This window comes from Nocardia sp. BSTN01 (assembly GCF_015354405.1).
Taxonomy (GTDB): domain Bacteria; phylum Actinomycetota; class Actinomycetes; order Mycobacteriales; family Mycobacteriaceae; genus Nocardia.
Window position 1 is genome coordinate 1 of record NZ_JADKYP010000007.1, and the last position, 115,343, is coordinate 115,343.

Consider the following 115,343-nt stretch of genomic DNA (forward strand, 5'->3'; position numbering starts at 1 on the left):
GGCGACCGCCAGCTCGACCAGTTCCCGCGGATCGAACTGTTCCGCCGACGCCTTGTATCCGAGCTTGAGATCCACTGGGATCGAACACCTTTCAGTTGAACCGGATGCGGGCAGCGCGCGTCCGCTGCGTGGTCTCACGCATTGCAGTTGTGCGAGCGCCTCGACTCACGCGGAGATTTCGCTGCGGTCCGCGCTCCACAGGGTGTGGAACTTGCCTTCGGCGTCGACGCGCTCGTAGGTGTGGGCTCCGAAGAAGTCGCGCTGCGCCTGGGTCAGCGCGGCGGGCAGGCGTTCGGCGCGCAGCGCGTCGTAGTAGGACAGGGACGAGGCGAAGGCCGGGACCGGGATTCCCAGCAGGGTCGCGGTGGAGACCACGCGGCGCCAGCTGTCGACGGCCTGCTCGATGGCCGCCCGGAAGTACGGGGCCAGGATCAGGCTCGGCAGGTCCGGATTCTCCTCGTAGGCGTCTTTGATGCGGTTGAGGAAGCGGGCCCGGATGATGCAGCCCCCGCGCCAGATGGTGGCCAGGTCACCGGGGCGCAGGTTCCAGTCGTATTCGGTGCTGCCCGCCGCGATCTGGTCGAAGCCCTGAGCGTAGGCGACGATCTTGGAGGCATACAACGCCCTGCGAATATCCTCGGTGAATTGCGCTGCGTCGGTCGGCTTTTCGGCCAGCGTCCCGGACGCCAGATCGTGCGCCGCCCGGCGCTGGGCGCGGGAACCGGACAACGCGCGAGCGAAGACCGCCTCGGCGATGCCGGTGACGGGCACGCCGAGATCGAGCGCGGACTTCACCGTCCAGCGGCCGGTGCCCTTCTGCTCGGCGGCATCGACGATCACATCGACGAGCGGCTTGCCAGTCTTGGCGTCGACCTGCTCGAGCACCTGCGCGGTGATCTCCACCAAGTAGCTTTCCAGGTCGCCGGAGTTCCATTCGGTGAACACCCCGGCGATCTGCCCGGCCTCGAAGCCGAGAGCGTCGCGCAGCAGGTGGTAGGCCTCACCGATCAGCTGCATATCGGCATACTCGATGCCGTTGTGCACCATCTTCACGAAATGACCCGAGCCGTCGGGACCGATGTGGGTGCAGCACGGAGTGCCGTCGACCTTCGCCGAAATCGATTCCAGCAACGGGCCCAGCGACTCGTAGGATTCCTTCGGCCCGCCCGGCATAATGGCCGGCCCGTTGAGCGCGCCCTCCTCACCGCCGGAGATGCCCGCGCCCACGAAGTTCAGTCCACGCGCCTTCATGGCCGCTTCGCGGCGGATGGTGTCGGTGTAGAGGGCGTTGCCGCCGTCGATGATGATGTCGCCGGGCTCCATGACGGCGGCCAGTTCCTCGATCACCGCATCGGTGGCCTCGCCCGCTTTGACCATGATCAGCACCCGCCGCGGCTTCTCCAGCGCGCCGACGAATTCCTCGATGGTCTCGGTGCGGACGAACCGGCCGTCGTCCCCGTGCGCGTCGAGCAGCGCATCGGTCTTGGCGACACTGCGGTTGTGCAGGGCCACGGTGTAACCGTTGCGGGCGAAGTTGCGGGCGATATTGCTGCCCATGACCGCAAGGCCGGTCACACCGATCTGAGCGAGTGCAGAGGAGGAAGTCATAGTTCAGATCATTTCATCGGTAGTAGCGGTGGCATGGTCGGCCCCACCCGCTGTACGGGCACGTCGGTAGCGCATCATCAGGGCGTTCGTGGAACTGTCCCAGGCCGGCGCTCTATCGGATTCCAGATCGTCGTGGATACCGGTCGCGAGCTTCTTGCCGAGTTCGACACCCCATTGGTCGAAGGAGTTCACTCCCCAGATCCAGCCCTGCACGAACACTTTGTGCTCGTACAACGCGATCAACTGCCCCAGGGTGTAGGGGCTCAGACGCGGCAGCAGGATGGTGTTGCTCGGCCGGCCGCCCGGGAACCACCGATGCGGGGGCCGCTCGCCCGCGCTGTCGAGGTCGCCGAACGCCAGAGCCCGGGTCTGGGCGAACAGGTTCGCCATCAGCAGGTCGTGGTGCGCGCGAAAGGGATGCGCGGGTTCGAGCACGCCGATGAAGTCACTCGGCACCGGCGTCGTTCCCTGATGCAGCATCTGGAAGAACGCGTGCTGCCCGTTAGTGCCCGGCGCACCCCACAGAATCGGCGCGGTATCGACACCCACCGCACTGCCGTGCCGGTCGACGGATTTCCCGTTGCTCTCCATATCGAGCTGCTGCAGATACGCCGGCAGCAACGCGAGTCGCTGATCGTACGGCAGCACCGCGAAACCCTGTGCGCCGCAGAAGTTTCGATACCAGATACCGAGCAGGCCCAGCAGCACCGGCAGGTTCTCCTCGAACGCAGCCGTGCGGAAGTGCCGATCCATGCTGTGGGCTCCGGCCAGGAATTCACGGAACTGTTCGGGGCCGATGACGATCATGAGCGACAGCCCGATCGCAGACGGCAGCGAATACCGCCCACCGACCCAGTCCCAGAACTCGAACATGTTCGCCGGGTCGATCCCGAAGGCTGCCACCTGTTCGGCGTTGGTCGACACCGCGACGAAATGCCGGCCCACCGCCTCGTCGCCGAGCCGATCCACCAGCCACGTGCGGGCGGTACGGGCGTTGGTCAACGTCTCGACCGTGGTGAACGTCTTCGACGCGACGACGAACAACGTCGTGTCCGGGTCCAGGTCTCCCAGGACCCGGTCGATATCGTGACCGTCGACATTCGACACGAACCGCGCCTCGATGCCGTCCTGCGCGAATTCGCGCAAAGCGTGCCAGGCCATCGCCGGGCCCAGATCCGAGCCGCCGATACCGATGTTCACCACCGTCCGAACGCGACGGCCGGTCGCGCCACGCCACCGGCCCGACCGAACCGCGTCGGCGAGACCGCGCATCCGGTCCAGGACCTCGTGCACCGGACCGACGACATCGACACCGTCGAGCAGAACGGATTCGCTTGCGGGAGTGCGCAACACGGTGTGGAGCACCGCGCGATCCTCGGTCGTATTGATCCGCCCACCGTCGAACATCGCCTCGATGCCCACGGCCAAGCCACGATCGCGGGCCAGACGCATCAGGAGGCTCACCGTGCGATCGGTGATCACGTTCTTCGAATAATCGAGCACCACACCGTCGTATTCGGCGCACAACTCCGTTCCGCGCCGAGGATCGCGATCGAACAACTCCCCCATCGAGATCGCCGCCGATTCCGCACGGTGGGTAGCTAATTCGCGCCACACGGGCAAGGCGGACACGGCTGCGGGGACCTCGCCACCGGGTTGCGAACCGACGCCGAGAGTCTCCGGAAACCCGGAGCTCATGAGCGCACCCCTGACAGGAGCCGGTCGACATCCTCGATCAACGCTTGCCACGATGTCTGAAACTTCGCGATCCCCTCGCGTTCGAGCTGCTCGAGCACATCGTCGAAATCGATACCCAGCTCGCCGAGTTGCGCGAAGACCTCCCACGCGTCGTCATAGTTGGGCCTGATGCGGTCACCCAGAACGGTCCCGTGTGAAATCACCGCGTCCAGAGTCGCCGCGGGCATCGTGTTCACCGTTCCGGGCGCGACAAGCTCTGTCACATACCGGGTGTCGGCATAGGCAGGGTCCTTCACACCGGTCGACGCCCACAGCGGACGCAATGGTGACGCCCCGGCCGCCGCCAACTCCAGCCACCGAGGGTCATGCAGCATGTTCTCGTAGCGCAGATACGCCAACCGCGCGTTCGCGATCGCAGCGCGCCCACGCAACGCGGCAGCCTCCGACGTCGCGAGCGCGTCCAGACGCCGATCCACCTCGGTATCGACGCGGGAAATGAAAAACGATGCGACAGCAACGATCTCGGTGAGAGAGCGTCCAGCGGCGCGCGCCTGTTCCAGTCCGGCCAGGAATGCGTCGATGACCTGGTGATAGCGCCGCACGGAGAAAATCAACGTCACGTTGACACTGATCCCCTCGGCAAGACAGGTCGTGATCGCCGGCAAACCCTCGACAGTGGCGGGAATCTTGATCATCACATTGGGCCGATCGATGAGCCGCCACAACTGCCGGGCCTCCTCGAGCGTGCGCCCGGTGTCGTGGGCCCAGCGCGGGTCGACCTCGATCGACACCCGCCCATCGCGTCCCCCGGTCTCACGGTAGACGGGCCAGAGCACGTCGCAGGCAGAACGAACATCTCCCGTGGTCAACGTCCGAACTGCCTCGAGTGCGGATACGCCTCGCCCGCGCAGAACCTGCAGCTCCTCTTCGTATTCCGCGTCCTGACCCAGCGCGTTGTGAAAGATCGTCGGGTTCGTCGTCAAGCCGACGACCGTGCCCGACCGGGTTAGTTCGGCCAACTCTCCCGACCGCAACAGGTGCCGGCTCAGGTCGTCCAGCCATACCGACACCCCTTCGTCGGCCAGACCCTTCAGTGTGCGATTCATCAGATCCCTCGATTATCCGTTGCGCACGAAATCGCGCACCAACTGCTCGAAATCATGCACGCCGATGCGCGAACAAGTCAACACCGCACTCGAGTACGATGCAGAAACCGCACGACGCATCGCTGATGCACGACCAGGTCTGGGAGGCAAGGTTGCTGGCGAGCACCCGACGGCGCGAAATCATGCACCGATTGGTCACCGACGGCTATGTCGAGGCGAAAGCACTCGCCGACGAGTTGAACGTCGACGCATCGACGATCCGCCGCGACCTGGACGCACTCGAACGAGCCGGCCAAGCACAACGCACCCACGGCGGCGCGCGCCCGGCCCCCGGAGCCACGGCGAAGCTGCCCTACACCATGAAAGAAGGCGAGCGCCTCGACGAGAAGGCTGCGATCGGAATCGCCGCCGCGGCGCACGTGCGCGACGGGCAAACGGTGATCCTCGACAGCGGTTCCACCACCTACGAGGTCGCGCGAGCCCTGCGAAACCACAAGGAACTGACGGTAATCACCAACGACCTGCGCATCGCCAAATATGTTGCGGAAACACCCGGCATGCGCCTGCTGGTCACCGGGGGCGAACTGCTGGGTTCGGTCTTCACCCTCGTCGGTGAACACGCGATAGCGTTCCTGTCCGACTACACCGCCGACTGGGCCTTCCTCGGCGCCGACGCGGTCGACCTCGAGGCCGGCATCACCAACATGAACACCCTCGAAGTACCCCTCAAACGAGCGATGCTCACCGCCGCCGCGAACTGCTTCGTCGTGGCGGACAGTTCGAAATTCGGCAGACGCGCGCTCGCCAAGGTCGCCGGACTCGATGAGATCAGCGGCGTCATCACCGATTCCGATCTCGCCCCCGTCAACGCCCGCCGGTTCGGTGATTCGATCATCCACGCCGAACCGGCTGCCCACTCATCTCTCGCCACTCCGGCTCCGCGAACCGCGGGAAGGTAACCGTCGGCGGCAGGTTCGCGAGGCGGGGGCTCCGTGGTGCGGGCCGTGGGGCAGCCCGCACCACGGCCGGCCCTTATCCGGTCACAGGCCGAGCGATTTACTGATGATCGACTTCATCACCTCGCTGGTTCCACCGTAGATACGGGTCACGCGGGCGTCGGCGTACAGGCGCGCGATCGGATATTCCAGAACGTACCCGTACCCGCCGAACAGCTGCAGGCAGCGATCGACCACGCGGCCCTGCAACTCCGTGCAGAACAGCTTCACCTTGGCGGCATCGACGGGTGTCAGCTCACCTTCGATATGAGCCAGAATCGCCTTGTCCAGCAAGGCCTGTGCCGCGGTCAGGTCGGTCTCCATGGCCGCGAGCTCGAATTTGGTGTTCTGGAAGTGACTGACGGGCTTTCCGAAGACCGTGCGTTCGGTGACGTAGGCGAGGGTGGCGTCGAAGGCGGCACGGGCGGCCGCGAGTCCACCCACGGCGATGGCCAAGCGCTCCTGGGGCAGATTGTGGCCGAGGTAGCCGAAACCGGCGCCCTCCTCTCCCAGCAGATTCGCCACGGGAACCCGCACATCGCTGAACGACAGTTCGACGGTGTCCTGGACCTTGATTCCGATCTTCGGCAGCGCCCGACCGACCTCGAAACCGGGCATCCCCCGCTCCACGACCAGCAGCGACAGGCCGGCGCGACGGTTGCCCTCCACAGTCGAGGTCCGGGCCAGCACGATCACCAGATCGGCGTGCAGACCGCCACTGATGAACGTCTTGGCGCCGTTGAGCACGAAGTGGTCGCCCTCGCGCCGCGCGGTGGTCTTCACCCCGGCGAGATCGGAACCCGTCGCCGGTTCGGTCATCGCGATAGCGGTGAACAGGTCGCCGGTGGCGAAGCCGGGAAACCACCGCGCCCGCTGTTCGTCGTTGGCCAAGTGCAGGAAGTAGGGCAGGACGACATCCAGGTGGGTGCGCAAGGTGCCCAGGGTGAACGTCGCGCGATTGATCTCTTCCTGCAGAACCACATTGAAGCGATAATCGCTCTGCCCGCTGCCGCCGAATTCCTCCGGGATCGACAAACCCATGATCCCGAGTTCGCCGACCCGTCGATACAGTTCACGCGGAACCGCACCGGCGTGTTCCCAGTCGGCGAAGTGCGGTTCCACCTCCTTGGCCAGAAAGGCCCGGACAACCTGACGGAAGTCTTCCTGTTCCTGTGTAAAGACCGTGCGTTGCATGCTGTTTCGCTCCTCGTGGGTCAGTCGGTGCCGGATGTCTCGGCGACGGCTCGAATGGCGGCGTAGTCGGGTTTTCCGACATACGTCCGCGGCAGGTGATCGACACGGATCCAGGTCTTCGGGCACTTGTACGGCGTCAGCCGGGCCCGGCAGTGTGCGGTCAACTCCGCGTCGGTGACCTCGCCGCGCACGGTGACCACGCCGGTCACGCGCTGGCCCCACTTCTCATCCGGCATTCCGATGATCGCGGCGTCGGCGACCGCCGGATGGTCCCGCACCACGATCTCGACCTCTTCCGGCCAGACCTTCTCGCCGCCGGTATTGATGCAGGCATTACCGCGGCCCAGAATCCGGATGGTCCCGTCCTCGTTGACCATCGCCTCGTCGCCGATCAGCAGGTACCGAACGCCGTCGACCTCACGGAAGGTCTCGGCGGTTTTGACCGGATCGTTGAGGTAACCCAGCGGCAGCCGCCCCGCGGTGGCCACGACTCCGACCTGTCCCGACCCCGGCAGCACCGGCCGATTGTCGGCATCGAGCACGACCAGCCCCGGACGAGACTGAAAACCCTTGCCATCGACGTCGCGGCTGACCAGGGCTTCGGTCGAGCCGAAATTATCGATCAAACGAATAGCCGGCAGGTGGTCGGAGATCCGCTGGCGTACCTCCGGGCTCCACACCGCGCCGGAGGACGACAGCGCCGCCAGCGAGTCCAAGCGCCCGGCCCACTTCCCGGTGTCCAGTTCCGCCAGCAACGGACGTGCGTACGCGTCCCCGACAATGCCCAGGACCCGGACGCGATGCTGCTCGACCAACTCGAGGGTTGCGGCCGCGTCGAACGAGGACTGTTCGTGGAGCACCACCACCCCGCCACCGTTGAGTGTGTTGAGCGCCAGTCCCATCGCGGTGCCGTGCGCCAGCGGTGACGCGGGCAACGTCGTCGGCGCGGGGCGGGAGCCGCCGGCGGCGACCTGGCGCGGCTCCGGCGGATCGACATCCGGCCGGATCACCTCCCACAGCATGCGGTAATGCGTGTCGACCTCCCAGATCACTCCCCTGGGCCGGCCCGTGGTACCGCCTGTGTACCACAGCAATTGGTCGCGCGGTGACAACTCCCGCTCCGGCCCCGGCTCGGTCGCCAGTGCCCGCTCGTACTCCGCCGAGTCCACCTCGAGCAGTACCAGCGGACGTCCCAGTATTTCCGCCGCCTTCACCGCCTCGGCCGTGGACGCGGGCTCGTGCACCAGCGCGGCCGCATCGCAGTCCTGGAGGATCTCCGCGATTTCCGACGCGGAATAGCGCGGATTCACGTTCGCCGGCGGCGATCCCAGCATCATCGCCGCGTAGAACGTCTCGACGATCGCCGGCCGGTTGATCAGCATCGCCGCAACCGGACGGCCCGCGTCCACGCCGCGCGCTCGCAAATACCCGGCGAGACCGCGCGAATTGGCATACAGCTCGGAAGCCGTAATCGTCCGGTGCCGCGTAGCGATCAGCGTGCGCTGCGGATCTAGCTCGGCAAATGCCTGCAGCGCGCGGACGTAGTGATAGTCGGGCACCGTCGGGCCCCCTTTCAATAATGAATTCAACTTGGCTAGCATCATGCCATGACCAACACCGAACAGCGAAGCCGTCACGAGCGTTCGCTGCGCTACATGTTCAACAAGGTGCCCTTCATCACCGCCCTCGGCCTCGAACTCGTCGAGTGGGAGGACCGGGAAGATCACGTCGTCGTGCGGATGCCGGTGAACGCACTCGCCGACAACGGCGGCGGAACGCCACATGGTGGCGCGATCGCGACCCTGCTGGACACCACCGGCGCGGCAGCGGTGTGGAACGGCCACGACTACGAACGCGGAACGCGAGGATCGACGGTCTCTCTGACCGTGAACTACCTGGGTGCCGCCCGCAACGAGGCGGTCATCGCCACGGGGCGGTGCGTGCGACGGGCGAAGGAACTGAACTTCGCCACGATCGACGCCGTCAGCGAGAGCGGCCGACCGGTCGCCAGTGCCGTCCTGACCTATCGGATCGTGCCGTGAGCGCCCCCGAAACCGCCGACGACCTGGTCGGACGCACCGGGCAGCCGTTCGATTTCCCGATCGAACCCGGAAAGGTGCGCGAGTTCACCCGCGCCATCGGCACTCGCGATCCCGCCTATGCCGCGGGCGCGGTCACCCCGCCGACGTTCCTGATGGCCGCCGACCATTGGCAGAGCCGGGCGAACTCCCCCTGGGGAGACCATCCGCGCAATCTGGCCCGCACCCTGCACGCCGAACAAGAATTCATTTTCCATGGTCCACCGCCTCCGGCCGGCGTACGGCTGCGTGGGCAGGCTCGGATCGACAAGCGCTACACCAAGGAAGGGAAACGGGGAGGGACCATGACCTTCACCGAAATCGTCACCGAGTACCGCGACAGCAGCGACCGGTTGGTCGCCGAGGTCCGGGCCACCCTCGTCGAGACGTCCAAGGCGGCGGGAAAATGACCGCGGCGCAAGCGATTTCGGTAGGGACCGAGGCCGAGCCGTATATCGCCAAACCACTGACCATCACCGACTTCGTTCGTTACCAGGGCGCGGCCGGCGACTTCAATCCGATCCATCACGACCACGGCAAGGCGACAGCCGCCGGCTTCGAGCAGCCGTTCGCCGTCGGCATGCTGGCCGCGGGTGTACTGGGCGGCTTCGCGGCCGGCTGGCTCGGCGCCGAGAACATCCGCCGCTACCGGATTCGGTTCGCCGAGCAGGCGTGGCCCGGTGACGTCCTGACCTACACCGGAGTCGTCACCGATGTCCGTACCGATGCCGCTCCCGGCACGCGCGAGATCGACGTCGAACTCACCGTGACCCGGCAGACCGGCGGTGTGCACCTGCGCGGGTGGGCCACCTTCGTCCTGCCCGCCGAGGGCGACGCATGAGCACTGCGACCGTTCTTGTCCTCGAGGCGCCGGAGCGGCTGGTCGCCCACGAATTCGACATTCCCGAGCCTCGACCGGGCGAGGCCGTGCTCCGGGTCGAAGCCTGCGGACTGTGCGGGACCGATCACGAGATGTTCACCGGGGCCATGCCCGCGCCACTTCCCCTCGTACCCGGCCACGAGGTGATCGGAACGCTGGAATCGGCGACCCCGGAGTTCCTCGCCGCACGTGGCCTGGCCGCCGGCGATCGGGTCGCGCTGGAGGTCTTCCAGCGCTGCGGGGAATGCGGCCCCTGCCGCCGCGGCGCGTATCCGCTGTGCCGGCGCCACGGCCTGCGCGACTCGTACGGCAACACGCCCATCTCGGTCGGCTCGGGACTGTGGGGCGGATACGCCACACACATGCTGCTGACCGCCGACTCCCTGGTGCACCGTGTCCCCGAGGGACTGGACCCCGCCTTCGCCACGCTGTTCAATCCACTCGGAGCGGGAGTTCGCTGGGGCACCACCCTGCCGGAGGTGTCGACCGGCGATGTCGTCGTGGTGCTCGGGCCAGGTCTGCGTGGTTTGAGCGCGGTCGCCTCCGCCTCGCTCGCCGGCGCCGGTTTCGTCATGCTGACCGGTGCGGGCGAGCGGGATGCCGAACGGCTCGAACTCGGTCGAAAACTCGGCGCGACCGAGGCGATCGATATCACACGAGTCGATCCGAAGGCACTGCTGAAAGAGCGGGTCGGCGGATTGGCCGACGTGGTCGTCGATGTCACCGCCGCGGCGCCCGCGGCATTCACTCAGGCGCTCGATCTGGTCCGGCCGGGCGGCACCGTGGTGGTGGCGGGCACTCGCGGCAAGAAGGTGCTCGACCACTTCAACCCCGATCGGATCGTGCTCAAGGAACTACGTCTGCTCGGGGCCCGTGGGGTCGACGGCGAGGCCTACGCGACCGCGCTCGAACTGCTCGCCACCGACGCGCGCTTCCGGGCGCTGCCCCGACGCACCGTAGGGCTCGACGTGGCAGCCGTCTCGGATCTGCTGTCCACGATGGCCGGTGGCAACGAGCCGCCCCTGCACGCGGTGGTGGTTCCGTGAGCGACCCACACCGCGGCGCACGCCTGCCGCTCCTCGATCAGGCCGCGGCCGAGGCCGCCGCCGAAAAAATCGGCATCGATCCGAAGTACCTCGTCCAGCCGATCTGGACGATGCTGCTGGCCCGGCCGAAATATGCCAAGGCAGTCTATGAAGTGCTCACCGACCTGCTGTTTCGGAGTACATTGCCGGTCCGGCTGCGGGAGTTGCTCATCATGCGGATCGGCTGGGCGACCGCGGCGGAGTTCGAATGGGCGCAGCACTGGCAGGTCGCGACACGGGCCGGCGTCGACCCCGACGACCTACTGGCGGTGCGCGATTGGCGCACCAGCGATCGGTTCGACGAGCCCGATCGGGCGGCGCTTGCCGCAGCCGACGAGGTCGTCGCCGAAGGAGAGATCGGCGATGCTACCTGGGGCGCGTTACGAGCCCACTATTCGGAATCCGAACTGCTCGAACTCGTCGCGGTCATCGCCACCTGGCACTACGTGAGTGTGCTGGTGCGAAACCTGCGCGTCCCGCTGGACGAGGGTATGAGCGCCTGGCCACCGGACGGTCGCGAACCGCAGCGTCGCTGAGGCGATTCGCAAGGTCCGTCATATCCCTGGGGCCGCCGACAGAAAAGGGGCGGAGCGCGCACAGCACGCTCCGCCCCTTTTCTGTCTCGTCGCCGGACGGGCGTCAGCTCGCGGGGTCGAGGACGAGCGGATCCAGTTGCGGCGTGACAGCGCTGCGCACCACCATCCGGCCCAACTCGGTACGCAGACCTTCCGCGTGTCCCAGCACGAGGTCCAGTGCGAAACTGCGGCGGATCAGCCGATGCAGCGGAAACTCCCACGTCGATCCGACCGCCCCGCACACCTGCGCGGCCTGCCGGACGGCAAGGTCGGCGGCATCGCCCGCCAGTGCCTTCGCGACTGCCGATGCCAGCGGGTCCGGGTCCTGGGCGTAGGCGAGGCGCACCGCCTCGGCCGCGGCTTCGATCGCCACCTTGACCTCGGCCAGCCGGAAGCGCACCGCCTGAAAGGCACCGATCGGCCGGCCGAACTGATGCCGGTCCGTCACATGCGTAATCGCGAGGTCCAGGGTCGCCCGGGCCACACCGACGAGTTCGGCCGCCAGCGCGCGGCGTCCGGCTGCCACCGCCTCCGGCCAGGTGGCGGCGGGCAGGGGTTTCACATCGTCGAGAGCGACGACGCCGGAGATCCTGGACCACCCCCCTTCCGGGTCGAGGCCACCGACCGCGTCCGGAGCGAGCACCGCGGTGGGTATCGAGAACAGCGCGATGCCCGCGTCGGTCGCGCACGGGACGAGAACGCGCTCGGCCGCGCCACCGGACGTGCGGAGTACCCCGTCGAGCCTCAGCTGCCGGTTGTCGACGGGCATCGTCGGGCCAGATTCCGCCGACCGCGGTCCCAGCGGGTAGACAACCGCGCCGGCGTCGGGCCCGGCCGGGTCGATCCCGAGAGCGGCGAGCACAATCTCGTCGAGCAGACCGGAAACGGCCAGCGACCGCCCCTGCTCCTCGAACAACAACGACGCGGCGGACGGCTCCTCCGCGACCACGTCCTCCCAGCCGAGCTCACGCACCGCGGCGGACAGGCCCTCCGGCGCCGCCGCGTACTCGGTGAACAACGACCGCAGACTCTCCCGGAGCAGGCGATATTCGTCGGCGTCCATCACGAACCTTCCTTGGGCAAGCCGAGCACACGGTCGGCGATGATGCTGCGTTGAACTTCGGCGGCGCCACCGTAGATGGTCGAGGCGCGGGTGTAGAACCAATTCGAGCGCCACGCTTCGTCGGCGGCGTCGTCGGAGAAGAGGAAGGCCGAACGACGCAGGCTCAGGGCCGCGTCACAGACCCGTTGCTCGGCGGTGCCGAGTAACACCTTGTCGATCGAGATATCCGGGCCGAGAATCTCTCCCGCGCCCAAGCGCTGCACGGTCCTCCCGCAACGAATGCGCAGCGCCTGTTGCGCCAGCCAGGCCGCACCCACCTCGGCGACAGCCCGATCGTCACTGTCGTCGGTTCCCGCCGCCAGCTCGGTGATCAGGCGACCGATATGCGCCTGGCGGACCCAGGCGTAATTGCCTCGTTCGTACTGCAGCAGGAACATGGCGACCGCCCATCCCTGTCCCTCGTCACCGACCAGGCGGTCGGCCGGAATCCGCGCGTTGTCGAAGAAGACTTCGGCAAGTTCGTTGTGGCCGTTGGAGAAGCGAATCGGCCGCACCTCTACACCCGGGGTATCCAGGTCGACCATCAGCATCGACAGCCCTCGGTGGCGGCTCTCGACCGTACCGGTACGGACCAGGGTGCCCATCCGCGCGGCGCCGATCCCCTGGCTGGTCCAGATCTTTTGCCCGCTCAGTACATAGTCGTCCCCGTCGCGGCGGGCACGGCACCGCAGGCTGGCCAGGTCGCTACCGGCTTCGGGCTCGGAAAAGCCCTGCGCCCAAGCCTTTTCGCCGGTCAGCGCCGAAGGCAGCAGCCGCGCGGCGACCTCCGGCGCGAAGGCGAGCACCGCCGGCGCCAGCGTCTCCAGCATCTCGTACTGCACCGGGGCCGGATATCCCGCGCGTTCGAGTTCGTCGTAGAGAACCGGCCGCAACACGGCCGGACCGCCGAGGCCACCGGCCGCCTCCGGCCAGCCCCACCGTCCCCAGCCGTGATCGTGCAGCAATCGGGTGAAGCGGCGGCCCGAGTCGAGCGCGGCCTCGGCGCTTTCGGGCTCCAGGCCATGGAACTGCGCCAACTCGTCCGGGCCGTCGAGCAACCACTGGCGTAGCCGGAGTCGATGATCGGCCACGGTCGCGGCCGTATCCGGCCCCGTCGTCATGGCCGGGCCTGGCGGGGGTTGGGTCTGCGTCACGGCTGCTCCTTCGTCGAACGCGCCGACAAGATCGACTTTGAATTCAATATGGATCGGCGAGGCAATCGTCGCGCAAAAGGATTTTGAATTCAATCTGCTATGCTACATCGGTGTCCGACGAGATACTCACCGACCTGGCCGATGGCGTTCTTACCGTCACGCTCAACCGTCCCGACCGCCTCAACGCGTGGACCTACGAACTGGGTGACAGCTACTTCGACGTTCTCGACCGCGCCGACGACGACCCCGACATTCGTGTGGTCGTCCTGACCGGAGCCGGCCGCGGCTTCTGCTCCGGTCTCGACATGGAGGCATTGAGCGCGGCCTCGGCGAGTGGTGCGAGACGGACCCCCGCACACGGCCGCCGGATGACCCACGCACAGTCCTTCCGAAAGCCGCTCATCGGCGCGATCAACGGTGCCTGCGTGGGGTTCGGCCTGGTCCAGGCGCTCGCCTGCGATATCCGGTTCGCCTCCGCGTCGGCGTACTTCGTACCCGCCTTCACGCAGCGCGGACTCAACGCCGAATACGGAACGAGCTGGCTACTCCCCCGGATGATCGGCCAGACACGGGCGGCCGAGTGGTTGTTCTCCGGCCGGCGCATGGACGTATCGGAAGCCGAACGGATCGGTCTCGTGAACCGAGTCTGCGCCGCGGACGATCTGATCGCCGAGACCGTCGCCTACGCCCGCAACCTCGCGGCCGCCGCGTCCCCGATCGCCTTGGCCGATACCAAGGCTCAGATTGCCGGGGACTGGCTGCGCGACCGCGTGACAGCCGAAGACCATGCCAAATCCCTCGGACATCAGCCGGGTCACCGCGTCGACTTCGCCGAAGGCGTACGGAGCTTCGTGGAACGCCGGCCACCGCAGTTCCAGCCACTCCCGCCGCGCTCGGCGGACCACGACCGGCACCCCTAGACCCGCACCAGTAGTCGCAAGGAGGCGCTCCATGGCGCACACCACCACCGTCACCACGAACGACTCCGTCGTCGTCACCGCCGAAGGCCCGATCCGAACCGTCACACTGAGCCGGCCGGACAACCTCAACGCCGTCGACGCCGCCATGCACCGGCGCTTGTCCCAGATCTGGACCGAGATCGCCGACGACCCCGATGCCAGAGCGGTCGTATTGACCGGCGCGGGAAGAGCTTTCAGCGCCGGTGGGGACTTCGGATTCATGAGTGGGCATCGTGATCCCGACATCCGCTGGCGGGTTATGGAAGAGGCGCGGCGCATCATCACCGAAATGCTGCACTTTCCACTTCCCGTGGTAGCCGCGGTGAACGGCCCGGCCGTCGGCCTCGGATCGAGCCTCGCCCTGATGTCGGATCTGGTGCTGATGGCCGACACCGCGTTTCTGGCCGATCCGCATGTGCTGGTCGGTCTGGTCGCCGGAGACGGTGGGGCCGCGACACTTCCGGCTCACACCAGCCTGCTGCACGCCAAGGAGTTCCTGTTCCTGGGCGACCGCGTGAACGCACAGACCGCCGTCGCCCGAGGTATGGCCAATCGTGTCGTCCCGGCGGCCGATCTCCTCACCGAGGCCAACGCCCTCGCGCAGCGGTTGGCCGCTCTTCCTCAGCACGCGCTCCGGGATACCAAACGCGCCCTGAACCAGAGCGTCGAGTTGAGCTTCGCCGCCGGCCGTAACTACGGGCTGGCCGCCGAACGCTACAGCATGACCGATCTCGATCATCACGCTTTCCTGGCGGCCGAGGAGCGCCGGACGGTCGAGTAGTGTCGCTGTGCACATCACAGCGGGGTGCAACTGAGAAAGGGTGAGGATGCCCAAGCGGTACGGGATCAAGGACCGCGATGTGGCCGCGGCCTGGGTCATGGAACGTCTGTTCGACGGGCGGCTCCGCCCCGGGGATCGGCTCGATCGCAACCGGATCGCCGAAGGGGTCGGCATCAGCCGGGTGCCCGTTCAGGAGATGATCGCCCAGCTGGAACGCGACGGCATCGTCACCAGCACCTATCACCGAGGCGCGTACCTCGAACGATTCGATCCCGGCGTGGTCGAGGAAACCTACGAGCTCTTCGGAATGATCACCGGACATGCGGCCGCGGCGGCCGCTACCGAGATGACGCCCACACTGGCGGGCGAACTGGAGACTTTGGTCAACGAACTGCGCGACGCGGACAAGGACACCTTCAAGGAATTGACCTGGGAGTTCCGCCGCAAGGTCAACATCGCCGCCAGTGGACCGCGGATGCGGGCGATGCTGTCGACATTTCGCACCTTCATGCCCACCGCATACGGTGTGCTCGTCGACCGTCCGCGGTCGCGGTCGCGCATTCTGCACCACTATCGGGCCGAACAACGCGCGCTGGCCAAGGGCGACTCCGCCGGAGCCCGGCGCGCGGTCGAGAGCCGGTGCGCCGAAGAGGCCGAACTGCTGGTGGCCGAGCTCGTCCGGCGACAGGTGTTCCCGCGTCCGGCCCGGCAGGCGCGGGAGGCCTGACCCGATCGGCCGGGCCGCCCGCCGTCACCTCCGTCAGGCCTTGTCGAAGAACTCTCGATAGGCCGGATTGCCGATGTCGTCGAGAATGTCGAGCCGGCTCGGATCCGGTGACCAGCCGAGTTCGGCCCGCGTGCGGGGCCCGCGAGCCCGGCTGCATACGCTGAAGTAGATGGTCGTGGGGAACTTGCCCCAGATCTCGACCGCCTCGCCGAAATCGAGGCTGCGGCTGGGAACACCGCAGTCGCGCGCCACCGCCTCGGCCAGCGTCCGATAGTTCGTCTCGCCGGAGACGGCGTGGTAGACCGCTCCCGCACGACCGGCCTGCAGCGCCCGGCTGTATACCGCCGCAACGTCGTCGACGTGCACATTCGAATACAGGTTCAGTCCCCGGCCGAGGTAGCCGACCGAGCCCTTGGTCGCCGCGCTGCGGTAGAACTCCTTGATCATCGGGCATCCGCCGTGGCCCCAGATCATGCCCGGGCGGAACACCATCCCACGAACCCCGCGTGCGGCGGCATCCACCACCATGCGTTCGGTATCGCACCGGGCCCCGATGTACTTCGACGGGACGAAATCGTCGTCCTCGGCGAAAGTGTCTTCACTCCAGTCCCCATCCGTGCGCTGGGACAGCACACCGGTGCCCGACGTGAACAGGAACGCAGCATCCGATCCCGCAAGTGCGTCCAACAGGTCTCTCACCACCCGCTGTTCGGCGTCGAGCAGCATCTGTGGTGCGAACACGACCGCGTCCGTGCCGGCGATCGCCGACCGCGTCGAGGTGAGGTCGTCCAGATCGCCCGTGACAGGGCGGGCACCGGTCTGCCGCACGCTGTCGGCGGCTCGCTCGCTACGCACCAGACCGGTCACCTCGTGACCGTCGGCGACGAAGCGGCGGGTCAGCGCCGACCCCAGATAGCCGCCTGCCCCCAGAACAGTTACTTGCACCCGATTCTCCTTCTCTGTGTCGAATTCGGTGACCGCGTCGGCAATTTCAGCCCGAGGCAGGGTCAACCGAGGCCTCCGGCCGGGGTCGTGGGAATGTCGCCCAGCCGCTCACGCAGCTTGGGCTTGACGATCTTTCCGGACGCCGTCAGCGGCAGATCGTCCATGTGCACCAGCCGAGTCGGCAGCTTGAAACGGGCAAGGTGGGGTGCGCAGAAGTCCCGCAACTCGGTCAGCTCCAAGGTGGAGCCGGCGACGAGTTCGACCACGGCGACGATCGTTTCGCCCCACCGTTCGTGCGGCGCGCCCACGACGGCGCAACGCGCGACCGCTGGGTGGCTCGCGACCACTTGCTCCACCTCTGCGGCCGCCACGCTCTCACCGCCGGTTTTGATGACGTCCTTCGCCCGGCCGACCAGGAACAGGTCACCGTCGTGGTCGAATCTGGCCAAATCGCCGGTGTGGTACCAGCCCTCGGCATCGAATGCGGCGGCAGTCGCGGCCGGGTTGTTCCAATACCCGCTGGTCACAGATGGCCCTCGCAGGCAGAGTTCACCCACCGTTTCGGGTCCGTCGACAACCTCACCCGAGTCGGGTGCGACCAGGCGGTAGTCGACCAGCGACAGTGGGGTGCCCACCGACCCCGGTTTCGTGGTCACCTTTTCCGGTGCGAGCGCCGAGACCACCGTGCACTCGGTCATCCCGACCGCCATGTAGATCTGTGCGCCCTGGCGCCGGAACACTTCCACCTGCTCGGCGGGAATCGGCGCACCGCCGACATTCAGCGAGCGAATACTCGAGAGATCGGCCTGCAGGAATCCGGGCGTCCGGTAGAGAACATTGAGGGCGGCGGTCACCGTGTCTATGCGAGTGACTCCGTACTGCGTGATCGCTGCGAGGGCCTTCGGCCCGTCCATCCGCGGCAACAACACGATCTCCCCGCCGTGTGCCCAGAGCTCGACGGTACTGGTGTTGAAACCGGCGGTATGGAACATAGGCGTCATCACCAGTCCCACGTCGTCGCGGCCGACACCGAATGTCCGCGCCAAATTGATGCCGTTGGCCAGGATCATCGTGTGGCTGTGCAGCACGCCCTTGGGCCGGCCGGTCGTTCCCGAGGTGTAGAGGATCAACGCCAGATCCGAGGGACGCACGGGAAGACGTGGTCCGCCGACATGTGCGGCGATCAATCCGGCGACCGACGCCGGGCCGCTCCCGTCGGCCGTCACCACCGTTACCCGCGGGGCCGCGTCGGCATAGTCGGCCCGGAATTCCTCCGCGACGATGGCTACCACCGGGCGGACATCCTCGAGTACCCACGCCCGCTCCGGCCCGGCCAGCCGCGGATCGACCGGGACGAACACCGCTCCCAGGTCCATGACCGCGAAAGCCGCCAGAATCAGGCTCGGATGGTTGAGCCCGACGTAGAGGACGCGATCACCGCGCCGGACGCCCAATTCGGCCAAACCTGTTGCCAGAGACTCGAATTCGATACGCAATTGCGAATAGGTCCACGTGCGGCCCTCGAATCTCAGTGCAGGGCGGTGAGGATCGCGCAGAGACCGTCGCCGGAACAACTCCGGATACGAATCATCCATTACGTCCGCCTCCCGCCGCCGCCCGACTCACCACGGCCGGGTTCCGCCCGCACCGAAGAACCCGCCGGTGGGCCCGTCCGGACCGAGCAGGGCCAACCGCACCGGCTCCGCCGCTCCCTCGGCCGGGGTCAGGGGTCCGCGCCCCTCGTTCATCTCGGTCCCGACGAAGCCGGGTTCCACGGCGTTGACCTTGATGCCGGAATCGCGCAGCTCCTTGGCGAAAGCGACCACCACCGCGTTGAGGGCGGTCTTCGAACTGTTGTAGCCGAGCTGGTTGATGCGGGCGAACGGAGTCGTCTCGTCCAGACCCGCGGTCAGCGAGCCCGTGATGCTGCTGACCATGACCACATTGGCGGACGGCGCCGCCTGTAGCAGCGGGAGAAATGCTTGCGTCACCCGGATGGCACCGAAGACGTTCACCTCGTAGATGGCCTTGATCTCGGCCATCGGCTCGCGACTGGGCGGGGTGGACCAGCCGAAGGCGGCCCCCGCGTTGTTCACCAGCACGTCGACCCGATCGACCTGCTCGGCCACCGCGGCGGCCGCGGCGGCCACCCCGGCGTCGTCGGTGACGTCGAGTTCCAGGAGCCGTACGTCCGAGCCCGAAGCCACCAACTCGTCGACCACGGCCTGGCCACGGACGGCGTCACGCGCCCCCAGGTAGACGGTCGATCCCGCTGCGGCGAGCAATTCGGCGATCGCCCGTCCCACACCTTTGTTCGCGCCCGTGACGACCGCGATTCGTTTGTCCATCAAATGCTTCCTTTGTTTCCGGTCCGGCCGACACTGCGGCCTTCTATCGCGCTTCGTTACGAGGACACCCCACGCAACCGATCGATTTCCGGCATATGCGATGTGACGCTGAGCGGGAGGAACGGGAACCACCCCTCCCCGGACCAGCGGGTGAATCCGGCCGCCGCGCTGCTGCCGCCGTCGATATGCAGTGCCTGACCGGTCACATACCGGGACAGACCGGAAGCGAGGAAGAGCAGCCCACCCGCCCAGTCGTCGGCGCTACCGCCTCGTTCCAGCGGAATCGTGGCGGCGTAGCGGGCCGCCACCGCTTGCTCGCCGGCGGTCTCGTGGCCGAGCAGTCCGACCAGGGCCGGTGTTTCGACGATATCGGGCGCGATCGTGTTGACCCGGATATTGCTCGGCGCCAACTCGACTGCCAGCGAGGCGCTCATGCTGGTGAGTGCCGCCTTCATCGCCGCGTACACCGAACACGACGGCGCGCCGCGATGCGCCTCGATCGACGTGACGTTGATGATCGATGCGCCCTGCGTCCCGTTACGCTCGCTCGCCGCGCGCAGCTGCGGCAGGAATCGCCGGATCGCCTGCACGGGCGCGAGGAAGTTGAGGCGCATCAGGCTGTTGATCGCGTTCTCGCTGAGAGACTCCAGCTCGGCCCAGAAGGTGCCACCGACGACATTCACCAGGATGTCGACGGTGTCGCCCGCCGCCGCGGCCACCTCGTCCAGCGCCGTCGACTCCCGCGCGTCACCGACCACGAACTGAACGTCGGCGCCCAGGTCGGCGCGCAAGGCCGCTACCGCATCGCCGTCACGATCGAGCACGACGAGCTCCGCACCGGCGCGATGCAGGGCGAGCGAACTCAACGCGCCGAGTCCGCCGGCGCCGCCGATGATCACCGCCCGCTTGCCGGCGAGACCGCCCAGCTCTTCCAGATAACCCACAGAAACCTCCGGAGAATGTGCCGGGATGGCCTGGTCGTGCCACCCCGGCGTCGATATGAATGCGGTCGAGCAGGCGGTGATCGGACCTGCCCGACGACAGCGCGAGCGTCCTAATCGACGAGTTCGACGATCGTCGCGTTCGCGGTGCCGCCACCTTCGCACATCGTCTGCAATCCGTATCGCAAACCCTGAGCGCGCATGTGGTGGATCAGCCTGGTCATCAGAATCGCTCCCGACCCACCCAGCGGATGACCGACCGCGATGGCCCCGCCGAGCGGATTCGTCCGCGCCGGGTCGGCGCCGGTTTCGGCGAGCCACGCCAGTGGGACGGGCGCGAACGCCTCGTTGACCTCGAACGCGCCGATATCGCCGATCGACAGCCCGGAACGCTTCAGCACCTTGGCCGTGGCCGGAATCGGACCGGTCAGAACCATCACGGGATCGGCACCGGTGACGGCCCCCGAGTGGTAGCGCACCAACGGCGTCAGGCCGAGGTCGCGGGCCTTCTCAGGGGTCGTCACCAGCAGCGCCGCCGCGCCGTCGGAGATCTGCGAGGAATTGCCCGCGTGGATCACCCCATCGGGCCGGAAGGACGGCTTCAGGGCCGCCAGCGTCTCCGGGGTGGTGCCACGGCGCACCCCCTCGTCGACGGTGACGGTTCCGTTCTCGGTCTCGACCGGCACCGTCTGCCCGGTGAACGCACCGGAATCGATGGCGGCCGCCGCCCGCGCGTGCGACTCCGACGCATACTCGTCGAGGGCCTGCCGGGACAGGTTCCAGCGTTCGGCGATCATTTCCGCGCCGGTGCCCTGGTTGAAGTCCGCATCGTCGTAGCGAGCACGCGCAGCCGGGCCGTAAGGCAGGCCGGACTCTCGCGCCGCGCCGAGCGGGACCCGGCTCATGGTCTCCACACCACCGGCGACGACAATGTCCTGCTGCCCCGACATCACCGCGAAGGCAGCGTGATCGAGCGCCTGCTGACTGGACCCGCACGCCCGGTTGATGGTCACGCCGGGGACGGTCTCCGGCCAGCCGGCGGCCAGTACCGCGAATCGTCCGACGTTGCTGGACTGGTCACCGAGCTGGGTGACACAGCCCCACTGGACATCGTCGATATCCGCGGGATCGATTCCGGTGCGGCGCACCAACTCTCGCAGCACCAGCGCGGACAGATCCACCGGATGAATGCCGGACAACCCGCCTTTGCGCTTGCCGATCGGTGTCCGCACCGCCTCGACGATTACTGCCTCACGCATCCGTCCAACTCCTCGTATCGTTTGTGCTCATCGCCCGGTCCATACCGGGGCGCGCCGTTGCGCGAAGGCGGCCGCGCCCTCCACCGCATCGGCCGAGTCGAAAACCGGCTGCGAGATCGCGGTCTGCCGTGCGAACAATTCGTCGGCAGGCCAGTCCTCGGATTCGGTGGCGAGCCGCTTCGCTGCGACCACCGCCAGCGGTGCGTTCGCGGCGATGGTTCGCGCCAGCTCGCGTGCCGCGGCGAGTGCCTGTCCCTCCGCCACGACTTCGTTCACCAGTCCCCACTCGCGCGCCCGGGCCGCGTCGAACGGTTCCCCGGTCAACAGCGCCTGCATGGCGAACGCGCGCGGGATACGCCGCGGCAAGCGCACATTGCCGCCACCGCGAGCCAGTAGCCCGCGCTTGACCTCGGGCAACCCGAAGCGAGCGGTTTCCGCGGCCACGACGAGGTCGCACGCGAGGACGAGTTCGAGCCCCCCGCCCAGCGCCCACCCCTCGACCGCGGCGATCAACGGTTTGGCCGGTGGCGCCTCGACGAGTCCCCCGAATCCGCGCCCGTCGACTCGCGGCAGTTCCCCCGCGGCGAATCGCTTCAAATCCATGCCGGCGCAGAAGGTGCCGCCGGCGCCGGTCAGGATCGCGACGGTGAGATCGGACCTCGACTCGAGCTCGTCCAACGCCGCCGCGATCCGCTCGGACGCGGCCTTCGTCATCGCATTGCGCTGAGCCGGACGGTCGATCGTGATCACCATGATCGCGCCGTCGACCTCGACCTGGACCTCACCGGCCCCGGAACCGTTCGCCGTCATCGCGGTGCCATCCGGATCGCGCCGTCCAAGCGAATGGTCTGGCCGTTCAGATACGAGTTCTCGAGCATCTCCACCGCGAGCCGGCCGTACTCCTCGGGACGGCCCAGGCGCTTCGGATGCGGGACCGACGCCGCCAGCCCCTCGCGGATATCGTCGCGCAGCCGTCCGAGCATCGGTGTCTCGAAGGTGCCCGGGGCGATGGTATTGACCCGGATGGACCAGCTCGCGAGGTCGCGGGCGGCGACGAGTGTGATGCCGTGGACGGCCGCCTTGGACGCCGTGTACGACGTCTGCCCGATCTGGCCGTCGAACGCGGCGACAGAAGCCGTCATGACGATCGCGCCGCGATCACCGTCGAGTTCCTCGTTTCCCGCCATCCGCTGCGCGGCCAGCCGCAGGACGTTGTAGGTGCCGAGCAGGTTGACGCGCAACACCTCCTCGAAACCTTCCAGCGTTCCGGGCACCCGGTTGCGGTCGATGATGCGGGTACGGTCACCGCCGCGACCGGCGCAGTGCACCACACCCCGGACCGGACCGGCCTGCTCCGCGGCGTCCAAGGCCGCCACCATCTGCTCTTCGCTGGTGACGTCGGCCGGCACGAAACGCACGCCCAGATCGGCCGCGGTCTTCTCGCCGGGCGACTCGGGCAGATCCGCGATCACCACGGACGCACCCCGGGCTACGAGGGCTGCCGCGGTAGCGCGTCCCAGACCCGAGCCTCCTCCTGTGACCAGTGTGGATGTGCCTTCGAGTCGCATTTTTACCTCCAGATTTCGGTGTTGGTGAAGCTATATCCGGCGTAGCGGATATCAGGTGCCGGGGAATCGAGCCGGTCGCTTCTGCGCGAAAGCCGCGATTCCCTCGGCGAAGTCGTCGGTGTCCATCAGTTCGGCCTGTATCGCGGTCTCACGATCCAGTGCGGCGTGCAGATCCGCCGGTGGATCGGCGAACAGCCCTTTGATCAGAGCCAGCGCCCGGGGCGGGCCGGAAGCGAAGAGCTGGGCCTCTGCCATGGCGGTCGCGAGTACGTCGGCGGGCTCGACCACAGCATCGACCATGCCCAGCCGCAGCGCCTCCTCCGCCTGGATCAGGCCGCCGAGCATCATCAGGTGACGTGCGCGCGCGACACCGATCCGTCGGGGCAGCGACCAGGAGATACCGAGGTCGGCAGCCAGCCCCACGCCGGTGAACCGCGCGGAGAACCGTGCCGTCGAGGACGCCACGATGCGGTCGCAGGCCAGAGCCAGACCCAGTCCCGCGGCGAGAGCTACGCCGTCGACCGCGGCGACGACCGGGGTGGAGCCGCCGGCGATCGACCGGACGATCCGCTGCGCGGCCTCGAGCCGCGGCACGGCTACATCCGGCGTCATCCGTTCCATCAGCGATACGTCACCGCCGGAACAGAACGCCCCGTCCCGCCCGGTCAGAACGATCGCCCGCACCGCGGGATCGGCATCGGCCTTTTCGAAGACCTCCGCGAGCACCGGACGGACTGCGAGATCCAACGCGTTACGGCGTTCCGGCCGATCGAGGGTGACGATCCGCACCGCGTTCTCGTCACGCACTCGGACGCCGTAGAGCGTCTGCTCCGCACCCATTCATCTCCTCCGCTTCCCGGCTCGTGGTCTACGATCGCATTTTGAATTCAACTTCGCCAGTATCGCAGAATTGAATACATCTTGGCTAGTACCGTTTCCCGCGGCACCGCCCGCCCGGCGGACCGCGGGCAGAAAGGGCTCTCAATGACATCTCGCGACAACTCCGCCGGCGCGGAACCTTCCGCCTCCGGCCCGCTGTCGGGCCTGCGCGTGCTCGAGCTCGGCGGCATCGGCCCGGGGCCGTTCGCCGCGATGCTGCTCGCCGATCTCGGCGCCGACGTCGTGCGTATCGACCGCAAGGGACAACCGACACTGTTCCCCGGTACTCCGGCGCAAAATCTGCTGCATCGCGGAAAGCGGTCGGTGGATCTCGACCTCAAGTCCGACTCCGGGCTCACCGCCGCACACGGTCTCGTCGCGGCCGCGGACGCGATCATCGAGGGATTCCGGCCGGGAGTCGCCGAACGGCTGGGATTGGGCCCCGCCGACTGCCTGGAACTCAATCCGGCACTGGTCTACGGCCGGATGACGGGATGGGGCCAAGACGGCCCACTGGCGCACACCGCCGGCCACGACCTGAACTACATCGCGGTGACCGGGGCGCTGCACGCCATCGGCACGGCGGGCGGTCCACCGCAGATCCCCGTCAATTTGCTCGGCGACTTCGGCGGTGGCGGTCTCTACCTGGTCGTCGGCTTGCTGGCGGCACTGCGCGAGTCGGCCCGCACCGGCCGGGGCCAAGTAGTCGACGCGGCGATCGTGGACGGCGTTTCGCATCTGCTGGCCGGAACGCACGCCCGGATGGCATCGGGGACGTGGGCCGACGAGAGGGGCGTCAATCTGTTCGACGGCGGCGCCCCGTTCTACTCCGTATACGACACCGCCGACGGCACCTACATGGCGGTAGGCGCCGTCGAACCCCAGTTCTACGCGGCCTTCGTCACCGGTCTGGGACTGGACGTCGATCTCGGTCGGCAACACGATCGGTCGACCTGGCCCGAACTCCGGGCGCGAATCGCGGAGACATTTCGCTCACGGACACGGGCCGAATGGATCGAGATCTTCGCAGGCACCGACGCCTGCGTATCCCCGGTACGCAGTCTGCGCGAGGCGGCGACAGATCCGCAGATCGCGGCTCGCGGCAGCGTGGCCTCGCCCGGCGGAGTTCTGCAGCCCGGCCGCGCACCGCGATTCTCCGCCCACCCACACGTCGGCGTCGGTGTCGCGCCGGAACCGGGTATGCACACCGAGGAAGTGCTGGAGGAATGGATCGGCATCCGCGAGGAGGCCCCGCGGATGCCGAGTTGACCCGAGGCTTGTCAGCCGACCGGGCGCGTGGCGCCCGTCAGCCGCGCGACTTCCGCGGCGACATCGCGCCACACCGTCCGGTCGTGCTGATACGGCGTCGAGAACGACACCGAGCGGGCGATCGGACCATATCGCTCGACGAGCTGCCGTGCCACGGCATCCGGTTCGCCCACGACGGCGACCGCATCCAGGATCTCGTCGTCGATCAGGGTTGCCAGTTCGGACCAGCGCCCCTGCTTCGTCATCGCCGTGAGCTCACCAGCGACAGCCTCCCAGCCGTGCAGCTCCAAAACCCCCCGATAGGAGGGAGTGGAGGCGTAGAACGCGATCTGCGCGCGCACCCCGGCCGTTGCCGCCGCGAGTTCCTCCTCGGTACGGCCCGTGGCCGCGAGAACCGGGCCACACAGAGCGAACTCGTCGATGTCGCGCCCGGCACGCGCCCGCCCGCGCGCGACCGCGGGGAGAGTGACCTCCCGCAGATATCGCGTCGTGGTGAACGGATGGAACGCCAAGCCGTCGCACACCTCCCCCGCCACTTCGGTCATGCGCTCCCCCACCGCTGCGAGGAAGATCTCGGGCACACCGAATTCGTGCGCGGCCGGCCGGAAGAAGGGAGGCATCAACGTGTGGGTGTAGAAATCACCGGCGAAATCCAGGTTCTTGTCTTCCTGCCAGGACTCCCAGATGGCGCGTACCGCGGTCACATACTCGCGCATGCGCGCGGCAGGATGCGACCACGGCATCGAGAAGCGGCGTTCGATATGCGACTTGACCTGCGAGCCGAGGCCCAGGGTGAACCGGCCACGGCTGTAGCGCGCCAGGTCGTAGGCAGCACTCGCCGTGGTCAGCGGACTACGACCGAAGGCGATGGCCACCGCCGTTCCGACACGCAACCGCTCCGTAGCCGCGGCGGCGGACAGGCAGCGCAGGAACGGATCGTATTTGGACTCACCACACCACGCCGTAGCGAAGCCTTCGGATTCCATCCGCCGAGCTTCCGCACCCGTGCCTTCCAAATCCTCACTGAGGGACGCATCGAGACGCAACATGCAGGTCAATGTAGCAGATGAATTCAAGTTAGACTTCCATGAATGAATTCAACTTTGACACAGTCGTGCCATCTGCGGCCGGAATCGCGGCCACCACGGTTCGAGGTCGCACCCAGCGAAGACGCAGTCGCACGCCACCGAATCCTATGCGCCGCACGGGAAGTGCTCGAACGTTCGAACTTCCGGTCATTGAAGATCCGACAGGTGCTGGCGGCTTCCGGCATATCGGCGCGCAGGTTCTACTGTCTCTTTCCCAGCAAGGGGCATCTGCTGCTCGCATTGCTCACCGACGAGGTCAGAGCAGCCAACGCGCGATTGCGCCGAACCCTCCGCACCGCTCCCACGGCGTCGCAACAGTTGCGAGGCTGGGTCGCGTTCACCATCGCACATGGGTACGACGCCTCCCGGGCGGAACGCCTTCGGATGTTCCGCAGCCCCGAACTGCTGGACGAATTACCCGAGCAGACCCGCTCGGTGCATCGCGTCCTCAACCGGCAATTGGCCGACATTCTCGCCCGCGGAATGCGCGACCACGAGTTCCGACCGGGAAACCCCGAGGCCGACGCGATCATGGTGCAGTATCTCGTGCGCGGGGTTCTCGATGATCTCCTGCTTGCGCCCCTACCTCACGCCGAGGAGGAAATCGTCTCCGCCACATACGCATTCGTTCTCAACGCGCTCCGGCCGGGCTAATGCGAACCTCCCGGAATCCGTCTCCCGGCGCGCAGGGTGTAGCACGCCACCGCCGCCGGATGGTCTGTACCCACGCCGATCGACGCGCTGACCCGCACCCGCGACCCGGCCCGTCCGGTGACGGCAGCGGTTACTTCGATGTCGGAAGCCAACGGAACCGGCGCGTAGTAGTCGACCGAAACGTCCACGACCCGGTTGTCGAAGAGGTCACCGCCGGGATCCTCGCGCAGCTGATGCAACCCGACGTCACACATCGCCGCGACGGCACCGCCGTGCATGTAGCCGTACGAGTTGCCCAGCTCGCGGCCCACGGGAATGCGCACCCGCACCGCGGACGGCGCCGGACGGACCACGTCGAGACCACCGTCGAGCATCTCGCGGATCGAGAGAACCGACCCCGGCCGGTCCGGCCGAGGGGCACGCGGCATCCCCCGATCGGCATCGAGAACGACCAGGCGCCCCGTCGCGGATCCCACGATCGCGCCGGTCAGGCGGTCCCGAATCACGCTGTTGGCGATATGCCGCCGGCCGGCAACCGCGACACCGCATGCGGTCGTCTCCAACTCGCCGCTGTGCGGAGCCAGCACATCGACCCGCAACGCCTCCGTCAGCACCGCGCCGGACCGGACTCCGGCGACGGCAGCTCCGATCGCGAAATCGGCCAGGATCACCAGTGGAGCGGGCAGTCTCGCCGCGGCGGCCCCCTCCAGCCACGGCGACCTGCCCAGCCGAAAACGAGACCCGCCGGCCGGATCATCCGTTGTGGATGCGCCTGAACCTCCCGCGCTGATCGCCAGCAGAGAGCTGAACGGAATCGGCGAACCACCCGCACCGCGAAGGCAATCGGCGCCGCGCGCACTCGCCTCGCCGGATCGGATTTCGGATGAGCTGCTAGTGCTCACTGCCGACGCCTCTCCGTTGCGCCACGATCCGCCCGGACACGCCCACGGCCCGACCACCCGCTTCCGCCCGGCCCCGTACGCGAAGGTATGTGCTTGTGCTCGGATCCACGGCGTTCTCCTGACCATCTCCGGTTGAACGGATTTCAGAGTCGACCGTGATCATGCCCGACATTTCCGCCGAAATCGGCGGTGGCGAAACAATTCCCTGCGGAACCCGGTTCCGCGACTTTCCTGTTTCGGACGTCGATTGTCCGCCGGAATGAGGTTCCGTATTTCTCACCTGCGCCGTCCCTTCCGCGCCGAGCGATCCCTCCGATCGGGACCGTCGGACAGTTAGGCTCGAAGGCGAACAACGTGCGGAATTCCAGAAGGGATCGAAACGACGTCGAGCTTCGGAAAGCCGACTCGCTCGGTGGCGAGCGGGATCGATCGAGGGAACGGCCACCTACCGGCAGAGGTCACCAATTTTGTCGGCAGGGAGGTCGAGCTGGGCGATATCAAGCGCTCGCTGACCCTGGCCCGGTTGGTGACGCTCATCGGTCCGGGCGGGGTCGGTAAGACCCGGCTGGCACTTCGCACTGCGATGACGGCGCGACGCGCCTTCCCCGACGGTGTCTGGTTCGTCGACCTGTCCACTCTGCACGACGAGGAGCTGCTCACATCCACCATCGCCAGAGCGCTGAAACTACAGAATCGAGCTTCCGGCTGGGCGCCCGCGGTCTTGAGCAACCAACTCCACGATCGGTCCCTGCTACTTGTCCTCGACAACTGCGAACACCTCGTCGACGCGTGTGCCGCGGTCGTCCACATTCTGCTCGAAAGCTGTCCGCTACTCCGTGTTCTCGCAACGAGCAGACAACCGCTGGGCATCCCCGGCGAACACCTTCACACCATCCGCCCACTCCCTTTTCCCGAGACCCGAGGCGCACGTGGGCCGTCGGGACGACAAGCGGTTCGGACGGGTCTCACGCCGGCCGAACTCGAGCAATTCGATGCCGTCACGTTGTTCGTCGAGCGCAGCCGGGCCCTGGATCCGCGGTTCCTCCTCGTGGCGGAAAACGCGGAAGCCGTTGCGGCCCTGTGCGATCGACTCGACGGACTTCCCCTGGCCATCGAACTCGCCGCCGCTCGTACCCGGCACTTCTCACCGCAGCAGATCCTGGCTCGCCTGGACGAAACCTACGGTCTGCTCCAGACCACCAGCACAGTCACCGCGGTCCGGCAGCGCAGCCTCCGGTCTCTGATCATGTGGAGCTTCGACCTCTGCACTCCCCAGGAGCAGACACTGTGGGCTCGACTGAGTGTGTTCGCCGGAAGTTTCACCGCCGAGGCAGCCGAGGCGACATGCTCCGACGATCAATTGCCGCCGGAAAGCGTGACAGCAGCGCTCATCGGTTTGGTCGACAAATCGATCATTGCGACCGAGCCGAGCGGGCCCGAGGTCCGTTACCGAATGCTGACGACAATCCGGGCGTTCGGCATGGAGAACCTGAGAGGAGCGGGGGCCGAAATCGCCTTCCGCCGTCGGCACCGCGACTATTTCCGCGCACTCGCGTCGGCGTCGTATGCCAACTGGTTCGGTCCGAACCAGCTCACTCGACAGGTTTCGGACCCGACCGAGCGCGACGATCTCTGCGCGGCCCTGGATTTCGCCCTGTCCGAGAACGACGGGGGCGAGGCGACCGCGATGATCGCGGCCGCATTGGTGGCAGCGTCGTCCAACGCCGGGTTGCTCGGAGACGCGCAACACTGGATCGACCGCGTCCGTGCGGTGCTGACACGACCTTCCCCCGCATTGTCGGTGACGCTCTGGCTGGACGGGTGGTCCGCGATGCAGCAGGGCGATCTGGACCGCGCCGAACCGCTGTTGCTTCGAGCCAGGGACATGGCGCAACACGTCGGCGATTCCCACGAGTCGGCGATCGCCACGGCGTTTCTGGGTATGTGCCGGATGCTGCAAGGCCGATTACGGGAGGCACTCACCATTTTCGACGAGGCAGTCGAACGAGCCGACGCGGACGACGCGATGTGCCATGCCATCGTTGCCGCTCGGCGCGGCGTAACGCTGTTCCTTCTCGGTGACACCGAGCGTGCCATCAGCGAATGCCGGCGAGCCATCGCGGTCAGTGAGGCGCACGGCGAACTGTGGCATCACGCGGAAGCGACGTGGTTGCTGGCCACGATTCGCTGGCAGCAGGGTGAACTCGACGAGTCCGAGGATCTGACCCGAGACGCCCTGCGAACGCATCGCCTCTTCGACAATGCCGTCGGCACGGCTCAATGCTTGGAAACGCTTGCGTGGATCGCCGGTTCACGTACGGATCACCATCGTGCTGCACGTTTGCTCGGGGCCGCGGACTCGCTGTGGGACGCTACCGATACCACGATCTTCCCCTACATGACCGGTTTCACAACCGAATGCACCGAGCAGGCCCGGAGCGCGCTCGGCGATCGCTCGTTCCGCGAGGATCACCACACCGGGCTCCGGGCCCGCCTCGAAGCCAATGTGGCCTTCGCCCTCGGACGCGCCGGCGCCGGAGCCTCCGGCGAGGTCGCGGCGTTGACCGCGGTTCTCACCAAGCGTGAAGCGGAGATCGCGGAATTGGTCGCGAACGGCGCGAGCAACAAGGAGATCGCTACGAAGCTGGTGATCTCTCCCCGAACTGTCGACGGGCATATCGCGCACATATTCGACAAACTCGGATTCACGTCGCGAGTTCAGATCGCGGCGTGGGTGACGTCGTCACGCACCGGAAGCAGGTCGTGAACTCGAATGTCACCTCGGTTGACCGGCGCCCGCCCACACCTCGAGGTGGCCGTCGGCACGTAACCGGCCCCGGTCCCCGGTCCGGAACCATCCGTCGTCTGTGAATGCTTTGTCGTTCAAGGACGTATCGGTGTATCCCCGAAACAATGCCGCACCCGAGACCTCGATTTCGCCCCAGCGTCCCAGCGCCGTCTCGACTCCGCGTTCGACGATGCGCACCCTGAGACTCTGGATCGGAGCGCCGTCGGTGTTCGTCAACTGCTCAGTCGTGTGGTACTGCCCGGATGCGCTGATCACCGGTGCCTCCGCCATCCCGTAGTCGTGCGCGACGACGACGCCGAGTTCGCGCTCGACCGCCTTGAACAGATCCGGCGAACACGGCTCGACCGAGCCCTTCAGCATCCTCAGGTCGGGCAACAGCGAACTGCTGCGAGGTAAACCGCGCTGGCGGTCCAGCAACGCCTGGTAGATCCTCGGGGAGCCGTGAACGATCGTGACTCCGTTCTGCCGTAGAACACCCACAGCATGGCCCGGGTCGAAGTGTTCCATGAGGATCAAGCCGACTCCGGCCTGTAGTGCCGCCAGCAGGGCCACCGCACTCTGGGCACACGCGATGGGAAGCCCGAGGGCGGCGATATCCTCGACGACTTCGCCGAGTCGCGCCCGAAGTGCCAGTCCACGCGCTGCGGCAAGGAGCGACGCGTCGGTGTGGTAGGCGCCTTTCGGCAGCCCGGTCTTCCCCGCCGAGAAGAAGATCCAGCGCTTCTCCCAACTACCCGACCGTTGCTGTGAGGGCTTCCACTGCCCCGTTCCCGCCGGCGCGTCAGGGCCTATGGTGAGGACGCGCGATACTCCCGAGACCGCCGAGGCGCGCGCCCGATAGTCGATGCCACGCCACGTGCCGGGTACCAGCAGGAACTCGGCCTGCGCCGCGGCAATCGCTGCCCCCGTCTCGCGGCGGCCGAGCAGCGGGTCGATCGGCGCCTGAACAGCACCCAGCCGGGACAACGCCAACATCACCAGCACCGTGCTCAACCTGGTCGGAAGCTGCCACGCGACTCGCGTACCGGGACCGATTCCCATGTCGTGCAGGGCCGAAGCGACCCGGCCGGCTTGTTCCGCGACCTGCGTGTAATCGAGTCGCTCACCGGTTTCGCTGACAAGCATCGTCCTGCGACCACTCACCGCTGCTCGGTCGGTGAGCAGCCGCCAGACGCTGTCGGAATCGAGCAGCCGCGGCCCGAATGCGAGCACCTTCCCGCGGGGCACGGCACCAGCACGTCTCTTCGGTCGGCTGTCAACTACTCTCGCCAAGGGCTTTCCATCCACTTGCTCCGGGCGCGGCGGGCTACCACCGGCCGTATATCGATGCTCAGGCCGGTGCCGCGCGTATCGACTATCGCGCGCGGTGGTGCGCGCCACACCCGTAGAACCACCTATGCGGATACCTGTTTCCGGGTCGGGCGATCCGAGCACGCCCCTGACTTCTCGCTACAACACCTCGAGAAGCGCGGCGGCCAGCGGTGCCGACGAGGCCGGGTTTTGTCCCGTGTACACGTTGCGGTCGATTTCGATGTGCGGTGCCCACGCCGGTCCCTCGCGGTAGTCCGCGCCCAGGGCGATCAAACGATCCTGCAGCAGCCATTCAGCCTTGTCGGCGAAACCGACCTGTGTCTCTTCGACATTGCTGAACGCGGTCAACCGGTAGCCGGCGAACGGCGACTCGCCGTCGGCGGCGGTCGCCAGCAGCGCGGCGGGCGCATGGCAGACGATCCCCAACGGAATGCCGGCCGCGAGCGCGGATTCGAGCAACTTCGCGGAGTCGGGATTCACCGCCAGATCTTCCATCGGGCCGTGACCGCCCGGATAATAGAGGGCGTTGTAGTCGTGCGGCTGCACGTCTTCCAGACGCACGGGATTGTTCAATTCCCCTGCGCTGTCGAGGATTTCGGTGATACGCCGGACACCGTCGGGGCCACCGGCGACAGCTTCCGCCAGGCTGCCGTGGTCGACGGTCGGCACCACTGCGCCGGGAGTGGCGATGGTGATGCGGTGACCGGCCCCGGTGAAGGCAGCATAGGGCGCGGTGAACTCTTCTGCCCAGTACCCGGTGGGGTGACGAGTGCCATCGGCCAAGGTCCAATGGTCGGCGCCGGTCATCACGAACAGGATTTCGGCCATACCAGTATGCCTCCGTACTCGTTGCGGCGGTTACAGGTCGGCTACCAGTCGCGTCGCCAGAGCGTGCGACGACTGCGGGTTCTGGCCCGTATAGACGTTCCGATCAACCGTGACGTACGGGCGCAGCGGGAGGAAGGCCTTCACGTACTCCACGCCGGCCTCCTTCATCCGGTCTTCGAGCAGCCAAGGCGCCTTCTTCGAGAACCGGTTGAGCAGCTCTTCGCGATTCGACAGCCCGGTCATGCGGTAGCCCGCGAAGGCCGATGTGCCGTCGGCCCGAGTGGCGGCCAGAATCGCGGCGGGGGCGTGGCACAGCAGCGCGAGAGGTTTGTCGGCTGCCACCCGTGCGGTGAGCAGTGCGCCGGATACCTCGTCGTAGGCGAGATCTTCCATGGGCCCGTGACCGCCTGGGTAGAAGACGAGATCGAAGTCGTCGGCATTCACTTCGGCGAGCACATGCGGATGGTCGAGCTGGTCGCTGATGCTGTCGAGATAGCCCTTGACCTCACGGCGTTTCCAAGGCATGCCGCCGGCGAAGCCGAGGCTCAGCTGGTCCACCGTCGGCGCCTTGCCACCAGGTGTGGCGATCGTGATGTCCCACCCCGCCTCGGCGAAGATCCGGTGCGGGACAGCCAACTCTTCCGCCCAGTATCCGGATGGGTGAATCGTGCCGTCGTTCAAGGTCCAGCGGTCCGCTGCCGAGACGACGAACAGAACCTTCTTCATGCCCCGTGCCTCCTTCTGTGTTCGTTTTCTGCCGTTGTCGACTTCTCAAGCATCCGCCCCGCGGAGGAAAAGATGGATGGGCGGCGGGACGGAATTCGAGCGCGGTGGTTTATGCACCCGCACAGGTCTGCGGGACGAAGCTGCTTTCAGCGAGGCGATGCGCTTACCCGAACCGCACGTACGGGTTCTACCAGGACCTCAATGTACCGCGATTCCGTCAATCCGGGCCGTCATACCTCTGCGGCGACACATATAGCCCGGACCCGCGGACGTCGCAAAGGCCCGGTGGTCGCCGACCACCGGGCCTTCGTACAGCACCGCTCAGGCGGACACAAGCTCTCGCCGCTCCTGCGCGTCCTCGTCCTGTGCCCCTTCGATACTCACCTTCGGCAGGCGGCGGTCCAGCCAGCCCGGCAGCCACCACGCCCGTTTGCCGAGTAGCGCCAGAATCGCCGGCACGAGTGTCAACCGCACCACGAAGGCATCCACCAGGACCCCCACCGCCAAGGCGAACGCGATCGGCTTCACCACCGCGTCATCGGTCGGCACGAAGGAGGCGAAGACCACGACCATGATCGTCGCCGCTGCCGTTACCACCCGGGCGTTGTGGCGGGTGCCCTCGACAACCGAATCGGCAGCGTTTCGAGTCCGCTCCCATTGCTCGCGGATGCCGGAGACCAGGAACACTTGGTAGTCCATGGCCAGACCGAAGAGCACTCCGACCAGAATGATGGGCAGGAAGCTCACCACCGGCCCGGTGCGCGAGACTCCGAAAAAGTCCGCACCCCAACCCCATTGGAAGACCGCGACCGTTGCGCCCAGGGCTGCCGCCACCGAGAGCAGGAAGGTAGCCGTTGCCTTCACCGGCACGGCGATGGACCGGAACACCACGACCAGCAACAGCAGACTGAGTCCGACCACGATGCCGATGAACGGCAGCAGCGAAGCGGCGAGCCGGTCGGAGACGTCGATCGTCACCGCGGTATCTCCGGTCACCGCGATATCGGCACCCGGGACCGCGCGGGCCACGTCGTCGCGTATCGCGTGGACCAGATCGGAGGTCTCCTGCGACTCGGGAGCCGTCGCGGGAACGACCACGACTACGGACTGCCCGGCCGCCCGCGTCGGCTGTGGCGGTGCGACGAACGCGACATTCGGTAACGTCCGCACCGCAGCCGCAGCCTCGGTCGCGGCGTCGGAGCCGCCGTTGGGTGCGTCGACAACCATCACCAGCGGCCCGTTGAATCCTTGCCCGAATTTCTCGGCGATGGTGTCGTATGCCTGGCGCTGGCCGGAACTCTCGGCCGCGGACCCGTTGTTGGGCAAGGCTTCACGCAGCGAGACCACCGGGGCGGCGATCAGTCCCAGAGCGGCCACCACCGTCACCACGGTCACCACGGGCCGCCGAATCACCAGCCGGGCCCAGCGCGCACCCATGCTGTCCGCACCCGCGCCGGTCGCTCGCGTGTGTGCCCGCGATCCGATGCGGGGCCTCAACCGCTCACCGGCGAAGCCGGCCAGCGCGGGCAGCAGAGTCGTGGCCACGGCGACCGCCACGAGCACCGCTCCCGCGGCCGCCAGCCCCATGACGCTCAGGAACGGAATGCCGATCACGGTCAGCGCGGCCAGGGCGATGATCACCGTTGTGCCCGCGAACACCACCGCGCCGCCGGCGGTCGCATTCGCCCGCGCGGCCGATTCTGCGGGCGACATTCCCGTCGCCAGCTGGGCCCGGTGCCGAGACAGAATGAACAGGGCGTAGTCGATGCCGACGGCGAGACCCAGCATGAGGGCCAGGGTCATTGCGGTGGAGGACACCGACGCCACCGCGGATGCCGCCAGCAGCCCACCGACCGCGGTCCCGATACCGATCAGGGCCGACAGCAACGGCATGCCCGCCGCCAGCAGCGACCCGAAGGTGATGAACAGCACCACGACGGCGACCGCGAGGCCCAGCACCTCGGTCATGCCCGGCTGCATTTCGCCGCCCCGGTAGATGGAACCACCCACGGCGACATCGAGTCCCGCCTCACGGGCGGGATCGGCCGCACCTTCGACGACCGTGCGGGCGTCCTTGTCGACCTGCGACGGATCTCCGCGGAAATGCACGACACCCACCGCGGTCCGCTGATCGGCGGAAACGAGACCGGCCTGCTGCGGAGCCGATACGCCCACCGCCCCGGGTGCGGCGCCTGCGGATTCGAGGGAGCGCTGGATGGCCGGTTGGTAGGCCGGCTCGGTGATGGCACGACCGGCAGGGGCGGTGAAGACCAGCTGTGCGGTCGCGCCGGCCGCATCCGGCGCGGTGGTGCTCAGCGTGTCCAGTGCCCGTTGGGATTCCGTGCCCGGCACGGTGAACCGGTCGTTGAGCTTGCCACCTGCGACGGCCGCACCGCCGACGAGAGCTATCAGGACGGCTACCCAGACGGTGAGGACCAATCGACGGCGGCGAAAGGCGAAACCGCCCAGCCGTCCCAGTAATCCGCTCATCAATGACTCCCTTCGAATGCGCGGCAAAATGTTTACGGACGTGAACTTTATGGGTGTTAACTTGCCAGCTATGTTGACTAGTGTCAACATCGAGGTATGGCGACCTCCGACACAGTGGCGAGCACCGGCGCATCATCAACCGGGCGGCAGGTCCGCGAAAGCTCGTACCACCACGGCGACCTTCGCAATGCTCTGGTGCGCGCCTCGTCCGAACTGGCCGAGGCGGGTGGTCCCACGGCCGTCACCGTCCGAGCGGCGGCCCGTGCGGTGGGAGTCACCGCCACCGCCGCCTATCGCCACTTCAAAGGGCACGAGGAACTACTTGCGGCGGTCCACGAAGAGGCTGCCCGGGTGCTGTTCCAGGCGATCGACGGCGCCATGAAAGCCGTTGCCGACCAAGGCGACCCAACCGCCACCGCGATCTCGCACCTGGCCGCCATCGCCCGCGCCTACATCGAATTCGCCAGTCGTGAACGCGGCCTGTTCCGGACCGCATTCGGTGCCGTCGAGCACTACGTCGACAAGGACATCCACCAGGATCCGATCTTCCGATTGCTGGCCGTCACCCTCGACACTCTGGTCGAGACGGGGTTCATGGATATCCGCCAGCGCCCGGGCGCGGAGTTCACCGCGTGGGCCGCCGTCCACGGCCTGGCCGCGCTGATCGTGGACGGTCCCCTCTCCTGCGTCGCCGACAACGAGCGGGAAGTAGCCATCCGGCACACCACCGCGACCGTGCTGCGGGGCTTCGCCACCGGCCCCGAGGCCGGCCCGTACTGCTCGGCCAACCCGCATATCGCGCTGATCTGAGGCGCGCGCACGAAGCGGCCTCCGCGAGCCGATCAGCCTTGTGCTCGCGCACAGCGACTCGCGTGCAATCGCCTATGCGATCTGGGGCCGCATCCGTTCACACTGAGAGGGACACGGCGGGAAACCGGTGTGCCACACGCGCCCTCCAGGCATGCACGGCCGGAGGGGACGGTCATCGGCATCTCGTCACAGACACCCGAATCGAGGACATATGGAATTCGCACCGAGCCCTCGCGCCGCCGATTTGATCGAGCGGGTGAAGCGTTTCATCGACGAAGAGATCACACCCGTCGAGGGGGCCTATCACCAGCAGCTGGCCGCATTGCGAGAAGGCGATGGCGATCCGTGGACCCCGCTGCCGCTGCTCGCCGAACTCCGCTCGAAGGCGCGCGCCGAGGGGTTGTGGAATTTGTTTCTGCCTTATGCGCATGCGGGAGAGTACGCGGCACGCTTCGGCACCGACGGCGGTACGGGCCTGACCAACAGCGACTACGCGCCGATCGCCGAACTCACCGGGCGTTCCTTTCTCGCACCCTACGTATTCAACTGCAACGCGCCGGATTCCGGGAACATGGAGGTCCTGCTCCAATACGGAAACCAAGCCCAGCGCGACCGCTGGCTGGACCCGCTGCTCGACGGCACCATTCGGTCGGCTTTCGGGATGACCGAGCCCGGGGTGGCCTCCTCCGACGCGACGAATATGGCCGCCACAGCCGTGATAGACGGTGACGAGGTCGTGATCAACGGTCGCAAGTGGTGGACGACCGGCATCGGGCATCCCGATTGCGAGGTCATCATCTTCATGGGGCTGACCGATCCCGAGGCCGACAGACATCGGCGCCACACCATGGTGCTCGTCCCCGTCGACACGCCCGGCGTCAAGATCGAGCGGATGCTGCCGGCGATGGGCCGCTACGACGAGCCGTTCGGCCATGGCGAGGTCTCGTTCACCGATGTGCGTGTGCCCGCGGAGAATATTCTGCTGGGCCCCGGCCGCGCGTACGAAATCGCACAGGGACGGCTGGGCCCGGGCCGGGTCCACCACTGCATGCGGCTGATCGGTCTCGCCGAGACTGCGCTGGAAGCAGCGTGCCGTCGCGGTCTGGATCGCACCGCGTTCGGCAAGCCGCTGGCGAACCTGGGCGGCAATCGCGAGCGAATCGCCCGCGCACGCATCGCCATCGATTCCGCCCGGCTGTTGGTGCTCAATGCCGCGTGGAAGCTCGACACCGTCGGCGCGTTCGGCGCACTCAGCGAGATCAGCCAGATCAAGGCCCACGTCCCCACCATGGCGCAGGAAGTCATCGACTTCGCGATGCAGATTCACGGTGGCGCCGGCGTCTCCGACGATGTCCCGTTGTCCGCGGCGTGGTCCACAGCCCGCGCGATCCGGCTCGCCGACGGTCCCGACGAGGTGCATCTGGACCTCGTCGGACGGCTCGAACTTGCCAAGCACCGGAAATAGAACAGAGGACCACCACACAATGAGCAAGGGAACCATCGTCATCACCGGAGCCAGCTCCGGGTTGGGCGAGGAGATGGCCCGCCAATTCGCCGCGCTGGGTTACGACCTCGGTTTGTGCGCGCGCCGGACCGATCGTCTCGCCGCGCTGCGCAGCGAGATTCTCGAGACCCATCCGGACCGCAGGATCGAAATCGCCGCTCTCGACGTCACCGACGACGACGCCGTCCACTCGGTATTCGAGGAGTTCCGCGCGAGCTTCGGCAGCCTGGACCGGGTCATCGTCAACGCCGGTAGCGGCGTGGGCGCCGCGCTCGGCACGGGCGGCAACGCCGCCAACCGCCGCACCGCGATGACGAATTTCGTCGGGGCGCTGTCGCAGAGCGAATATGCCCTGTCGATTTTCCGAGCGCAGGGCCGCGGTCACCTGGTGTTGATCTCGTCCTTTTCTGCCGTGCGCGGCATGCGCCGCTCGATGACCACATACGCGGCAAGTAAAGCGGGCGTCGCGGCGCTGGCCGAAGGGTTGCGCTCGGAACGCATTCCCGGGGTGGATGTGTCGCTGATCTGCCCCGGCTACATCCGTTCCGAGATGAACGCCGCGGCTGCCGACCGGACGAAGTTCATGGTCGACACCGAGCCGGGTGTCGCGGCCATGGTGCGCGCTATCGAGTCGCGGAAATCCACCGCCTACGTCCCGAGCTGGCCCTGGGTGCCGCTCGCCGTTGCCATGAAGCTGTTGCCACTATCGATCGTGAGGAAGCTGACATGACACGCTCACCTGCATCGACCGCCGCCGGCGCGGCCGCAGTTCGCTCCGAAGATGCTTTCGACGTCGACGCGATGGCGGCCTGGTTGCGGGCGGCCACCGACGACGAACTGACCGGAATTCCGGAGGTTCACCAATTCTCCGGCGGCGCATCGAATCTGACCTATCTGCTGCACTACCCGCACCGCGACCTCATTCTGCGGCGGCCGCCGAACGGGCATCGGGCCGAAGGCGCTCACGACATGGCTCGGGAATATCGCGTCCAAGCGGCATTGGAGCCGGTCTTCGACTATGCGCCCGCGCCCGTCGCGCTGTGCGAGGACCCGGCGATCATCGGCACCCCGTTCTATCTCATGGAACGACTCGACGGTGTGATTCCCCGGAAAGATCTGCCGTCCGATCTGAACCTGACTCCGGCACAGGTCAACAGGCTGTGCGTCAATGTCCTCGACGTGCTCGTCGACCTGCACACCATCGACCCGGACAGCGCCGGACTGCTGTGGATGTCCAAAGGGCCCGGGTACGTCGCGCGTCAGGTGTCCGGATGGTCGAAACGTTACAGGCAGGCCAAGACCTGGAATGTCGGCTCGTTCGAATCCGTCATGTCGTGGTTGACTGACAACCAGCCTCCGGATCATGGCGCGGTTGTCATTCACAACGACTTCCGATTCGACAACATCGTTCTCGATCGCACCACACCGACGGAGCCGATCGGACTGCTCGATTGGGAGATGGCAACCATCGGCGATCCGCTGATGGACCTCGGGAGCGCCCTCGCGTATTGGGTGCAGGCCGACGACAGCGCGACATTCAAGTTCTTCCGCCGCCAGCCGACCCACACCCAGGGGATGCTCACCCGCCGCGAGGTTGTCGAATACTATTGCGGCCGAACCGGAATCGGCCTGACCGAGCGCGAGTGGGCCTTCTACGAAGTCTTCGGACTGTTCCGGCTCGCGGTGATCTGCCAACAGATCTACTACCGCTACCACCACAAGCAGACCACCAACCCGGCCTTCCGATTCTTCGGTGTCGCGGTCGTTCTGCTGGAACGCCGTTGCCGCAGCATCATTCGCAGGAACAGATGACGTCACAGCCGGCCGGTCACAGAGTCGCCGAGCCCGCGGAGAAGTCTCAACCTCAGAAATAGATAGATATTTATGCTAATTTAGGGGTTGTGAATCATCGAATGGAGGGCTCCCCCATGACTGCTGCGCGTTTCCCGGTCGAAGCCGGACACGTTCTCACATTCCGGCGCGCCGTGGGATATCCGGATTCGGAGGCCGGCGCAGACACCACCGACGTGGCCGTGCCGCCGACCTTCGTACAGGCATCAGCCCAATTCGATCCTGAATTCCCCATGCGTCCCGGCGTGGGCCCCTGGTGGGGTTCCGCCGCCGACGCGGGGACGATGCCCGAAGGCCGCGGTGGTCTGCACGCCGAGCAGCACTACACCTACCATCGGCCGGTGCGGGTCGGAGATGTGCTGTCCACCTCGACCCGCGACGGCCGGACATGGGAGAAGAACGGCCGATCGGGCCGTCTGCAATTCTCCGAACTCATCACCGAGTATCGCGACCAGAACGGCGAATTGGTGGTGACATCCCTATCCGTGGGGGTTCTGACGATCCCTCACGAATAGGGATTCCGTGGCCGCGCGGAGCGGCCGGCTCACAGGGTGAAGTCGCTACCGATCCGCGGGCCCGGCGTGAAGGTCACGGGCATACTGTCCCAGCCGTTGACAATTCCGATGCTGTCGTATGACCGGGCCCGATCGAAATCCACCTGGAAGTCCGGAATTCGCGCGAGCACCTCTTCCAGCACGATCCTGATATCCAGCCTGGCCAGGTTGGAACCGAGACACCGATGCAGACCGAGCCCGAATGCCGCGTGACGATTCGGGAAGCGGTCGATGACGACGTCGTCCGGCCGGTCGAAAATCTCGGGATCCGAATTGGCCGACGCGAACGACAGCAGAACACGTGCTCCCTCCGGGATAGGGCACCCGCTGATTTCGGTGGGACGCGTCACCGTCCGCGCCAGCCCCTGAGTCGGACTGAAGTACCGCAGGAATTCCTCGACGGCCAATGGAATGAGCGATGGATCCGCGATCAGCCGGTCCCGTTGGTCCGGATTACGCGACAGCCAGGCGAACGCGTGAGCGAGTAGACCGGTCGTGGTGTCATTTCCCCCCACGATCAACAAGGTGCAGATTTCCATCACCCGCTGATCGGACAACACTTCGCCGTCCACTTCGGCCGTCACGATCGCGCTGATCAGATCATCCAGCGGCTCTTCCCTCCGCTGCGTCGCGGTTATCATGCATCGCTGCAGTACCGCACCCAGTTCCGCTACCGCCTGCTGGAATTCCGGAGTATCCGGCCGAAACGCGACGATATGGTGGGACGCGTCGGAGTAGAGCCGCCAATCTTCGAGCGGCAGACCCAGGAATTTAGCGGTCAGCAGCGCCGGAACCGGGCTGGTCAAATCCGAAATGAAGTCCATTTCCCCGCGCTCGATGACGTCGTCCAGCAGCGCGGTCGTCACCGAACGAATGAACGGCTCGTACGTCGCCGCCCGTGACGGCGCAAACCAAGGGTTCAGCAACTTCCGATACGGGGTGTACTGCGGAGGGTCCATTTCGATCGGCGTGGAGACCTGCGGATTGGGTGGGATGGTGATTCCGCCGAACGGCGAATCGGGATCCACTTCATGACGTGACGCGAAGAGGTCATCGTCCCTCAGCGCATTCGCGACATCCTCATACCGGTTCAGGACGAAGAAGCCCCCATAACTGTCCGAATGCGCCACGGGACATGCCGAACGCAAGTCGGAATAAATGGTACGCCAGTTGCTCGCGTACTCGACGGAATGGTGGTCGAACGACACCGAGGGTGCCGATTGCTTGACATCCGACATGTTTCACTTCCTGAGATTCTTTGCATACTCGACGCGAAGGGTTCGTCGCCGAGCGGCAGCTGCCGACACGGACGCCACAGATCTGAAGCGCCGCAGCGGCAGCCATTCAACGTGGGGTCGGTTCGATAGTACGTGTTAAGCTCAATAATATGACTGTTTTCGGGGAACTTAGCAAGATCTTTCCGAACAACCGACGGAGATAGAGGATATACATCTAACTATATGATCTAATGTTGATCACCACCGAGCCGACCGCATTCGCGGCAGGGAACTCCCGAGAACGGATATATACATGCGCGAACAAGCAATTCGAATCGAACGGCATTCCTCCGCCGGACCCGAAGTCGTGTATCGACTCCTGACCGATATCGCCGGCTGGCCCCGATGGGCGCCGCGGATCGTTCACGGTGCGACGGTGTCGACATTCGGCAACTCCGAACCCGGTGCCGTGGGCACGATCCGCCATATCGGTGGCGTCGATGAAGAAATTGTCGACGCACAGCCGCCACATCTCCAGCGCTATACGATCAATCGCGGCCTACCGGTGAGCAACTACGACGGATGCGTTCGCATCTCACCCGACGGCGCGGGCAGCCACGTGTCGTGGACGGCACGATTCACCGGCCGATTCCCGTTGATCGGCCCCGCGGTCCGCCTCCTGTGCCACCTGTCGATCAGCGCGTTGGCATCCGCTCTCGTGAAGGCCGCAGACGAAGAAGCGATCATCGAGCCTCCGATTAGCGACCCTGCCGTTCCGGATATCGACACCTTCGCCGAACGTTTCATCACCGCGATCGAAAGTTCGAATCTCGACGCCATTCGCACCTTGTTCGCCGACGATGCGACACTGCTTCACCCCTTCGGCCGCGTCGAGGGCATCGCGGACATCGAGCGCTTCTACACGAATCTGTTTTCCCAAGCTCCGGTATCAGCGCGTGTGGGTTCGGTCATCGTCTCCGGTACGAGCGTCGTGTTCGAAATCTGTAGTGCCGACGCACCCGACGATGCCGGCCCCATGGCGATCGACCACGCCACACTCGACGATAACGGCCGAATCCGGCGTTTGATCGCCGCGTACCGCCCCGGCGGCCCGGTGTCGGGCCACCAACTCCCGGGCGACGGACGGTAACGGGACAACACGGGCGTATGCGGTCCCGGTTCGGATGTGCACGGCAGGTCGGAGGCCGAGCGGCACACGTGGCGACTCATCGTAAGCGTTCCATCTCATCCTGACAGTCGCCGTGATCGCCATCACCTGGCAATCACGGCACTAGTTGACAGTAACCGTTGAGTTTGTCGGTGACTGACACTACAGTCTCTAACTGACGTTGACAATGGTTTGAGGAGGTGTCCGTGGGTAACGCCGTAGCCGACCCGGAACTGGATATGCGTGCACTCGAGGAGTGGCTGGGTGATCGCCTCGGCGACCCCGATGTTCCGCTGGTCGCACACCGGCTGGGAGCGGGGGTCGGAGTCGCCAACGCGCTCTTCGAACTGCGCCGGGGCGACCGGTCATGGGTGCTGCGCCGGCCTCCGGCGGTGCTCAACGACAAGAGCGCCTCCGACATGACCCGCGAATATCGGATCCTGCGGGCGCTGGACGGTTCGCCGGTTCCGCATCCGACCGCGCGCCTGCTGTGCGACGACCGCGCGGTTCTCGGCGCACCGTTTCTGATCATGGACAAGATCGACGGATTCACCCCCGGTTTCGAACTGCCCGAGCCGTTCCACAGCGACAGCGCGCTGCGGCGCGGGCTGGCGGAGGCCTATGTGGACGGACTGGTCGAGCTGGCCGCGGTCGACTGGCGCGCCCGGGACCTGGACGGTTTGGGGAAACCGGAGGGCTTCCTCGAACGCCAGGTCCCGCGGTGGCTCGCTCAGCTGGAGCGATACCGCGTGCGCGACCTGCCGGAGCTGGATTTCGTGACCGACTGGCTGGAGCGCAACCGGCCGATGATGAGCGAACCCGCTCTCATGCACGGCGACTACAGTCCGTTCAACGTGATGGTGGCACCGGATGCGCCCGCCCGGTTGGCCGCCATCATCGATTGGGACACCGGCACGATCGGCGATCCTTTGCTCGACATCGGCCACCTGCTGGCCCGGTGGACCAACCCCGGCGAGGAACCCGTGCTACAAGCGCAAGCCGGCGGAACGTCGCACTACCCGACCCGCGCCGAATTGGCCGCCCGGTACGCCGAGCGGTCCGGTCGGGACCTGTCGGCGCTGCCGTACTACGAGTGCCTGGCCCTGTTCAAACTCGCCGTCATCCTCGAGGGCATGTACGCCCGCAAATATGCGGCGGGTGTGCCCGACTCCGACAATATGATGGCCGATCTGGTCCCTCGCCTGATGGGCGCCTCGGCGAGCTTCGCGCGTGGAGAACGACAGTGACGGAACGGAATATGAGCGGCAAGGTCGCTGTCATCACCGGCGGCAGCCGCGGAATCGGCCGCGCCGTCGCGGAGGGTTTCGCCGCCGCCGGTGCGAATGTGGTCATCGCCAGCCGCAAGCTGGACAACTGTGCGGCGGTCGCCGAATTCTTGACCACGACGTACGGCGTGCGCGCTCTGCCCGTGGCCTATCACGCCGCGAAATGGGAAGACAGTGATCGTTTGGCGCAGGCGGTACTGGACGAATTCGGCCGCTGCGACATTCTGGTCAACAATGCCGGGATGTCGCCGCCGCACGGCGGGTTGCGGACGATCGACGAGGCCTACTACGACAAAGTCTCCGGGGTCAACCTGAAGGGCCCGTTCCGGCTGTCCGTCCTGCTCGGCGAGCAGATGGCCGCGGCGTCGGGCGGTTCGATCATCAACATCAGCACCATCGGTTCGCTGCGCCCCTCGGCATCGGAGCTGGTGTACGCGTGCGCGAAGGCGGGACTGAACGCGCTGACCATCGGTCTCGCCGGGGAATTCGCGCCGTCGGTCCGTGTGAACGCCCTGCTGCCCGGCGCTGTCGACACCGATATCGCCACCGCGTGGTCCCCGCAGATGCGGGAGGCCGCCGTGGCCGGAGTCCCGTTGGCACGCATAGGAGTTCCCGACGACTTCGTCGCGCCCGCGCTCTGGCTCGCGTCCGACGCTTCGGCGTTCGTTACCGGCACCCTGATCCGCGTCGATGGCGGCGCATATCGCCAGATGTCTTGAGGAGATAACCATGTGGGACTTCAGCACCGAGCCGGAGTTCGAAAAACAGCTCGAGTGGATCCGCGCCTTCGTCACCGAGGAGGTGGCACCCCTCGACCTGTTGTGGCCGCATCATCATCACAAGCAGCCATCCCCCTGGCTGAAGAAGGTGATCGACCCGCTGAAGGACGCGGTGCGCGAACGAGGATTGTGGGCATGTCATCTCGGCCCGGAACTCGGCGGGCAAGGTTTCGGACAGGTCAAGCTCTGTTTGATCAACGAAATCATCTCGCCCTTCTCCTGGGGCCCGACGATCTTCGGGGTACAGGGGCCTGATACCGGCAACGCCGAGATCATCGCGCATTACGGAACTCCCGAACAGAAGCGGCGCTACCTTCAGCCGCTCCTCGATGGCGAACTGTTCTCGGCCTTTTCGATGACCGAGCCGCAAGGCGGCGCCGACCCGCTGGGATTCCGGTGTGCGGCTGTCGCGGACGGTGACGACTGGGTGATCACCGGTGAGAAGTTCTTCACCTCCAACTCCGAGGATGCGGCCTTTCTCATCGTCATGGCCGTGACCGATCCCGACGCCGATCCGCACCAGCGCATGTCGATGTTCCTGGTACCCCGCGACACTCCCGGCATCGAGACGGTTCGCCGCACGAGATATATGGGCGAGCCGGAGGAGGCGATGGACCATGCGCTGATTCGGTACAACGGGGTGCGCGTTCCGGCGGAGGGACTGCTGGGCGAACGCGGCCGCGGATTCGAGATCGCGCAGACACGCCTGTCCGGCGGCCGGATCCACCACGCGATGCGTGCGGTCGGACAGGCCAAATACGCCTTCGACATGGCCTGCGAACGAGTTCTGAGCCGCGTGTTGCGCGGACGGCCGCTCGCCGACCAGCAACTCGTGCAGCAGGCGATCACGGAGAGCTACGCCCAGATCGAACAGTTCCGGCTCTTCGTCATGCGCGCGGCGTGGCGTATCGACCACGGCGACGGATACAACCACGAGGTCCGCCGCGACATCGCGGTGGCGAAGGTGCTGTCCGCCCGGATCGCTCATGACGTGACGCAACGTGCCATGCATCTGCACGGTGCCCTCGGACTCTCGAACGAGATGCCGTTCGGCCAGATGTGGCTGCTCGCCCCCGGGTACGGCATCTGGGACGGGCCGACGGAGTCCCATGTGAGCGCCGCGGCGCGGCTCATTCTCCGCGAGCACGAGCCCGCGCCGGCCGATCTGCCGACGCAGTGGCTGCCGGCCCGGATCGAGGCGGCCCGATCGAGATATGCCGACGCGCTCGCCGAACAGGCCGCCGAGGAGTCGGTGACGTCATGAGGGCGGCCATCTGTCACCGGTACGGGCCACCGGAGAACGTCGAATTGACGGTACTACCGAATCCCGTTGCCGGAGAAGGCGAAATCGTCGTCGACGTGCACGCCGCCGCGGTCAATTTTCCGGATGTGCTGCTGATCGCGAACAAATATCAACTCCCGATGCCGCTGCCGTATGTTCCCGGAGCCGAACTGGCCGGCGTGGTCCGCAGCGTAGGAGCCGGCAGCGACCTGTCCGTCGGTGACCGGGTGTACGGACTGCTTCCCGGCGGTGGTGCGTTCGCCGAGCAGGCGGTGCTGCCGGCCAAGGAGGTGATGCCGATCCCTGCCGGCATGGAATATGCCGAAGCGGCGGCCAGCGGTGTCACGTACCAGACCGCGTTGCACGCTCTCCGATCGGTTGCCCTTGTCCAGCCCGGTGAATGGGTGGTTGTGCTCGGAGCCGCCGGCGGGGTGGGCTCTGCCACGCTCGATATCGCCCGATTACTCGGGGCGGAAACGGTCGCCGTGGTCTCCACTGCCGAGAAGGCGCGGTGGTGTCGTGACCGCGGGGCCACAGCGGCGATCGACTACTCGTCCGAAGATCTGCGCGCGCGCATCCGGGAGGCCACGAACGGTGGCGCACATGTCGTGATCGACCCGGTCGGGGGAAGCCTGTCCGAACCCTGCCTCCGCTCGATGCGCCGGGGCGGGCGCTTCGTGACCCTCGGATTCGCTTCCGGGACGATTCCCGCACTGCCACTGAATCTCATCCTGCTCAAAGGGGTGACCGTCATGGGCATGGAAATGCGGACATTCCCCGAGCATGCGCCCGAGCAATCCCGCTCGGACCTGCAGGAGCTTCGACACCTGTTGGCGCAAGGGCTGATTCGCCCGCATATCGGCGCGCGATTCGATCTGAACCAGACGGCCGCGGCGCTGCGGTACGTCGCCGACCGGCGCGTGCTGGGCAAGGTCGTGATCGACATCGCCCGCGAGTGAATCCGATCCTGCGCACCGCGGACCCGGTGTGACGAGCTGGTGCCACCAGCGACTCGTCATACCGGGTCCGCACCCACGTTTCCCGTCCAGCGGGGCCGGCGCTTCTCGAGGAATGCGGCAACACCCTCCGCGGCGTCCGGCTCCGCTGCCAAGCGCATGAACATTTCGGTCTCGTAGGCACGCGATGCGCGAAAGTCGGTTCCCTGTGAATGTGCGAGCAGATATTTGCTCGCGGCTACCGCCCGGGGCGCGGTTCTCTCGACGATATCCCGGGCGATATCCATCGCCCTGTGCAGGACCTCGCCACGGTCGACACATTCGTTGCAGACCCCGAGGCGGACGGCCTCGGCACCATCGATGCGGCGACCGGTGAGCAGGAGATCACTGGCTACCCCATGGCCGGCGATTCGCGGCAGTATCCAGTGGGCCCCCATTTCGGGGGTGACGCCCAGCCGGGTCATCGGTATGGCAAGCCGCGCGTCGCGGGCCACGATCCGCAGATCGCACAGCAGACTCGAGGTGAGGCCGATACCGATCGCGTCTCCGTTGATAGCGGCGATGACAGGTTTGCGCACATCGTTCGGTGTCACCAGCTCACGCAGTATCTCGTCGGGCCGTTCGTCCGAACCGGGTGAGGAGATCGGCCCATCGTCCAGGTCCGCGCCGGCCGAGAAGGTATCCCCGGCCCCGGTGATCACGACAACGCGCACCGAGTCGCTGTTGTCGCAGCGCCGCAGGGCATCCGACATCTCGTGGATCATCGGAACGGTCCAGCTGTTGCGGCGTTCCGGTCGGTCGAGAGTCACCACCGCGATTCCCTCGGCGGATGAGAACCGGAGATTGTCGTATCGCACCGTCACGTCAGTGATCCGCCGGGCCGTCGGCGAGGACCCACGCTCGCAAGTCGTGTTTGCGCAGTTTGCCGGTAGGGGTGCGGGGCAACTCCTCGGTGACCCGCACCTCGCGTGGCACTTTGTATCCAGCCAGCCGGGAACGGGCGAATTCGATGATGTCCTGGGTGGCCGCTGTCCCGTCCCGGTTACCGTCGCGGAGTTCGACGACAGCCACGACGCGCTCACCCATCTCCGCATCCGGAATTCCGACGACGCCGACATCCGCGACGGCCGGATGCATGATCAGCGCGTCCTCGATCTCCTGCGGATAGATGTTGACTCCTCCGGAGATGATCAGATGCGGCCGCCTGTCGCTGAGGTAGAGGTATCCCTCGTCGTCGAGGTACCCGACATCACCGACCGAGACGCCGCCTCGGCTGTCGGTAGTCGCCGCGGTCTTGCCGGGATCACCGTGATACTCGAACGGCTCGCCACCGGTGAACCAGATCGTCCCCACTTCGCCTGGCGCCACCTCGTTGCCGTGGTCGTCGGTGACATACGGCGTGCCGATGAGTGGTTTTCCGACCGAGCCGGGCTTACGCAGCCACTCCGCTGAGGTGATGGAGGTCGCCCCCATCCCCTCGGTGCTGGAGTAGAACTCGAACAGAATCGGCCCCCACCACTCGATCATCGCCCGCTTGACCTCGACCGGACACGGCGCCGCGGCGTGTACCGCATGCCGCAGGCTGGACAGGTCGTACCGAGCGCGCAGACTCGCATCGAGTTTCAACATCCGCACGAACATCGTGGGAACCCATTGGCTGTGCGTCACGCGATGACGCTCGATCAATGCCAGCGCCTGCTCCGGATCGAACTTCCGCATGACCACGACCGTTCCGCCACTGCGGTGCACCGCCATGGACCAGCCCAGCGGGGCCGCGTGATACAACGGCGCGGGACAGAGATAGACATCACCCGGCAGGAAACCGAGGCCACCGCGAAGCCACCGGCCGGGCAGATCGGGATACGTGCCGAGCGGCCCGCCCGGCAGCGGCCGCTGAATGCCCTTGGGGCGGCCGGTCGTTCCCGACGAGTACAGCAGGAAGTCGCCCTCGCATTCGTCGGCGATCGGCGTTGCCGGTTGACCGTCTCGAATCTCCTCGTAGCTCTCCCAGCCGTCGACCGCGGCACCGATCATCAGACGGCCGCTCGGTGCGAAGGCGGCGTCGGCGACAACCGCAGCGGCAACGTCGGCGAGAGTGTCCGACGCGACGATCATGTCCGCGCCACTGTCGCCGACAATGTAGCCGGCCTCCGAGGGCGTCAAATGGGAGTTGACCAACACGTAGTAGAGGCCGGCCCGCTGAGCGCCCCATGCCAGTTCGAGAACCTCCACCCTGTTCTCGGCGAGAATCGCGAGACATCGGCCGGGGCCGAGTCCGCGGGCACGGAGGAGCCGCGCCACCTGATTGGAACGTTCATCGAGCTGACGGTAGGTGAGAGTATGCCCACCGGGTTCCACTACAACCGCAATCCGGTTCGGATCGCCGACGGCACAAAGTCCCGGATGCATGTCGTTTCCCTTCTTCGCCGGCGGCATGGGTCGGACACCCGCACGAGAATCGAGCCGTGGTCCCGGCGCGACCTCAGCCGAACACCACCGACTTGACACTGACTGACAAAATAGACATGGTATGACCCTCATGTCAATGGGGATAGGCTCCCGATGGCAGGCATGCCGATGCCACGATGACACTGCACATTCGCTATCCGAGGAGCCGTATGCTTCCCGATCCCTCCGGATCCGCCGACTCGGGGCCCGAAGGGCTTCCGGGACGCCAGACGCTTCGAACTCGACGCCGCCAGTTGATCCAGGACGATATTGCCCGAATAGCAATTCGGATGTTTCTGGAACGCGGCTACGACGCCGTGTCGGTCGATGACATAGCGGCGGCAGCGGGAATGTCGCAACGCACCTTCTTCCGGTACTTCCCGACGAAAGACGAGGTGCTGCGCCGCTACCGGCGTTCGTTGCGAGAGGCACTGCTGAGCGCTCTGCAGGGGCGGCCCGCGCAGGAAGGCGCCGTCGCGGCCCTGCGCGCCGCGTACGGGCAGACGTCGGAGGTGGATGCCAGTAGCCGTCCGCGCGTGCACGCGTTGGCGCGCCTTCTCATCGAGGCGTCCGATGTCTGGGCCAAGGACATGGGCGAAACCATCCTCGACGACTCCGTCCCTGCGGAACTTTCGCGGCGCGCCGGCGCGGACACCGACGGTCTGCGCGTGACAGTGCTCGCCGCGGCGATATCCAGTGCCGCGCTCATCGGCTGGAACAACTGGGTCACCTCGGACGGAACCGATAATCCGGCGGACTACGTGGTTGCCGCGATCGACATGCTCGGGCTCGACATCAGCGATTGATCGAGTACCGGCGCAGCACCGCGGCGGTATCGGCACCAAGTGGCCGAGCGGTAGCGCTCACCTGCGGCGGCAACGGCGGCAGGACGGCCTGCCCGCGGCGCAGCCGGGGACAATCGACTACCCATTGCGTCCCGGTTCGGGTGACCTCGTGAATCCCGTGACCCCGATACGGCGCAGCCGCGAACGAAGCCGCTACATCTCTCATCGACAGGTCGATCAGGTGGCCGCCGCCGCGGGCGACCGATGCTGCCACGCCGAGTGCCGCACTCAGTCCGCTCAACGGATCGGCGACCGCGTCGGCGCAGAAGACGGGCTGATTGCGACTCCAGCCGACCAATGCGCCCGCAACGGCCGCGTCATCGCCGAATGCGACCCACTCGGGTCGCTTGCGCCCGTAGCCGGTGATGCTCACCCATACCTTCCCCGGTCGGTGAGTGAGCGCTTCGGGCGCCAGACCCAGGTGTGCGAGGGCTCTGGGCCGAGAGGCCTCGATCACGATGTCTGCCGCCGCGATCAGATCCGCCACCACCGCTCGACCGGACGGCGAATGGAAGTCGACGGCCACGCTCTCATGGCCGGCGTGGAGCCAGTCGAAGAACATCGGGTTTCCGCGCCGCGCACCGTCCGGGCGTCGTGTGCTCTCGACCTTCACCACTGTTGCCCCCGCCTGTCCGAGCAGATGCGCGCACAACGGCCCCGCCCACAGCGACGACAAATCGACAACGAGCGATCGATCCAGCCGGGTAGTCGAACGCGGTGGCGCGATCCGGGTCACCCGCCATGGTCGTTCCGGACAGTCGGGCTCGGTGGGCAACGCGGCCGCCGGCATCCCGAGTGAGCGAACCCGGGCCGCGAAATCACCGGCGTCTTCGACCGACGCGGCTGCCGACATCTCGTCCCACGGATCCCCGACCTCGGCTCTCCCGACCACAGCCGGCACCAGGTCGACATCATCCTCACGCGCCAAAGTCACTGCGCACCAACCTGTTCGAGCACGCAGCAGCCGGGTCGCCCCACCCGCCGAGGTGTGACCTCGCCGAGTGAATCCCAGCAGACCCGCCCGACCTGTCAGCAAGCGAGCCGGATCGGGCGTGACGTCGCGGCCCGTCCAGGCGGCCAGAGCACCGAACGCATTCGCCACGTCGACCAGTAACGCCGGCAGGGCCGCAGGGCCGAGAACCGGTGCGCCATCCGCATGACCGGACAACGCCACCGCCCCGGAACCGGCCCAATCCATGACCGGGCACGACAGTCCCGCATCCGATTTCGTCGCCGTGCTCGGCACCGAGCCGATCGGCTCCAGCCAACGGCGCAAGAGTCCGGCAAGCCCATCGTCGAACACAATGGCACGGTATCCCGACCGGCTACCTGGTGCGAGCCGGTTCCCTTGCATTTCCGAGAATCACCGGTCCGCCGGCGGTAGACAGACCCTCGCAGGGAACCGGTCCGAGCCGCTGGTTGGGCAGGTCGCAACGGCTGTGAAACCGAAACGAGCCCACCCCAGGTGGCCGCGGACGTGACAGCGTTGACATCCCCCTGCCCGACCGACCGGAGCCGAGGTCGTGTCCGACGCCATCAGCGGAGGCGGCCACACGTGGCCCTGGCACCGTTCGCCGAGAACGGTGTCGGTATCACATGCCCCGTCTCGCCCGGCGGCTCTTTCAACTCGGTGAGTAACGGTCCCGCACCCGCGACACGACGGCTCCCCGGCTACGTCGACACGGACGGGCCCGTCGGTTCGATGCGCGCGATGACGGCAGAGCGAAGGTAACACTGGCCGCTGGGCGTGAACGGGTCCAGGCCCGTCAACTCCCGGATCCGCCTGAGCCGGTAGTCGACCGTATTCACGTGGATGTTCAACATTCGCGCCACTCGTCGTCGTGAAAGGTTGTCACGCAGGTGCAGTCGCAAGGTGTCGACGAGGATGGGATACTTCTCGAGCGGATCCAGCAAGGCGGCCAGTCGATCACGGGCCGGGCTCTGGCGGGTCAGCTGGTATTCCAATGCGAGGTCGTCGAAGGTGTACAGCCGTCCGAACCGGCCGCAGGAGAGCGCTACCGCGAGCAGTTCGTGGGCTTGGCGCGCCGCCAGCGGAATGTCCGTCGTCGCGGCTTCGACCGCGGCCGCCGTCAACGGTGCCCCCACAACTTCGGTCAGACGAGGAATCGCTTTCGCCGCAACGTCATCGGTTCCCGCATCGGGCCACAGGACGGTGCCGCCCTCCGTGGACAACCTCGACAGCACGCCTTCGCCATGGTCGGCCAGCGCGATTCGGATTCGATCCGCGACATGCGTCGAGCCGGGGCGATACGCACGCGAGGACGGCGGAATGGACAGCGCCACCACACAATAGGATCGAGCTACGCCGATGCCGCAGTCACGAGCCAGGCCGTCGGGCCAATCGCCGGCGAGCAGGGCCGCGGTAAGCAGCCGCAACTTCGGATCCGGTGGATCACATCTCTCGCCGAGATACACCTCGGACAGCACCGCTGTCGCGACCGCGAAGTCGTCGACGATGGCTTCGACACCACGGATCGTCGTCGCGCGCTGAGGAATCTGCAGGAGAGCGAAATTCAAGCCTTTGCGCAATTCGGACTGAACCGTCGCCAGCGAAACGCCGGCGGCCGCCCAGCGAGCCGCAAGCTCTTCGAGGCGCCGAGTTGTGGCGGTCCTGTTTCTGCCGATCACCATCGAAGAGACGAGGTCACGGCAGATGAGTGACAGCCGGCCTTCACAGTCCGGACCGCTCACCACGTCGCCCGACCGGCGCAATAGCCGACGATCATGCTCCCCGCGCTGAGAAAATCCATAGATCCGTCACACACGATCACATCACCATCGGTACGTTTCATTGCTTCGAACCTCACAGAACTAGCCGATCGACTAGTATTACAGGACACACGATAGCACTCTCTCCATGTTCGTGAATGCCGATCTCGAGCACGGACGTCACCTCGATGCGGAGCCGTATAGCCTGTGGCACGTGCACCCGGTCGAGATCGATTCCCTCACCCTGCAGCAGGACGGCCGGCTGAACGGCGCAATCCGGCATCTGGTCCTGGAAGAGTGGCACGGCGCCGACCCGGCAGCGATCGCGCGCGCGGCCGCCGCGATGAATCGCTCGTTGCCCCTCACGATCGGTATAGCGACCACGAATCCGCCCGTCGACCTGGAGCCCTTGCTTTCGGCCACAGCGTGGACTCTGTGCGGCCCCCACGTGGACGCCGACGCACCTCAACTCGTGCGAGTGGACGACCCCTGGCACACGTACGGCGAGATCGAAGATATCGCCGGCAGGTTCCCGCAGACGGTCGTCGCACTGGGTCAGCTGCTGCGACAAACACCGATGCTGGACACACTCCCAGGGCTGGCGGCCGAAGCGAGCACCTACTCGATGTTGCTGGGCGGCAAGGAATTCGCCGCGTGGTCGGCCGCGCGGAAACCGGCACAGCCGGTGCGACCGACGCAACGCCCGCTCGTATCCGCGGCGCGTCACGGCGGGCTGCTGTCGGTGGTACTGGACGACCCTCGACGCCGCAATCCCCTGAGTTTTCGCCTGCGCGACGAACTGTTCGACGTGCTCGAGGTCGCCGCACTGGACGAGACCGTGGAACAGGTCGAACTGACCGGCAGCGGACCGATCTTCTGCAGTGGCGGCGATCTTAGCGAATTCGGCACGGCCACGGACTTGGTCGCCGCCTACCTCGTGCGATTGCACCGGGCGCCGTGGCGGCTCATCGACCGAGTCCGGGACAAGGTCACCGTCCACACGCACGGAGCGGCGATCGGCGCCGGAATCGAAATGGCCGCTTTCGCCGGCCGCATCACCGCCACCGCGGACACATTCTTCCAACTCCCCGAGGTCACGATGGGTCTCGTTCCAGGCGCCGGCGGCACCGTCGGTGTCACGCGCAGGATCGGCCGCTGGCGCGCCGCATGGATGATGGTGAGCGGTCGGCGTATCGACTCCGCCACCGCAGTGCACTGGGGTTTGGTCGATGAACTCCGCGAAGCGTGACGTCCCCGCGCTGCTCCTGCGTCGAGCCGATCTGTTCGGCCACGGCCTGGGCGACTGTCGTCTCCGGAACGGTCTCATCGCGGAAGTCGGCCCGATATTGCGACCGCATCCCGACGAGACGGTGATCGACTGCGACAACGGCGCCCTCCTTCCGGGCCTGGCCGACCACCACCTGCACCTGGCCGCGATGGCCGCGGCTGCCGAGTCCTTCGACATCGCGCGAGTGTCGCGCTCCACGCTCGCCACGGTGATGTCGCGCGTCCCCCCCGGCCCCGACGGTTGGGTGCGCGTCGTCGGCTACGACGACGAGACGCACGGCTTTCTCGACCGCTACTCCCTCGATGAATGGCGATGTATCGGCCCTGTTCGAGTCCAGCACCGATCGGGAGCGCTGTGGGTGGTCGATTCCGATGCGCTTCGAGAGCTGGGCGCCGACACCGCTGACCACCCGGGCGTCGAACGTGATGAATTGGGCAGACCGACAGGGAGGTTGTGGCGTGCCGATTCCTGGCTCCGGGAAACTCTGGGCGGCCATCGGCCCGACATGGCAGCGGTCAGTCGCCGGCTGGTGGCCGTAGGGATCACTCATGTCGCGGACGCATCACCCGACGCGGGCCCGGCAACGGTCGCGGCCGACGCCGTGGCCGGAGATCACATCGTCCAGCACGTCATGGTCATGGCAGAAGCGTCCGGCCCGGCAGACCACCCGCGGCTCGCGGTGGGGCCCGTCAAGATCGTGGTCGCCGACCATGACCTTCCGGAATTGGGCACTCTCGTCTCCCGCATCCGCCGAGCGCACGCACAACACAGATCCGTCGCGCTGCATTGCGTCAGCCGCGTGGCTCTGGCCCTGACACTGGCCGCACTCCGGGACGCCGGGCACCGTGAGGGCGACCGGATCGAGCACTGCGCGGTCGCCGATGACGCGGCCCTCGCCGAAATCGCCGCCCTCCAGCTGCGTGTGATCACTCAGCCGACGCTGGTCGCGCGTCGCGGTGACGACTACTGGGCTCGTGCCGAGCCACAGGATCGAGCCGACCTGTGGCGCTACGGCAGCCTGCTGCGCGCGGGCATTCGTACCGCACCCAGCAGCGACGCACCCTACGGCGATCCCGACCCGTGGTTCTGCTTGCGCGCTGCGGCTACCCGCCGCACCGCCTCCGGCCGTGTGCTCGGCTCCGATGAGCGCGTCGAGGGCCGAATTGCCCTGCGGGGCATGCTGTCACGTCTGTCCGACCCCGGTGGCGCGGCTCGCCGGATCGAGCGGGGACATGCGGCCGACCTGGTGCTACTCGACCGACCGCTGCGTGACGCGCTCCTGAATCCGCGAGCCGAGCATGTCCGAGGCACCTTCATCATGGGCGAGATCCGGTACGACGCGGGCGATTTAGTTTAATAATACAAAGGTTAAGCTTCAAGAATAGGGCGACAGAGCCGAATTTCGCGGAATTGCGATAAATCATATGACTCTTAAGGGAGGATGGCGGCAGCCGCGCAGAGACCATCGAAAGTCTCCCGGCGCGGCCTTCTCGACACGGTACGAACGGAGATTTCATGCCGCACAGCACATTGGAGAACCTGCCGGCCGGAGGCGGAGGGCGGTGGCCGTCCGCGGCCTCATCTTTCAGATCCGTGCACTGGGGTGACATGGAGGTCGGGTTCACCACGGTCCACACCCCAGTGGACTGCACCGATATCTACCAGAACCTGCCCGGTGGCGTATGCCCGTGCCCGCACTTCGGCTACATCATCAGCGGCCGGCTGCGATGCACATACCCCGGTACCGACATCCCCGATGAGGTGGCCGGGCCGGGCGAGGTGTATTACTTCCCGGCCGGACACGTTCTCGTATACGACGAGCCGACGAACGCGATCGAGTTCAACCCGGCGTCGGGACTACAGCAGCTGATGAACGCGGTCGAGCGCAACCTCGCACAGAACCCCGAGGTCGTCGGTAGCTGACAGAGCGAGCGGGCGGATGTCACCACCGGCCGAACAGGGCGCGTACCAAGACCTCGCGCAGGTCTTGGACCGCCCGTCTCGGGTCGTTGTGCGACAGCCCCCACCACACGCCGAGCTGGCCGTGCAGACCGGTCCAGAGCAGCCGGGCAGCCTCCACCGCGGTGAGACCACCCGGCGTCAGGGAGTCGCCCAGGTAGGCACCGACAGTGTCCTCCCACACCTCGAGGACGCGGAGCGCAGGATGCCCGGCCGACTCCTGCTGCACAAGCAGCATGGGCCCCATATGAAATATCAACTGGTAGCGAAGGCGTTCCCCGGTCGCGAAATGCCAGTACGCGTCGATGACCGCGCGCAGCGCTGTCCACGAATCTCCTTGCGGCACAGAACGAGCCGCCAACCGCATCGCCTCGGCCAGATCCGTATAGACCTCGTCGAGGACCGCCGCCAGCAGCTCGGTCTTGTCCTGGAAGTGGTTGTAGACCGAGGGTGCCGCGATGCCTGCCTCGCGAGCGATCGCGCGCAACGTGATCTCGTCGGGCCGGCCGTTCTCCTGCAGAAGACGATTGGCCGCATCCAGGATTTCCCGGCGCAACCGCTGACCCTCACCCCAGCGGTTCGGCATCCGGGAACGGCCGTTCGCGCGTTCGGTCGTCATCAGCTCACCCCTTCGGCTCGGTGCACCCAGTGTGCGGCACCCCCCGCCGGACCCGCCGAGGGGGGTTGTGCGCGGATGGCAAACGACTTACAGTGTTAGCCGAGTTGGTTAACAACGTTAGTTGATTCAACAAGGAGATGTGATGACGACATCACAGGCAAGCATCCCCACTGCTACAGCTCCGGCCGCGAGCGGAAGCGCCGCGGCCCTGCCCTGGCCGATCGCGGGACGTTTTTCCGGCAAGATGATGCTCGGCCCGCACGAGCCGAGCGCCACCGAGATGCTGTCCCACGACGATCTACTCGGTCTGCCCCTGTGGGGCCGGTTCGCCTACGGCAATCTCAAGGACGAGGACGGCGAACTCCAGGAGTGGTTGCGGTTGCTGGCTCCCGGCGCGCATTCCAAGTTCTTCGTGCAGTCGAGCGCGGGTGCCGACACCCTGCGCCTGCAGCACGACCTGTGCGCCGCCGCCGCGACGTCGTATACCGAGCGCGCCGATGACGGCACCGCCGTCTGGACGAAACCAGAAGGAGCCGAAGGCAATTCGTTCGATATGCGCATGGCGCCGGACGGTAGCCGGTTCACCTGGCAGGAGGAGGGAATCCTCGACATCACCGGCGTCCTGCTGGGTCCGGGCCTGCAGTGGTACCTGCCCGACCGGCAGGGCAGCCAGCTGTACGTCTCACAACTCTACGAGGTGTCCGGTACCGCGCTCGGGAAGACAGTCAAGGGCGTCATCGCCTTCGACAAGACCTATCTGCCGGCCGGGCAGAATCTCTACAGCGGTGACGATCCGCTGTTCCGCCCCGACCAGCACCACCGGACGTGGTACACGTGGGCCACCGTGTACACCGACGGCACCTTCGACGGCGGCCATTTCATTCTCGGATCCGACCGAATGGCGATGGCGCTCCTGACGAACGAGCGCGGTGAACTCACGCTGGATACCGACATCACCGGCGAAGTCCGGCTGGCCCCCGACGGCGCCACCGAGCACATCCTCATCCGCACCAGCGCCGGAGCGGAATGGGAATTCTTCCCGGACCCCAAGGGGGCGATGCCCGATATGGACCATGTCGGAATCAACGATGTGGCCACCCCTCAGCGAGAGGGACGCTGGGCACTCGTCGGCGACAAACGAGAGCCCTCGGCCTGGTTCGCCTGGGGCGAAGTGGCGAGCCACGAGAGCACCGACTACATCCGCCACTATCGGCACTGAATTACGGCACGTAATTCGGTATCACGGTAAGAAATTCAGCATGAAAAGAACGTGATGCCCCGTCCTCGGAACGGCGCATCACGTTCTTTCTGTACCGCCATGACGAACACCGAGGGACCGGCTACGCCCGACCGCTCTGTGCCGGCCGGCGATCTCGGTCGTCGGCAGGGTAGATGGGGTCGTCGCGGCGGCCTGCGGCTTTGTGCACGCTGACCGCGGACACCGTCACCCGGCCCTCGTGCCGAATCTCGGCCGAGGTCAACAGCACCCCGCCGGCCGTCCCCGCGGTCTGCGCCCACAGTTCCAGCGCGGGACCGAGCGGAGTGGGCCGGCGGTAGTCGATGGTCAGACTTTTGGTGTAACCCACGTGCCCCGTCGCCAGAACGGCGAGACTGGTGAGTTCGTCGAGTACCGACGCAACCACGCCGCCGTGCACCGACCCCAGCGGGCCCGCGTGAATCGGATCGGCCCGCAGGGTGCCGCGAATGACGTCGCCGTCCGCCCACACCCTCGCCTCACCTGACATGGGGTTCAGATCGCCCAGCACCGGACTGTAGGGAATGGTCCGGCGAAGATCCGCCGGCTCCCACGCCAGCAGCCGGTTGGCCGGTGGCGCAAGCTGTTCGACCGCGTACGGCCCGGACCAGGCATGTGCGTCGAGCAACTCACATGCCTGGCGGCTCAACATGCCCACCTTCTCGGCAACATCCTCGGGCGGGGCTGACACCCGCGCGGAGTTGGCGAGCCGGCCCAGCTCCCTGGCCATCGCCGCGAGGTGAGATTTCACCCCAGCATCTCCTCGGTGATGCCGTAGCGGGGAAGCGCACCGATAGCCCACGGCTCGATCACTCCGTAGCCGACTTCATCGCCGCACACACAGTCCACCGCGATCTCCTCACAGCCGTAGAGCTCATCGAGGACAGCTTTCTCGCGGAGGTCGAGCGCCTCACCGGCGACATCGAGTGCACCTCGGTAACCGCCCTGCCACCAACCACGGAAACCGAAGTAGCCGCCCCCGCGGAAGTAGTAGACGAGATCCTTCCATGAGCAGGTAATCTCGCGCTTGCTTCCGTCCTCCAATCCGACCCTCGCCTGCAGCGAACGTCCTCGGCGGGAATTCGGCCAGAACTCGAAGTCCAGGTCGAGGCTGGTGATCCGTAGCCGCGGCCGATCGGTGCCCGGAAAGACGACGAAGCCTTCGGACACACCGGTACTCGACTGGATCGGACGGCCGTCCGGCCCCTGAGTGAAGGTGGTCGACAGGGCCCAGCTGCCGAAATTGAGATTGATATAGCCGTGCAGCACCCCCTGGCCATGTGCGGGGGCCGGCCGCAAGCCGTCCTCGGGACGTCCCTTCGGGTCGTTGTACCAGAAGGCTCCCGTGTTGGGGATTCCCGTCATCGAGCGAATCCCCCATGAGCGGTCCTTGTAGGCGTAGGTGCGCTCCGGATCCAGACGGTAGGACTTCCCCTCCACGGTCACCTCGCCCGACGCTCGACCGGGCTGGAAGTAGCGAATCGTATGGTTGGTGGTGATTCCCTTCTCCCGCCGTACTCCGGCGCTGCCGACAATGGGCTGGAACTCGCTCTCGAAGGTCACATCGAAGCTGACGCCCAACTCGTTCTCGGCGAGGACGACCCGGTTTTCGGTCGGAGGGGAAATGATCTCCCAGGTCACAGGGCCGACCACAGTGTTGTCGATCTGCGGTCGCAACTCTCGCGAGGCGCGCACGTTCCACTGCCGACCGGGGACGGCGACGCCCGCGAAAGCATCCATGACGTCGCGATTGGTGTATTTGCCGATGCCCACGGCGATCATGACGGTGCCGGAGGTGTCGTAGGCGACGACGTACCCTTTCTCCGTCCAGTTGCGATCGGTGGTCGTCACTTGCTCGAAACTGGAGACGGTTTGATGGCAGAGATACTCGTCGGCGGCGGTGAGAACGATGTCGTTCACGATATTCCTCTCTTCTCTCAGGCGTAGGTGCCCAGCAGGGCGGCGAGTCGTCGGGTCGGGACGTTGTCGGTCAGATAACTTGCCGGGAACGTCAATTCGGGCGGGCTCAGCCGAACGGTCAGCACCAGTAACGCGGCCAGTCGCAGCGCCTGCATGATGCTGTGGAACTCCAGGCACTGCACCGTCCGCGACGTCCGCGACTCGTAGTGGGCAATGGTCTCGTCGGCATCGGGCAGGCCAGGCAGGCGTGGCACATCGTTGAGTTCGGCCACGACTTGATCGACGAGAAGGAAGTAGGCGAGATCGCCTTCCGGCGCCCCGAGGTGGGCCAACTCCCAGTCCAGTACGGATATGACCTCCCCGTCGCGGTACACGATGTTTCCGGGGCGCGCGTCGCCCCAGCACAACACCGTTTCCGCGCTATTCGGCAGATTCTTTCGCAAATAGCCCAGGGCCTCACGCAGAACCGGCAGTGGTCCCATGTCCGCCCAGTCCAGCTGGCTCTCGATGACGTCGAGCATGCGTGTGAGCGCTTCCGTGCCGCCGACACGCGGGCCGAGGCCGGCCGGGAGTTCCACGCCGTCGATACCCACGCTGTGCAATGCCGCCATCGCGTCGACGGCGCCGAACCACATGTCACGGCGCTGGGCGATCGAGGCTTCGAAGAACAATCCGTGCCCGTGAAAACCCGGCCGGAAACCGGAGGCGACCTCGCCGTGGACACGATGCATCAGATACGCGGGCGCACCGAGCACGGCCACGTCGTCGACGAACCAGGCGACCTCCGGCACCGGGACCGGGCTGTCGTGCAGAAACGCCATCACGTCGTACTGCAGACGCAGATCGTAGTCGGGGAACAACCCCACGCTTCCCGGTTGTGCGCGCAGGACCAGCTCGGACGAATATTCTCCGGCACTGTCGCGCCAGGTCAGTTCGGTGAACAGCGAGACGTTCGAGAAGCCGGAGGTAGCCGGCACGAACGGCGACAGCTCGACCGAGGTCGCGTCCGGCATTGTCGCGGCAATCCACCGTTCCAGTGAACTTCGGCGATCTTGCAGGTCGGCAGTCGTGGAATCGCGGGTCATCTCACGCCCTCCGCGACTTGTCCGGCTCCGTACCGTGGGAAGGAGCTATCTCGCCGTAGGCGAACCAGTGGACCGGCGCGCGATCGTCGCCCACGCGGCGCCACCGGCCCTCGGTCTGCGGGTTCGGCATCGGCATGAAGTCGACCATGCGGCCTCGCGGGTCGGGCAGGAACTCCCAGACCTCGCCGGCGGCACGGATTTCGATGCGATCCGGCCAGGTACCGGACTCGTCCAGCGTGACGGACCCGTGGACATCGGTGGTACGCCGAACCGCGCCCGTCTCGTCGCAGAGCAGCATCATCCCCAGCCCGTCGTGGCCGAGCATGAAGTGTCCGGCGTCGAGGGTGCCGTCGGCATACCGGGTCGCCCAGGTGTACCAGGCGACATGAAGCTTTTCGCCGATGAGCAGATCGTTGTCGTAGATACGTCCCCGCATGTACATGTCGTCGGCGCCGAAGAAGCCCCGGACCGGGTGATCGAGGATCGTTCCCTCGACCTCGTAGAGCTGGGAGACGTAGTAGTAGCCGTCCTCACCGTGTGGCAGGTGCCAGTGCAGACCCGGCTCCACCAGTCTTCCGCGCAGGTCCATCACGCCGTGCTCGGACCACCGCGTCTCGGTTGCGTCGACTTCGAATCGGAACGGGTGTCCCTGGGCGCCGGGCGAACTCTCCAGTACCGTCGTTCCCTCTCGGTGGGTCCGGACGAAATCGGTGCACCGTGCCGAGCGCCGGCTCGCTTCGTGTACGCGAAGGTCGTCCGAACCGAGCGTCGTCTGAAGGATGAACCGCTGGCGTCCACCGTCCCCGCTCTCGGGGATACGGAGAACGGTGTAGAGATTTGCCGCGTCGTCGCGAAGCGACCCGTAGAGATAGAGCGCGGACCACGGGAGTCCGAACCAGTCCCGGGCGAGCGCGACCTGAGCCGGATCCGAGGAATGTTCCCCCAGTATCAATTGATAGTGGAAATGTCCGCGCTCGGAAAGTGAGCCCATCGGATCTCCTTCTTGCCAGATTTACCTGCCAGAAAAATTATGAAGAAGATCCGCGGCGTTGAATAGATTTCGAACTGTCACTGTCACTGACAGTTTCTTCCGTGATTATCTGATCCGTCCGGCCCAGGCGAAGACCGCATCCCGGTACGCCGCGTTTCCGGACATGAGATTAAGGATGTGCCCCGCGTCGGGAAGCACATACGTCCGGTAATCAGCCGCCGGGCCGTAGAAGCCCGCCTCACGGGCGCGAAATATGTCGTCATCGACGCAGTCACCCGAATTTCCGCAGAAAACCGAGTCTCGCCGGCCGATCACACCGAGCACCGGAACGCGCAGGTCACGCGTGAGCGGAGTAACGATCGTCAGGAGAGCCTGCGCCGTCATGGCAGCCGGCATCACGCTCTTGGTCGCCTCGTCCGCGTCGACCACAGCGGGTTCGGGCGATGCCGGGGCGTAGAAGGCCGCCTGGCGAGAACCCGGCCGTGTCGTGAGATATCCGGGATCGCGATAGCGCACCCCGAGTTGCGGATCCGCGGTGGCAGGAATGAAGGAGGCCGAACCGAGCGCCGACTGCACCGGATTCACCTCATGACTGAAACCCGTCAGCACCAGGCCGTCCACGTCACCGAACCGGGACGCTTCGAGTACGGCGACCATCGAGCCTTCCGAGTGGCCGACGAGGACAATCCGGCCGGGCCGGTAGGACCCGATCCCCGAACGAACGTATGAGACGACGTCGTGAACAGCGAGAGCTTGTGCGTCACCGCTGATTTCGAGGCTGGGCGGCTCGGCACTGGCGCCCGTTCCCAGGGCATCCAGCGTGAGCGTGGCGAAGCCGGCGGCATTGGCGGCGCGCCGGTAGGAATACCGTTCGGGGTCGACCGGGAAATCCCAATACGTGCTGTCGTAGGTCGCGCCGGGGAGCAGGATCTGCAGAGGACCGCGGGCCACCGCCGGCACGCACACCGTGATGTGCACGAAAGCATCGGCGGCACCGGCGATCGGTGTGGGCACATCCTTCGCCGAGCAGCTCGCGGCACCGGTCGCCGCCGATGGCGGCGCCATCACCACCGCCGCAACGGCGACCACGAATGCCGTCCCCGCTACGCGCAGGGCAGCCGCATTCGTGTGGCGACGCACCGCCGATCCGACACAACGAACAACCGCACCGATTTTCCGCGCCACCGCCGGCCCTTCCGATTCGGTCGAAGCGTCCTCGCTTCGCCCGTTGGTCATTCAAGCTATTTCGGAATTCGGGAGTTGCCGACGCCCGGAAGCAAATGTCTGCGCGCAGGGGTCGACAAATCCTCTGCTAATCGCTCGCCGGAAGCGGCTTGGCCGCTTTGGAAACGACAGCTGCGCCATCGACAGCGATTCCGTACTCGCCGGCCTTGGTCACGAGAAATTCGAAATCCGTGCGACCCTCGACGATGTAACGCTTCCCGATTTTGATATCCGCGTCCGCACCGGATCCGGGAACGAGCCCGGACGCGGGCTGCTGTGCGGCATCGATCATCGGATGTCCGCCGCAGTGCAGCTCCACTTCGGCAGCGGGTGCGCGAACAATGATGATCTCGGTGGCGTCGACTTGGCTACGGAGCCGGCTTCCGGGTTTCATTTTCATGGTTTCTCCTACAGCTGTCGGAATGACAAGTCATTTGGCGTCGGCGGGCTCGGACCGGAGGAGGTCGGCAACCAGCTCGCGCCGGATCACCTTCCCCGTCGGGGTGCAAGGGAGGTCGGCGCGGAAGACCACTTCGTCGGGAGTACGGGAACCACGGAGCCGGGCGCGAACGAAATCTCTCAGCTCGTCGGCCCCGACGTCCCGCAGCGCCACCACGGCGGCGACGATGCGGGCACCCCATTCGTCGTCGGGCAGGCCCACCACGGCGACGTCCTTGACCGCGGGATGCGTGCCCAGCACGTCCTCGATCTCGGCCGGCGCGATGTTCTCACCGCCACGGATGATCGTGTCGTCGGTGCGGCCGGAAATGAACAAGTAGCCCGCCTCGTCCAAGTGGGCGCGATCGCGGGTGTGGAACCAGCCATCGGCGTCCAGCACCGAACCACTACCCAGATATTCGCCCGACACCTGAGCTCCTCGCACCCAGAGCTCACCGATTTCACCGGGCGCGAGTGCGGCGCCGGTCGCATCACGAATCTGTCCCTCGACACCCGGGACCAACCGGCCCGCGGAATGCAGCCGAGCTCGGACAGCCGGATCGGTCGATGCCAAGGCCTCGCGGTGATCATCGGGCCCCAGTACCGCGATCGTCGAGCTGGTCTCAGTCAACCCGTACGCGTTCGTGAACGCGACCTGGGGGAAGAGCGAGAGCGCCTGCTCCAGCACCCGCTGCGGCATGCGGGCTCCTCCGTAGGCAATGGATCGCAGCGAGGACAGATCCACCGGTACCTCGCCCAGGTGATCGACGATGCGCGCGAGCATCGTCGGAACCAGCATCGTCTGGGTGATCCGCTCCCCGGCTACGATCTCGATCCACTCGGCCGGGTCGAAGTTCGGCAGATACACCGTCCGCCGCCCCGCGAACGCGTTGGTGAGCACGGTGCCCACGCCGGCGATGTGATACGGCGGAACGCTGATCAATGCGGCGTCGGTGGGCTCGGCCGACGCGAATTCGACGGTCTGCAGCACATACGACACCAAATGCTCGTGCCGCAGCACCGCACCCTTGGGCTCGGACGTCGTCCCGCTGGTGTAGAGCACGACGGCAGGATGTTCGTCATCGACATCACGAGGGGGAATCGGGTCGGTCGCACAGGCGCTCAGCCATTCCCGGGTTGTCGTCACGACTCCCGGCACGGAGTCCAGGACGTCGAGGTACTGCTCGTCCACGATGAGATACGGCCGCCGGCCCAGTCCGGCCGCCAGCCGAGTCAGCTGCGGCCCGGACAACCGATAGTTCAGCGGCGTGAACGGCAAGCCCGCCGCGGCCGCCGCGAACAACGACACCGGAAAGCCGCGCCCGCCGACACCGATGTAGCCGACCGCATCGACCCCGGCGGCCGCCAGCACCGCGGCCCCGCCGCCCGCGAGCCCGGCCAAATCCTGGGCCGTGGTCGCCGTATCGCCCGCCCCGATCAGCACTCGGTCGGGCATCGTGGAGGCAGCGGCCTCCAACAGCATCGAAATACCCATCACGTCTCCCGAAGTCAGCTTCGCTCGCGTTGAGCGTGGAATGGATTGCCCGGTACCTCGGTGCCCACAACCCCTTCGGCCGTCAGACGCTGCAAATCCGCGACGGAGCGACCGAGCAGGCCGACGACCAGCTCTTCGTTGTGTTCGCCCAGCAGGGGCGCATGGCGGCGGTGGTGCCGGTGCGGGCCCGCGCCGAACCGAGTGGGAAATCGCAGCAGGGTGGCTTCGCCGGTGACGGGGTGCGCGACAGTCTCGAACGTGCCCCGCTCGGCGAACGCCGGTGATTTCTCCTGCTCATGTCCCTGCAGGACGACTCCCACGGGCACGCCTTGCCGCCAGAGCTGCTCGACGATGTCTGCGGCACTGCGCGCGCTACACCACTCCCCCAGGCGGACGTCGAGCAGATCGTGCGCGTCGCGACGTCCCTGCGCCGAATCGAGGTGTGGGTCGGCCGCCCAGGCGGGCTCACCCAATGCGGTGCGCAGGCCGCGCCAGTGCGCGTCGCTTTCCACGGCGACAGCGACCCACCGGTCCTGCTTTCCGAGGTCGTTCGTGTCCGCGGACAGATACAGATTCTGCGGAGCACCGGTCACGCCCCGATTCCCGGTGCGGCAGATCAGGTTTCCGTACGCCGAGAACTCGACGATCTGCTCGGCCGCGATGCCGAGCGCGCCGGCCACCATCGGCACCTCGAGCAACATTCCGGAACCGGTCCGGCGACGATGTTCGAGGGCGAGCAGCAGCGCCGCGGTCGCATGCATTCCGGCGATAGGGTCACAGGGACCGTTCGGCAGTTCGGCGACGCCGTCCGGTGAACCGGTTACCCAGGCCATTCCGGAAACCTGCTCCATCGTCTGCGCGTATCCGGTCCAGTCGCGCCAGGGCCCCGTCAGCCCGAAGGCCGGAGCGCGCAGCATGATCAGATCGGGTCTGCCGATGCTGTCGTATCCGAGCCCCCACCCTTCCATGACCCGTGGCGAGAAGTTGTCGAGCACCACGTCGCACTGCGCGATCAGATCTCGGACCAGCTCGCGTCCCGCCTCGGTGCCGAGGTCTACCGCCAGATCGCGCTTGTTGCTGTTGGTCGCCTGGTAGAGCGGCGCCCACTCCCACCACGACGGTGTCTGCATCGACCGGGTCGTGTGATGGCGCATGGCGTCGGGCCGGGTGGGCGACTCGATATGAATGACGTCGGCTCCGAGCATGGCCAGATACTGGCCGATCACCGGCCCGGCCCAGAAGGCCGTGAAGTCCGCGATGCGGATGCCCTCCAACGGCAGAACGGCCTTCCCGACGCCGGCGAGCGCGCTCGGCGGCGGTACCACGCTCGCGTTGATCTTTCCGACCGTGCCGTTGTGTTCACCCAGGCGTGGGGCAGCACCGCGGTCCTGCGGTCCGACCTCGCCGTGCATTCGATACGGTGCGGTCGGCTGCAGGAATCCGGCCACCGGATTCCGTTCGAAGAATCCACCTTCGGCGAAGTGATCGAATTGCGGCGTCTGTTCCCCATTGCCGATCGGAGCGACGGGGATCCGCAATTCGCTGGCGGCTTCCAGAACTTCGGCCGTCGTATGGCGAGACGTCCAGTCCCGCACCGCGGTCACGATTTCGTCCCGTCGTTCCTGCCGTGCCGCGTACTTGACGAGCGACTCGTCGTCCATCCAGTCGAAGCGTTCGATCAGGATGCAGAAGTTCTGCCACTGCTGGCCGGTGGCGACCATGAACCCCACCCAGCCGTCCTTCGTCGGCTCGATACACGGGATGTTCGTCGCTCGTTCGGCCCGGAAGGGGTGCCCCGCCATCTTGTAGAAGGTCGTCGGGTGCATCGAGGAGTTCATCAGGGCCAGGGTGTCGTGCATGGACACGTCGACCAGGTCTCCGCCGCCGCCGAGCATGGCGCGGCGATGTGCCGCCAATGCCGCGATCGCCGCCATGAGCCCGGTCGTCCACTCTCCGGTTCGCCCGCCCACGGACGTCGGCGGGCGATCGATGTCCCCGCGGTCACCGACGGCGCCCGCCCATGCCTGCACGGTGAACTCGGTGGCGGCCCGTCCCGCCCACGGACTGTCGAGCCCGAACGGCGAGACGGCGACGACGACCGCGTTCGGGTATCGGCTGCGCAACGCCGACGGCTCGTAGTCGGCCGATCCCGCCAGGGGTGAATCCGTCGACCAGACAATGACACTCGCGACATCCAGCAGGGCCGACAGATCGTTGGCACCTGCCCCCGATGCCGGGTCGATGGCGACACTCGACGCGCCCCCGGCGAGGTACTCGAACAGCGCACCGTGCTCCCCCTCGGGGATGGAAGCACGCGACGCCGACCACCGTCGCAACGGATCGCCGCCCGGCCCTTCGACGCGCACGACGCGCGCCCCGCCGTCCATCAGGATGCGGCTGCAGTAACCACCGGTTATCCCGTAACTGAGATCGACCACCAGGAAGGGCGCGAGCGGAGTTCCACCGGCCCGTTCCCCACTCGAATCAAACGTTTGCATCGTCACCTTCATTCTTCCGGGTCGGCAGTGCCGCCTCAGCGCCACCGCCGACGTCCGGGATCCACACCGGCAGTACGACATTCGGTCCGATTTCCCGGAACGCGACGCGCACGGGATCGCCGATGGAGATGTCGCCTGCCGTCAGGCTGCCGAGTCGCGCATCCGCGGCCGGCAGCACATTGCCCACCATCCGAAGGTGGCTACCCTCGGCCAGTTCGACGACCGCCACCGGGAACGGCGTTTCCTCGGCATAACCGGGCAGTGTCGGACCGTGTGCGATGACGAAGGACCACACCGTGGCAGCGCCGCTGACGGCGGTCCATTCGAATTCGCCACTGCGGCAATCGGAACATCGCACGGCGGGTGGGAACCGCCACCGGCTGCACGCGGTGCACCGCTGGACCACCAGGTGTCCCTCACGGGCGGCTGTCCAGAAGGGCGCGGTGTCGACGTCGTCGACGACGGGAAGAATCATGGCTTCCCTCCACGAAGCAACAGGGCGCTGGTAGGCACGACGTCCGAACTACTGACAAACGACCATTCGGCACCAGCGACCTGGGCATTCGATGTGCCGCGCGCCTGATGCACCGCTTCGGCGATCAGATTGAAACCGTGCACATATCCCTCGGAAAGGCTTCCCCCGCTGGTGTTGACCGGTAGCACTCCACCAGGTCCCAGTCCCCCGTCCTTCACGAATGCCGCCGCCTCCCCGCGACCGCAGAAGCCGTACGCCTCCAGAGAGAACAGAATCAACGGAGTGAAGGCGTCGTAGATCTGGGCGACGTCGACATCGGCGGGCCCGATCTCGGCCTGCGGCCACAGCCGCTCTGCGCAGGCGACCGCCGGAGTCCGGAACGTGTCTTCGGCGAAGAACTGCCGCATCATCAGATGGCCGTCACTGATGCCCTGTGCGTACGCATGGACGTATACGGGTGGTTGCGGCAGGTCGGCGGCACGCTCGGCAGAGGTGAGGACCACGGCGACCGCGCCGTCGGTCTCCAGGCAATTGTCATAGAGACACAAGGGATCGCTGATCATGCGTGCCGCGAAGTAGTCCTCGCGCGTCACCTCCCGATCCGCCATCTGGGCAGCCGGGTTGCGGTGGCCGTATCCGCGAATCGCGAGCGCGACGTCGGCGAGGGCTTCACGGGTGGCACCCGTCTCGTACATGTAGCGGCGAACCATCATCGCCACCTCGTCGACCGGCCGAATCACCCCCGGCGGCACGACGAAGGCACCGATGCCGCTCACCTCGGGGGTGGTCTGCGCCCACACTCGGCTCTGGCGTGAACCCCGCTTCCGCGACCGCCACGCGACCACCACCTCGGCCGAACCGGTGGCAATGGCGGACGCGGCCAATCCCACGGTGGCACAGCCACCGCCGCCGCCGGCCGGTGTGCGGGCGAACCAGCCGATATCGGCCATACCGAGCGCTCGGGCGAGTTCGTCCTCACCCACGTGCTCCATCGAAAAGGAGCTCAGCCCGTCGACCTCGGCGGGGTCGATCCCGGCATCGTTCAGCGCGCTCAGCACCGCTTGCGCCGCCAGCTGGTGTTCACTGCCGGGCAGCGACCGCGCGAAGCCGGTCGAACCGACCCCTACGATCGCGGCCCGATCCTGCAGCCAACCTGGCGTGGATTCACGCTTCATGGCCGCCGTCGACCGGCAGTACAGCACCGTTGACGAAACCGGAACCGTTGCTCAGCAACCACACAGCGGCCCTGGCGATATCGTCGGGCTGGGCCAGGCGCCCGAGCGGAATCCTCGCGGTCGCGACCTTCACGTACTCCTCGGGGAGTTCGGCGAAGTTGGTGTAGGTGGGTGACGGGCAGACCGCGTTCACGCGGATACCGTGCGGTCCCCACTCCCGGGCCGCGGTCCGGACGAGATTGACGGCCGCGGCCTTGGACGCCGAGTACACCGCGGTACCGGCGCCGGACCGCAGCGCGGCGATGGAGGCGGTGACGACGATCGAACCGCCGTCACCCTGCTTCAGCATCTGCGCCGCGGTCTTCTTCAGCCCGTGAAACGTCCCCAGGACATTGACGCCCATGGTGCGCTCCCAGTTGTCCAGGGAGGCGTCGAGCAACGGGCCTGCCGCGCCGAGAATCCCTGCGTTACTGTAGAAGTGGTCGATCCGGCCGAACGTGGACAACGCCGCGTCCACATACGCGTCGGCTCCTTCCTCGGTCGCCACGTCCGATCGGACGGCGACGGCCCGACCCTTGGGGAGCGACTTCGCCAGCACCTCCGCGGATTCGACGTCCAGGTCCGCGAGGACGACCTGGGCGCCCGCCTCGCTGAGCCGCACGGCCGCAGCCTTGCCGATACCGCTGCCGGCACCGGTCACCACGGCGACACGATCCTGGAAGGTGTGCAGATCGGCCCACGCGACGCTGTCGCCGGAGGCCGGGTTGACAATGCTCATCGTCGGTTTCCTGTTCTCAGCTGTTTTCCAGCCGCAAAGCTTGTTTGGGACAACTACGGATCGCGTGTTCGGCGGCCGGGTGCTGCGCCGGCGCGAGTTCGTCCACGACCACATGGGCAAGCTCGTCGTCACCGATCTCGATGAGGTCGGGCGCGGCTGCCACACAGAGCGAATGGCCTTCACACCGGTCGTAATCGACGCTGAATTTCACCGGGCCCTCCTCAGGCAGGTACTACTTCGATTTCCACGCTGGTCGGGCCACGGAGAATGAAGTCCTCCACCCAGATCAGGGAGCGCTCGGTATCCCTGACGAACCACCGGGTACGACCGATCAGCTCTTCCAGCACGACTCGGGCCTCCATGCGAGCCAGGTTGGCGCCCAGGCAGTAGTGCTCACCGAAACCGAAGGCCGCGTGCTGATTCGGCCAGCGCGTGATGTCGTAGCGAGTCGGATCCTCGAAATGACGAGCATCGAGATTCGCGGCCTGCAACCAGGCCAGCCCGGTGGCGCCTTCGGGAATTACGGTGTCTCCCAACTCGATAGGCCGCGTGCTGACCCGCGGCCTCGCTTGCAGCGGCGAGGAGAAGCGCACGGTCTCCTCGATGGCCGTTTTCGTGAGTTTGGGCTGTTCACGAAGCAGCCGCTGCTGGTCCGGGAATTTGTCCAGGAAGTAGGCCAGGGCGCCGAGCAGGTGGGTCGTGGTGTTCTGGCCGGCGCCCAGCTGTTCGAACAGCAGCGCCCCGATGTCCAGGCGCAGTTCGAACTCCTCCGGCGGCAGCGCGGCCAGATCGCTGATCAGGTCGTCCTGCGGATTGCGGCGGCGCTCCGCGACGAGCTCGGTGAACAGATCGTGCACCGCGGCCGCCTCGGCGGGCTCGACACCACCCATGTACAGAACCGGGCCCGCGTCCTTCTCGTCCGGCACGATCCGGCCCAGGGATGCCTCGCGGCGCGCCCGTGTTATCGACCGGATCAGTTTCTCGGATTCCGGTGGGATGCCGAGCAATTGCGAGATCACGGTCGTGGTGAGCGGTTCGGCCAGATCCGTCGTGATATCGAACGTGCCTTTCGCCAGGCAATCCTCGAGCAGGTCCTGGCAGACCTTCCGGATCCGCTCCTCCATCGCGGCGATCCGCGTCGGCCGGTACGCATGGCTGAAGCGTTTGCGAACCTCGACATGCAGCGGCGGTTCGGACGTCAGGAGCCGGATGACACGCTGGTCCGGCGGGACCAGATCGAGGCGCTTGGCGGTCGACCACAGGTCGCAGGCGCGCAGAAAGTCCTGGACCTCGGTGTGCCCGCAAAAATGCCAGACGTCGGCGTTCCGGTCGTAGGCCAACGGCCGATCCGCAGCCATCGCGATGAACCATGGGTGCGGATCCTCGTGACCGGTGGTCGTCCACGGAGGGTTCACTCCCGGTGGGTACGGGTCGGGAACACATGTCGTCGCGTTCATAGCTGAGAACTTTCTTGATCAGGGACCGCCGTTTCGCCGGGACCGGTCCCGGGACGACGACGTCCACAGATAGCTCAATAGAGTTGGTGCCATTTAGTTCCACCGCTGCACCGCCGACCCACCCTCCGACAATGATCGGCAGCGAGCACCGGCCGTACAGCAGCCCGGCAGCCAGCAGCAGGCCAACGGTTGCCTTCGTCACGTTAGCGTGCGATCCATCAATTGTCACCCACTGATTCTCGACGCTCGCCGCGCAGGTCCACGCGATAGTCAGCCGAAAGACAGCGTAGTTCGCTCAATGTCTCCGACATATAAGCGGCTCAGCGGCGTCGGAGGCCGGCAGTCGAGACACCCCGATCCGCGCCAGCGATCCCCGCACCGGCATACCGTCGGGGGACAAAGAGTCGCAACGGTTGAAGAATGGCGCAGGTCACAGCGTTGCGGCCATATTCAGTAGGTGTCATTAACGCGAAACCGTTGCGTGACCACCCTGCGGTCTGCGATGCTTTTTCCTACCGTCGGCAGGTCCGAAGTCGGCGAAGCGAACGGTTCGAGGGAGTACCGCATGACTGCTGCTGCACAGGGACGGGTCGTCACCGGCGAGGCCCGGCTACTCGTCGACGGGGCACTCGTCGACTCGGCTGCAGGTGCGATGTATCCCAATCTCGATCCCGCGACCGAGGAAACACTCGGGCTCGTCGCCGATGGCGCTGTCGAAGACGCACACACCGCGGTGACGGCCGCCCGACGAGCCTTCGAGAGAGGCGGATGGGCAGACGATCCCGAATTCCGAGCCAGATGCCTCCGCCAGCTTCACCGCGCACTATCGGAGAACTCGCAACTATTCCGGCGCATCGACACCGCCGAAGCCGGTCGGCCGTTCGCGGCAACGGCCGGCTCGATCGACGCCTACTTACCCGAAATCGACTGGTACGCAGAACAAGCCGAGCAGTACCCGTGGGAGCAGCCACGCGGCGACAGCGAATCCCACGGCGCGCGCCACCGTCGTAGCGTCCACCGCGAGCCGATCGGCGTGACGGCGGCGATCACGACGTGGAACTGCGGGTTCTTTCTGAACCTCACCAAAATGTGCGCGGCGCTGGCCGCCGGCAATACCGTCGTGCTCAAGCCCGCACCGGAGACCCCTTGGCAGGCAACGACACTCGGCCGCCTGATCGTCGAACGCACAGAAATACCGCCGGGTGTCGTCAATATCGTCACCGGCACATCACCGGCGGTGGCGCGCGAACTCACCACGCACCGAGACGTCGACCTGGTGACCTTCACCGGATCGACGGATGTCGGCCGCAAGATCATGGCGCAAGCCGCACCCACCCTGAAACGGCTCACTTTGGAGCTGGGCGGTAAATCTGCCGCAATCGTCATGCCGGACGCGGATCTGGACTTCGCCGTCGCACTGGTCACGCGAATTCTGTGCACGAACGCCGGCCAGACCTGCGCTGCGGCTACGCGGCTCCTGCTGCCGAAATCTCGCTACGCGGAAGGTGTCGAGGCGGCGACGAGCGCACTCGCCGCGATACATCCCGGTGATCCGTGGGATCCGGCAACCGGTCAGGGGCCACAGATCAGCGCGGCGCAGCACAAGCGCGTACTCGACTATCTCGAGGTGGGACGCGCGGAGGGCCTGCGCCTCACCACCGGCGGCAAGCGCCCACCCCATCTCGACCGCGGATGGTTCGTCGAGCCGACCGTATTCGCCGACGTACCACCGCAATCGCGGCTGTTCCGAGAGGAGATCTTCGGGCCGGTCCTGGTCGTCACACCGTACGACGACAGCGCGGGCCGGGTCGACGAGGCGATTCGACTGGCGAACGACTCCGAATACGGCCTGCACGCCTCCGTCTTCGGCACCGACATCGAGCGGGCCACCACGGTCGCGCGACAGCTGCGGGTCGGATCCGTTTCGGTCAACGGAGCCAACTTCTTCGGCGTCGACGTCCCCTTCGGCGGCTACAAACAGAGCGGGATCGGTCGGGAGCGCGGCGTGGAGGGCTTCGAAGAATTCCTCGAAACCAAAACCATCGCAGTGCCGGCACCACCGTCTGCCTGATATCTCCAGCAAGGGAGCACCATGTCCGCGGCCACCCGCACCCCCACCGTGGGAATTACCATCCCCTTTTTCGATCACCAGTCCGATTACGCCACCATTCTCGAGGTCGCGCGCCGCAGTGAGGAATGCGGCTACGACTCGGTGTGGATGGCCGACCATCTCAGCCGGCCGTCACCGCAGGGTGGTAGTCGCTGGTTCGATGTCGTGACGTTGTTGTCCAATATCGCCGCGCACTGCCCGCGCATCGCGATCGGCACCGACATTCTCGTCGTGCCGTACCGCCACCCGATCCTCGCCGCCAAGATGCTCGCCACTCTCGACGTGGTATCCGGCGGCAGACTCACCGTAGGTACCGGCGTCGGTTATATCGAGGAGGAATTCGAGGATCTCGGCGGGCCTTTCGCCGAGCGCGGTCCGTACACGACCGAATGCATCCAGATCTGGAAGAAGATCTGGGCGGGTGGAACGATCAGCCACCGCGGAAAGTTCTTCGAATTCGACGGCGTGGTATCCGATCACGTCCCGGTCCAACGCCCGGGGCCCCCGGTCTGGATCGGCGGATCCGTCCCCGCCACACTGCGTCGCGTCGTCGAAGTGGGCGACGGGTGGCATCCGATTTTCCTGCCGCTGGACCAGGTGGAATCGAAGACCCGGCAACTGAAGGACATGGCCGATCGCGCCGGACGCACACAGCCGATCACGCTGTCCTACAGCGCCGGATTCGGCTCGGTCGGCCCCGATTCCGCCAGTTCGGCCGACCGAGCTCCGCTCACGGGGCCGATCGACGACGTGCGGCGAGACATCGACCGGCTCATCGAGCTCGGCTTCACCAACATCGTTTTCCGCTTCGGCTCCACATCGGCGTCGAACGAGCATGTCCTGCGGCAGATCGAACTGGTCGCCGAGCACATTCTTCCCCGGCTCTGACTCGTTCGAATATTCAATACATCGGAGGTAAAGATAATGGCACTCGATCCGTCCGTTTCCATCATCTCGGTGGACGATCACATCGTGGAAACAGCCGCCGTCTGGCAGGACCGTCTCCCTGCCCGCTACCGCGACGCGGGACCCCGAATCGTGGAACGAGGTCCCCGCGAGCTGGCATGGAGCTACCAGGGTCAGATTTATCCACTGCTGTTCCAGGGCAACAAGCACACTCGTAAATTCCGCGATGGCGAGACGGGCCGCGGCGCCGACCTGTTCGCGCGGCACTACGACGACATGATCGAAGCGGCATACGACATCGACGCCCGGGTCGCCGCCATGGACGTGGACGGCGTCCAGGCGCAGCTACTGTTCCCGACATTCCCTCGCTTCGCGGGTACGCAGTTCATTCAGGGAAGCGACCGCGATATCGCGCTGGCCAGTGTCCAGGCGTGGAACGACTGGATGCTCGACGAGGTGTGCACACGCCATCCGGGGCGTTTCATCCCGCAGGTCATTCTTCCGCTGTGGGACGTCGAGCTCGCCACGACCGAGCTGCGGCGGACCGCTGCGAAAGGCGCCCGGTCGGTGGCGTTCTGCGAAAATCCGTCGCCGTTCGGCCTGCCGTCCCTGGCCAGCGGGCAATGGGCCCCGCTTTTCGCTGCCGCGGAAGAGACCGAGATCGTCCTGTCGATGCACATCGGCACCTCGGGCTCGCTGCCCAAGTGGTCGCCGGAAACACCCGACAGTGTCGGTATCGCCCTGTGTGGCGTGAATTCGATGCTCGTTCTGGGCGAGCTCACACTCACCAACGCGATCCTCGCCTTCCCCAACTTGAAAATCGCGCTGTCCGAAGGCGGCGCCGGTTGGCTGCCCTACGTATTGGAGCGGCTGGATTACACGTGGGAACGAAGCCGGTACGAGGGTGTTCAGCTGGAAATGAAGCCCAGCGAGATCTACCGCCGTAATTTCTGGACCTGCATCATCTCCGATGAAGCCGCTATCCGGGCACGGGACGTGATCGGTGTCGACAAACTCATGCTGGAAACCGACTTCCCGCACAATGATTCCAACTATCCGCACAGCCGTAAGGTCATCACCGACATGCTTGCCGGCGTCCCGGACCACGAGGCACGGCAGATCGCCGAGACCAACGCGCGGACGCTGTACCGGTTCCCGGCCTGACCGCGAGTCCCCAGCCCAGAGAAGCCGGTAGCGACGAATCGCTACCGGCTTCTTTTACTTCCAAGATCAGGACGCCGCCTCACCGGTGGATGTTCAGCGGCAGATGTTCGATATGGTCTCGCATCAGAATTCGCGCGAGGGGTCCGTTACCCGCCATGATCGCGGCCACGATTCGGCGGTGCTCGTCGACCGTCGACTCTTGATAGCGAGATTCGCGGAACTCAGGATCATCGACGTGACGCGACCAGAGGTGCCGCACAATTCCGAGGAACAGTGCCAATATCGGGTTCCCGGAAAGTTCCGCGAGCTCGATATGCACATCGTGCGCGAATTTGCCGACCTTGACGTCCTCCGACTGCCTGACGTCGGCGGTGGCGGCGAGTTCTTGCGTCACGGTATCTTCCCGGTGCCGTTCTACGGCGGCCGCAACACATGCGAGTTCCAAGGCCGTACGTACCGTCACGACGTCTGCCGCGGTCACGGCCTCGTAGTCGAGATATATGGCCATCGTCTCGAGAATCGGCGCCGGGTCGGCGTCGACGACCACCAGGCCACCGCCGGGACCGAGACGCATCCGGGCAACGGAGTGATACTCGACAATTCGCAGAGCTTCCCGCAACACCGCTTTGCTGACGTCGATCCGCGACGCCAGGGAAGCCTCCGATCCGACGAGAGTTCCCGCCGGCGCGCGCGAGTCGATGATCTCCTCGATCAGCCGGTGCGCGATGTTCTCCGCCAGCTTGCTGTCGTGTCCGGCCCCGAGAATCTGCCGGAACGGCGTGCTCACCGCCGTCTCGCCGCCGAGCTGGTCCCCCGCCCTGACAGCAGTGCGCAAGCCGGTCAGCTGAGCGGCGACCAGGTATTCGGCACGGCCCGCCTCACCCGCGGCTACCGCGTCACGGATCGCCGCGGCGGCGAAGCCGCCGTCGACACCGGTGCGGGAGCAGTCGGCTGCCTCACCGGTGAGCGCGACCAGCACATCGACGAACAAGGCCAAGACAGGATTGCCGCACAAGGAAGCCAGGAGTCTGTGCAGCTCCGGGGTGCACTTCTCCTCGCCGTACGCCCAGCCGGACTCGGCCGCTGTCAGTGCGGCCAAGCCCTGCTCGGTCAGATTTTGGGCAGCCAGCCGCGCGGCGAGCGGTTCCAGAACCAGTCGCGCGTCGAGCACATGACTCACGGTCGCACCGACGTGGTCGAGATAGACCGCCATCGCTCGAATAGCGGGCCCGACGGCCGGCGCGGTGACGACGAGACCACCGGCAGGGCCACGGCGCATCACCGCCACCTCATGATGCTCCACCAGGCGCACCGCCTCGCGTAATACCTCGCGGCTGACGCCGTACCGCTCGCGCAGTTCGGCCTCCGACCCGAAAACCGTGCCGACCGGCCACCCCGCGTCCGCGATATCGGACTCTATCGTGCGAGCAAGCTGCGCAGCTCGCGCTCGCGATCGAACGGAGTCGAACTCTTCGCTGGTTAGAGTCACGGCTTCCTCTGTCATTCCCCAAGGCACCACCGCTCCCGGCGTCCCGGATCATGACGCTACCGCACCGCGCGCCGGCCGCTCTACTCACGCGAGACGCACTCGCCCGCATAGACCGGCGACGCGGCTCCGCTCGCGGCCGGTGCTCATCCCAGCCATTCCCGCAACCGGTACTTCTGGACCTTGCCCGCCGGCGTGAGCGGAAAATCCTCCACTGCCCGCCAGACCCGGGGCACCTTGAACCGGGCCAGCGACGCGGCGGCATGAGCCTCGAGTTCCGCCCAATCCGCCTCCATCCCGGGGCGGAATCGCACGAACGCCGCGACCTCCTCGCCCCAACGCTCGCTCGGGGCACCGACGACGGCCACGTCGGCGACGGCGGGATGGCGGAGCAGGACATCCTCCACTTCGGCGGGATAGATGTTCTCACCGCCGCGGATGACGACGTCCCGGAGCCGGCCTCGAATGGTGATGACGCCGTCGGCGTCCATCGAACACAGATCGCCGGTGCGGAGCCAGCCGTCGCTGTCGATCGTGGCATCGGTGTGTGCCTTGTCGGCGAAGTACTCCATCATTCGCAGCGGCGAGCGGATCCACAATTCGCCCGCTTCGCCGTGCAGGGCGGTTTCGACGGTGCCGGGGCGCACGATTTTCGCTTCCCGATGCAGCCCGGGCCGGCCGATCGTCAGCGCCTTGACCTCGTCGGGGTCCTCCAGCCTGGTCTGGACCGCCGAGGGCGCTTCCGACTGGCCGTACGCGTTGACTATCCGGGCACCGAGGGCTTCCTCGGCGCGCCGGATCAGCGCCGGGGCCACCGTCGATCCGCCGATTTGGACGACTTCGAGCGCCGACAGGTCGCGTCGCGCGAAATCCGGGTGTTCGAGCATCGCGATCAAAATGGTCGGCACGGCACCGAGCACCTTCGCACGGCACTTCTCCAGCAACGCCAGCATGGTGCCCGGGTCGAAATTCGGGCACAGCACGATCGTTCCACCGGAGGCGAGTACTCCGAAAAGCATGCACACCGACGCCCCGACATGATGCAGCGGAAGCGGATTGAGCCATACACCCGGTTCGGTGACTCCGAGCAGCGGAAGCAGCAGCGCGCCCGTGTTCAGCGCGGCGTGCTGGTTGAGCAGCGCTCCCTTCGGCTTACCCGTCGTGCCGGAGGTGTACTGGATGAGGTACGGGCCATAGGGCGAGACCGTCGGGAGATCGGAAGATCGCGAGCTGCCGAGTTCCTCGACTACGCGGTCCAGCGCGACAACCCGGCGAAGCGCCGGCGCCGAACCGACGAACTCACGAGCCCGTTCGAGTGGCCGGCGGCCGCGGTACTCGGGCACCGCGATCACCGCGACGGCCCCCGAACGCTCGATGAGGTCTTTCGCCTCCGGATCGGTGAGTACCGGATTCAACGGGACGAGCGTCAAGCCGGCCAGCGCGATGGCGTAGTCGACGATGACCCACTCGCCGCAGTTCGGCCCCCACAGCGCGATCCGATCACCGGGCTCGGCATCCTCCAGCAGTCCACGGGCCACCGCTACCGCCGCGGCATACAACTCGCCGTAGGTCCACGTCCGGAACTCCCCCTCGGTCTCGCCGGAAGGGTCCGCCAGCCACTCGACGACGGCGTGCCGATCCGGAACCGCCTCCGCATGCCGCGCCAGCACGGTTCCGAGCGGAACCTCGTGCAGCGCAACGCTGGTGTCCGCGGGCCAGTACGCCCCAGCGGACTCGATCGTGTCGGTCATGAGATCCTCCTTGCGCCCGGCGCGCCACTGGGCCGGCCGGAATTACCGCTGATGTGATGCAGGAGGGCCGAGGTTTCGACGTGCGACGGACGACGACCGATACGGCGCACATCCACCAGCTCGGTGTAACCGGTGCGCCTACCATCACGTCGGATCGACATCCTCGTCCCGGAGATGCGCCGACACTCACGAACCGCCGACGCCAGCGCGGAAAGTTTCTGGGCCGTCCGGTTCTTCCCGCTGTTATGACAGCGGTATATCCGGAACCCCTACGGGCTCGCGGCTCTGCCAGAAGGCTGCGGTCACACAAAGACTATCAAATAGTTGAGTAATTCACCTCTATATTGGTAACTACCCTTTTCCCGCACCGGTCCGATCGCCGCGGTCACCGACCCAGGTTCGCCGCTGCCGCCGCCCGCTGCGCAGGACTGCCGACGATCGACCGCATGGCAGCTCGCTCCGCAGCGAGCGCCTCGGTGAAGGAGCCGATCCCGACCATGCCCAGCAAGGCGCGCACCGCATCCGGATTCCGCTGCGCGACAAGGTCTGCCAGCGCTCGCGCCGTCCGGAGCGGCTCATCGCTCACCGCGCTCGCCAGACCGATACGAACCGCCTCGGCGCCATCCAGAACACGAGCGGCAAGAATCATCTCGAGCGCCCGCTCCTGCCCTATCAGCGACGGCAGCAGCTGTGTGCCACACATGTCCGGCGTAATCCCCCACCGCATCTCCAGCAGCCCCAGACTCACGTCCGGCGCCACGATCCGAATGTGGGCGCCCAGCGCGAGCTGCAGCCCGCCTCCCAGCGCGGCACCGTGAACCGCGGCGATCACCGGGACCGGCAACTGTCGAAATGCCATGACGGTGCGCTGCCCGCGAGACAGTTCGGGATCGCCGCCGACGTCGATCGTCGCGGCGCGCTCATCCGCGTCGGCGGGCCGAAATGCCTGGCCGCCCGCCATCGCCCGGAACGCTTCCAGATCCAGGCCCGCACAGAAGCCGCGGCCGTTACCCGACAACACCACGGCACGTACATCGGCTCGGCCGCGCAGCGAGACGGCCGTGCGCAGGAGCGCGTCGAACATCTCGTCATCGAGGGCGTTGATCTTTTCCGGGCGGTTCAGCCGGACGTCGGCGACCCCGCCTTCCACCACACACTGCACCCGATCGGTCACGTGACGCACTTCCTGATCGTCGGCGCCGCCGGCCGGAGAACAGGCGACGCTACCTGGAGTAGAAACCTGATATATAGTCAGATAAATCTACTAATACCACGGATCGGCTAGGCGCAGCGGTGAAAGGAACAACGGACAAACACATGGAATTGTTGAAAGACAAAGTCGCGGTCGTGACCGGCGGCGCCCAGGGTCTCGGTCTCGCCATCGCGAAACTCTTCGCCGCCCACGGTGCTCGAATCGTTCTCGCCGACTTGAACCTCGATGCGGCCGAAAGCGAGGCGGCGGCACTGGACGGAAGCGCGCAGCGCTGCGACGTCACCGATGAGGATCAGGTCGAGAGCCTGGTCCGAACCACCGCCGAGCGGTTCGGATCCGTCGACATCATGATCAACAATGCCGGCATCACGCGCGACAAGACGATGGCGAAGATGTCCGCAGCAGACTTCCGTACGGTCATCGACGTACACCTGTACGGCGCCTGGCTGGGCACCCGCGCCGCCGCGGCGATCATGCGCGACCAAGGGTCCGGTTCGATCGTCAACATGTCGTCCATCTCCGGCAAGGTCGGCATGTTCGGCCAAACCAACTACAGTGCGGCCAAGGCGGGCATGGTCGGATTGACCAAGGCGGCGGCCAAAGAGGTTGCCTCCCGCGGAGTCCGGGTGAACGCGATCCAGCCCGGCCTGATCCGCACGGCCATGACCGAAGCGATGCCTCAACACGCCTGGGATGCCAAACTCGCCGAAATTCCCCTGCGGCGAGCCGGTGAGCCCTCCGAAGTGGCTTCGGCGGCACTGTTTCTCGCATCCGATCTGTCCAGCTACATCACCGGTGTGGTGCTCGAAGTCGCAGGAGGGCGGCACATTTGAATTCCCTGGTTACCAAGGAGATCTCCGACGGCGTCGCGCTGCTGACGCTGAATCGTCCCGAGCGGCACAACGCCTGGACCTTCGAGATGGAGGCCGAGCTGTTCGGTCTGCTTCACGACGCCGAGAACGACCCCGAGATCCGCGTCGTCGTGATTACCGGAGCGGGTAAGAGCTTCTGCCCCGGTCTCGACGCACAGGCGCTGTCGGAGATTTCGGCCAGCGGCCGCAGTACCCAGCCACACCTGCGCACGCCGATGACGTATCCCACCACGATCGCGAAACCGATCATCGCGGCGATCAATGGCGCATGCGCGGGAATCGGCCTGATCCTCGCACTGCAGTGCGATATCCGGTTCGCTTCCACACAAGCCAAATTCACGACATCGTTCGCCCAGCGCGGCATCATGGCCGAGCACGGGATCGCATGGTCGCTCAGCCGGGCCGTGGGCCCGGCGGTGGCATTCGATCTGCTCTACTCCGCGCGAGTCGTGCTGGGAGACGAAGCTGCCCAGCTAGGCTTGATCAACCGGGCCGTCGAGCCGGACGAGTTACTCTCCACCGCAATGGATTACGCGCGGGGGCTCGCCGCGAACTCGTCACCGGCGGCGATGGGCACGATCAAACGGCAGGTGTACGAGGCTCTGGAGAGCACACACGAGGAAGCTCGGGTGCTTGCCCTGCGGCACTGGATGGGCCATCTCCGCTTCCACTCCGACTTCAAGGAGGGCATCTCCAGCTTCATGGAGAAGCGTCCACCCGCCTTCGCACCGTGGGATCCGGCCACTCCCGCCGTCCCCCCGCCCCTGCCGCAGGACTGAACCACCGGGCGAATGTGCTCGCCCACAGAAAGATGAGGCGTAAAACGATGACCGATATAGCCGAAGACCTGAGTAGTTCGCAGGTCGACCCCCTGGTCAAGGGAATGACCTGGGAACAGATGACACCGGGTTCGGCGTTCCGAACCGCCAAACGAACCGTGACCGAGGCGGATCTCGTCCAGTTCATCACCTGGGCAGGCTTCAACGAACCGCTGTTCTACGACGCCTCCCACGCCCAGGCCGGCGGCTACCAGGGGCGATTGATACCCGGGGCGATGATCTACTGCATCGCCGAGGGCCTCATCCTGCAGACCAACGTGCTCAACGGCACCGGGCTCGCCTTCATGCACATGGAACTGAGCGTGAAACGCCCGGTCTACGTCGGCGATACGTTGCACGCCCTGGTGCGCACCACCGATTCACGCGCGTCGAGCAAACCCGGACGTGGCGTCGTGACCGCGGCAGTGAGCGTGCGAAACCAACGCGACGAGGAAGTACTGACCTTCACACCCGTCCGCCTCATCCGCGGAGCGGACTTCCGCGAAGCCCACTGACCTACTGCCGGTGCGGATATCGGGCCCGCGGGCGATCAGCCCATCAGATCGAGCACGGTTTCGATATCCGCCCGCACCAGGTAGTCCCGCGCCTCGGTGAGATGCTTACGCCACAACTGCTCGGCCCCCTCGGCGTCGCGGGCCTCGATCAAATCCACGACCCGGTGGTGGGCCGCCAGCCCCTTGCGGCTCGCACGATCGTAGACCGAGGAGCCCGCCGTGGATTCGACCTGGGTCAGATTCGCCATGTCGATGATGTTCTCCAGCATTCCCATGAGCAGTCGCAGCGTCTGATTGCCGGTCAGTTCGATCAAAAGTGAATGAAAGGCAACGTGGACCTGGATGGACCGCATCGGGTCGTCCGCGACCGCATCGTGCTCGGTGAGGGCTGCGCGCAGCCGATCGATCGCCTCCTGCGACCTGATCTCGGCCAGCAGCCCCACACACGGCGGCTCGACGACGATCCGAGCCTCGTACAGGTCTTCCAGCGTGGTGCGCTGATATTGCAGGATCACCGCGGCATAGCGCGCGGCGACCCTCGGGTCGGGAAGCTGCACGCGGGCGCCGCCGTGTGCGCCACGCCGCACCGTGATCAGCGACTCCGATTCCAAGATTCGGAATGCTTCGCGCAGGGTCGGCCGCGAGACATCGAACTCCGCCATGAGTTCGGTTTCCGACGGTAGGGCATCGCCCTCGGCGAGCTGGCCGCGCACGATCTGCCGGCGCAGATGACCCGCGATCATCTCGGCCATTTTCGGCAGCCGCATTTGCCGACCGACTGGTGCGCCGGCCCAGGCGCCGGCTACCGGGGCATTGCTGGACTGCGCCGCCATGTGGATGACCTCACTAAGGTAGATGAGCTAGTTGTATATATCGTATTCGATCATCTCACCCTCGCGCGCCCACCGTACAGTCGTGACATCCGCGTCCGCTGTTCCGACTCACCTGTCGCCGTGCGCGCCGAGACGGCGGGCAACCGCGACTCCGATCAGCGCCGGTACGTAGGTAACGAGAAGAATCCAGGCCGCGCCCGCGGTCACCTCGAAGAGCAGCGCGTTCCCGTCACTCGAGATTTCGGTGACGCGGCCGGCGATCCAGGTGAGCACTCCCGACGACAAACCCGCGAGAACGGCGGCGCGCAGCCAGAAGACGACGAGGTCGGGGTCGGGTCGCTCACATTCGGACAGGTTCCTTCTGCCGTCGAAAACCCCCCATATCAATGCGATCACCATCACAGCACCGAGCGCCAGCCATTTGAGCAGCCCGGTCATCGGTGTCCAGTACTCGACCGCATAAGCCAACAGCATCCGCGCGCCGGTGTGGACTGCTCCCATGCCGAGTCCACGAACGAGCAGCGGCAGCGTAATTCGGCGGCGCCGAGCCGCCCGGTTCGACGGCATTGTTGCCGAGTCGACGACACTCATGATCGATCACCTACCGACATTCAGATCGGGTCGAATCCCGAGATCAGCCACTCGTGACCGACTTCGGTCAACTGGACTCGTACCGTGCTGGCCAGCTGCGACGGCTGCGGATTGTCAGCCGTGGTGGTCGTCTGGTTGAGGAAGACGAGCACCGTGGCATGGCGGTCGTCGGCCGAGACGAGTGCCGTCCCGACAGACTCCGCCCGAGTATTGACGGCCTTTTCCTTGGCAGCCGGAATCACCACGTTCTTCGTGTAATCGTTGTAGTAATCCTTGAAGCTGCCGGTCAATTTCGCCGACGCCCCGGCGAGATCCTTGTCCACGGTCGCGGCCTGATAGGACAACAGTGAGATCGTCGAATCCTTGGCGATCTCCTGGGCCCGGCTCGCGATCGCCGCCGTAGCGTCGTCGCTGCGGTAATCGTGGACGTACTGCACGGCGGCCAGACCGCCGAGCGCGGCGACGAGCGCGACGAGGACTCCGACCGCGGCCGTCCGCGCCTGGCGACGCGTCCCTGCCTCACTGGCTTCGTCGGCGACTACCACCGTCCCGGCGATCTTGTCGGAGAAGGTCTGTCCGCGACGGTCGCGGAGCGGCCAGAACCAGCCCAGCAGTGCCGGCGCGGTGTCGACGATGCGAGCTGCCTCGCGCCACACCGCGCGAAGAATTCCGGGCGCACGCGAGGTATCGCACCGCGTGGTACGAAGTCCCACGGTCAGTTTGCCGAGGGTGCGTCCGGTCGTACCCTGGCGATACACCGAGTTCCACCCGATGAATCCGATCACCGCGGCAACGGCCACACCACACGCGATCCGAGCCCATCGACTCCCCGAGTCGTCGGCGAAGGTCAGGGCCAGCACCGCGAGAATCGCTGCCGGCCCGGCCATATCGATGGTGTAGGCGAGGGCGCGGGCTCGCCACGATGCCCGGGCAGGTTCACCCTCGGTGTCGGTACCCGATTCAGTGCCGGTTTCTGCGCTGCCGGTTTCTGCGCTGCCGGTTTCTGCGCTGCCCGGTTCGGCATCCGGTCCGGGCTCCGGCCGTTCGGTATCGACCGCCGACTCCTCGACCTGGACGGAATCGAGGATGTCGTCCTTTTCGGTTGTTCTGGTACGGCTTTCGGTGTCGATGGTCATGACGTCACGTACTCCATTTTCGAGATCTCGAGTCGGCCGTCGTCCCGAGCGAGAGTGACGCGGACTCGGAAGGTGCGCGGTTCCTCATGCGCCCCGGCAGAATTGGAAACCTTGGAATGCGCGGTCAGCAGGACCTGGGCGGTACCGTCGTCGTTGACGCGTTCCAGACCCGCTCCGGCGATCTCGGCGGTGGTCACCACCTTCGCTTTGCGCACCGCATCGGTGAACGACTGCGCCTGCGGCGCGAACTCCACCCGCCACGGTCCGGTGGCGTCGTCCAGGATCCGCTGGACATCACGATCCGCCGAATCATAGTGCACTGTAAGGACATTCAGCACTTCCTGCTGCGCCGCACGAATATACTCCGCCCGCTGGTCGGCAACCGATCGGGCCGCGTCATGTTTATGGGCGAGAAGAACATTCACCGCCACCAAGGCGACTACCAGCAGCACCGCGGCGGTCGCGGCTGCTATTCGCATCCCGCGGCCCCACCACCGCGGTGCGGTGCCCGCGGTCGCCTCTTTCGCCGATTCTGCTGCGGTCGAATCCGCTGCGGTCGAATCGGATTCGGCAACGGAATTCTCGGGTAGCTCCGCCACGTCGGTCACCGCGCCGGGCTCATCATTGTCTGCCATGTCAACTCCTTTCCTGGCGCGCCGGCGTTCGCGGCGACGTCGATCTGCCGATACGTCCGGCCGTCGGGACCGGTGTAGCTTCCATCGGGGGTGTAGGCGGCCGTACTCATCGTCGGTGCGGGCGGCGGTGCCGGACCGACTCCCGGGATCGTGTACGCGGAGGGGTGATATTGCGGATTGTCGACGTACGGTTGCGATTCGCCGATCCACGGGTTGGTAGCCAACGGCTGATAATCCTGGTCGCTCTTACACATCTCGACCGTCGGAGCACGCTTACCGGGATGGTCCACACACGGATAGTTGCGCGCACCCCGGACTGCGTTCGGATCCGACTGGGGCAGAGCGCAGTACAGGGGTTGCGCCGGCCTCGTCGGGTGGTCCTCGGCGCTGCCGTCGCGACGCTCGGACGCAGGAAGATAACCGACCGTACAGGGTGGTGGAATATTGACACCGAGTTTGAAGGCCATGTAGTCGCCGGGAATGCCGTTCCGGTCCGGATAGGTGATCGTATCGAGCGAGCTGGCACCGGCCGGGAGCAGGACCAGAATCTGTTCGAGTGCCGCGTTGTAGGTGACGGCGACCTGACCGAGACTCACCAGGTTCGCCAGCAGGACGGGCAGCGTCGGATGCAACTGCTGGAACAGCGCCGTCGCCTCGTCGGCCGCGCCGCGGCCGTGCACCAGGAGATCACGGAATTTCGCGTCGCTCGAGGCCAGCTGACCGGTCAGACTCGCGACGTTGCTCGCCCACGACTTGATCGAGGCGTCGGACGCCGCGGTCGCGTCGATCACCGGTCCGGAATCGGTGATCAGTGTCGTCATCGGCGTCAGATTGCCCAGACCGTCCTTGGTCAACCCGTATGCCGAATCCAGCATGCGGCCGATGCTCGGTCCGGTGCCGTTGAATGCCTGATAGCTCTCATCGATCAGACTGTGGAGATTTTCTCCCGGTAATGCCGCCAAGCTCCGATTCACGGTGTCGAGCAGTGTGCCGATATCCTGCGGGACCGAGGTGCGGTCGGCGGGTATGACACTGCCGGCGTGCAGGTACGGGGCTGTTTTCGTCCTTGGGACCAGATCGATGTACTGCTCACCGATCGCAGAGCGGCTGTGCACATTCGCATCGACATCGGCGGGGATCTTCGTATCGCTGTTCATACTCAGCGTCACCCGCACGCCGTCGGACGAAGGTTCGATATCGGCAACCCGTCCGACGGTTTCGCCGAGGAAGGTCACATTCGCGGTCTTGTAGAGGTTTCCGTTCGTCGCGAGGTCTACCTCGACCTGGTAGCGGCCGATACCCACCAGAGCGGGAATCTGCATGAATTTCAGCCCCATCACCGACAGGGATACGACGGTCAGAATCGTGAAAACGGTGAGCTGAATCCGTACGAATCTGGTCAGATGCATTATCGGCCTCCATCCGAAACCGGACCGCTCAACGGGTTCGGCGTACCGAGGCCGGGCTGCCGATCCTTCGTCCGGCCCAACGCCGTCTCCAGAGCCGTCAACTGGCCCTCCAGCGGAGTTCCCTGCAGCAGGGAGTTGTCGATTCGTCCCAGAGTCAGGTCGATGACGGCGGTCAGGTTTCCGTAGTCTCCACGGATCCATTTGTCGAGATTGGCCGCGGGCCAGGGGTAGGTCGCGTAGATGCCGAGCGATCGCGTCAGATCGCGTCCGGCATCGCCCAATGCACGCAGGGCCGGCTGCAGATTGCGCAGATTCTGTGCGACATCGTCGTGGCTCGCGACCACGACGTCGTTCGCCTTTCCCGCGAAATCACCGATTGCGGTGAGCGCTCGGATCAATTTGTCGCGCTGGTCGTTCAACACGCCGAGCGCGGGCGGGATCGCGTCCAACGACTTCGTCAGAACCTCGTTCTGGCTGTTCACCGTGGCGGCGAGGTGATCCAGGCCGGCCATCGCCTCGATGATCTCGGTCTTCTGCTCGTCCAGGCTGCTCGTGAAGGTCGCGAGCTGACCGATCAGATTGTGGACATCGGATTCCCGGCCCGACAACGCCGCGTTGAGCTCGGCATCGATTTCCTGAAGCCTGCCGATACCACCACCGTTGAGCACCAGCGACATCGCCGAGAGCGCCTGCTCGGTCGTCGGATACTGGCTCGCCCGCTCCAGCGGAATCAGATCGCCACCGTGCAAACGGCCGGTCGGTGGTTCGTTCACCGGCGGCGCGAGCTCGATGTGCTGACTGCCGAGCAGGCTGGTCTGGCCGATCTTCGCGGTGGCGTTCTCCGGCAACCGCACGTCCCCGTCCAGGCGGACGGTGACCACCGCATGCCAGTCCTCGCGGTCGATCCGGGTGATGGTACCGACGTTCACGTCCGCGACCCGCACCCGCGAATTGGGCTGGATCCCCGTGACATTGGGCATTTGTATGCGAACTTCGAACGACCCCTGCCCCTCCCCCTTCGTTCCGGGCAACGGCAGCGAATTCACTCCACGCCATTCGCCACAGCCCGCGAGTGCCGGCGCGAGCGCGCAGCATACGAGGGCGCAGCCGAGGGTCCGCGACCACATCCGCCGCGCGCTCATCGTCCGGCTCCCGGGAGCAGACCGAGCAGGCCGGTACCCGGAGCCACGGTGGCGCCGGCGGGCGCCCCCTCCGGGTACGGATTCAGCGAAGGCTCGCTGTAATCGACCTGGTTCGGGCGGGCGTCGACACCGTTGATCACGTTGACCCCCACCGGTGGATAGTTGAACCGCAGGCTTTGCAGAACCGGTCCGAGATACTGAACGCAGAGCTTCGCGGCCTCGGCCGCGCCGAGCTGACTGGCGGCCTGGATGGCACCACAGATGAACTGCACCGGATTCTGCATCTGGTTCACCGCCAGCGCACCGGTCAACGCTCCCTGCGCCGGGTTGTAGATATTGTTGAAGTTGCCGAAGGCGTTCGGGGCTACATGCAGGATGTTCTCGATAACCGGCTTGCTGTCGTTCAGGGCCGAGGTGACACTGGCCAACGCCTCGACGGCGTGCTGTACGCCGGCGCGATTGTCGCCGACGAACGTCTTCAAATCGTCCGCCACCCCGTCCAGATTGTTCAGTGCGTCGGCGAGGTCGTGGTCGGTATTGGTCAGCAGTCCGGTAACCGACGCGAGATGACCGTTGATTTCGATGATCTGCTGGCTACTGGATGCCAGCGCCGACACGAAGACCTGCAGGTTCCGGATGACGCTGAACAGGTCGTCGCGCCCGTCCGAGAGAGTCGTGAGGGCGGCGGACAGCTGGGTGAGCGTCTGATGCAGCCGATCGCCGTTACCTTTCATCGCTCCCGCCGCGGAGTCGATGAAATCGCCCAGGGGGCCGCTCGGTTCGTTCGGCGTCGGGCCGAGGGATGACGCCAGCCGTTCGAGCTGCTTGCGGAAGTCGTCCCACTCCACCGGTACCGCGGTTCGGGTGATCGGGATCTCGGCGCCGTCGGACAACACCGCTCCGCCCTTGTAGGGAGGGGTCAGCTGGACAGCACGAGCGGACACCAGAGTGGGCGACAAGATCACCGCCTTGGCGTCCTGCGACACCTTCACTGAGGACCGATAGTGAAAAGTCACCTTCATGACGTCGCCATGGGGCTCGATCGAATCGATGGTGCCGATCTTCAGACCGAGCAGCAGGACGTCGTCGCCGCGGTACAAGCCGTTCGTATTGCTGAAGTAGGCGACAACCGTGGTGCGCGACAGGTGTTCGTAGATCCGGAATCCGGCGAACGCCGCGGCGCATACGAGAACAACGGCGACGATCCTGATGCCCGCGCGTTTCGATATTCGTGGGAATGTCATTTCTGACCACCTCCTGGTGCCGGCAGTGAGAATCCGGGAATCGGCGGCATCGTCGGAAATGGTGGCGGCGGGGCGTTCGGTACCGGGGTAGCCGGTCCCGGCGAGGTGTCCTTCGGCGGTATCGTTCCGGGCGGACTGTTGTATCCGCCGTCGATCTTGTACGTCGGGCCGGCCAATATCGAGGGGTCGATGCCCGCGCCTTGGAATGCCGCGTCGATGAACGGCTGCAGGAATTGCCCCGGCAGCAGGTTCGCCACATAGGCCTTGAAGAACGGGCCCGAGGCCACGGACTCGCCCAGCGACAGAGCGTATTGGCTGAGCGGCAGCAACGACTGCTGAATTTCCGACCTCCGCTTGTCCAGGAGATCGATCACGTTGTTGAACTTGTCGAGTACAGGTCCGAGTTGGTCACGATTTTCCGCGACCACCGTGCGCAACTGCGTCGACACCGAGGACAGGTTCGACAGCAACGCGCCGATCGCCGACCCGCGGGCGTCGAGACCCGCGAGCAACTGATTCCCATCGATGACCAGCTGGTTCAACTGGTCGCTGCGCTTCGACAAGACCTGGGTCACTCCGGAGGCGTGTGTCAACAGGTCCCGGAGCAGCTGATCGCGGCTGCCGACCGACTGCGACAATCGCGCGACGCCGTCGAGTGTCGACGCCAATTGCGGCTGCGCGGAATCGAGAGTCGAACTCAGGACGTGCAGCGCCTGCGTGAGATCATCGGTCTTCAACCCGCTGATAGCGGTCGTGAGTTCGCCCAGCGTATCGGGCAGCACGTACGGCGTCGACGTGTGATCGACGCCGATGATCCGATCCGGCGGCAGCTCGGTACTTCCGCGTGGGCGCAGTTCCATCAGTTTCGCGCCCAGCACCGTTTTGGTCTTGATCGCGGCCTCGGTCTGGTCGCCGATATGCACGCCGTCGGCGGAAAACCGGACCAGCACTTTGTCACCGCTGAGCTCCAGGCTCGACACCTGACCGACCTTGACGCCGGCGACCTCTACCGATGCTCCGGCCTTGAGCCCTGCGGCTTCGGCGAAATACGCACCGTATTCACGATGCGCCGCGACATAGGGAATACGGTCGTAGTTCTGGGCACTCAGCACGCCCGCGACCGTGACGACCAGGCCGATGAGCCCGGCGCGGACGGACGTCGAATTCATGATTGCGCTCATTTCGGAGGGGTGCATCTTCCTGCGCGTTGGCCGACGATATTGATGAACACCGGGTCGCCGTGGGGTCCGTTGACCTTCAACGTCGCATCGCAGAGATAGAAGGAGAAGAAGTCACCGTATATGCCGAGCCGGCTCAAACGCTGATATCTGTCCGGCAGCTGCGACAGCAGGGTGTCCAGATATTCGTGGTCGTCGTCGATATTCGTGCTGACCCGGCCGATCTGGTCGATATCGGATTTGATGTCGGTATGCGTGACGTTCAGCAGATCGGCAACCGATTTCGATGCCTCACCGATATGGACGAGTGCATCCCCGACCGGACCGGTTTGCGCGGAAATTCCGCTGATCAATTTCTGCACATTGTCGACCAGTGCGTCGAACTGACCGTTCTTGCCGTCGATCGTCCCCAGCAGGCCGTTGAGATTTCCGATCACACTGCCGATCAGCTTGTCGCGGTCCGCGAGAGTCGAGGTCAGACTCGCGGTATGAGACAGAAAGCCGACGATATCGGCATTCTGCCCCTGCAGTACGGCGATCAATTCGCTGGAGAGTTTGTTGACCTGGTCGGGGTCGAGAGCCCTGAACAACGGGCGGAAGCCGCCGACCAGCGCATCGATGTCCAGCGCGGGCGCGGTCCTGTCCAACCCGATCGTCGCGCCCTTCCGGAGCGGAGTCGACGCACCGGCACCGGGAAGCAGCTCGAGATACCGATCGCCGACCAAGTTCTCATAGCGCACCACCGCACGAGTGCCGCCGGTCAGTACGACGTCCTTCGCCACGGAAAAGGTGATGAGCGCCTTCGTATTATCGGTCACCGAAACTTTGCGGACACGGCCGGATTCAACGCCGGCGATGCGAACGAACTGCCCCGATCGCAAACCGGAGACGTTCTCGAAGACCGCGTGATATTCGGTCTCCCGATCGAACCGAAGATTTCCGAAAACAGTCACGATGGCAAAAAGGAACAGGCTCATCGTGACGATGAAGATGGTGAATTTGACCGCGTGACCGGTTATCCGCATCACCGACCACCTCCCGGCACCGTGAAGCCGAACATGTAATCGACGATGGTGGGGTTCGCGGGCCGCGGGTGATCGGTGCCCGGCCCGTCGAGTGGCGCCCCGTCGTTGAGCCGCAGATACGGCGCGGGGTAAGTGTCCCAAGTGACCGGTGCGTAACAGCCCGGCGAGCCGTGCGGACCTCCTTTGCCGGCGACGACGGGGAGATTGTCGGGATATTTGTACGGGTCGTCACCCATGAGCAGGCCGACGTCCAATCGCGCGGAGTAGCCTGTCGCGTCGATCGTTTTTCCCATCGCTTCCGCGTCGTGGGCGCCGAGATGGAGCAGGCACGTGAACGACGGGCTGTATTTGTCGAGCAGACCGGTGGTGGGAGTGAGCAACCGGAAGGTATCGACGATGCGCTGACCGTCCCCGGCCAGCGTGTCGTTGCCGGTCTTTCCCAGTTCGGTCGCCGCATCCAGCGCCGCCGCGAGGTCGTCCTTCCGGTCGACGATGGAGCCCGAGGTCACGCTCGCCGCACGCAGGATCCGCATGATGTCGTCGGCGGAATCGCCGAGGTTGTTCGCAACATCGGCCGTCCCGTGCAGGTCGGCCCGCAGCTGCGGCAACACGGGATTGAGCGCGGTCAGCACCTTGTCCGCGTCGGTGAGAGTCTCACCGAATCGGGCGCCGCGACCGTGCAGCCCCTCCTCGACCGCGGCCAGGGTCGCGTTCAGTTTGTCCGGCTCGATCTGATTCATCACGGCGGTGACGTTCTGGAACACCGTATTGATCTCGGTCGACACATTGAGAGCTCGAATGCGCGCACCGGCGCGCAGGTGCGACGGCGCCGCGGAGCCGGGCACGACCAATTCGATGTATTTGGATCCGAACACCGTCGTGGGCTTGATCTCCGCCTCGACATTCGACGGAATCAACGCCACCTTCGACGGATCCAGTTCGACCCCGACTTCAGACTTCCCGTCCGACAACGAGACAGCCGTCACCTTCCCGACTTCGACACCGTGTAGTTTCACCTTCGAGCCCGGCTCCATGACCAGGCCCGAGCGATCCGATACCACTGTGGCCTGGACCGTCTGCTGGAAGGCTCCGCGGAACGCCGCCAGACACAGCACGACGATTCCGATCAATACAACGATCATTGCCGCCCCGGCCCGCAGATACGGGGGGCTCTTGTAGTGGCCGTGACGCGACCTGCGAAACACCTGCACTGCACCCTTTCTCATCCGGCCAGGTCGAAGTTTCCCGAGGTGCCGTAGACCGCGAGCGACACCAGTAGCGTCACCGACACGACGGCAATCAAGGAGGCCCGTACCGCGCGGCCGACAGCAAATCCCACTCCCGACGGGCCGCCCGACGCGTGATATCCGTAGTAGCAGTGGATCAACATGACAGATATCGCCATCACGACCGCCTGCAGGAACGAATACATCAGATCGGTCGGCCGCAGGAATGTGTAGAAGTAGTGGTCGTAGACGCCGGCGGATTGGCCGGCGATATACGTGGTGTAGAGCTGTGCCGACAAGAAGGACATCAGCACCGCCATGGAATACACGGGAATGATGACGATCAGGCCGCCGATGACCCGAGTAGACACGACGTAGGCGATGGAGCGGATTGCCATGACCTCCATGGCGTCGATTTCCTCGCTGATCCGCATCGCGCCGATCCGGGCTGTGGCACCGGCGCCGATCGTCGCGGCGAGGGCGATACCGGAGGTGACCGGCGCCGCGATGCGAACGTTGATGAAGGCGGCGAAGAAGCCGGTCAGCGCTTCGACGCCGATGTTGCCCAGCGAGGCGAAGCCCTGGATCGCCAGCAGCGCACCCGCGGACAACGTCATGAAGGAGACGATCACCACGGTGCCGCCGATAATGGCCAGCGCACCGGTTCCCATCCCCATTTCGGCCACGATCCGCAAAGTCTCTTTGCGATACGCCGACATGGCGTGGCCCATTTCCCGGAATGTGCGGAAATAGAACACCCCGTGCCGCCCGACGAGGCGAACCCCCTCCCCCAGACCGGACACTCTGTGCGCGTATTTCGGATATCGGCTGCGAAGGGTAGCGAGATTCGACATGGCTATCGCACCGTCGCCTTCACCCCGATCGCCGTGACCACGACGTTCACCGCGAACAACGCCATGAACGCGTAGACCACGGTCTCGTTCACGGCATCACCGACACCCTTGGGGCCGCCCTTGACGTGCAGGCCCATGTAGCAGGCCACCAGGGCCGCCACCAAACCGAACAACCCAGCCTTGACCTCCGAGATGACGACCTCCGGAATTCCGGTCACAAATGTCAGGCTTGCGACATAGGAACCGGGTGTCACGCTCTGGATGAACACCGAGAAGAGAAAACCTCCGACCAGGCCGACGGTGACCACCAGCGCGTTCAACAGGATCGCGACCAGCGTCGACGCGTACACCCGCGGGACGACCAACCGCTGGATCGGGTCGATGCCCAGGACTTGGATCGCGTCGATCTCTTCCCGGATGGTCCGAGACCCGAGATCGGCGCAGATCGCGGTCGCGCCCGCGCCGGCGACGATCAGCACCGTCACCAGCGGGCCGACCTGGGTCACTACGCCCAGACCGGCGCCCGCGCCGGACAGGTCCTGGGCTCCGAATTCGACCAGCAGAACGTTCAGCGTGAAGATCACCAGAACCGTAAAGGGAAGCGCGACAAGCAATGTCGGCAACAGCGCGACCCGAACCAGGAACCACCCCTGTTCGAAGAACTCCGACCACTGAAACGGCCGCCGCGCAGCAGCACGCGCGGTCGTCGCGCACATCTGGAAGAAATCTCCCAGCGCGCGCACTGGAGCATCGAGCGGGAGTCGCACCTGTCCTCCTTGACGAGGCTTCGGACGACTGGAAGGTCGGCGTGTCGCCGCGCTCCAGCATCCGGGTAGCACAAGATCGGTCACACTGCCGTGTGGTAGCTGTCACATCGCAGCGCTCAGATTGCCATATCATCTAACTAAATTCAATAGTTTGTCTTAATGTCGCGGGTGACCGGGAGGAACCGGACGACCGCCCATCGCGACAGGAGAAGAAGTGCCCTCCGACGATGAGACCCCGCCGGTCCGCTACGACCGGGCGTTTCACAGCATCCCCAACATCGTTCGTGTCAACGCGCGGCGTTGGCCGGACGTCGTCGCCATCAAGGAAGGCTCGCGCGAGTGGACGTACGCCGCACTCGAGCGCGACGTGATCGCGGGCATTCGCGGCATGGTCGCAGCCGGCGTCGAGCCAGGTGACCGGATCGCGCTGTGCGGCCCCAACTCCGCGTCGTGGATCATCGTGGCACTGTCGATCCAGGGCGCCGGTGCTGTTCTCGTCCCGATCAACACCCGCTTCAAAGGGCAGGAAGTGCATCATGCGCTGCGGCGAAGCGGAGCCGAAATGCTGGTCACGGTAACCGATTTCCTCGGAAACGACTATGTGTCGTTCGTACGCGCGGTCGATCCCGAATTCGTCGCACCGGGCCGCGTGATCGTCTATTCGGGCGCGGTGCCGCCAGATGCCGGGTCCTGGTCCGACCTCGTACGGCACGGACTCGACTCATGCGAGGAAGAAGCAGCATCAGCCCGCCTGGACGCGGTCGGGCCCGATGACATCTCCGACATCATGTTCACCTCCGGGACAACGGGACTCCCGAAGGGCGTGGCGCTGACCCACGGCCAATCACTGCGGGCATTCGGCTGGTATGCCTCTGTTCTCACCTTTCGATTCGGTGACCGCTATCCGATCATCCCGCCGTTCTTTCACAGCTTCGGTTACAAAGCAGGGTGGATGGCCTGCCTGTTACACGGGGTGACGATCTATCCCGTCGCCGTCTTCGACGCGGAATCGTTCGCGCAACTTGCCGAGCGAGAACGGATCTCGATTCTCATGGCACCACCGGCGGTGTTCCATGACCTGCTGGAGCTCACCCGCAGCCGAAACGTGCGACTGCCCGAACTGCGAGTCGTCATGATCTCGGCGGCGGCGGTGCCACCCGCACTCTTCCGCCGAGTGCGCGACGAACTGGACGTGCCGGTCATGGCGAGCTCGTATGGCCAGACCGAGTGCACGGCACTGGCAACGACGACACATCCGGGCACCGACACCCTCGACGACATAGCGACGACCGTCGGCCGCGCCGCGCTCGACGTCGATATTCGCGTGGTGGACGCGTCCGGCACGCCACTGCCGCCGGGCCGGGCGGGTGAAGTACTGATCCGCGGCTACACCGTCATGCGCGGGTATTGGAACGACCCCGATGCCACCGCCGAGGTCGTGGATGCCGAGGGCTGGCTGCACTCCGGGGACATCGGCGTACTCGACGACCGCGGCCTGCTGCGCATCGTCGATCGCAAGAAGGATATGTACATCGCCGGTGGGTTCAATGTCTATCCGGCAGAAGTCGAAGACATACTCGCCGCATACCCGGCCATCTCCGATATCGCGGTCGTCGGCGTACCCGATCCGCGCATGGGCGAGGTAGGCGCGGCGTTCGTGGTGCCGAAGCCCGGCACCACCTTCGACCAGGCGAACTTCCTCGCGTGGGCACGGCGGCAGATCGCCAACTTCAAGGTGCCCGCACACGTGGTCGTGCTCGCCGCACTGCCACGCAATGCCGGCGGAAAAGTGGCGAAGAACAGCCTGCGCGAGCAGTTCGGCACGCCACGCGGCAGATGATCACAACCGGGGAACCGAGAACAGGACGACGTTCGGCCTGGCCAAATAGTTAACTGATATATATGATCTGGCTATTCAGCTAGGTGGCGACGGAGACCATCCCCTCACATTCGAGGCATGAGACCGCCGGTCGACCACCCGGGCTCGTCCGCGGACCCCGGCGCACGAGCCGAGCCCGGCGCGGACCTGCCCGCGGGGCTCTCCGCGACATATGTCATCGATTCGCCATATCTCCCGCCAGGTGAGTAAGGATGCAGTCTCGTTCGATCTCCGCGATCTCGGTTCTCGCGCTTGCGGGCGGGTTGGTCACCGCATCGGCACCCGCCGGGGGTTGGCCGCCGGGCCCACCCGTCACGCCGCCGAGCACAACACGCTACGCCGCGAGCGCAGCGGCGCCGGACACCCCTGCGGTGCTGGTCCCGGCGGCACAACCGCCGCCGTTGCGGTCATCGGCCTTATCCCGCCTATCGGAACCTCCGCCACCGGCCGCCGCCGGCAATCCGGCTCCCACCGTGCCGGACGGCTCCGCCTCGTCACTGCCACCGGTACACGGAATCCCCGAGATCGCACTGGCCGCATATCGGAACGCGGAACTGGCCATGGCGCGCACCGACCCAGGATGCGGCGTCACCTGGCATTTGCTGGCCGGTATCGGACGGATCGAGTCCGGCCATGCCGGCAACGGCGACACCGATGCGCACGGCACCACATCGACGCCGATCCGCGGTCCCGCACTGAACGGATCATTGCCGGGCAACGAGGTGATCGCCGACGGCGCCGGTGGCTGGGTCCGCGCGGTCGGACCGATGCAGTTTCTGCCGCGAACCTGGTCGGCCTACGCGGCCGACGGCAACGGCGACGGCAGGGCCGATCCCGACAATATCTTCGACGCATCGCTCGCGGCGGCCGAATACCTGTGTTCCGGCGGTCTGAACCTGCGGGATCGCGACCAGGAATTGCGCGCCGTCCTCCGGTACAACAATTCGATGGACTACGCACGGAATGTGCTGAGCTGGTCTGCCGCCTACAGCGACGGGTCGAGCCCCGACCTGCCGCAATCCGCACCTGTCGAGGTGGCGCCCGCACCGGGGATCGAGTCGTCCCCACCGCCACCCACCGAGTCGCCCGCCCCGGCGCCGAGCGCACCGGCGCCCGGCGGCCTCGCGCCCGCTGCGCCGGCGCCCGACACCCCACCCGCGCCGCCGCCCCCACCGAGCCCGCCGATGATCCTGATTCCGGGTTTGCCACCGATCCCGTGCGGCATCTTCTGCCCGCCTCCTTCGCCGCCCGTAGGCCACTGAGCGGAGCGCACCTCTTGGGTATAGCTTAATTATCTGTCGTTATCGACCGGAGCCAACGGCTCGCGGCCGAACGGAGGATCCGGTTCGCCCGGTTCGTATCTCGATTCGAGGGAGCACATAGTGACGGTCTATTTCGAAGGTTCGAGCGGTGTACAACTGGCCGCCGACGTAACGGGGCCATGGAACGGCCGACCGGTGGTCCTGCTCCACGGAGGTGGGCAGACACGGCATTCTTGGGGCGGAACCAGCCGGGCTCTGGCCGAACGGGGATATCTCGCCCTCGCTCTCGATGCCCGTGGGCACGGCGATAGCGATTGGTCCAAGGATTCCGACTACTCCATCGATGCCTACGTCGGCGACCTGCGGGCAGTTCTCGCACAGCTGGGCCGCCCGGCCGCGCTCGTCGGCGCATCGCTGGGCGGGCTCACCTCTCTGCTGGCGCGGGGCGAACAACCTATGGTGGACAGCCCCGCTATCGTGCTGGTCGATGTGACACCCCGCATGCAGCCCGATGGCCGCCGGCGGATTACGGAATTCATGCGAGGTCGTCCGGAGGGCTTCGCCACGGTGGAGGAAGCCGCGGACGCCGTTTCCGCGTACCTGCCCAACCGTCCTCGGCCCAAGGATGTCAGCGGTCTGGTCAAGAACCTCCGACTCGGCCCGGACGGTCGCTACCGCTGGCACTGGGATCCCGCCTTCGCCGAGGGCACCCGCCTGATGAACGACACCGCCCGGCCGGAGCGATTCGAAGCCGCGGCGGCCGCGATCACCGCACCGATGCTCCTGGTTCGGGGCAGCATCAGCGAGGTGGTCGCCGACGAGGATGTCCAGGCCCTGCGCACCTTCGCCCCCGATATGGAATTCGTGGACGTGGAGGGTGCGAGTCATATGGTCGCCGGTGACCGCAACGACGTATTCGCCGCGGCGACAATACGTTTCCTGGAGCGGCACTACTGATCGAACGCAGCGGCCGCGCTGTTGTGGCGCGGCCGCTGCGTATGAGTGCGTCGATTCTCCGCGGCGCCGGCACACTGCCCGGCGCCCGGAGGATACCGATCAGCCCAGATGTTCGTCGGTGATGCCGTATTTCGGCAGCTCCCCGATCGCGAACGGCTCGAGCACGCCGAAGCTCTCGACACCGTCGACGGTGTACCGCGCCGCGATTTCCTCGCAGCCGTAGAGCTCGTCCAGAACCGCTTTGTCGCTGAGGTCGAGCTTCTCGCCCTCGACGACCAGATCCTTGCCGAAGTGCTTGCCCTGGTACCAGTTTCGGAAGCCGAAGTAGCCGCCGCCGCGGAAGTAGTAGGTCAGCCCGATTCCCTCCGCCACCATTTCCCGCTTACTGCCGTCCTCCACGGTCACCGTCGCGTCGAGCTTGCGAGCGCGGCGGGTGCCTTCGTGGAAGGACCAGTTCATCTCGATGTCGGTCACCATCTGGGGGCGTGCGGTAATACCTTGTTCGTCGGGCGTAACGACGAATCCGCCCGCACCCGCGGCACCGGATGTCGCGAGCATGGTGCCGCTCGCGGACTCGGCGAACGTCGCACAGATGGTCTCCGAGCCGCGGTCCACGCAGAACATACCGCTCATATTGGGCCGCGGCTCGCGGTCGCCGAGGTACATCCCGGCTTCGCGAGTCACGTCCATCTCCGTGTTGCGCACGATCCACGATGCCGGGGCGCCGGTCATACCGCGCACGCCCCACGAGCGGTCCTTGTAGGCGAACGACTGCTCGGGAGTGATCTCGTAGCGCTTGCCCTCTACGGTGACCCAGCCACGGGCCCGTCCCAGCTGGAAGAACCGGATGGTGTCGTTCATCGTCACACCGCGGATGCGAGTGCGGCCGCCGGTCTCCGCGATGGGGGGATAGGGACTTTCGAACTCGATATCGAACGCGATACCGAACTCGTTCTCGTCCAAGCGGATTCGATTACCCCGCGGCGGGTCGATCGACTCCCAGTGGATCGGTCCCACGCTGGTGGAGTCGATATCCGGCCGCAGTTCGCGGGAGGCGCGAACGTTGTATTGCCAGCCCGGGACGGCGACGCCCGCGAAAGCGTCGAAAACGTTGCGGTTGGAGTACTTTCCGACGCCGACGGCGACCATCACCTCGCCGGTGGTGTCGTAGGCCACGAGGTAGCCCTTTTCCGTCCAATTCCGATCGGTCGACTGTGGTTGTTCGACACCGGCGACGGTCTGGTGGACCATCAGGTCGTCCAGACCGGTCAACACGAGTGGGCGTTCGGACATGTTCGTTCCTTTCAGCGCACCCGCGCGAGCTGATCCAGCAGGATGCGAGTAGTGGGGTTGTTCTCCAGGAAGCCCGGAGGGAAGAAGTTCCAGCCCATGTGCTTGGCGACGCGATTTGTCAGCAGCAGCAGGGTCGCCAGGCGCAGCGCTGTCAGCGTTCGGTAGTAGTCGAAATCCTCGACCTTGCGCCCGAGCGACTGCTCGTAGTGCGCGATCGTCTCCGCTTCGCCGGGCAGGCCGGCCAGCCGGGGCACGTCATGGGCTTGCGCCGCCACTTCGTCGACGATCACGAAATACGCGAGGTCGAGCTCCGGCGGACCGAAGTGCGCCAGTTCCCAGTCGAGCAGCGCCGCGACGTCGGAATCTCGGTACAAGATGTTGCCGATCTTCGCATCGCCCCAGCACAGGCCCCAGTGTTGCGGGCTGGGCCGATTCTGCTTCACCCAGTCGAGCGCGGGCAGGAGGAACGGTGCGTGTTCGCTCGCACCGCCCCATTCCATCCAGTGCTCGATCTTGGCCAGCTCGGCGTCGAGCGTCTGGATGCCGTCGGACGGGGAGCCCAGGCACGCCAACTCCGGGGCCGGTGCCGGACCGAGGCGATGGACGTCCGCCATGGCGTCGACCGTCCGCCACCACAGCTGTTGCCTGCCGGGCTCGTCCAGGTCGGCGAATACGCCTTTGCCGTGGTAGCCGGGGCGGCGGTCCGGGCACACCTCTCCCTCGACCCGGTCCATGACGAGGAACTCGTTGCCGAGCACCGACGGATCCCGTTCCAGCCATCGCACGGGAGCGACCGGAATGCCATGTGCCGCCAGCACTTTCGGCACCTCGTACTGAGCGGTCAGATCGGTGCCGGGGATGAGCGTGAAGGTGTCGGGCGCCATGCGCAACACCAGCTGTTCGTCACCTGCCGGGCAGGCGACATCGAGGAAATAGGTTGCGTTCGACAGTCCGGACGGACCACCCGTGATCGACGTGACCGACGCCGCGCCGTCCGCGCCCAGTCGTTCCCCGAGCCACCGCTCGAGCAGCGGCAACCGCTCGGTGAGGTCGTTACGCTTACTGCCTGCCGCGCCGCTCAACTGCGCCACCGCTGGGTCGGCGTGGTTCCGTGGCCGGGGGCGATTTCGCCCCACGCGAACCAGATGTCGGGTTCGCGCGTGTCACCGACACGACGCCAGCGTCCCTCGTTCTGGGGCGTCGGGAGCTTCTTCGCGGCGCTGAGGAAGTCCGGCATGATGCCGTGCGGATCGGGCAGGAACTCCCACTTCTCACCATTGATCTCGAGGGTGATGTCCTTGGGGAAGTTCCGGTCCTCACCCGGGAACACCTCGCCGGTGACCGCGGTGGTGCGCAAAATCTCCTGCCGTTCGTTCGTCAGGAGAGCGAAGCCCCCGCGATCGTTGGCCAGCATGAAATGCCCGGCGTCGTAGGTGCCGTCGGTGTACTTGGTGGCCCAGGTGTACCAGGTGTTGTGCAGCTGCTCGCCGACCAGCACATCCTTCTTGACGTAGAGCATGCCGCCCTCCGCCATCCAGGTACGGTCCAGACCGATGAAGCCGCGCACGGCTCGGCCATCGGCGGTCCCGCTGACCTCGTACAACTGCGACACGTACAGAATGCCCTTGTCCGGAGCGGGGACATGCCACTGCAAACCGGGCGGAAGCAGTCGACCGGTCAACTCCATCGCATCGGCTTCGCTCCAGGTCACGGCATCCTGGGACATGGTGACGCGCCACGGCTTGCCCTCGGCACCGGCCGCGCTGGCCCAGATGGCGAGTTCGTCGTCGCCCTCGACGGTGACCGAACACCCGCGACTGGTCGCCGCGGCAGCGCTCGCGGAGCCGTCGATGTGCAGGACGTTGTCGTCGTTGAGGGTGGACTGCACGATCAGTCCGCTCATACCCCGGTCCGTCGGGGAGGCCGGGATGCGCCGGGTCGGCTCGAAGATGACACCGTCGGCCGTCCGCAGGCACCCGTACAGGAAGGTTCCCTCCGGAACGAGGCCGAAATAGCCCCTGGTGTCGGTCATGGCCGTCGGGCTCGGCTGATGCGGGCCGACCATCGCTTGCCAGCCGAAATGACCGACCGGAGGCCAGGGAAGTGTCTGCGTCACAGTAGACCTTTCTCGTTGTGTAGCACCACTGGCCGCAACCTTCGCCGTGCGGAGCCGGCTCGACAAGGACTGCGTCGAGGGTGGTATCGGGAGTGACAGGCACGGGCGTCGGTTGGCCGACGCGTAGCACCAATACGGCCTATTATCTAACTTATTAATCCGTGTGTAAACCCGGCCGACACCAGGCTCGCGCAGTAGCCAGAGACCTCCACTATCTGCATGTAGGACGCCAGCATAGGCGCCGAGCACGCCGCGAACGCCCACTCGCCACAGCAGGTCACGGACGCGTAAAACATGCACTTAATTGCTATCGTTAAACTATTTATCCATACTGGCTACGTGAGCGCAGCGGATTCGAAGCAACGACGGCTGGAACTCGCCGCTTTCCTCCGCGCGAAACGCGCCGCGGCTCCCGTCCCTTCCAGCGATACCTCGAGTCCGAAACGCCGGGTACCCGGGCTGCGCCGCGAGGAGGTCGCTCATCTGGCCGGGGTGAGTTACACGTGGTACACCCGGCTGGAACAGGGCCGCGATGTACGGCCCACCGCACAGGTCGTCGACGCCGTCGCTCGCGCCCTTGGTCTGGACGAGGTGAGTCACCGCCACCTGCGCAGACTGGCGGACCTGCCGCTCGGAGACCGGGCGGAGGCCGCGGATTCGGTCGGGGAGGACGTGCTGATGCTGCTCGAGCACCTTCTCCCGGCGCCCGCGGTGGTGCTGAACTCTCGTTTCGACTATGTCGCGTGGAACGATGCCCATTCCACCTTGTTCTGCGATGCCTCGCGGCTGCCGACCGATCGGCGTAACGCGTTGTGGGCGACCTTCATGGTGCCGGCCGTTCGCGAATCACTGGTGGACTGGGACGAGCAGGCCAGGTCGGTGATCGCGCAGTTTCGCGCGGAGGCGGCACTGCGTCCGGCCGATGGCCGCTCCGATGAGCTCGTCGCCGAATTGATAAGCCACAGTCCCGAATTCGCGTGCTGGTGGGCGGCACACGAGGTACGGCGGGGCGACGCCAGGAGCTGTGTGTTCCGCCATCCGCAGGCCGGCGAAGTCCGCACTCGGCTCGTGCAATTGCGCCTGGTGGCGCAACCATGGTTCAAACTCGTCACGCACCTGCCCGAGGGCGAGGGCACCGTCGACCGGCTGCGGGCCCTGCAGGGCAGCGAGATATGGACAGCGCGGGTGGCGGGCCGGCAGCCGCTCGAAAGCTCGCCGGCGTCCGAGACACCGCCGCCCCGCTGAGGCCCCATCCCGTCACATCTGCAGTTCGCGCAGCGCGTCCTCCAGGTAGTGCGCGATGTCCCAGACGTCGGGTACATCGTCGGAGCAGGCCACTATCCCGAAATCGAGATGCCCGTCGTACGACATCACCGTGATATTGAGACTGCCTGCGATCGAGACGAGGGTCGACACCGGATAGCTCCGCAGCACCCGGATTCCCTCTATGTAGAGCGGAAGCTGCGGGCCCGGAATATTGGAGACGATCAGATTCGCGAGCGGCAGCACCGGTGCGGCTATCCGGATCAGCGCGCGGGTGACGACCCCGTGCATCAGAGACGGCACCAACGAGCTGATCTGCTCCAACAGGGCCGGGGGCAGTGCGGCGAATCGTTCCTTCACTCGAATCAAGCTGTCGTGCAGCAATTTCAGGCGGTGATGTGGGTTCGGCTCCGAGATCGGCAGAGAACTCAACATGACGGAGAATCGGTTGCCGCCGGTGCCGAATTGCTCCGGCGTGCGCACAGATACCGGGATGGCGGCCAGCAGCGGCGTGTCGACGTCTACGTCGTGGTCGAGCATCCATCGGCGCACAGCCGAGGTGCACAAGGCCATGACCACGTCGTTGACGGTCCCGTCGATACCGGCCTTGATCGCTTTGACCGCGTCGAGCGGCAGCGACACGAACGCCACACTGCGGTTGGCGGTCGACGGCCCGTTGAACGGTACCTGTTCGTGTTTCGCGGGCACGCCGCTCCCGATTCCCACGATGGCAGATCCCGCTTGCAGGACGGCGCCGACCCGGGTGACCTGCCGTGTCAGCACATTCGGAACGCTGCGTGCCACCATCTCGACGGCAGACGGCGTTCGGGTACGCGGGATACCATCGGCGGGCAGCGGCCTCGGGGCGCCGTCGGCGCTGACATCGAGGATCGCGGCCATGATCTCCGCCGCCGACATCCCGTCCACGACCGAGTGGTGCACCTTCGCATAAACGGCTTGCCGACCATCCGCCAGCCCGGTGAGCAGATCACACTCCCACAGCGGTCGTGAGCGGTCCAACGGCTCCGCATGCCGGCGTTCGACGTACTCGGCGAGCTGTACGTCCCCAGCGCCGGCTGGGAGGCGCACTTCCCGGATATGAGATCCGAGGTCGATGGTCTCCGCATCCTCCCAGTACGGAAGGTCGATCCCGAGCGGGACCGTGCGCAGCCGCCACCGCAGAGCCGGCGCGAGATGCAGCCGATCGCCGAACAATCGACGCAGCCCGTCCGCGGTCAGCGGACCCCGCGGCGCGTTCCGCGAGTCGAGGAGGATCAGCATCCCGACATGCAATGCGGCAGTGGCGGTTTCGCAGTCGAGCAGTTGCACGTCCAATGCGCTGAGCTGTCGCGGTTCGCCCGGTGTGGGCGCCCCCGGGATCACGACCGCGGGAACCCCTACTCGCGCATCGTGATCGACGGTTGGCGGCAAACCCGATGCGGTCGCACTGGGGGCGTCGGAGAAGAGGATGGTGGTATGCGGCTGACCCATGGCTTACTCCCGATCATTCCCGGATCTCGCAGGGCGCATCAGCAGCCGAAATCTACTGAGGGGCCGTTGGAACCGGGCATCCGTAGTGATTCCGCGCATCGCGGCGCGGGCGCGACGGCCGGCGTCCAACACTCGAGCCGACCCGAAAAGCTTTGTGCAGTCTAGCTTTCAATCGGGCCCACATGTGGCGTGAACCACATGGTGTTGTGTTAAATCTGGGCGAACACTCGGCAAGCAGTCACTCACGGCTCACAACTCTGGCAATAACTAAACTATTTATCTACTTGACCTTCCCTAGTGCAGCGGGCTGCGATACCTTCCTTCAGGTGTTCAAAGGCCCCGTCGGCATCCGGCTCCGTGTTCTGGCGATCGCCGCGGTCCCCAGCCTGGTTCTACTGACCATCGGAACCGGTACCGCGATCCATCTGGCGACCTCTGCTCGGGTAACCGAGCGGTGGGCCGAGTCCATTCAAAATGCGGTGACACCGTCGATGGACTTCATCGTCGCCACGCAACGCGAGCGGCAACTGTCACTACTGAAAACCGCAGGCGACAAAGGCATTGCCGCCGAGCTGGGCCGACAGCGCGGCGCCGTCGACGAGTCGATGCGGCTGCTCGCCGATGCGGCCTCCTCGTTACATCAGGTGGACGCCGGTGCCGTCGACACCGAAGCCGGAGCGGTCGAACGCCTGGCCCGGCAGGCCTCCTCGATTCGCCGAGGAGTCGATGACGGAACGAAAACAGCCGCCGAGGTCAATGCCTTCTTCGATCAGTGGGCTGATGCGGTGTTCGAGGCGATAAGCACAATCATTCAGCGCTCCCCCGATCAGGAGAGCGCCTTCGCGCAAACCGTAGCCGGACAGTTACTGATATCCGAGGACGCGATGTCGCGCGGTGCGGCCCTCGGTTCCCTGGCACTGTCGACCGACGGACTCGCACCGGACGAACTGCGGGAGTTCGATAATCAGATCGGCTCGTCGCAGACCGACATCGCCCGGCTCCAGCCTCGCCTCACTCCGGACGAACAGGCCCGAGTACAGCAGATCATTGCGAGCCCGGAGTGGCGACAGATGCTGGCCGGCACGAAAAGCATCCGCGACCACGCGGCTCTCGAGGCCGCGGGGTTCGACTCGACGACGGCCCCTGTGTCGGTTGCTGCCTGGAGGCAAGCGACGAATCAAGTCTGCGACGATCTGCTCGATATCTGGCGCTCCCACCAGCTTCACGCACAGCGACTCGCCCAGTCGCACGGCTCTGCGATCCTGCGCAACTCGATCCTCGGTGGCATCGCCACGCTACTGGCCACCATCGCCGCGTTCGTCATCTCGATGCGATTGGCGAACAACATGGTCAGGCGATTGAAATCCCTTCGCGCGCAGACGTTGGCGGCGGCGGACGAACAGCTGCCGGCGATCATGGAGCGACTCGACAGGGGCGAATCCGTCGATCCGGATGCCGACGTCGCCTACTTGCAATTCGGGTCCGACGAGATCGGGCAGGTCGCCGATGCCTTCAATCGCGCGCAGCTCGCCGCGGTATCCGCGGCCGTCACCGAGGCGAAGACCCGTGGAGGCGTCACAGCGGTGTTCCTCAACATCGCTCATCGCAGCCAATCGGTCATGTATCGGCAGCTCGAGGTGCTGTATCGGGCCGAATACGAATACGACGACCCGGAGTTGCTGGAACTGCTCTTCCAACTCGACAATCTCGCAACCCGCGAACGCCGCAATGCCGAAAACCTGATCATTCTGGGTGGTGAACAGCCGCGCCGCCGATGGCGAAACCCGGTACCGCTGCTGGAATTGATTCGCAGCGCCGTCGCCGAGACCCAGGGGTATACCAGGGTCCGAATCACCGAACTTCCCGATGTCCGCGTGATCGGGACCGCGGTAGCCGATCTGGTCCACTTGCTGGCCGAACTGCTGGACAACGCGACAGATTTCTCGCCGCCGCAGACTCCGGTCCACGTGCACGGCGGTGTCGTCGGCCGCGGTGTCGCGATCGAGATCGTCGACCAGGGCCTGGGAATCCCGTCCGACCAGATCGAGAAGCTCAACGAAACACTCTGTGATCCCCCGGATTTCACGGTCGAGACGCTGTCCAGCGATTCCCGCCTGGGCCTTTTCGTGGTAGCCCGGCTCGCGGCCCGGCACGAGGTGAAGGTCAGGCTGACCGAGTCGGAGTACGGGGGCACCCGGGCCATCGTCCTCATCCCGACCCCGTTGTTGGCGACCGACGACACCGACAGCGCGGAGGCGACCGACCCGGTGCCGGAACAACATCCGCGCGTGGACGGCAGTCCCTGGCCACCGGTCGCGCACGGTCGCCCGGAGCGGGGCCGGGCCGCGGTCTCGCCCCGCGAGATTTCCCCGGCGCACATTCCGGGTCGGACCACCGCTGTCCGGTCGCGGCACACGCCGGAGATCCTTCCCCCGTCGCCGGGAGACCGGCCGCCGTTGCCACGGCGGCGAAAACAGCAGAGCATCGCCCCTCAGCTGGCCGGATCCACACCGGCGACGCCGGCACGGCAGTCGGGAGCGGAACGCTCCTCCGAGCAGACTCGTGAACTCTATTCCGCAATCGAGAACGGCACCCGGCAGGGTCGTCGTCTCACGGAGGCGACACCCGACACAAAGCCCGAATACGGAAGGCAGACATGACCTCCAGCACAAGTGGGAATCTCGACTGGCTGCTCGATGATCTCGTCGGGCGAGTACCGGGAGTCCGGTTCGCGACGCTACTGTCCACGGACGGACTCCTGCTCGGCCGCTCCGCACAGACCGTGCGCGAACAGGCCGAGCATCTGAGCGCGCTGGCATCTGCTCTCCACGGGTTGGGGCGCAGCGCCGGAACATATTTCGAGATCGGCGGCGTACAGCAGACCGTGATCGAGCTCGACCACGGGATCCTGTTCGTCACGGCCGCCGGGGCCAATGCCTGCCTGGCCGTCCTGACCGAAGAATCCGCCAATATGGGAATGGTCGCGTTCGAGATGAACCAGACGGTCCAGCGCGCTCGCACTTTTCTGTCCACACCGACTCGCACTCCGGAGATCGATGGTCCGGCAGCGGCCACCCATACCGACCGAACCCTGCCGTGATCGAGCGGGACCCGTGGTTCGACGACGAGGCCGGCCCCTTGGTTCGCCCCTTCGCGATCACCCGCGGACGGGCTCGCAGCGACCATCACGACCTGGACTTGATCACATTGGTGATGACACGATACGCACGGGCGAGCCCACAAACGGCCGAGCCCGAATACGCCGAGATTCTGCGGTTGTGCCGCGCGCCTCAGTCGGTGGCGGAGGTATCCGCTCATATCGGTCTGCCGATAGCCTCGACGAAGGTATTGATCAGTGATCTGATCGATCTCGGAAACCTCACCATTCGATCGCAACAGCCGACCGCCGAATCCACACTCGACGAACTCGCACTTCTCCGGATGGTACTGGATGGAATTCGCAGCCTCTGACTCTGTTTCCGCCGCACCGATCGCGTCGGTCAAACTCCTCGTCGCCGGTGGATTCGGGGTCGGCAAGACGACTCTCGTCTCCGCCATCAGCGAGATCACGCCGCTGCATACGGAGGAGCTGCTGACCGAGCTCGGAGTAGGGGTCGACGACATGAGCGGTGTCACGCAGAAGACAACCACCACAGTAGCGCTCGACTTCGGCCGAATTACGCTCGGCGACAAAGCAGTTCTCTATCTGTTCGGCACACCGGGCCAGGACCGCTTCTGGTTCCTGTGGGACGAGCTGTCCCGCGGCGCGCTCGGCGCCGTGGTGTTGGCCGACACCCGCCGGCTCGAAGGCTCGTTCCCCGCCCTGGACTACTTCGAACGGCGGAACATCCCGTTTGTCGTCGCTGTGAACTGTTTCGACGGCGCGCCGGTCTATGAGACGCACGAAGTGCGCGACGCGTTGGAGGTGACGGATTCGGTACCGATCCGGATGTGCGACGCCAGGCTACGCGACTCGGCGAAAGACGTTCTGATCGCTCTGGTCGAACACGTGACCGCGGTGACCGAGATGAGCCGACGGCGCGGCCTCGCATGAGCGGTGCAGCACCGGCTGATTCGCGTCAGGATCGGCGAGCATGCCGATCCCGGGTCATGCGGCCGAGCAACCGGGCGTGGTGAGGGGGCAGTTCGTGACATCGAGTGAGATGCGGACCGATTCCGGAATGATCGGCGACACTTCAACGTGAATTCCCGGAACGACCGCCAGGGACCGCAGGGCCCGGTGTGTCACCGCAATACCGACCGTCAACCACGCCGCGAGCTCGTCTACCGAGACCTCCACGGTCGCCAGGCCCCAGTCGAGCATCAGATCGACAATCCCCAGCACAGGCGCCCAGACGATATCGAATGTCGTATCCGGGTCGACCGCATCCACGTCGACAGAGATCGTATGGTCTATCGGATCCAGACTGCGAAGGGCCCTCCGCGCCGCACCGACTGTCGGAAGGCCGGCGGCTACGGCAATTTCCGTCAGTGACATCGTCAACCACCCCGTCGGCGATGCCTCGAGCAGCTGCTCGATACGCCGGATGCCGGGCTGCCGATAACCGTCTGCTACCTGCGCCCCGATTTCCATCCTCGAAGTGACCGCACTGTTCATCGGTAGTGGCTCCTCTCCATCTGCGCCGAAGGATGCTGGGCATCTGCCGAGCCGTCCGCGGCTCCGGCGAACTCCACAACCGCATGCACGCTCACCGCCGGCAACTGAACGATGCCGACCACGCGCCGCACGACGTGCGGGTTCTCCGCCACGAACATCGCAAACCAATGGCGCGCGCCGGGAAGGAAGACACTGCGCACGCAGTACACCTGATCTCCCGCCTCCGACAAACGCCTGCACGTCGCGACGATCGCTGTGTGTATCGAGTCCGCATCCGCGCGGCTCATCCACGAGATCCTGCTCTCGGCCAGGAAAGTGGACCTGCCCGCCACGGGTGCTCCTCTCCGCCGGTTGCTCCAACTTTCACCCGCGAAGAGCTTCGCCCGAAGTGGCCCGCCTCACACCCGTGAAACCACGTGTTCCTCCCACGTGGGCCCGCATCCGCGCCTTCCGACCTGGTCCATTCGCGTCATGCCGTTCCCGCGCGTACCGACGCAACCCAGGAGGCGACCTGCACTCGGGAGGTGAAGCCGAGCTTGGCGAGGATATGTTCGACGTGGCCTTCGACCGTGCGGGGTGAAATCACCAGCGTCCCGGCGATGTCTTTGTTACTGGCGCCCGCGGCGATGAGCTCGGCAACCTCCCGTTCTCGCTCCGTCAGCTGAGTCATCGGCGGTTGCGAGGCGTCCTGGGCGGTTTCCGGGCTCTCGCCGAGCGCGAAGGCGGTGTTGGCGACGGCCGAGTTCCGGGTACCGGCCCGGCGCGCTTCACCGTATTTGCGCTCGCCCAAGGCTTTGCGCGCTGCTTCGGCCGTACTTTCTCGATGCCCCAGAGCCCGTGGCACATGCGCCGCCTCCGTGGACTGCCAGATGGCGTCCGCCGCGCCGAGCAGCCGTGCCGTGCGGTCGTATTGCTGCCGGCGGCAGGCGATCCACGCGAGGGTCTCGAAACACTGGGCCGAACCGACCAGGTGCCCGAACAGGCGGTGGATTCGTAGCGCGTCCCGCACCGACGAGTCGGCTCGGTCGATATCGCCGAGTTCCCAATACATGGTGGCGAGTTCCCACAATGCCTCCGACCGATGCCACAATTCGCCGTGTTCCTCGCACAGCGCGACAGCGTCGCGGCACAAGTCGATTCCTTGCTGCACATCGCCGAGCCGGAATTTCGCGACACCTTGGCGTATCTCGACCAGAACCCGGGCTATCAAGCTCTCGGGATCGACCCCCTCGAGCGCGGATTCCAGTAATCGCGCGGCTCCGCTCAGATCCCCACGCAACAGGTGAACACTGCCCAGAAGTGCCGTGGCGATAGCGGCTGTGCCCCGATCGAGAAGGTGCCGTGCGACGGTTTGGGCGTCCTGCAGCGTTGCTTCGGCTTCGTCCAGTTCTCCTTCCTGCAGCGCACACCAACCGCCGATCCACAACAGCAATGCGCGTTCGGCACATGGCTCGGGAATGGCATCCAGCAAATCGGTCGTCCAGCGACGGCCTTCCCGGACCAAGCCGATCTGGATTCCGACGCCTCCCAGCGAAGCGCCGAGGATGGCACCCATCCGTGGCGTACCGGACTCTCCGAGCGAGAATTCGATAGCCGTCCGGAGATTTTCCCGTTCCGCTGCGATCCATTGCATCAGCTGGACCTGCCCAGGACCGAACCAGGATTCCAATGCACGCGACAACTGCGCGCAGTAGTAGCTCTGGTGACGGCGGCGCAGCTGCCGGCGCTCGCTGTCGGTCGCCGACAGCCGTTCGGCCCCGAACGTCCTGATGGTCTCCAGCATCCGATAGCGGACTCGGCTGCCCCCGTGCCGCTCGATCGAGACGATCGACTTGTCGACCAGACCGGCGAGGGTATCGAGAAAAGTTTCCGGAGGTACTTCATCGTCGGTGCACACCGCCTCGGCGGCCTCGGCGCTGAAACTGCCCGAGAACACAGTGAGCCTCGCCCACAACACTTGTTCTTCGGGCGTACAGAGTTCATGACTCCAGCCGATCAACGATCGCAGGCTGCGCTGCCGGGGCGCCAATGATCGGCTGCCCGACTGCAGGATGCCGTAACGCTCGTCGAGGCGGTCGAGGATCTGCTGGACCGACAGATGCCTGATGCGGGCCGCGGCGAGCTCGACCGCCAAGGGCAGTCCATCTACGCGATAGCACAGTTCCGCGACCGCTCGAGCGTTATCGGCATTCAACGCGAAAGAGGGATCCGCTGCGCGAGCGCGGTCCACGAACAGCGCCACGGCATCGTAACCGTCGAGATCGGCCGCGACGCTTCCGTCGGCCGCGGGAATCGGGGTCGGGAGAGGGCGTACGACGAACAGTTGCTCGCCGGCGACGTCCAGTGGCTGCCGGCTGGTCGCCAGTACCCGTAGGTCGGGGCATTCCTTCAGAAGTGCGTCGACCATGACCGCGCATGCGTAGCTCAGGTACTCGCAATTGTCCAGGATCAGCAACAGTTGCTTGCCCACCAATTGCGCCGCGAGGACCGATGGTGCCCACCGGGTGGAGACATCACGCAGGTTCAGTGCGGCGGCGATTGTCGGCGCCAACAGTTCCTCGTCTCGCAAGGGCGAAATATCTACGAACCAGGTCCCGTTCCGAAAAGCTCGCCGTGCTGTGGTCGCCGCGTGAAGGGCCAGCCGGGTCTTACCCACACCGCCCGGCCCGACCAATGTGACCAGGCGAGAGGTCGAAAAAGCCTGCTTCAGATCCAGCAGTTCCGGACGACGCCCGACGAAAGTCGTCAATTCGGCCGGAAGCCGACCGACCCACTCCTCGTTCGCCGACGTCATACGAGCCTCCTCCTCGAAGCTCACCGCAGCCGGCGAATATGTCCGACGCCGTGCTCATACTGCGTTACCACTCATGGGCGCTCCAGCGTTGGAAGGTCCGGCACCGGCTGGGAGCGCACCGTCAGTCTAGGACCAAGGTCGGCTCGTCCGCAGTAACGCGGAGAGCAATCTCGAATTCGGAGGGCGCAGCGGGGGCGCCGACGACGACGGGGCGCCGCCGCCGCGCGATGCAGGGGGAAGGAACGCGGCGGCGGCGTGCGCGCCACTGGAGGGGACGGCGTAACCAGTGGCGCGGTTCTGGTGTGCCGCCACCGCGGGCGGGTGTGCGGTGGCGGCACGGCGCGCCGCCGGGGGTGGGGCGGCGCGGGCTTTCGGGGTAGCGGTTACAGCGCCTCGAGTTCCTCGGTGACGGCGCCGACGGACTTCTCGGCGTCGCCGATCACCGAAGCCACGTCGATTCTCGCCGAATCACACGACACCGTCGGCTCGCAATTCGTCCACTGCCGCGGGGCTCATTCCGAGAACATCCTGGAGAACTTCCGTCGTGTGTTCACCCAATGTGGGCGGAGCGCTGTATCGCTGAACGGGTGTCTCGGACATCTTGATGGGGAATCCCACTCCCGGAATATCACCGACCACACTGTGTTCCATGTCGATCCGAAGCCGGCGATGCTGAACCTGCTCGTCCGCCAACGCCGCCCGGATATCGTTGACCGGCCCGACCGGCACATCCGCGGCTTCCAGCACACCTATCCAGTACTCCGCCTCCTTGCCGGCGAAAATCGACTCCAGAATCGGCAGGAGTTCGGTCCGGTTCTCGATACGCGCGGCGATGCTGTCGAATCTGGAGTCGGAGATGAGCTCCGGGTGACCGATCGCCTCACAGGCCCGGGCGAACTGCGGGTTCGTCGTCGCGACGATGAAAATCATCTTTCCGTCCGCGCATTCGAACGCCTGTGACGGAATGCCACCGAAGCCGCCGTTGCCACGGCGCGGCGGCGCCTCACCGGAGACCAGGAAACTCTCGGCGTAGTGCGAGATCGACGCCACGCCACAGTCCAGGAGCGAGACGTCCAACTGCTGTCCGGTTCCGGAGGTGTCACGATGGCGCAGCGCCGCGAGGATTGATGTTCCGGTATACAGTCCGGTCAGGATGTCGATCAGCGACAAACCCGACTTCATGGGGCCCGCGCCCGGCACGCCGTCGGGAAGACCCGAGACGCTCATCATCCCACTGAGCGCCTGAAAGATCCCGTCGTAACCCGGGCGGTGCCGATACGGGCCGGTCTGTCCGAATCCTGTTACCGAGCAGTAGATCAACCGCGGGAATCGTTCGCGGAGGTCTTCGTAGGCCAGGCCGTATTTGGCAAGCACGCCGGGCCGGAAGTTCTCGACGAGAACATCGGAGCCGTCGAGCAACCGAAGGAGGATCTCTTTGCCCTCGTCGGTCGTGTAATCGACTGTTATGGACCGCTTGTTCCGGTTACAGCTCAGATAGAACGCGGACATACCGCCAGAGCGATCCTGACCGAGGAAAGGGGGTCCGTACTGCCGGGAATCGTCTCCGACCGCCGGGCGCTCCACTTTGATCACGTCGGCGCCCAGATCACCGAGCATCTGCGTTGCCAGCGGTGCGGCGAGTATGCGACTCAGGTCCAGGATGCGGATACCGGCCAACGCCTCTTGTTCCATCACTATCTACCTCATCACGTACGTTTCGTGGCACCGACAGCCGACAACCCACCCCAACAGAGCGCCACGGTCGTCTCGACCGCGTCTTGTTTGGGAATCGTGAATCCGGATTTGAGCCAGTGTCGTGCCGTTACCCGACTTGCTCCGGCCAGACCGACCGCGAGGACGCGCGCGCGCTTCGGGTCCAATTCGGAGCCACACAACAACGCCGCACAGATAGCGTCGATGCACGCCTGGTTACCGGCCCTGATACTCCGATGCACCCGCGGATCGACCGAGGGGTCAGCCTCGAAAAGCAAGCGATAGCCGTGGGGGTTCCGATCGATGAAATCGAAATATGCTGCCACCGCGGCGTACACGCGCTGCCTACTGCCGGTCGTCACACCGAGAGCATCCCGAACGGCCGCAACCAATGCATCGACATGGTTCTGTACCACCGCGAGGTACAACTCGACCTTGCTCGGGAAGTGTTGATACAGCAGCGGTTTGGACACATGCGCGTGCGCTGCGACGTCATCCATACAGGTTCCGTGGAATCCGTTGCTCGCGAAGATCTCGTCGGCCGCGGCGAGGACCGCCCGGTGGCGGCGCTCGCGGAGTCGATTCGCCTCACTCGGTGGCAACATCCCGGCGCGCAGGCGTGCGGGCGCCGACGGGACAGGCTCCGCCAGCTCGGTCATTTCACCTCCACACACCCCGACGGAACGGATCCGTCACATAATTAGTTGGATGATATATCTCTATTGCATACCGGGCAACAAACAGCACCCGCCACCTGAACGCGACCAAGGATCTCGAACGGATCCACACCCGCAACCGCGGCCCTGTAGGCCGGTCTCCACCTCCCACTCCCTTCCCGAAGGCGATCGAGCGCTTGCGGTGCACCACTCCACCGGCTGCTCACGGGCCGGACGGGCGCCGGTCCGCCGACGGTCCCCCGGCGGATTCACCAGAATCTGAGTTATAGATTAATATTTACATTATTTCAGAGCTCAGGCCATGCGCAGGAAAGCAGGATCAGTGGTAGAACGGACACGCCGGATATCCCTGTCGTACG

General features: G+C 65.8%; 106 protein-coding genes (1 of these 106 running past the window's edge). 42 read left to right on the forward strand and 64 right to left on the reverse strand.

Features of this window, described 5'->3' with window-relative positions:
- Positions 1 to 165 precede the first annotated feature (165 nt).
- The 3 genes from gndA to tal all read right to left on the reverse strand — a co-directional run bounded on the left by gndA (position 166) and on the right by tal (position 4,412).
- Complete coding sequence (gene gndA / locus IRT45_RS08620; RefSeq protein ID WP_194805345.1) at positions 166 to 1,608, reverse strand: NADP-dependent phosphogluconate dehydrogenase; 1,443 nt, start codon at positions 1,606 to 1,608, stop codon at positions 166 to 168.
- Positions 1,609 to 1,611: 3 nt separating this feature from the next.
- Complete coding sequence (gene pgi, locus IRT45_RS08625; RefSeq protein ID WP_375540076.1) at positions 1,612 to 3,240, reverse strand: glucose-6-phosphate isomerase; 1,629 nt, start codon at positions 3,238 to 3,240, stop codon at positions 1,612 to 1,614.
- A gap of 62 nt (positions 3,241 to 3,302) precedes the next feature.
- On the reverse strand, positions 3,303 to 4,412 hold the full coding sequence (gene tal, locus IRT45_RS08630; RefSeq protein ID WP_194805347.1) for a transaldolase: 1,110 nt from the start codon (positions 4,410 to 4,412) through the stop codon (positions 3,303 to 3,305).
- Positions 4,413 to 4,510: 98 nt separating this feature from the next.
- Between tal and IRT45_RS08635 the strand changes: the two genes are divergently transcribed.
- The gene (locus IRT45_RS08635; RefSeq protein ID WP_228534036.1) at positions 4,511 to 5,371 is read left to right on the forward strand and encodes a DeoR/GlpR family DNA-binding transcription regulator; all 861 of its coding nucleotides are present in this window, start codon (positions 4,511 to 4,513) and stop codon (positions 5,369 to 5,371) included.
- Between the two features lie 81 nt (positions 5,372 to 5,452).
- Here IRT45_RS08635 and IRT45_RS08640 read toward each other — a convergent pair whose 3' ends face one another.
- Positions 5,453 to 6,601 carry an acyl-CoA dehydrogenase family protein gene (locus tag IRT45_RS08640; protein ID WP_194805348.1) on the reverse strand — a complete coding sequence of 383 codons (1,149 nt, stop codon included), beginning with the start codon at positions 6,599 to 6,601 and terminating at the stop codon, positions 5,453 to 5,455.
- Between the two features lie 20 nt (positions 6,602 to 6,621).
- Positions 6,622 to 8,160: an AMP-binding protein gene (locus IRT45_RS08645; RefSeq protein ID WP_309240853.1), complete on the reverse strand. Its 1,539-nt coding sequence runs from the start codon at positions 8,158 to 8,160 to the stop codon at positions 6,622 to 6,624.
- 48 nt (positions 8,161 to 8,208) lie between these two features.
- On the opposite strand from IRT45_RS08645, the gene IRT45_RS08650 reads away from it, so the two are divergent.
- The 5 genes from IRT45_RS08650 to IRT45_RS08670 are packed head-to-tail and all read left to right on the forward strand — an operon-like array spanning position 8,209 to position 11,180.
- Positions 8,209 to 8,643 (forward strand): PaaI family thioesterase, encoded by a 435-nt coding sequence (locus tag IRT45_RS08650; protein ID WP_194805349.1) that lies wholly within the window; start codon positions 8,209 to 8,211, stop codon positions 8,641 to 8,643.
- Positions 8,640 to 9,089: a MaoC family dehydratase N-terminal domain-containing protein gene (locus IRT45_RS08655; RefSeq protein WP_194805350.1), complete on the forward strand. Its 450-nt coding sequence runs from the start codon at positions 8,640 to 8,642 to the stop codon at positions 9,087 to 9,089. Before IRT45_RS08650 ends, IRT45_RS08655 begins: the two co-directional genes overlap by 4 nt.
- Positions 9,086 to 9,520 carry a MaoC/PaaZ C-terminal domain-containing protein gene (locus tag IRT45_RS08660; RefSeq protein ID WP_194805351.1) on the forward strand — a complete coding sequence of 145 codons (435 nt, stop codon included), beginning with the start codon at positions 9,086 to 9,088 and terminating at the stop codon, positions 9,518 to 9,520. Before IRT45_RS08655 ends, IRT45_RS08660 begins: the two co-directional genes overlap by 4 nt.
- Positions 9,517 to 10,605 (forward strand): zinc-binding dehydrogenase, encoded by a 1,089-nt coding sequence (locus IRT45_RS08665; protein WP_194805352.1) that lies wholly within the window; start codon positions 9,517 to 9,519, stop codon positions 10,603 to 10,605. The genes IRT45_RS08660 and IRT45_RS08665 overlap by 4 nt, the downstream gene beginning before the upstream one ends.
- Positions 10,602 to 11,180, forward strand: a complete 579-nt coding sequence (locus tag IRT45_RS08670; protein ID WP_194805353.1) for a carboxymuconolactone decarboxylase family protein — start codon at positions 10,602 to 10,604, stop codon at positions 11,178 to 11,180. The genes IRT45_RS08665 and IRT45_RS08670 overlap by 4 nt, the downstream gene beginning before the upstream one ends.
- 103 nt (positions 11,181 to 11,283) lie before the next feature.
- Here IRT45_RS08670 and IRT45_RS08675 read toward each other — a convergent pair whose 3' ends face one another.
- Both IRT45_RS08675 and IRT45_RS08680 read right to left on the reverse strand, forming a co-directional pair.
- Complete coding sequence (locus IRT45_RS08675; RefSeq protein WP_194805354.1) at positions 11,284 to 12,282, reverse strand: acyl-CoA dehydrogenase family protein; 999 nt, start codon at positions 12,280 to 12,282, stop codon at positions 11,284 to 11,286.
- On the reverse strand, positions 12,282 to 13,442 hold the full coding sequence (locus IRT45_RS08680) for an acyl-CoA dehydrogenase family protein (protein WP_194805531.1): 1,161 nt from the start codon (positions 13,440 to 13,442) through the stop codon (positions 12,282 to 12,284). Before IRT45_RS08680 ends, IRT45_RS08675 begins: the two co-directional genes overlap by 1 nt.
- A gap of 143 nt (positions 13,443 to 13,585) precedes the next feature.
- Here IRT45_RS08680 and IRT45_RS08685 point away from each other — a divergent pair, with 143 nt between their 5' ends.
- The 3 genes from IRT45_RS08685 to IRT45_RS08695 are packed head-to-tail and all read left to right on the forward strand — an operon-like array spanning position 13,586 to position 15,942.
- Positions 13,586 to 14,395: an enoyl-CoA hydratase-related protein gene (locus IRT45_RS08685; protein WP_194805355.1), complete on the forward strand. Its 810-nt coding sequence runs from the start codon at positions 13,586 to 13,588 to the stop codon at positions 14,393 to 14,395.
- Between the two features lie 31 nt (positions 14,396 to 14,426).
- Positions 14,427 to 15,215, forward strand: coding sequence for an enoyl-CoA hydratase/isomerase family protein (locus tag IRT45_RS08690; RefSeq protein WP_194805356.1), 789 nt, complete (start codon positions 14,427 to 14,429; stop codon positions 15,213 to 15,215).
- A gap of 46 nt (positions 15,216 to 15,261) precedes the next feature.
- Entirely contained in the window at positions 15,262 to 15,942 is a 681-nt protein-coding gene (locus IRT45_RS08695) for a GntR family transcriptional regulator (RefSeq protein ID WP_194805357.1), read from the forward strand.
- Positions 15,943 to 15,975: 33 nt separating this feature from the next.
- On the opposite strand, the gene IRT45_RS08700 is transcribed toward IRT45_RS08695, so the two are convergent.
- From IRT45_RS08700 to IRT45_RS08735, 8 genes are all read right to left on the reverse strand, one after another.
- Entirely contained in the window at positions 15,976 to 16,887 is a 912-nt protein-coding gene (locus IRT45_RS08700) for an NAD-dependent epimerase/dehydratase family protein (protein ID WP_194805358.1), read from the reverse strand.
- 62 nt (positions 16,888 to 16,949) lie between these two features.
- Positions 16,950 to 18,482 (reverse strand): class I adenylate-forming enzyme family protein, encoded by a 1,533-nt coding sequence (locus IRT45_RS08705; RefSeq protein WP_194805359.1) that lies wholly within the window; start codon positions 18,480 to 18,482, stop codon positions 16,950 to 16,952.
- A gap of 27 nt (positions 18,483 to 18,509) precedes the next feature.
- Positions 18,510 to 19,235 (reverse strand): SDR family NAD(P)-dependent oxidoreductase, encoded by a 726-nt coding sequence (locus tag IRT45_RS08710; protein WP_194805360.1) that lies wholly within the window; start codon positions 19,233 to 19,235, stop codon positions 18,510 to 18,512.
- A 56-nt stretch (positions 19,236 to 19,291) separates the two neighbouring features.
- Positions 19,292 to 20,179, reverse strand: coding sequence for an SDR family NAD(P)-dependent oxidoreductase (locus tag IRT45_RS08715; RefSeq protein WP_194805361.1), 888 nt, complete (start codon positions 20,177 to 20,179; stop codon positions 19,292 to 19,294).
- 110 nt (positions 20,180 to 20,289) lie between these two features.
- Positions 20,290 to 21,435 carry an acetyl-CoA C-acyltransferase gene (locus IRT45_RS08720; RefSeq protein ID WP_194805362.1) on the reverse strand — a complete coding sequence of 382 codons (1,146 nt, stop codon included), beginning with the start codon at positions 21,433 to 21,435 and terminating at the stop codon, positions 20,290 to 20,292.
- A 27-nt stretch (positions 21,436 to 21,462) separates the two neighbouring features.
- Complete coding sequence (locus IRT45_RS08725; RefSeq protein WP_194805363.1) at positions 21,463 to 22,245, reverse strand: crotonase/enoyl-CoA hydratase family protein; 783 nt, start codon at positions 22,243 to 22,245, stop codon at positions 21,463 to 21,465.
- Positions 22,242 to 23,003 carry an SDR family NAD(P)-dependent oxidoreductase gene (locus IRT45_RS08730; RefSeq protein ID WP_194805364.1) on the reverse strand — a complete coding sequence of 254 codons (762 nt, stop codon included), beginning with the start codon at positions 23,001 to 23,003 and terminating at the stop codon, positions 22,242 to 22,244. Before IRT45_RS08730 ends, IRT45_RS08725 begins: the two co-directional genes overlap by 4 nt.
- 51 nt (positions 23,004 to 23,054) lie before the next feature.
- Entirely contained in the window at positions 23,055 to 23,843 is a 789-nt protein-coding gene (locus IRT45_RS08735) for an enoyl-CoA hydratase/isomerase family protein (RefSeq protein WP_194805365.1), read from the reverse strand.
- Between the two features lie 144 nt (positions 23,844 to 23,987).
- Here IRT45_RS08735 and IRT45_RS08740 point away from each other — a divergent pair, with 144 nt between their 5' ends.
- Positions 23,988 to 25,151, forward strand: coding sequence for a CaiB/BaiF CoA-transferase family protein (locus IRT45_RS08740; RefSeq protein ID WP_194805366.1), 1,164 nt, complete (start codon positions 23,988 to 23,990; stop codon positions 25,149 to 25,151).
- Between the two features lie 11 nt (positions 25,152 to 25,162).
- On the opposite strand, the gene IRT45_RS08745 is transcribed toward IRT45_RS08740, so the two are convergent.
- On the reverse strand, positions 25,163 to 26,200 hold the full coding sequence (locus IRT45_RS08745; protein WP_194805367.1) for a TIGR03617 family F420-dependent LLM class oxidoreductase: 1,038 nt from the start codon (positions 26,198 to 26,200) through the stop codon (positions 25,163 to 25,165).
- 42 nt (positions 26,201 to 26,242) lie between these two features.
- On the opposite strand from IRT45_RS08745, the gene IRT45_RS08750 reads away from it, so the two are divergent.
- The gene (locus IRT45_RS08750; protein ID WP_194805368.1) at positions 26,243 to 26,893 is read left to right on the forward strand and encodes a TetR/AcrR family transcriptional regulator; all 651 of its coding nucleotides are present in this window, start codon (positions 26,243 to 26,245) and stop codon (positions 26,891 to 26,893) included.
- Here the strand turns inward: IRT45_RS08750 and IRT45_RS08755 are convergent.
- Positions 26,890 to 27,564: a PaaI family thioesterase gene (locus tag IRT45_RS08755; protein WP_194805369.1), complete on the reverse strand. Its 675-nt coding sequence runs from the start codon at positions 27,562 to 27,564 to the stop codon at positions 26,890 to 26,892. The genes IRT45_RS08750 and IRT45_RS08755 overlap by 4 nt on opposite strands.
- A gap of 643 nt (positions 27,565 to 28,207) precedes the next feature.
- On the opposite strand from IRT45_RS08755, the gene IRT45_RS37715 reads away from it, so the two are divergent.
- A complete protein-coding gene (locus IRT45_RS37715) occupies positions 28,208 to 30,562 on the forward strand; it encodes a tetratricopeptide repeat protein (RefSeq protein WP_194805370.1) in 2,355 nt (784 codons plus the stop codon).
- A gap of 9 nt (positions 30,563 to 30,571) precedes the next feature.
- Here IRT45_RS37715 and IRT45_RS08765 read toward each other — a convergent pair whose 3' ends face one another.
- The 4 genes from IRT45_RS08765 to IRT45_RS08780 all read right to left on the reverse strand — a co-directional run bounded on the left by IRT45_RS08765 (position 30,572) and on the right by IRT45_RS08780 (position 35,959).
- Positions 30,572 to 31,831 carry a class I adenylate-forming enzyme family protein gene (locus IRT45_RS08765; RefSeq protein WP_194805371.1) on the reverse strand — a complete coding sequence of 420 codons (1,260 nt, stop codon included), beginning with the start codon at positions 31,829 to 31,831 and terminating at the stop codon, positions 30,572 to 30,574.
- A gap of 222 nt (positions 31,832 to 32,053) precedes the next feature.
- Entirely contained in the window at positions 32,054 to 32,743 is a 690-nt protein-coding gene (locus IRT45_RS08770) for a type 1 glutamine amidotransferase domain-containing protein (protein WP_194805372.1), read from the reverse strand.
- 30 nt (positions 32,744 to 32,773) lie between these two features.
- Entirely contained in the window at positions 32,774 to 33,469 is a 696-nt protein-coding gene (locus IRT45_RS08775) for a type 1 glutamine amidotransferase domain-containing protein (RefSeq protein WP_194805373.1), read from the reverse strand.
- A 321-nt stretch (positions 33,470 to 33,790) separates the two neighbouring features.
- The gene (locus IRT45_RS08780) at positions 33,791 to 35,959 is read right to left on the reverse strand and encodes an MMPL family transporter (protein ID WP_194805374.1); all 2,169 of its coding nucleotides are present in this window, start codon (positions 35,957 to 35,959) and stop codon (positions 33,791 to 33,793) included.
- 96 nt (positions 35,960 to 36,055) lie between these two features.
- On the opposite strand from IRT45_RS08780, the gene IRT45_RS08785 reads away from it, so the two are divergent.
- The 5 genes from IRT45_RS08785 (at position 36,056) to IRT45_RS08805 (ending at position 40,639) form a co-directional block, all read left to right on the forward strand.
- Entirely contained in the window at positions 36,056 to 36,769 is a 714-nt protein-coding gene (locus tag IRT45_RS08785; protein WP_194805375.1) for a TetR/AcrR family transcriptional regulator, read from the forward strand.
- 211 nt (positions 36,770 to 36,980) lie between these two features.
- Positions 36,981 to 38,234 carry an acyl-CoA dehydrogenase family protein gene (locus IRT45_RS08790; protein ID WP_194805376.1) on the forward strand — a complete coding sequence of 418 codons (1,254 nt, stop codon included), beginning with the start codon at positions 36,981 to 36,983 and terminating at the stop codon, positions 38,232 to 38,234.
- Between the two features lie 19 nt (positions 38,235 to 38,253).
- On the forward strand, positions 38,254 to 39,003 hold the full coding sequence (locus IRT45_RS08795; protein ID WP_194805377.1) for an SDR family oxidoreductase: 750 nt from the start codon (positions 38,254 to 38,256) through the stop codon (positions 39,001 to 39,003).
- Positions 39,000 to 40,085 carry a phosphotransferase family protein gene (locus IRT45_RS08800; RefSeq protein WP_194805378.1) on the forward strand — a complete coding sequence of 362 codons (1,086 nt, stop codon included), beginning with the start codon at positions 39,000 to 39,002 and terminating at the stop codon, positions 40,083 to 40,085. The genes IRT45_RS08795 and IRT45_RS08800 overlap by 4 nt, the downstream gene beginning before the upstream one ends.
- Before the next feature lie 116 nt (positions 40,086 to 40,201).
- Positions 40,202 to 40,639 carry a MaoC family dehydratase N-terminal domain-containing protein gene (locus IRT45_RS08805; RefSeq protein WP_194805379.1) on the forward strand — a complete coding sequence of 146 codons (438 nt, stop codon included), beginning with the start codon at positions 40,202 to 40,204 and terminating at the stop codon, positions 40,637 to 40,639.
- 29 nt (positions 40,640 to 40,668) lie between these two features.
- On the opposite strand, the gene IRT45_RS08810 is transcribed toward IRT45_RS08805, so the two are convergent.
- Positions 40,669 to 41,916: a cytochrome P450 gene (locus IRT45_RS08810; protein ID WP_194805380.1), complete on the reverse strand. Its 1,248-nt coding sequence runs from the start codon at positions 41,914 to 41,916 to the stop codon at positions 40,669 to 40,671.
- A gap of 292 nt (positions 41,917 to 42,208) precedes the next feature.
- Here IRT45_RS08810 and IRT45_RS08815 point away from each other — a divergent pair, with 292 nt between their 5' ends.
- The 5 genes from IRT45_RS08815 (at position 42,209) to IRT45_RS08835 (ending at position 47,369) form a co-directional block, all read left to right on the forward strand.
- The gene (locus tag IRT45_RS08815; RefSeq protein ID WP_194805381.1) at positions 42,209 to 43,045 is read left to right on the forward strand and encodes an SRPBCC family protein; all 837 of its coding nucleotides are present in this window, start codon (positions 42,209 to 42,211) and stop codon (positions 43,043 to 43,045) included.
- A 224-nt stretch (positions 43,046 to 43,269) separates the two neighbouring features.
- The gene (locus IRT45_RS08820) at positions 43,270 to 44,310 is read left to right on the forward strand and encodes a phosphotransferase family protein (protein WP_309240855.1); all 1,041 of its coding nucleotides are present in this window, start codon (positions 43,270 to 43,272) and stop codon (positions 44,308 to 44,310) included.
- A gap of 11 nt (positions 44,311 to 44,321) precedes the next feature.
- Complete coding sequence (locus IRT45_RS08825; protein WP_194805382.1) at positions 44,322 to 45,068, forward strand: SDR family NAD(P)-dependent oxidoreductase; 747 nt, start codon at positions 44,322 to 44,324, stop codon at positions 45,066 to 45,068.
- Between the two features lie 10 nt (positions 45,069 to 45,078).
- Complete coding sequence (locus IRT45_RS08830) at positions 45,079 to 46,392, forward strand: acyl-CoA dehydrogenase family protein (RefSeq protein ID WP_194805383.1); 1,314 nt, start codon at positions 45,079 to 45,081, stop codon at positions 46,390 to 46,392.
- Positions 46,389 to 47,369 carry an NADPH:quinone oxidoreductase family protein gene (locus IRT45_RS08835; RefSeq protein ID WP_194805384.1) on the forward strand — a complete coding sequence of 327 codons (981 nt, stop codon included), beginning with the start codon at positions 46,389 to 46,391 and terminating at the stop codon, positions 47,367 to 47,369. The genes IRT45_RS08830 and IRT45_RS08835 overlap by 4 nt, the downstream gene beginning before the upstream one ends.
- Positions 47,370 to 47,425: 56 nt before the next feature.
- Here the strand turns inward: IRT45_RS08835 and IRT45_RS08840 are convergent, their stop codons facing one another.
- Both IRT45_RS08840 and IRT45_RS08845 read right to left on the reverse strand, forming a co-directional pair.
- On the reverse strand, positions 47,426 to 48,229 hold the full coding sequence (locus IRT45_RS08840; RefSeq protein WP_309240856.1) for an enoyl-CoA hydratase/isomerase family protein: 804 nt from the start codon (positions 48,227 to 48,229) through the stop codon (positions 47,426 to 47,428).
- A 1-nt stretch (position 48,230) separates the two neighbouring features.
- Complete coding sequence (locus tag IRT45_RS08845) at positions 48,231 to 49,802, reverse strand: acyl-CoA synthetase (RefSeq protein ID WP_309240857.1); 1,572 nt, start codon at positions 49,800 to 49,802, stop codon at positions 48,231 to 48,233.
- Positions 49,803 to 50,104: 302 nt separating this feature from the next.
- On the opposite strand from IRT45_RS08845, the gene IRT45_RS08850 reads away from it, so the two are divergent.
- Entirely contained in the window at positions 50,105 to 50,620 is a 516-nt protein-coding gene (locus tag IRT45_RS08850) for a TetR family transcriptional regulator (RefSeq protein ID WP_194805534.1), read from the forward strand.
- Here IRT45_RS08850 and IRT45_RS08855 read toward each other — a convergent pair.
- Both IRT45_RS08855 and IRT45_RS08860 read right to left on the reverse strand, forming a co-directional pair.
- Complete coding sequence (locus IRT45_RS08855) at positions 50,610 to 51,962, reverse strand: CoA transferase (RefSeq protein ID WP_309240858.1); 1,353 nt, start codon at positions 51,960 to 51,962, stop codon at positions 50,610 to 50,612. The two genes, IRT45_RS08850 and IRT45_RS08855, sit on opposite strands and share 11 nt — an antisense overlap.
- 368 nt (positions 51,963 to 52,330) lie before the next feature.
- Complete coding sequence (locus IRT45_RS08860) at positions 52,331 to 53,311, reverse strand: CdaR family transcriptional regulator (RefSeq protein WP_194805386.1); 981 nt, start codon at positions 53,309 to 53,311, stop codon at positions 52,331 to 52,333.
- Positions 53,312 to 53,537: 226 nt separating this feature from the next.
- On the opposite strand from IRT45_RS08860, the gene IRT45_RS08865 reads away from it, so the two are divergent.
- The 3 genes from IRT45_RS08865 (at position 53,538) to IRT45_RS08875 (ending at position 56,600) form a co-directional block, all read left to right on the forward strand.
- The gene (locus IRT45_RS08865; RefSeq protein WP_194805387.1) at positions 53,538 to 54,638 is read left to right on the forward strand and encodes an enoyl-CoA hydratase/isomerase family protein; all 1,101 of its coding nucleotides are present in this window, start codon (positions 53,538 to 53,540) and stop codon (positions 54,636 to 54,638) included.
- Positions 54,619 to 56,034 carry an amidohydrolase family protein gene (locus tag IRT45_RS08870; protein ID WP_194805388.1) on the forward strand — a complete coding sequence of 472 codons (1,416 nt, stop codon included), beginning with the start codon at positions 54,619 to 54,621 and terminating at the stop codon, positions 56,032 to 56,034. Before IRT45_RS08865 ends, IRT45_RS08870 begins: the two co-directional genes overlap by 20 nt.
- Before the next feature lie 236 nt (positions 56,035 to 56,270).
- Entirely contained in the window at positions 56,271 to 56,600 is a 330-nt protein-coding gene (locus tag IRT45_RS08875; RefSeq protein WP_375540073.1) for a hypothetical protein, read from the forward strand.
- Between the two features lie 19 nt (positions 56,601 to 56,619).
- On the opposite strand, the gene IRT45_RS08880 is transcribed toward IRT45_RS08875, so the two are convergent.
- The gene (locus IRT45_RS08880) at positions 56,620 to 57,255 is read right to left on the reverse strand and encodes a TetR/AcrR family transcriptional regulator (RefSeq protein ID WP_194805390.1); all 636 of its coding nucleotides are present in this window, start codon (positions 57,253 to 57,255) and stop codon (positions 56,620 to 56,622) included.
- 142 nt (positions 57,256 to 57,397) lie between these two features.
- On the opposite strand from IRT45_RS08880, the gene IRT45_RS08885 reads away from it, so the two are divergent.
- The gene (locus IRT45_RS08885; RefSeq protein ID WP_194805391.1) at positions 57,398 to 58,474 is read left to right on the forward strand and encodes a hypothetical protein; all 1,077 of its coding nucleotides are present in this window, start codon (positions 57,398 to 57,400) and stop codon (positions 58,472 to 58,474) included.
- Between the two features lie 121 nt (positions 58,475 to 58,595).
- Here the strand turns inward: IRT45_RS08885 and IRT45_RS37720 are convergent, their stop codons facing one another.
- From IRT45_RS37720 to IRT45_RS08950, 13 genes are all read right to left on the reverse strand, one after another.
- Positions 58,596 to 59,261: a PaaI family thioesterase gene (locus IRT45_RS37720; protein ID WP_194805392.1), complete on the reverse strand. Its 666-nt coding sequence runs from the start codon at positions 59,259 to 59,261 to the stop codon at positions 58,596 to 58,598.
- Entirely contained in the window at positions 59,258 to 60,430 is a 1,173-nt protein-coding gene (locus IRT45_RS08895) for a hypothetical protein (RefSeq protein WP_194805393.1), read from the reverse strand. The genes IRT45_RS37720 and IRT45_RS08895 overlap by 4 nt, the downstream gene beginning before the upstream one ends.
- Positions 60,431 to 60,447: 17 nt before the next feature.
- A complete protein-coding gene (locus IRT45_RS08900; protein ID WP_194805394.1) occupies positions 60,448 to 61,443 on the reverse strand; it encodes a phosphotransferase family protein in 996 nt (331 codons plus the stop codon).
- Between the two features lie 73 nt (positions 61,444 to 61,516).
- A complete protein-coding gene (locus IRT45_RS08905; RefSeq protein ID WP_194805395.1) occupies positions 61,517 to 62,506 on the reverse strand; it encodes a hypothetical protein in 990 nt (329 codons plus the stop codon).
- 105 nt (positions 62,507 to 62,611) lie between these two features.
- Positions 62,612 to 63,646 (reverse strand): alpha/beta fold hydrolase, encoded by a 1,035-nt coding sequence (locus IRT45_RS08910; RefSeq protein ID WP_194805396.1) that lies wholly within the window; start codon positions 63,644 to 63,646, stop codon positions 62,612 to 62,614.
- Positions 63,647 to 63,818: 172 nt separating this feature from the next.
- Positions 63,819 to 64,022: a hypothetical protein gene (locus tag IRT45_RS08915; protein WP_228534038.1), complete on the reverse strand. Its 204-nt coding sequence runs from the start codon at positions 64,020 to 64,022 to the stop codon at positions 63,819 to 63,821.
- A gap of 138 nt (positions 64,023 to 64,160) precedes the next feature.
- Complete coding sequence (locus tag IRT45_RS08920) at positions 64,161 to 65,663, reverse strand: class I adenylate-forming enzyme family protein (RefSeq protein ID WP_194805398.1); 1,503 nt, start codon at positions 65,661 to 65,663, stop codon at positions 64,161 to 64,163.
- 14 nt (positions 65,664 to 65,677) lie between these two features.
- On the reverse strand, positions 65,678 to 68,161 hold the full coding sequence (locus IRT45_RS08925; RefSeq protein WP_194805399.1) for a CoA transferase: 2,484 nt from the start codon (positions 68,159 to 68,161) through the stop codon (positions 65,678 to 65,680).
- Positions 68,148 to 68,636 (reverse strand): Zn-ribbon domain-containing OB-fold protein, encoded by a 489-nt coding sequence (locus IRT45_RS08930; protein WP_194805400.1) that lies wholly within the window; start codon positions 68,634 to 68,636, stop codon positions 68,148 to 68,150. Before IRT45_RS08930 ends, IRT45_RS08925 begins: the two co-directional genes overlap by 14 nt.
- Complete coding sequence (locus IRT45_RS08935; protein ID WP_194805401.1) at positions 68,633 to 69,811, reverse strand: lipid-transfer protein; 1,179 nt, start codon at positions 69,809 to 69,811, stop codon at positions 68,633 to 68,635. The genes IRT45_RS08930 and IRT45_RS08935 overlap by 4 nt, the downstream gene beginning before the upstream one ends.
- A complete protein-coding gene (locus IRT45_RS08940; protein WP_194805402.1) occupies positions 69,801 to 70,589 on the reverse strand; it encodes an SDR family NAD(P)-dependent oxidoreductase in 789 nt (262 codons plus the stop codon). Before IRT45_RS08940 ends, IRT45_RS08935 begins: the two co-directional genes overlap by 11 nt.
- Before the next feature lie 16 nt (positions 70,590 to 70,605).
- On the reverse strand, positions 70,606 to 70,800 hold the full coding sequence (locus tag IRT45_RS08945; protein WP_194805403.1) for a ferredoxin: 195 nt from the start codon (positions 70,798 to 70,800) through the stop codon (positions 70,606 to 70,608).
- A gap of 10 nt (positions 70,801 to 70,810) precedes the next feature.
- On the reverse strand, positions 70,811 to 72,004 hold the full coding sequence (locus IRT45_RS08950) for a cytochrome P450 (protein WP_309240859.1): 1,194 nt from the start codon (positions 72,002 to 72,004) through the stop codon (positions 70,811 to 70,813).
- Between the two features lie 607 nt (positions 72,005 to 72,611).
- On the opposite strand from IRT45_RS08950, the gene IRT45_RS08955 reads away from it, so the two are divergent.
- From IRT45_RS08955 to IRT45_RS08965, 3 genes are read left to right on the forward strand one after another with little or no spacing between them, the layout of a single operon-like run.
- Positions 72,612 to 74,117 carry an aldehyde dehydrogenase family protein gene (locus IRT45_RS08955; protein WP_194805405.1) on the forward strand — a complete coding sequence of 502 codons (1,506 nt, stop codon included), beginning with the start codon at positions 72,612 to 72,614 and terminating at the stop codon, positions 74,115 to 74,117.
- A gap of 21 nt (positions 74,118 to 74,138) precedes the next feature.
- Complete coding sequence (locus IRT45_RS08960; protein ID WP_194805406.1) at positions 74,139 to 75,044, forward strand: TIGR03619 family F420-dependent LLM class oxidoreductase; 906 nt, start codon at positions 74,139 to 74,141, stop codon at positions 75,042 to 75,044.
- Between the two features lie 36 nt (positions 75,045 to 75,080).
- On the forward strand, positions 75,081 to 76,226 hold the full coding sequence (locus IRT45_RS08965) for an amidohydrolase family protein (RefSeq protein ID WP_194805407.1): 1,146 nt from the start codon (positions 75,081 to 75,083) through the stop codon (positions 76,224 to 76,226).
- A gap of 79 nt (positions 76,227 to 76,305) precedes the next feature.
- Here the strand turns inward: IRT45_RS08965 and IRT45_RS08970 are convergent, their stop codons facing one another.
- From IRT45_RS08970 to IRT45_RS08980, 3 genes are all read right to left on the reverse strand, one after another.
- Complete coding sequence (locus IRT45_RS08970) at positions 76,306 to 77,715, reverse strand: FadR/GntR family transcriptional regulator (RefSeq protein ID WP_194805408.1); 1,410 nt, start codon at positions 77,713 to 77,715, stop codon at positions 76,306 to 76,308.
- A 143-nt stretch (positions 77,716 to 77,858) separates the two neighbouring features.
- Positions 77,859 to 79,463 carry a class I adenylate-forming enzyme family protein gene (locus IRT45_RS08975; protein WP_194805409.1) on the reverse strand — a complete coding sequence of 535 codons (1,605 nt, stop codon included), beginning with the start codon at positions 79,461 to 79,463 and terminating at the stop codon, positions 77,859 to 77,861.
- 385 nt (positions 79,464 to 79,848) lie between these two features.
- Entirely contained in the window at positions 79,849 to 80,637 is a 789-nt protein-coding gene (locus tag IRT45_RS08980) for an enoyl-CoA hydratase-related protein (protein WP_194805410.1), read from the reverse strand.
- A 143-nt stretch (positions 80,638 to 80,780) separates the two neighbouring features.
- Between IRT45_RS08980 and fabG the strand changes: the two genes are divergently transcribed.
- Genes fabG through IRT45_RS08995 form a run of 3 tightly spaced genes read left to right on the forward strand, consistent with a single transcriptional unit; the run spans position 80,781 to position 82,881 of the window.
- Positions 80,781 to 81,509, forward strand: coding sequence for a 3-oxoacyl-ACP reductase FabG (gene fabG / locus IRT45_RS08985; RefSeq protein WP_194805411.1), 729 nt, complete (start codon positions 80,781 to 80,783; stop codon positions 81,507 to 81,509).
- Positions 81,506 to 82,327, forward strand: coding sequence for an enoyl-CoA hydratase-related protein (locus IRT45_RS08990; RefSeq protein ID WP_194805412.1), 822 nt, complete (start codon positions 81,506 to 81,508; stop codon positions 82,325 to 82,327). The genes fabG and IRT45_RS08990 overlap by 4 nt, the downstream gene beginning before the upstream one ends.
- 47 nt (positions 82,328 to 82,374) lie before the next feature.
- Complete coding sequence (locus IRT45_RS08995; protein WP_194805413.1) at positions 82,375 to 82,881, forward strand: MaoC family dehydratase N-terminal domain-containing protein; 507 nt, start codon at positions 82,375 to 82,377, stop codon at positions 82,879 to 82,881.
- A gap of 35 nt (positions 82,882 to 82,916) precedes the next feature.
- Here IRT45_RS08995 and IRT45_RS09000 read toward each other — a convergent pair whose 3' ends face one another.
- From IRT45_RS09000 to IRT45_RS09055, 12 genes are all read right to left on the reverse strand, one after another.
- Positions 82,917 to 83,624: a FadR/GntR family transcriptional regulator gene (locus IRT45_RS09000; protein WP_255535552.1), complete on the reverse strand. Its 708-nt coding sequence runs from the start codon at positions 83,622 to 83,624 to the stop codon at positions 82,917 to 82,919.
- Positions 83,625 to 83,822: 198 nt separating this feature from the next.
- Positions 83,823 to 84,305, reverse strand: a complete 483-nt coding sequence (locus IRT45_RS09005) for a B-4DMT family transporter (RefSeq protein WP_194805415.1) — start codon at positions 84,303 to 84,305, stop codon at positions 83,823 to 83,825.
- A 20-nt stretch (positions 84,306 to 84,325) separates the two neighbouring features.
- Positions 84,326 to 85,441, reverse strand: a complete 1,116-nt coding sequence (locus tag IRT45_RS09010) for an RDD family protein (RefSeq protein ID WP_194805416.1) — start codon at positions 85,439 to 85,441, stop codon at positions 84,326 to 84,328.
- Positions 85,438 to 86,076 carry a hypothetical protein gene (locus IRT45_RS09015; RefSeq protein WP_194805417.1) on the reverse strand — a complete coding sequence of 213 codons (639 nt, stop codon included), beginning with the start codon at positions 86,074 to 86,076 and terminating at the stop codon, positions 85,438 to 85,440. Before IRT45_RS09015 ends, IRT45_RS09010 begins: the two co-directional genes overlap by 4 nt.
- A complete protein-coding gene (locus tag IRT45_RS09020) occupies positions 86,046 to 87,485 on the reverse strand; it encodes an MCE family protein (RefSeq protein ID WP_194805418.1) in 1,440 nt (479 codons plus the stop codon). Before IRT45_RS09020 ends, IRT45_RS09015 begins: the two co-directional genes overlap by 31 nt.
- On the reverse strand, positions 87,485 to 88,627 hold the full coding sequence (locus IRT45_RS09025; RefSeq protein WP_309240860.1) for an MCE family protein: 1,143 nt from the start codon (positions 88,625 to 88,627) through the stop codon (positions 87,485 to 87,487). The genes IRT45_RS09020 and IRT45_RS09025 overlap by 1 nt, the downstream gene beginning before the upstream one ends.
- Complete coding sequence (locus IRT45_RS09030; RefSeq protein WP_194805419.1) at positions 88,624 to 89,871, reverse strand: MCE family protein; 1,248 nt, start codon at positions 89,869 to 89,871, stop codon at positions 88,624 to 88,626. Before IRT45_RS09030 ends, IRT45_RS09025 begins: the two co-directional genes overlap by 4 nt.
- Positions 89,868 to 91,040: an MCE family protein gene (locus IRT45_RS09035; RefSeq protein WP_194805420.1), complete on the reverse strand. Its 1,173-nt coding sequence runs from the start codon at positions 91,038 to 91,040 to the stop codon at positions 89,868 to 89,870. Before IRT45_RS09035 ends, IRT45_RS09030 begins: the two co-directional genes overlap by 4 nt.
- Before the next feature lie 8 nt (positions 91,041 to 91,048).
- Positions 91,049 to 92,074, reverse strand: coding sequence for an MCE family protein (locus IRT45_RS09040; RefSeq protein ID WP_194805421.1), 1,026 nt, complete (start codon positions 92,072 to 92,074; stop codon positions 91,049 to 91,051).
- Positions 92,074 to 93,216 (reverse strand): MCE family protein, encoded by a 1,143-nt coding sequence (locus IRT45_RS09045; RefSeq protein WP_255535553.1) that lies wholly within the window; start codon positions 93,214 to 93,216, stop codon positions 92,074 to 92,076. The genes IRT45_RS09040 and IRT45_RS09045 overlap by 1 nt, the downstream gene beginning before the upstream one ends.
- Positions 93,217 to 93,296: 80 nt before the next feature.
- On the reverse strand, positions 93,297 to 94,154 hold the full coding sequence (locus tag IRT45_RS09050; protein ID WP_194805423.1) for an ABC transporter permease: 858 nt from the start codon (positions 94,152 to 94,154) through the stop codon (positions 93,297 to 93,299).
- Positions 94,155 to 94,156: 2 nt separating this feature from the next.
- Positions 94,157 to 94,870, reverse strand: a complete 714-nt coding sequence (locus IRT45_RS09055) for an ABC transporter permease (protein WP_194805537.1) — start codon at positions 94,868 to 94,870, stop codon at positions 94,157 to 94,159.
- A 265-nt stretch (positions 94,871 to 95,135) separates the two neighbouring features.
- Between IRT45_RS09055 and IRT45_RS09060 the strand changes: the two genes are divergently transcribed.
- The 3 genes from IRT45_RS09060 (at position 95,136) to IRT45_RS09070 (ending at position 99,019) form a co-directional block, all read left to right on the forward strand.
- A complete protein-coding gene (locus IRT45_RS09060; RefSeq protein ID WP_194805424.1) occupies positions 95,136 to 96,761 on the forward strand; it encodes an AMP-binding protein in 1,626 nt (541 codons plus the stop codon).
- A gap of 512 nt (positions 96,762 to 97,273) precedes the next feature.
- The gene (locus IRT45_RS09065) at positions 97,274 to 98,062 is read left to right on the forward strand and encodes a lytic murein transglycosylase (protein ID WP_309240861.1); all 789 of its coding nucleotides are present in this window, start codon (positions 97,274 to 97,276) and stop codon (positions 98,060 to 98,062) included.
- A gap of 120 nt (positions 98,063 to 98,182) precedes the next feature.
- A complete protein-coding gene (locus tag IRT45_RS09070) occupies positions 98,183 to 99,019 on the forward strand; it encodes an alpha/beta hydrolase (protein WP_309240862.1) in 837 nt (278 codons plus the stop codon).
- Positions 99,020 to 99,118: 99 nt separating this feature from the next.
- Here the strand turns inward: IRT45_RS09070 and IRT45_RS09075 are convergent, their stop codons facing one another.
- From IRT45_RS09075 to IRT45_RS09085, 3 genes are read right to left on the reverse strand one after another with little or no spacing between them, the layout of a single operon-like run.
- Positions 99,119 to 100,312 carry a hypothetical protein gene (locus tag IRT45_RS09075; RefSeq protein WP_194805426.1) on the reverse strand — a complete coding sequence of 398 codons (1,194 nt, stop codon included), beginning with the start codon at positions 100,310 to 100,312 and terminating at the stop codon, positions 99,119 to 99,121.
- 11 nt (positions 100,313 to 100,323) lie between these two features.
- The gene (locus tag IRT45_RS09080; RefSeq protein WP_194805427.1) at positions 100,324 to 101,394 is read right to left on the reverse strand and encodes a phosphotransferase family protein; all 1,071 of its coding nucleotides are present in this window, start codon (positions 101,392 to 101,394) and stop codon (positions 100,324 to 100,326) included.
- Positions 101,391 to 102,344, reverse strand: a complete 954-nt coding sequence (locus IRT45_RS09085; protein ID WP_194805428.1) for a hypothetical protein — start codon at positions 102,342 to 102,344, stop codon at positions 101,391 to 101,393. Before IRT45_RS09085 ends, IRT45_RS09080 begins: the two co-directional genes overlap by 4 nt.
- A gap of 423 nt (positions 102,345 to 102,767) precedes the next feature.
- On the opposite strand from IRT45_RS09085, the gene IRT45_RS09090 reads away from it, so the two are divergent.
- Complete coding sequence (locus IRT45_RS09090; protein WP_194805429.1) at positions 102,768 to 103,673, forward strand: helix-turn-helix transcriptional regulator; 906 nt, start codon at positions 102,768 to 102,770, stop codon at positions 103,671 to 103,673.
- A gap of 12 nt (positions 103,674 to 103,685) precedes the next feature.
- Here the strand turns inward: IRT45_RS09090 and IRT45_RS09095 are convergent, their stop codons facing one another.
- Positions 103,686 to 105,182 carry a wax ester/triacylglycerol synthase family O-acyltransferase gene (locus tag IRT45_RS09095; protein WP_194805430.1) on the reverse strand — a complete coding sequence of 499 codons (1,497 nt, stop codon included), beginning with the start codon at positions 105,180 to 105,182 and terminating at the stop codon, positions 103,686 to 103,688.
- 206 nt (positions 105,183 to 105,388) lie between these two features.
- Here IRT45_RS09095 and IRT45_RS09100 point away from each other — a divergent pair, with 206 nt between their 5' ends.
- From IRT45_RS09100 to IRT45_RS09115, 4 genes are read left to right on the forward strand one after another with little or no spacing between them, the layout of a single operon-like run.
- Positions 105,389 to 107,842: a nitrate- and nitrite sensing domain-containing protein gene (locus tag IRT45_RS09100; protein WP_194805431.1), complete on the forward strand. Its 2,454-nt coding sequence runs from the start codon at positions 105,389 to 105,391 to the stop codon at positions 107,840 to 107,842.
- The gene (locus IRT45_RS09105; protein ID WP_194805432.1) at positions 107,839 to 108,282 is read left to right on the forward strand and encodes a roadblock/LC7 domain-containing protein; all 444 of its coding nucleotides are present in this window, start codon (positions 107,839 to 107,841) and stop codon (positions 108,280 to 108,282) included. The genes IRT45_RS09100 and IRT45_RS09105 overlap by 4 nt, the downstream gene beginning before the upstream one ends.
- Positions 108,279 to 108,653, forward strand: coding sequence for a DUF742 domain-containing protein (locus IRT45_RS09110; protein ID WP_194805433.1), 375 nt, complete (start codon positions 108,279 to 108,281; stop codon positions 108,651 to 108,653). Before IRT45_RS09105 ends, IRT45_RS09110 begins: the two co-directional genes overlap by 4 nt.
- Positions 108,634 to 109,236, forward strand: a complete 603-nt coding sequence (locus IRT45_RS09115) for an ATP/GTP-binding protein (protein ID WP_194805434.1) — start codon at positions 108,634 to 108,636, stop codon at positions 109,234 to 109,236. The genes IRT45_RS09110 and IRT45_RS09115 overlap by 20 nt, the downstream gene beginning before the upstream one ends.
- Positions 109,237 to 109,290: 54 nt before the next feature.
- Here IRT45_RS09115 and IRT45_RS09120 read toward each other — a convergent pair whose 3' ends face one another.
- The 5 genes from IRT45_RS09120 to IRT45_RS09140 all read right to left on the reverse strand — a co-directional run bounded on the left by IRT45_RS09120 (position 109,291) and on the right by IRT45_RS09140 (position 114,966).
- Complete coding sequence (locus IRT45_RS09120) at positions 109,291 to 109,800, reverse strand: hypothetical protein (RefSeq protein WP_194805435.1); 510 nt, start codon at positions 109,798 to 109,800, stop codon at positions 109,291 to 109,293.
- The gene (locus tag IRT45_RS09125; RefSeq protein WP_194805436.1) at positions 109,797 to 110,087 is read right to left on the reverse strand and encodes a hypothetical protein; all 291 of its coding nucleotides are present in this window, start codon (positions 110,085 to 110,087) and stop codon (positions 109,797 to 109,799) included. The genes IRT45_RS09120 and IRT45_RS09125 overlap by 4 nt, the downstream gene beginning before the upstream one ends.
- 182 nt (positions 110,088 to 110,269) lie before the next feature.
- Positions 110,270 to 112,594 carry a LuxR C-terminal-related transcriptional regulator gene (locus IRT45_RS09130; protein ID WP_194805437.1) on the reverse strand — a complete coding sequence of 775 codons (2,325 nt, stop codon included), beginning with the start codon at positions 112,592 to 112,594 and terminating at the stop codon, positions 110,270 to 110,272.
- Between the two features lie 468 nt (positions 112,595 to 113,062).
- Positions 113,063 to 114,286, reverse strand: a complete 1,224-nt coding sequence (locus IRT45_RS09135; RefSeq protein WP_194805438.1) for a CaiB/BaiF CoA-transferase family protein — start codon at positions 114,284 to 114,286, stop codon at positions 113,063 to 113,065.
- 14 nt (positions 114,287 to 114,300) lie between these two features.
- A complete protein-coding gene (locus tag IRT45_RS09140) occupies positions 114,301 to 114,966 on the reverse strand; it encodes a TetR/AcrR family transcriptional regulator (protein ID WP_194805439.1) in 666 nt (221 codons plus the stop codon).
- 340 nt (positions 114,967 to 115,306) lie between these two features.
- Between IRT45_RS09140 and IRT45_RS09145 the strand changes: the two genes are divergently transcribed.
- A protein-coding gene (locus IRT45_RS09145; RefSeq protein WP_194805440.1) for an alpha/beta hydrolase family protein crosses the window boundary here: on the forward strand, positions 115,307 to 115,343 show its 5' end (the start). It continues 815 nt past the right edge of the window; only the first 37 of its 852 coding nucleotides appear in the window; it begins with the start codon at positions 115,307 to 115,309; the stop codon falls past the right edge of the window.

Bases quoted from the DNA above. Each gene is read 5' to 3' on its own strand.
- IRT45_RS09035 (WP_194805420.1), bottom strand. From the start codon at position 91,040: ATGAATTCGACGTCCGTCCGCGCCGGGCTCATCGGCCTGGTCGTCACG.
- IRT45_RS08730 (WP_194805364.1), bottom strand. From the start codon at position 23,003: ATGCGACTCGAAGGCACATCCACACTGGTCACAGGAGGAGGCTCGGGT.
- IRT45_RS08750 (WP_194805368.1), top strand. From the start codon at position 26,243: ATGAATTCAACTTTGACACAGTCGTGCCATCTGCGGCCGGAATCGCGG.
- IRT45_RS08865 (WP_194805387.1), top strand. From the start codon at position 53,538: ATGTTCGTGAATGCCGATCTCGAGCACGGACGTCACCTCGATGCGGAG.
- IRT45_RS08860 (WP_194805386.1), bottom strand. From the start codon at position 53,311: ATGGTGATCGGCAGAAACAGGACCGCCACAACTCGGCGCCTCGAAGAG.
- IRT45_RS09025 (WP_309240860.1), bottom strand. From the start codon at position 88,627: ATGAGCGCGCGGCGGATGTGGTCGCGGACCCTCGGCTGCGCCCTCGTA.
- IRT45_RS08800 (WP_194805378.1), top strand. From the start codon at position 39,000: ATGACACGCTCACCTGCATCGACCGCCGCCGGCGCGGCCGCAGTTCGC.
- IRT45_RS08795 (WP_194805377.1), top strand. From the start codon at position 38,254: ATGAGCAAGGGAACCATCGTCATCACCGGAGCCAGCTCCGGGTTGGGC.
- IRT45_RS08735 (WP_194805365.1), bottom strand. From the start codon at position 23,843: ATGGGTGCGGAGCAGACGCTCTACGGCGTCCGAGTGCGTGACGAGAAC.
- IRT45_RS08805 (WP_194805379.1), top strand. From the start codon at position 40,202: ATGACTGCTGCGCGTTTCCCGGTCGAAGCCGGACACGTTCTCACATTC.
- IRT45_RS08690 (WP_194805356.1), top strand. From the start codon at position 14,427: ATGGCGCACACCACCACCGTCACCACGAACGACTCCGTCGTCGTCACC.
- IRT45_RS08965 (WP_194805407.1), top strand. From the start codon at position 75,081: ATGGCACTCGATCCGTCCGTTTCCATCATCTCGGTGGACGATCACATC.
- gndA (WP_194805345.1), bottom strand. From the start codon at position 1,608: ATGACTTCCTCCTCTGCACTCGCTCAGATCGGTGTGACCGGCCTTGCG.
- IRT45_RS09015 (WP_194805417.1), bottom strand. From the start codon at position 86,076: ATGGCAGACAATGATGAGCCCGGCGCGGTGACCGACGTGGCGGAGCTA.
- IRT45_RS09125 (WP_194805436.1), bottom strand. From the start codon at position 110,087: ATGAGCCGCGCGGATGCGGACTCGATACACACAGCGATCGTCGCGACG.
- IRT45_RS08710 (WP_194805360.1), bottom strand. From the start codon at position 19,235: ATGGACAAACGAATCGCGGTCGTCACGGGCGCGAACAAAGGTGTGGGA.
- IRT45_RS09120 (WP_194805435.1), bottom strand. From the start codon at position 109,800: ATGAACAGTGCGGTCACTTCGAGGATGGAAATCGGGGCGCAGGTAGCA.
- IRT45_RS09005 (WP_194805415.1), bottom strand. From the start codon at position 84,305: ATGAGTGTCGTCGACTCGGCAACAATGCCGTCGAACCGGGCGGCTCGG.
- IRT45_RS09030 (WP_194805419.1), bottom strand. From the start codon at position 89,871: ATGACATTCCCACGAATATCGAAACGCGCGGGCATCAGGATCGTCGCC.
- IRT45_RS08880 (WP_194805390.1), bottom strand. From the start codon at position 57,255: ATGACGACCGAACGCGCGAACGGCCGTTCCCGGATGCCGAACCGCTGG.
- IRT45_RS08850 (WP_194805534.1), top strand. From the start codon at position 50,105: ATGTTTCTGGAACGCGGCTACGACGCCGTGTCGGTCGATGACATAGCG.
- IRT45_RS08905 (WP_194805395.1), bottom strand. From the start codon at position 62,506: ATGGGCTCACTTTCCGAGCGCGGACATTTCCACTATCAATTGATACTG.
- IRT45_RS08740 (WP_194805366.1), top strand. From the start codon at position 23,988: ATGACATCTCGCGACAACTCCGCCGGCGCGGAACCTTCCGCCTCCGGC.
- IRT45_RS08790 (WP_194805376.1), top strand. From the start codon at position 36,981: ATGGAATTCGCACCGAGCCCTCGCGCCGCCGATTTGATCGAGCGGGTG.
- IRT45_RS08915 (WP_228534038.1), bottom strand. From the start codon at position 64,022: ATGATCGATGCCGCACAGCAGCCCGCGTCCGGGCTCGTTCCCGGATCC.
- IRT45_RS09130 (WP_194805437.1), bottom strand. From the start codon at position 112,594: ATGACGTCGGCGAACGAGGAGTGGGTCGGTCGGCTTCCGGCCGAATTG.
- IRT45_RS08935 (WP_194805401.1), bottom strand. From the start codon at position 69,811: ATGAAGCGTGAATCCACGCCAGGTTGGCTGCAGGATCGGGCCGCGATC.
- IRT45_RS09085 (WP_194805428.1), bottom strand. From the start codon at position 102,344: ATGACCGACACCAGGGGCTATTTCGGCCTCGTTCCGGAGGGAACCTTC.
- IRT45_RS09040 (WP_194805421.1), bottom strand. From the start codon at position 92,074: ATGCGGATAACCGGTCACGCGGTCAAATTCACCATCTTCATCGTCACG.
- IRT45_RS08845 (WP_309240857.1), bottom strand. From the start codon at position 49,802: ATGCCGCCGGCGAAGAAGGGAAACGACATGCATCCGGGACTTTGTGCC.
- IRT45_RS08835 (WP_194805384.1), top strand. From the start codon at position 46,389: ATGAGGGCGGCCATCTGTCACCGGTACGGGCCACCGGAGAACGTCGAA.
- IRT45_RS08635 (WP_228534036.1), top strand. From the start codon at position 4,511: ATGCAGAAACCGCACGACGCATCGCTGATGCACGACCAGGTCTGGGAG.
- IRT45_RS08770 (WP_194805372.1), bottom strand. From the start codon at position 32,743: ATGGCCGAAATCCTGTTCGTGATGACCGGCGCCGACCATTGGACCTTG.
- IRT45_RS08745 (WP_194805367.1), bottom strand. From the start codon at position 26,200: ATGTTGCGTCTCGATGCGTCCCTCAGTGAGGATTTGGAAGGCACGGGT.
- fabG (WP_194805411.1), top strand. From the start codon at position 80,781: ATGGAATTGTTGAAAGACAAAGTCGCGGTCGTGACCGGCGGCGCCCAG.
- IRT45_RS08775 (WP_194805373.1), bottom strand. From the start codon at position 33,469: ATGAAGAAGGTTCTGTTCGTCGTCTCGGCAGCGGACCGCTGGACCTTG.
- IRT45_RS09140 (WP_194805439.1), bottom strand. From the start codon at position 114,966: ATGACCGAGCTGGCGGAGCCTGTCCCGTCGGCGCCCGCACGCCTGCGC.
- IRT45_RS08665 (WP_194805352.1), top strand. From the start codon at position 9,517: ATGAGCACTGCGACCGTTCTTGTCCTCGAGGCGCCGGAGCGGCTGGTC.
- IRT45_RS08675 (WP_194805354.1), bottom strand. From the start codon at position 12,282: ATGGACGCCGACGAATATCGCCTGCTCCGGGAGAGTCTGCGGTCGTTG.
- IRT45_RS08930 (WP_194805400.1), bottom strand. From the start codon at position 68,636: ATGATTCTTCCCGTCGTCGACGACGTCGACACCGCGCCCTTCTGGACA.
- IRT45_RS08705 (WP_194805359.1), bottom strand. From the start codon at position 18,482: ATGGATGATTCGTATCCGGAGTTGTTCCGGCGACGGTCTCTGCGCGAT.
- IRT45_RS08780 (WP_194805374.1), bottom strand. From the start codon at position 35,959: ATGAGCGGATTACTGGGACGGCTGGGCGGTTTCGCCTTTCGCCGCCGT.
- IRT45_RS09010 (WP_194805416.1), bottom strand. From the start codon at position 85,441: ATGACCATCGACACCGAAAGCCGTACCAGAACAACCGAAAAGGACGAC.
- IRT45_RS08640 (WP_194805348.1), bottom strand. From the start codon at position 6,601: ATGCAACGCACGGTCTTTACACAGGAACAGGAAGACTTCCGTCAGGTT.
- IRT45_RS09055 (WP_194805537.1), bottom strand. From the start codon at position 94,870: ATGTGCGCGACGACCGCGCGTGCTGCTGCGCGGCGGCCGTTTCAGTGG.
- IRT45_RS08825 (WP_194805382.1), top strand. From the start codon at position 44,322: ATGAGCGGCAAGGTCGCTGTCATCACCGGCGGCAGCCGCGGAATCGGC.
- IRT45_RS08960 (WP_194805406.1), top strand. From the start codon at position 74,139: ATGTCCGCGGCCACCCGCACCCCCACCGTGGGAATTACCATCCCCTTT.
- IRT45_RS08815 (WP_194805381.1), top strand. From the start codon at position 42,209: ATGCGCGAACAAGCAATTCGAATCGAACGGCATTCCTCCGCCGGACCC.
- IRT45_RS09050 (WP_194805423.1), bottom strand. From the start codon at position 94,154: ATGTCGAATCTCGCTACCCTTCGCAGCCGATATCCGAAATACGCGCAC.
- IRT45_RS09000 (WP_255535552.1), bottom strand. From the start codon at position 83,624: ATGATCGCGGGTCATCTGCGCCGGCAGATCGTGCGCGGCCAGCTCGCC.
- IRT45_RS08680 (WP_194805531.1), bottom strand. From the start codon at position 13,442: ATGACGACGGGGCCGGATACGGCCGCGACCGTGGCCGATCATCGACTC.
- IRT45_RS08920 (WP_194805398.1), bottom strand. From the start codon at position 65,663: ATGGGTATTTCGATGCTGTTGGAGGCCGCTGCCTCCACGATGCCCGAC.
- IRT45_RS08955 (WP_194805405.1), top strand. From the start codon at position 72,612: ATGACTGCTGCTGCACAGGGACGGGTCGTCACCGGCGAGGCCCGGCTA.
- IRT45_RS09135 (WP_194805438.1), bottom strand. From the start codon at position 114,286: ATGGAACAAGAGGCGTTGGCCGGTATCCGCATCCTGGACCTGAGTCGC.
- IRT45_RS08830 (WP_194805383.1), top strand. From the start codon at position 45,079: ATGTGGGACTTCAGCACCGAGCCGGAGTTCGAAAAACAGCTCGAGTGG.
- tal (WP_194805347.1), bottom strand. From the start codon at position 4,412: ATGAATCGCACACTGAAGGGTCTGGCCGACGAAGGGGTGTCGGTATGG.
- IRT45_RS08650 (WP_194805349.1), top strand. From the start codon at position 8,209: ATGACCAACACCGAACAGCGAAGCCGTCACGAGCGTTCGCTGCGCTAC.
- IRT45_RS08940 (WP_194805402.1), bottom strand. From the start codon at position 70,589: ATGAGCATTGTCAACCCGGCCTCCGGCGACAGCGTCGCGTGGGCCGAT.
- IRT45_RS08925 (WP_194805399.1), bottom strand. From the start codon at position 68,161: ATGCAAACGTTTGATTCGAGTGGGGAACGGGCCGGTGGAACTCCGCTC.
- IRT45_RS09115 (WP_194805434.1), top strand. From the start codon at position 108,634: ATGGAATTCGCAGCCTCTGACTCTGTTTCCGCCGCACCGATCGCGTCG.
- IRT45_RS09105 (WP_194805432.1), top strand. From the start codon at position 107,839: ATGACCTCCAGCACAAGTGGGAATCTCGACTGGCTGCTCGATGATCTC.
- IRT45_RS08660 (WP_194805351.1), top strand. From the start codon at position 9,086: ATGACCGCGGCGCAAGCGATTTCGGTAGGGACCGAGGCCGAGCCGTAT.
- IRT45_RS09020 (WP_194805418.1), bottom strand. From the start codon at position 87,485: ATGCATCTGACCAGATTCGTACGGATTCAGCTCACCGTTTTCACGATT.
- IRT45_RS08720 (WP_194805362.1), bottom strand. From the start codon at position 21,435: ATGCGTGAGGCAGTAATCGTCGAGGCGGTGCGGACACCGATCGGCAAG.
- IRT45_RS09095 (WP_194805430.1), bottom strand. From the start codon at position 105,182: ATGGGTCAGCCGCATACCACCATCCTCTTCTCCGACGCCCCCAGTGCG.
- IRT45_RS08725 (WP_194805363.1), bottom strand. From the start codon at position 22,245: ATGACGGCGAACGGTTCCGGGGCCGGTGAGGTCCAGGTCGAGGTCGAC.
- IRT45_RS08870 (WP_194805388.1), top strand. From the start codon at position 54,619: ATGAACTCCGCGAAGCGTGACGTCCCCGCGCTGCTCCTGCGTCGAGCC.
- IRT45_RS08885 (WP_194805391.1), top strand. From the start codon at position 57,398: ATGACGACATCACAGGCAAGCATCCCCACTGCTACAGCTCCGGCCGCG.
- IRT45_RS08785 (WP_194805375.1), top strand. From the start codon at position 36,056: ATGGCGACCTCCGACACAGTGGCGAGCACCGGCGCATCATCAACCGGG.
- IRT45_RS09075 (WP_194805426.1), bottom strand. From the start codon at position 100,312: ATGTCCGAACGCCCACTCGTGTTGACCGGTCTGGACGACCTGATGGTC.
- IRT45_RS08900 (WP_194805394.1), bottom strand. From the start codon at position 61,443: ATGCCGGACGCGACCTCGGTCGAGCTGTCGCCGTTCGTGCCGGCTACC.
- IRT45_RS08995 (WP_194805413.1), top strand. From the start codon at position 82,375: ATGACCGATATAGCCGAAGACCTGAGTAGTTCGCAGGTCGACCCCCTG.
- IRT45_RS08695 (WP_194805357.1), top strand. From the start codon at position 15,262: ATGCCCAAGCGGTACGGGATCAAGGACCGCGATGTGGCCGCGGCCTGG.
- IRT45_RS09045 (WP_255535553.1), bottom strand. From the start codon at position 93,216: ATGATCGTTGTATTGATCGGAATCGTCGTGCTGTGTCTGGCGGCGTTC.
- IRT45_RS08810 (WP_194805380.1), bottom strand. From the start codon at position 41,916: ATGTCGGATGTCAAGCAATCGGCACCCTCGGTGTCGTTCGACCACCAT.
- IRT45_RS08975 (WP_194805409.1), bottom strand. From the start codon at position 79,463: ATGACCGACACGATCGAGTCCGCTGGGGCGTACTGGCCCGCGGACACC.